The organism is Streptomyces albofaciens JCM 4342, assembly GCF_008634025.1.
Taxonomy (GTDB): domain Bacteria; phylum Actinomycetota; class Actinomycetes; order Streptomycetales; family Streptomycetaceae; genus Streptomyces; species Streptomyces albofaciens.
In genome coordinates this window covers 2,542,694-2,658,036 of the sequence record NZ_PDCM01000001.1, presented here as the reverse complement: position 1 = coordinate 2,658,036, position 115,343 = coordinate 2,542,694, and the positions used below count along the sequence as shown (strand labels likewise).

Here is a 115,343-nt window from a genome sequence, read left to right as displayed (position 1 = left end):
CGCTCATCGTTCCAGCCCCCGTTCCGATGACAACGCGGCCGGTGCGGCCCCGTCATCCTCAATGATCTCTCCTGTGGCGGTGTTCACCGCCGGGGCGGCCGGGGCCGCTCCGGCCAGCGCCGCCGCGATGGTCTCGGCCGTCTTGCGGCCGATGCCCGGCACCTCGCAGATGTCCTCGACCCGGGCGGCGCGCAGCCGCTTGACCGAGCCGAAGTGCTTCAGCAGGGCCTGGCGGCGACTCTCGCCGAGCCCGGGGATGCTGTCCAGGGGCCCGGACCTGAGGCGCTTGCCCCGCTTGTTGCGCTGGTAGGCGATGGCGAAGCGGTGGGCCTCGTCACGTACGCGCTGGAGCAGGTAGAGGCCCTCGCTGCTGCGGGGCAGCACGACCGGGTCGTCCTCGTCGGGCAGCCAGACCTCTTCGAGACGCTTGGCCAGGCCGCATACGGCGACGTCGTCGACGCCCAGCTCGGACAGGGCCCGCTGGGCTGCGGCGACCTGCGGCTGACCGCCGTCCACGACGACGAGCTGGGGCGGGTAGGCGAAGCGTTTGGGGCGGCCCTCCTCGTCGGTGGGGCCGGTGGGCACGGGTTCGCCGGTGGGGCCGGTGGCCGCGGGCGGGATTTCCCCGGCGGCCGCCGGGGTGTCCTCCCCCGCGGTCGTCTCCTCCTCCCACTCCCCCGTCTGCTGCTTCTCCTGGAGGTACCGGCGGAAGCGGCGCCCGATGACCTCGTGCATGGCGCGGACGTCGTCCTGGCCCTCGAAGGACTTGATCTGGAAGCGGCGGTACTCGCTCTTGCGGGCGAGGCCGTCCTCGAAGACGACCATGGAGGCCACCACGTCGTCGCCCTGGAGGTGGGAGATGTCGAAGCACTCGATGCGCAGCGGCACCGAGTCCAGGCCGAGGGCCTGGGCGATCTCCTCCAGGGCGCGGGAGCGGGTGGTCAGGTCGGAGGCGCGCTTGGTCTTGTGCAGGGCCAGGGCCTGCTGGGCGTTGCGCTGGACCGTGACCATCAGGTCCTTCTTGTCGCCGCGCTGCGGGATGCGCAGCGAGACGTTCGAGCCGCGGCGCTCCGTGAGCCACTGCTGGACCGGTTCGACCGGGTCGGGCAGCGCCGGGACCAGCACCTCCTTGGGCACGGCGTCGCCGCTCTCCTCGCCGTACAGCTGCTGGAGGGCGTGCTCGACGAGGGCCGCGGTGTCGACGTTCTCGACCTTGTCGGTGACCCAGCCGCGCTGGCCGCGCACCCGGCCGCCGCGGACGTGGAAGATCTGCACGGCCGCTTCCAGCTCGTCCTCGGCGAGCGCGATCAGGTCGGCGTCGGTGGCGTCGGCGAGCACGACGGCGCTCTTCTCCATGGCGCGCCGCAGCGCGTCTATGTCGTCGCGCAGCCGGGCCGCCCGCTCGTACTCCATCTCCTCGGCGGCCTCCTGCATGGCCTTCTCCAGGCGGCGGATGTACGCACCGGTACGGCCGGCCATGAAGTCGCAGAACTCCTCGGCCAGTTCGCGGTGCTCCTCGGAGGAGACCCGGCCGACGCAGGGGGCGGAGCACTTGCCGATGTAGCCGAGCAGGCAGGGGCGGCCGATCTGGGCGGAGCGCTTGAAGACCCCGGCGGAGCAGGTCCGCACGGGGAAGACGCGCAGCAGCAGGTCGACGGTCTCGCGGATGGCCCACGCCTGGCCGTACGGGCCGAAGTAGCGCACGCCCTTCTTCTTGGCGCCGCGCATGACCCGCACCCTCGGATACTCCTCGTTGAGGGTGACGGCCAGATACGGATAGCTCTTGTCGTCGCGGTACTTGACGTTGAACCGCGGGTCGTACTCCTTGATCCAGGTGTATTCGAGCTGGAGCGCCTCGACCTCGGTGCCGACGACGGTCCACTCGACGGAGGCCGCGGTGGTGACCATCGTGCGGGTGCGCGGGTGGAGGTTGGCCAGGTCCTGGAAGTAGCTGGACAGGCGCTGGCGCAGGCTCTTGGCCTTGCCGACGTAGATCACGCGGCGGTGCTCGTCACGGAATCTGTAGACCCCGGGCGAGTCGGGGATCTGTCCCGGCTTGGGTCGGTAACTGCTGGGGTCTGCCATGCCGTCCACCCTACTTGGGGGCGGTGACAGCGGGCGGCGGCGGGCGCGCGCGGCGGGGGCGTCCGCGACCGTCCGCGTACGGCGCGGAGGCGGGCACCGGCCCGGACGGGTGGGATCCGTCCGGGCCGGTGCGGCCCGCGGGCGGGTGGTCCCCCAGGCCGGGCCTCAGCGGCTGTGGCGCCGGCGCAGCGCCGCGGCCCCGGAGAGGCCGAGGGCGAGCAGCGCGGCGGTGCCCGCCACGGCCGAGGCCGCGGTGACCGGGCCGCTGCCGCCGTCCGCCGCGGCGCCGGCCGCGACGGGCTGCGGACGCGCCGCGGCGGCCGCGCCCTCCGCGCCGTCCTGCGGGCCGTAGCCGCCCGCGGCGCCGCGCCGGTCGTACGCGGAGCCGGGCAGCTTGTCGCCGTACGCCTCGGCCACCCGCTTCTGGTACGCGGCCACGGTGGTGCCGCCCGCGCCGATGGCCTTGCGCGCCTCGGCGTCCAGCGGCCTGACGCGGTCGCCGCGCTGTTCGTACCAGGCGTTGATCTGCGGCTCCCGGAAGACCGTGCCGCCGTCCGCCGCCGCGCTGTAGCGGGCCTCGTCGTCGCCGGTCGCGATGTTGACGACCTTCCACGCGCCGCGGCTCCGGGCGGTCCACACGGACGCCTTCTGCCCGTCGGCGGAGACCGCGGTGCTGGCCAGGAACTCCAGCCGGGCGACCGGGGCCCCGGCCTCGCCGCGCACGAAGTCGGGCGAGAGCACGTACACCGGCACCGTGCGCCCCTCGATCCGCGGCCGTGCCTTCGCCGCGGCGACCGCGCCGTCGCGGGCGAAGAAGCGGGAGAGCGTCGTGAGGGTGTCCGGCGCGGTGGCCGCCGCGCGGGCCTCGCTGACGGCCGGGGCGGCGGGCGCGGGGGGCGGCGCGGGAGCGGCGGCCAGCGCGTGCTGCGGCGCGAGGCCGAGGAGGGCGGCGGCGAGCGTGCCGGTGGCGGCGGCCCGTACGGCGGTGCGGCGGGCCGGGGTGCCGCGCCCGGAGGCGGATGCGGCCGGAGCGCTGCGCTCGGTCATGTCAGGCTCCGATCCGGTAGAGCGAGTGGGTCCAGGAGAATTCGCTGCCGTTGACGTAGTAGTCGTAGTCGCCCCAGTTGTAGCGGTTGTTGGACCCCCACGGGTCGCCCCAGTAGACCCAGTGGTTGGCGGTGTCGAAACCGTAGATCACGTGCATGTGCCCGCCGCCCGAGGACCACTGGATGCGGGTCTCCACGGGGCGGCCCGCGTTGATCTCGTTCTGTACGGTGCCGTAGCGCAGATAGCCGGACACGTACGAGCCCCGGTTGATGCCGGCCCAGTCGAGCGCGTTCTGCACGTTGCCGAGCGTGGCCTGGTTGTTGGGGCAGGTGGTGCCCTGCTGACGGTTGAAGGCCGCGTTGCAGAACTGGTTCTGGCTGTAGCGCCTGCCGTAGAAGGTGGCGATGGTGTTGCCGGAGGCGGCCCAGCACCAGTTGGTCTTCTCCTGGGCCTGCATGGTGATGTTGAGCCGGTTGGCGGCCGCCACCGCGTGGGGGGCGGTGGCCGCCGTGCCGGTGGGGGCGGGCGCGGCGGTGGCCGGTGCGGCGGGTACGGCGGTCAGCGCGGCGGCCGACAGTGCCGCTGCCGACAGCCATCTGCGGCGGGTGCCGCGGCTGCGTGGTGCCGAGGTCATGGCGTTCCTCCCGAACGAGGGGGTTGTTACGGAGGAGCGCATCCGGATGCTGGTCAGGAGCATCGGGTGTTGTCGGGAGCAGGTCAACACGCTTCAATGCGGGGTGACATGGGGGTGTGGACGTCCGGTCCCGGGTGTGAACGGCCCGCGCCCGGCGTACTGCAGCGGACAGGCAGGGCCAGCGCACGGTGTGAAGTCCGGTTGTGAACGTTCACCGCGCGCGCCGAAGGGTTGGGCGATGACACAGCACACAACACAACATCCACCTCACACACCTCGTGAGTTTCACGAAGCACACCGGAAACCCGCACATCAGGCACCCCGGGCGCACCCGGAGACCGCCCCGGTATCACCCCAATTGACCGAGCTGGCGCAGGTTCTGCAGACCGGCCCGTTCCACCTGGCCCTGCGGGCCGCCCTGGCCGCCCGCGGACTGGCCCTGCACCGCGTCCAGCACAAGCTGGCCCAGCGCGGGATCAAGGTCGGGGTGACGAGCCTGAGTTACTGGCAGCAAGGCGCCCGGCGCCCGCAGCGCCCCGAATCACTGCGCGCCGTACGGGCCCTGGAGGAGGTCCTGGAACTGCCCGCGCAGTCCCTGCACCGGCTGCTGGTCCCCGAAGGCGGCCCCCGGCCCGAGGCCAAGGAGCGCCCCGCCGCCCGTTCCTACCGCATGCTCTTCGACCCCTCCGACGTCCTGCACCAGCTCCTGGCCGAACTGGAGGCCCCCACGGACGGGGGGCTGCACACGGTCGGCCACCACGAGTGGGTGCGCATCGGAGCCGCCCGCGAGATGAGCGGGCGCCGTTCCCTCCAGGTGGTGCGCGCCCACCGGGACGGCGTGGACCGCTACATCGCCATACACCAGGGCGACGCGGGCTGCGACACGTCCCGGGTGGTCGTCACGGCCGGGGAGAACTGCCGGCTGGGGCGGGTCCGCCGGCACGCCGCCACCGCCATGGTGGTCGCCGAGCTGCTCTTCGACGTACGGCTCCGTACGGGCGACACCCATGTCTTCGGCTACACCTTCGAGGACGGCAGCGGCGGCCAGAGCGCGGAGTACGTACGCGGCTTCCGCTTCGCCGGCGGCCAGTACGTCCTCCAGGTGTGCTTCGACGAAACGGCCCTGCCGGTGCGCTGCCGGCGTTTCACCCGGACGAAGGCGGGCGCGCCGCGCTCGGGGCAGCAGGAGCTGACGCTCAGCGGGCAGCACCGGGCCGTACACCTGGTGGAGCAGGGCGTACGGCCCGGGATCGTGGGGATCGGCTGGGACTGGGGGTGATCCGGGCGGCTGCCGTCCGGGGCCGCTAGGGGGTGGGCTCCGCGCCGGTGGCCGGGACGCCCGACGCGTCGGCGTCCGCGGCGGCGGCGCCGCCGTCCAGGGCGTCCGCGGCCGCCGCGTTCCGCGCCACCCGCTGCTCCAGCATGGCGATCTTCCCGTCCAGCGGGCGGTCCATGCCCGGCCACACGTCGGCCTTGATGCTGACCTGGACGCGCGGCACCCGCGCCGCGACCGCCTCGGTCGCGCGCTTGACGACGTCCATGACCTCGTCCCAGTCCCCCTCGATCATCGTGTACATGGAGTCCGAGCGGTTCGGCAGCCCGGACTCCCGGATGATCTTGATGGCGTCGGCGACGTACGCCGCGCCGTTCTCCTCCACGCCCATGGGCGTCAGGGCGAAGGCGATGAGCACGGTCTTCCTCTCGTCGTACGGATGGACGCGGCCCGTCGGCGGCGGGCCGCGGCGCGGCACCGTCACCCGGTCCCGACGTGTGCCGTCCGGTAGGCGCGTACCACGGGAGACCGGTAGGCATCCGCGATCCGCAGCAGGTGCCGCACCTCCGCGCCGAGATCGCCCGCGCCGGGGCCCGCGAGGTTGACCGTCTGGGCCTGCGGCGCCTCCCCGGTGCGCCGGGCGTGCAGCGCGGCGGCCAGCCAGCAGGCGGTGATGTGCGCGTCCGCCAGGTCCTCGGGGACGGCCTGCCCGTCCACATGGCGGCGGACCCCGTCGAGGGTGGCCGGGGAGACGTAGTCGCGCAGCACGATCATCGCGTCGCGGATCTCGATGACGCGGCGGTACAGGCGCAGCTGGAGCGGCAGCACCGCGTCGCGCAGCCGGCTGCCCGGCCCGAGGACCACGTCCGGCGTCACCGCCGTCAGCTCCCGCCACAGCAGGGCCAGCCCCCGGTAGGCCGTACGGTCCCGCCACAGCCGCCGGGCCCCGGCCACCACGGGCAGCGCCACGCCCGCCGCGATGAACAGTGCCTCCACGCCGGTGACCGGTGAGAACAGCGGGCCGAAGACCGGCGAGCGGCTGAACAGGTAGCAGAGCTTGAGCACCCACAGCAGGGACGCCAGCAGGATGCCGGTGCCGAACAGGCGCAGCCCGTACCGCAGCAGCCGGGGCGCGCCGGTGCGGCCCTGGGTCCAGCAGACGAAGCCGCAGGTGGTGTCGGCCGTCAGGTGGAAGGCGAAGAAGACGTACCAGTAGGCGTCCGGCACGCTCGGGATGTCCGGCGACGGGGTGATCTGGTTGCGCGGGTGCGGCGGCCCGGTCACGTCCAGGACGACGAGCGCCGCCATGACCGCGAGGGCGGCGCCGAACACCAGGACCGTACGGCGCCGGCGCCCCGCCGCCTGGAAGATGAACCACAGCACGGCGGCGGCGTCCACGATGCTGAACAGATGGGTGCTCAGGTCGACCCAGTGCGCGCCGGGCACCAGCCGCGCCAGGACGGCGGTGACCGGCTCCAGGTGCATCGACATGGCCAGCGCGATCATCACGATGGCCAGCCACAGGGGCCGCTGCGCCCGGTCCGTCAGGCCGCGCGGGGCACGGGCGAGCACCATGGCCCACAGCGCGACGATCCCGGCGTTCTCCAGCCAGGCGAGGTCGGTCAGCCAGGTGAACACGGCGCTCCCGGGTGCCGGGCGCCCGGCAGGCCCATGCCCGACGCCAGACCGCCGAGCGTGCCGGACAGCAGGGTCGGCGCGGGCACCCGCCCGGCGCCCTCCAGGATCAGGCTGGCGATCATCTCCGCCTCCTGCTCCTGCCGGTCGGAGTAGCGGCTGCGGCCCAGCGCCTGCCGGATGGAGTGCGGGTCCTCGATGTCGATGCGCCGGAAGAGCCGCTGGTCCTCGACGGCCGTGCGGTGGTCGCACACCAGGTGGCCGATCTCGTGGAGGATGATGTGCTCCTGGTGGAGCGGGCTGGTCCGCCCGTCGTAGAAGACGTAGTCGCCCTCCTCGGTGGCCAGCCACATGCCGGTCGGCATGCCCAGTCCGGTCGGGGTGGGCAGGGTCAGCAGCCGCAGCGGGCGGTTCCGGTCGACGGCGAGCCGGGCGCACAGCTCCTGCGCGGAGAACGGCTCGGGCAGCGGTATCCCGTCGATCACGCGCCGGCAGCGGCGGCGCAGTCGCCTCCAGTGCATCGCGGGTGACACTCCATGGCGTGTGGGGACAGGAGGGCACATGACCCGGTAACGGCGCTCGGTCATGCCGCCCCCACAGGGCCGCGACCCGGAGATTCCGGCACGACGAGCCCCCCCTCGCGCGTCATCGGCGCATCACGTCAGGCGATCGTAGATCTTCTTCCGTGCCCTTGTCAGGCCCCTGCCACCGAGCAGTCCGTTTCCGGCCAATCACTCAGCGTCACCGGGCCGGGCCGCCCCACGCCCCGCGTCAGCCGGCGATCAGCTTGCCGCCCTGCGCCTTGACCGGCACCTCCGGCAGCGGCTTGCTCGCGGGCCCCTGGATGACCTTGCCGGTCGTCACGTCGAACCGGCTGCCGTGGCAGGGACAGTTGCCCTGGTTGCGCTCGATCTTGTCCAGTACGCACCCCGCGTGGGTGCACTTGGCGCTGAAGCACTTGAACCGGCCCTCTTCGGGCTGCGAGACCAGCAGCCGGCTCTCGCGGTAGAGCTTGGCGCCGCCGACCGGCACCTCGGTGGCGGCGCCCAGCGTGACCGGCTCGGCGGGCGTCGCGGACGCGCCGTCCGAGCCGCCGCCCGAGCAGGCGGCGACGCCGAAGCCCGCCGCGCCGACGAGCGCGGCCCCTCGCAGCACGGTCCGGCGGGCGGGGGGCTGGCTCATCTCGTACTCCCGGATGCTCGGCCGGCGACCCTGCGTCACCGTGCGGCGTCGGCTCCCGACGATACCGGTACCGATCCGTCCGCTTCGGACTGCCCCGGCCGGCCCTCCGCACTGTCCGGAAGGTGCCCCTCCCGGCCCTTGAGCAGGTCGCGTTCGATCTCCTCCAGGCTGCGGCCCTTGGTCTCCGGCAGCAGCTTCCGTACGAAGACGAAGGCGGCGAACGTCGTCACGGCGAAGAACAGGAAGTTCACGCCCGCTCCCCAGGCGCGCAGCAGCGACGGGAAGACCAGCGAGACCACCATGTTGAACAGCCAGTTGAACATCACGCACAGGCTCACCGCGGCGGCCCGGATCCGCATCGGGAACAGCTCCGGCAGCATCACCCACTGCACCGGGCCCCAGGAGACCGCGAAGGACGCGATGTACAGGGCGATGCCGAAGAGGGTGAGGGCGGACAGCGCGGCGCCGTAGCCGAGGCCGGACAGGTTGGTGACGGCCAGGACGAGCATGGCCGCGCACATGCCGAGCGCGCCGTACAGCAGCAGCGGCTTGCGGCCCTTGCGGTCGATCAGGCGCATGGCGGGCAGCGTCATGAGCATGTTGAGCAGCCCTATGCCGACGTTGGCGAGGATCGCGCCGTCGGAGCCGAAGCCGATGTCGGTGAGCAGCGTCGGCGCGTAGTAGATGATCGTGTTGATGCCGACGAAGTTCTGGAAGAAGACCAGCAGCATCCCGACCAGCAGGACCGGCCGCAGCCGCGGCGAGGCGAGGTCCTTGAGCGTCAGCGACCGGCTCTCGGCCCGCTCGATGCGCTCGGTCTCCTCGATCTCGGCCAGCTCCGCGTCGGCCGCGCCGCCCGTACCGCGCAGCCGCGTCAGCACCTGCCGGGCCTCGTCGTTACGGCCCTTGCCGACCAGCCAGCGGGGGCTCTCGGGCTGGGTGATGATGCCGAGCGCGAGGATCGCGGCGGGCACCACGCCCAGGCCGATCATCCAGCGCCACGCCTCGGCCCCGGCGAGCAGGTAGTCGGTGACGTAGGCGAGGAAGATGCCGACCGTGACCAGCAGCTGCATCAGCGAGGTCAGGCCGCCGCGCAGGTGCTTGGGCGCCAGCTCCGTCAGGTACAGCGGTACGACGACGGAGGCGATGCCCACGCCGGTGCCGATCACGAAGCGGAAGGCGATCAGCGTCCAGGGGGTGGTGGCCAGGGAGGCGCCGAGGGTGCCGAGGATGAAGACGGCGGAGGCGGCGAGGATCAGCCGGCGCCGGCCCCAGGAGTCGGACAGCCGCCCGGACAGGCCCGCGCCGAGCATCGCGCCGACCAGCAGGCCGGAGACGACCATGCCCTCCAGCAGCGGGGTCAGCGCGATGTCGTTCTTGATGAAGAGCATGGCGCCGGAGATGACGCCGGTGTCATAGCCCCACAGGATGCCGCCGAGGGCGCCGAAGACCCATATCAGGGCGTTCTTGATGCGTGCGGGCACGTCCGTCACCCCTTCCGCGCGGACTGCGGGCCCTGGGGCGCGATGTGGATCTTGCGGCCGGTGCCGGCCCGGAAGCGGGCCACCGCCTCGTCGAAGTCCTCCAGCCCGTACACGTCGCTGACCAGCGGATCGAGGTCGAGCCCGGCTTCCAGCACGTCGATGGCGGGCTGGAAACTGTTGTGCACGGCCATCGAGCCGATGATGTCGATCTCGTGGTGGTAGACGAGGTACGGCGAGAACTTCGCGGAGCGGGCCGGGTCGGTGACGCCGAACTGGAGGAACGTGCCGCCCTTGCGGACCCGGCCGAGACCGTCCTCGATGGCCGGTACGGCGCCGGTCGCGTCGATGACCACCTCGAAGCCGGGCTTGCGGCCGAGCTGGTCGGCGTCGGTGACGGCCGCGTCCAGGCCGAAGCTCTCGGCGAAGGCCAGCCGGTCCTTGTTGAGGTCCACGACGGACACCGAGGCCGCGCCCGCCGTCCGCACGAGCGCGGCCATCATCAGGCCCATGGTTCCCGCGCCGTAGATCAGGTAGTGCTCGCCGGGGCGCCGGGGCAGCCGGTTCAGGCCGTGCACCGCGCAGGACAGCGGCTCGATCAGGCCCGCGGCGGCCTCGGAGAACGACTCCGGTACGAGGTGGCAGCAGCGCGCGGGCACCGCGACCAGCTCCGCGAAACCACCCGCCTGGGTGACACCGATCGCCCGGTAGTCCTCGCACAGGTTGGCGCGGCCGATGCGGCAGTAGTGGCAGGCGCCGCACGGCATGTTCGGGTTGACCGCGACGCGGTCGCCGACGGCGGGACCGGTGACGCCCTCGCCCACGGCCACCACCTCGCCGGTCAGCTCGTGCCCGGGCACCAGCGGGTAGGTCACGGCGGGCAGTTCGCCGCCCAGGATGTGCATGTCGGTCCCGCACAGCCCGCAGGAGGAGACGCGCACGACGACCTCCGCGGGTGCCGGCCGGGGATCGGGGACTTCGGTCAGGGCGGTACGGCCCGGCTCGGTGACCACGACAGCGCGCATGGCGCCTCCTCACGTCTTCGTGCGGTGTTGCGGGTGTTGCGGGATGGGGTGGCGTGAACGTAACCCGGTGGTAAACGTTTGCGCAAGCGTTTACGTCTAGGCTGTGATGGACTACGTACCGGCAGCGGACCACCTGCCGGCACCACAGGGCGACGGACTCGGGGAGACGGACCGGATGACGACGATGGTCGATGTGGCACGGCGGGCGGGGGTCTCCGTGGCCACGGTCTCGCATGTGCTCAACGAGACCCGGCCGGTACGCCCCGACACCCGCGCCGCCGTCCTCGCGGCCATCGACGAGCTGGGCTACACCCACAACACGCTGGCCCGTTCGCTGGTCACCGCGCGCACCCGCTCCATAGGCCTCGCGGTCTCCGCGATCAGCAACCCGTACTTCACCGAGATCCTCCAGGGCGTCGAGGCCGGTGCCCTCGAAGCGGGCTACAGCCTGCTGATCGCCGACCCGCACGACGACCCGGAGCACGAGCGGAAGGTCGTCCGGCTGCTGCACGAGCGCCGGGTGGACGGCATGATCGTCGCACCGTCCGCGGAGCCCGCGGGCATGGCCGACTACCTCACCCGGCGCAAGGTTCCGGCCGTCTTCCTCGACCGGCTCGTCGGCGACGCGTACGACCAGGTCTGCGCGGAGAACACCGCCCCCGTACGGCAGCTCGTCGAGCACCTCGCCGATCTGGGCCACACCCGGATCGGGCTGGTCGCCGGGCTGCCCGGGCTGAGCACCACCACCGAGCGCGTCCAGGGCTACCGCGAGGGCCTGCGCGTCCGAGGCCTGCCCTTCGCCCCCGAACTGCTGGCGGGCGGCAACTCCGAGGCGGAGGGCGCCGAGGACGCCACCCGGCACCTGCTCGCCGCCCCCGAACCGCCCACCGCGATCATCACCGCCAACAACGCGATGACGATCGGCACCCTGCGCGCGCTCCGCGACCTCGGCCTCGACGTGCCCCGCGACATCGCGCTGGCCTGCTTCGACGACTTCTCGTGGGCGGACCTGTTCGCCCCGCGTCTGACGGCGATCTCCCAGCCCAGCAAGGAGATCGGGGCCGCCGCGGTACGGCTGCTCCTGGAGCGGCTGGAGGACCCGGACCGCCCGCCGCGCACGCTCCGGCTGCCTTGTACGTATGTGCACCGCGAATCCTGCGGCTGCACCGGCGCCGGGCGCTGACCCGCCCCTCCCCCACCCCCAGAAAGGCCAGGACTGTCGTGATCGTCGTCGCCGGCGAGGCCCTGATCGACCTCGTGCCCAGCTCGCAACCGCCGACCGGGGACGGGCCGCTGCCCGCGCTGCTGCCGCGCCGGGGCGGCGGCCCGTACAACACCGCCCTCGCCCTGGGGCGGCTCGGCTCGCCCGCCGCGTTCTGCTCGCGGGTGTCCACCGACAGCTTCGGGGAGGAGCTGCTGCGCGGGCTGCGCGCGGACGGCGTGGACACCTCGCTGGTGCAGCGCGGCAGCGAGCCCACCACCCTGGCCGTCGCGGACATCAGCCCGGACGGTTCGGCGGGTTACGGCTTCTACGCCGACGGCACCGCCGACCGGCTGTTCACCCTGCCGGGCGAACTGCCCGCCGCGGTGCGGGCGGTGTCGTTCGGCACCTGTTCGCTGGTCCTGGAGCCGGGCGCGAGCGCGTACGAGTCGCTCATGCGCCGCTCGGCGGAGCAGGGCATCTTCACGGCGCTGGACCCCAACATCCGCGCCGGACTGATCGCGGACGCGGACGCCTACCGGGCCCGCTTCCGCTCCTGGCTGCCGCACGTGACGCTGCTGAAGCTCTCGGAGGAGGACGCGGAGTGGCTGGCCGGTCCCCAGGGCGTCGCGGCCGCGGTGAAGGACTGGCTGACGGCCGGGCCTGCGGCGGTGGTGCTCACACGCGGCGGTGACGGGCTGTGCGTACGGACGCCGGGCGGGGACGGGATCGCGGTGCCCGGTGAGCGGGTCGAGGTCGCGGACACGATCGGCGCGGGCGACACGGTCAACGCGGCGCTGCTGAACCGTCTCGACGCGCACGGCGCCCTGGCCCCCGACGCGCTCGCCGCCCTCTCCCCCGACGCCTGGCGCGACATCCTCGGCTTCGCGGCCCGCGCGGCGGCGATGACCTGCTCCCGTCCCGGCGCGCAGCCGCCGTATGCGACGGAGCTGGTGGGGCCGGAGTGACGGGGCGGCGAGCCGTCGCCCGGCGGACGGGCCCGCCGTCGTGACGCGTTACGGGTGGTGGGCGAGCTGCGCGTGCCATTACGGCGACGGGCCGCTGCCCCATCCCTCGCAGTGACAGGTTGCCGCTCCATCCCCAATGGTGCGGGGCGTCGCTCCATCGCCAACGGTGACGGGCCGCCGTCCCATCCCCAGCGACGACGGGTCGCCGTCCTCCTAACAGTGACGGGCCGCCGCTCCATCCCCAACGGCGACGGATCGCCGTCCTCCTAGCAGTGACAGGCCGCCGCTCCATCCCTAACGGCGACGGGCCACCGCCCCGCCCCTAACAGTGACAGGCCGCCGCCCCACCTGTGACAACGACGGGCCGCCGCCCCTCCCCTTACGGGTGGGACGGCGGCCCGTCGGTTCGTCCGGCGGCGATCAGGCCTGGCGGGCCCGCGTCGCCTTCTTCGCGGTCGCCTTCTTCGCGGTTGCCTTCTTCGCGGCTGTCTTCTTGGCGGCCGCGGGCTCGGCAGCCGCGGGCTTGGCGGCCGTCTTCTTCGCCGTCGTCTTCGAAGCGGCTGCCTTGGTGCCGGTCTTCGCCGAGACGGTCTTCTTCGCCGGGGCCTTCGTCGCGGCGACGGTCTTCGTCACGGCGCGCTTCTTCGCTGCGGCGGCCGGGGCCGGCTCCGCGTCGCTGACCCGGTCGCCCAGGATGTCCCGCAGGAACTTGCCCGTGTGGCTGGCCGGGACCGCCGCGACCTGCTCCGGCGTGCCCTCGGCGACGACCAGGCCGCCGCCGTTGCCGCCCTCGGGGCCCATGTCCACGATCCAGTCCGCGGTCTTGATCACGTCGAGGTTGTGCTCGATGACGATGACCGAGTTGCCCTTGTCGACCAGGCCGGACAGCACCTTGATCAGCTTGCTGATGTCGTCGAAGTGCAGACCGGTGGTCGGCTCGTCCAGGACGTAGACCGTGCGGCCGGTGGAGCGCTTCTGGAGCTCGGAGGCGAGCTTGACGCGCTGTGCCTCACCGCCGGAGAGGGTCGGCGCGGACTGTCCGAGGCGGACGTAGCCCAGCCCGACCTCGGTGAGCGTCTTCAGGTGGCGGGCGATGCTCGGGACGGCCTCGAAGAAGCTCAGCGCCTCCTCGATCGGCATGTCCAGGACCTCGGCGATGGACTTGCCCTTGTAGTGGACCTCCAGGGTCTCCCGGTTGTAGCGCGCGCCGTGGCAGACCTCGCACGGCACGTACACGTCCGGCAGGAAGTTCATCTCGATCTTGATCGTGCCGTCGCCCGCGCAGTTCTCGCAGCGGCCGCCCTTGACGTTGAAGGAGAAGCGCCCCGGCATGTAGCCGCGGACCTTGGCCTCCATCGTCTCCGCGAACAGCTTGCGGATGTTGTCGAAGACGCCGGTGTACGTCGCGGGGTTGGAGCGCGGCGTACGGCCGATGGGCGACTGGTCGACGTGGACGACCTTGTCCACCTGGTCGTCGCCGGAGACCCGCACATGGCGGCCGGGCACCGACTTGGCACCGTTCAGCTCGCGGGCCAGGTGGGTGTAGAGGATGTCGTTGACCAGCGTGGACTTGCCGGAGCCGGAGACGCCGGTGACCGCGGTGAGCACGCCGAGCGGGAAGGAGACGGTGATATCGCGGAGGTTGTTCTCCTTCGCGCCGTGCACCGTCAGCTGCCGCTTGGGGTCGGCGGGCCGCCGGACCCCGGGCGTCACGATGGCCTTGCGGCCGGAGAGGTACTGCCCGGTGACCGAGTCCTTGTTGGCCAGCAGCTCCTTCATCGGGCCGCTGTGCACGACCTTGCCGCCGTGCTCGCCGGCGCCCGGGCCGATGTCCACGACCCAGTCGGCGACCTTGATCGTGTCCTCGTCGTGCTCCACGACGATCAGCGTGTTGCCCATGTCGCGCAGGCGCACCAGCGTCTCGATGAGGCGGTGGTTGTCGCGCTGGTGCAGGCCGATGGACGGCTCGTCGAGCACGTACAGCACGCCGACCAGGCCGGAGCCGATCTGGGTGGCGAGCCGGATGCGCTGGGCCTCGCCGCCGGAGAGGGTGCCCGCGGCGCGGTTCAGCGAGAGGTAGTCCAGGCCGACGTCGACCAGGAACTTCAGCCGCTCGTTGACCTCCTTGAGGACCCGCTCGGCGATCTTCTTCTCGCGGGCGTCGAGCTTCATCTCGCGCAGGAAGTCGGCGCAGTCGCTGATCGACATGGCCGAGACCTCGGCGATCGAGCGGCCCTTGACCGTGACGGCGAGGACGATCGGCTTCAGCCGCGTGCCCTCACAGGTCGGGCAGGGCACCTCGCGCATGTAGCCCTCGAAGCGCTCGCGGCTGCTGTCGCTCTCCGCCTCCTGGTGGCGCCGCTTGACGAACGGCACGGCGCCCTCGAACGCGGTGGTGTACGAGCGCTCGCGGCCGTAGCGGTTGCGGTAGCGGACGTCGATCTGGGTGCGGTGGCCGTTGAGGATGGCCTTCTTGGCGCGCTGCGGCAGCCCGGCCCAGGGGATGTCCGTACGGAATCCGAGGGCGTCGGCCAGGGCGCCGATCAGACGGCCGAAGTACTCCTTGGTGTGGCCGTGCGACCAGGGGTGGACGGCGCCCTCGTCGAGGGACTTCTCCTCGTCCGGGATGATCAGCTCGGGGTCGACCTCCATGCGCGTACCGATGCCGGTGCAGTCGGGGCAGGCGCCGAAGGGCGAGTTGAAGGAGAAGGAGCGGGGCTCCAGCTCCTCGAACGACAGGTCGTCGCGCGGGCAGTACAGGTGCTCCGAATACATCCGCTCGCGCTGCGGATCGTCCTCGTCCAGGTCGACGAAGTCGAGGATGACCATGCCGCCGGACAGGCCGAGGGCGGTCTCGACGGAGTCGGTCAGCCGGCGCTTGGCGCTGTCCTTGACGGTCAGGCGGTCCACGACCACCTCGATCGTGTGCTTCTCCTGCTTCTTGAGCTTGGGCGGGTCGGAGAGCTGGATCGTGACGCCGTCGACGCGGGCGCGGCTGTAGCCCTTGGTCTGGAGGTCGGAGAAGAGGTCCACGAACTCGCCCTTGCGCTCGCGCGCGAGCGGGGCCAGCACCTGGAAGCGGCTGCCTTCGGGCAGCTCCAGGACCTTGTCCACGATGGCCTGCGGCGACTGCCGGGCGATCGGGTCGCCGCACTCGGGGCAGTGCGGCTTGCCGATACGGGCGAACAGCAGACGGAGGTAGTCGTAGACCTCGGTGATCGTGCCGACCGTCGAGCGCGGGTTGCGCGAGGTCGACTTCTGGTCGATCGAGACCGCGGGGGACAGGCCCTCGATGAAGTCCACATCGGGCTTGTCCATCTGCCCGAGGAACTGCCGGGCGTACGAGGAGAGCGACTCGACATAGCGGCGCTGCCCCTCGGCGAAGATCGTGTCGAAGGCGAGCGAGGACTTGCCCGACCCGGAGAGCCCCGTGAAGACGATGAGGGAGTCCCGGGGGAGGTCGAGCGAGACGTTGCGCAGGTTGTGCTCGCGAGCGCCACGGACGATGAGACGGTCGGCCACGCCGGTCGGCACCTTTCTGGAGAGGGGCGGGAGGCCGCGGCCCAGCTGCGTGCGGCCCTGACGGCGGCGGTCGGGCGAGCCGGTCGCTGCCGGCCGCCGGGCCGGGTGGGCGCGGAAGCTGGGCGAGCCCCCGCCCCAGGGTATGGGGGCTGCCGCGGCGATGTCTTATTGATGCCACACACGAGCCTATAGCACGCGCATTCGAATTACGGTGTCCGTCGAAGCGCTTCACCCGAACGTGTGGCCGCTTCTGGACAACACGTGACGGCCCGCCCCTCTTCCTGCCGATCACCGACAGAGCGCCCCCACCTTCCCCCACGCCCCTCCGGCACCTCCCGGTTCCCGCCGGGCCGGAGGCGGGAGGGGCGGGAAGCGGCGCCGGGGTGGCGCGGGGAAAGGTGTCCGAAGTCACGTCGAGGGCGGCTGTTGTTCGATTTTCTGGCCACCCTGGACCGGACAACCGGACCCTTCCCGTTAGGCGCCCCGTCCCCACCGTCGGGCATCCCGTCGCCAATGCCGCGCATCGCGTCGGCAATGCCGCGCACCTCGCCCCCAGCGCCGCGCATCTCGCCCCCAGCGCCGGGCATCCCGTCCTCACCGCCCGCCGGGCACCCCGTCGCGAGCCGCCCGCCCTTCAAAGCGCCACCCGCCCTAAAGCACCCGTGACAGCACGTCGAACGTGTGCTGCAGCAGCTCCCTCTGCTCCGCGACGATCTCCTCGACGGGGGCGCCGGCCATCTGCCGACGGATGACCGTCGCGTACACGGAACGGTACGCGGCCACGGTCAGCGCCGCGGCCAGCCTCGGCCCGTGCTCGTCCGGCCCGGCGCCCTCGGCCTCCGCGAACAGCCCGGCGAGCGTGTCCTCGAACTCCTCCAGGGCCTCGCGCCCGCGCGCCTGCAACGCCGTCGAGTCCACCAGCACCTGCCACCAGTACCGGTCCCAGAACCCGACTCCCGCGAGCGGATGCCCCTGCGCCAGCAGATCGAGCGCGAGGCGGTGCAGCGCCTCCAACGGCCCGACGCCTTCGCCCCGCTCCCGTACGGCCCGCGTCACCAGCTCGAAGGCCTCGGGAATGCGGTCGAGGAAGAGGTCTTCCTTGCGGGGGAAGTAGTTGAAGACGGTCATCGTCGAGACCTCGGCGGCGCGGGCGACCTCGGCGACGGTGACCTGCTCGAAGCCGCGCGCGACGAAGAGCCGGGTGGCCTCACCGGAGATCCGCTCACGGGTCCGGATCTTCTTCAGCTCGCGCAGCGAGAGCCCTTCGCCGTCCGCCGGCGCGTGGCCACCGCCACCGCGCCGCGCCTTCTCCTCCACGTCATCAGCCATGACCGTAATTTTAGCCGAAACAAATTTTTAGTGACTACAATCAAGCGCATGAACATGGAGACCACCGGGGGAACCACTCCCCGGACTGATGTGGTGATCGCGGGCGCCGGGCCCGTCGGACTGATGCTCGCCTGCGAACTCGCCCTGCGCGGGGTACGGACCGTCGTACTGGAGCGCCTGACCGAGGTGGACGAGACGATCAAGGCGGGCGGCATCAACACGCCCACCGCGGAGGCCTTCTACCGCCGCGGCCTGCTGCCCGCGCTCGCCGCCGTACAGAGGGAGGCCTTCGGCCGGTTCCACTCCTTCGTGCGACAGCGGCAGGCGGCCGGGGCGAGCTCCGTACGCCCGGCGCCGAGGTTCGCCGGGCACTTCGCGGGGATCATGCTGCGCGCCGAGTTGCTGGACACGTCCGACCCCGACTTCCACCACGCCGGACCGGCCGATGAGGTCGGGTTCGTGGCACAGCAGGCACTGGAGCGGCTGCTCGCCGAGCGCGCCGCCGGACTCGGCGTCGAGGTGCGCCGCGGTGTGGAGCTGACCGGCTTCGAAGCGGATGCGGACGGGGTGACGGTGCACATCTGCGAGGCCGGAGAGGCCAGAGAGGGAGGAAAGGCCGGAGAGATCGGAAAGTCCGGAGAGGTCGGAGAGACCGGAGAGGTCGGAGAGACCAGAGAGGTCGAAGAGACCAGAGAGGTCGAAGAGACCGGAGAGGTCGAAGAGGCCGCAGAGGCGGGAGGCGCAGGCGGGGAGGAACTGCGGGCCGGCTGGCTGGTGGGCTGTGACGGCGGACGCAGTACGGTCCGCAGGCTCGCCGGGTTCCCCTTCCCCGGCACCGATCCGGAGATCACCGGCCGCCAGGCGCTGGTGGAGATGACCGGCGCCGACAAGCTCGGCATGGGCTGGAACGAGACGGACAACGGCATCTACAGCCACGGCCCGGTGCCCGGCCGCATCCTCACCGTCGAGTTCGACGGGCCGCCCGCGGACCGCTCCGCCCCCGTCACGCCGGAGGAGGTGCAGGCGAGCCTGCGCAAGGTGTCGGGGACCGACGTCACGGTCACCAAGGTGAACACGGCCACCCGCTTCACCGACAACACCCGCCAGGTCCCCGAGTACCGCCGCGGGCGCGTCCTGCTGGCCGGTGACGCGGCACACGTCCACCCGCCGTTCGGCGGCCAGGGTCTCAACCTGGGCATCGGGGACGCGATGAATCTGGGCTGGAAGCTGGCCGCGACGGTCCACGGTCACGCGCCGGACGGGCTGCTGGACACCTACACCGCCGAGCGGCATCCGGTCGGCGCGTGGGTGCTGGACTGGACCCGCGCCCAGATCGCGGTGATGCGTCCGACGCCGCACTCCCGGGCCCTGCGCAAGGTGGTCACCGAACTGACCGGCACGGTCACCGGCACCACGTACTTCGCCAAGAAGATCTCCGGGGTGTGGCAGCGCTACGACCTGCCCGGCGACCACCCGCTGACCGGCCGCAGCGTCCCCGACCTGGTCTTCGCCGACGGCACCCGGCTCGGCGCGCAGTTGGAGGACGGGCGGGGGCTGCTGTTCGTCCTCACCGAGGACCCCGGCCTGGCCGGTCGGGCCGCCGGGTACGCCGACGGGTACGAGGGCCGGCTGCGCGTGGTGACCGCCCGCTGCCCGGACCGTCCGGAACTGGCCGGGCTGCTGGTGCGGCCGGACGGCGTGGTGGCGTGGGCCGCGGGTACGGAGGCATCGCCGGGCGGGGAAGCGGCGGGTGAGGGCGCAGCCCGTACCTGTACGGGCGGTACGGCGACCGCCGTCCGTACGGCCGGTGCAGCAACCGCCGCCCGTACGGCCGATACGGCGACCGCCACCCGTACGGCCGGTACGGCGACCGCCACCACCTGCACGGCGACCGCCACCACCTGCACGGCGACTGCCGCCACCTGCACGGCTCCCGCCAGCGCCTGCACGGCGGATGAACTGGCCGCGCTTGAGGACGCATTGCGGCGGTGGTTCGGCGCTCCCGACGGAATGGCTGTCTGACCTGACGGCCGCGGGCCCGGCCGGTCCGCTGTCCGCTGTCCGCGGGCCCGGCCGGGGTCTCGGACAGCGGACCGGCATGAGCCGTACCGCGCCGCTCGCGCCGCCCGCGTACCCCTGTATCCGTGCGGATCGACTCCCGCGGAGGCCATGGCGGCGCTAGCTTCGGACCATGACCGACAATGCGCCCCCCGCCACGCCGGATTTCGCGCAGGACGCCGCCGCCGTCCGTGAAGCGACCGACCGACTGCTCGTCTCCGCCGGGAAGTTGGACGACGCGGCGATCGGAGAACCGTCACTGCTGCCCGACTGGACCCGCGGTCACCTCCTGGCTCATGTGGCCCGCAACGCCGATGCCCTGGTCAATCTGCTGACCTGGGCGCGTACCGGCGTCCGCACCCCGATGTACGCCAGTGCCGAGGCCCGCGACGCGGACATCGCCGCCGGTGCCGACCGGCCGCTCGCCGTGCACCTGGACGACCTGCGCTCCAGCGCCGACCGCTTCGACGCGGCCGTGGCGGCGCTGCCGCCCGCCCGCCTCACCTACGAGCTGGAGATGCGCAACGGCGTCATCGAACGCGCCGCCCGGCTGCCGTTCCGCCGCCTGGCCGAGGTCGAGCTGCACCGTATCGACCTGGGCGTCGGCTACGGGATCGAGCAGTTGCCGACCGCCTTCGTCGACGCGGAACTGGCGTTTCTGACGGGTGTGAAGTTCGCCGGTCACATCGACGTGCCGGCCGTGGAGCTGCGCGCTCCCGACGGGCGGCGGTGGCGCACCGGCCGTACGGAGCGCACGGGTGTGGTCACCGAGGACACCGGGGACGTCCCGTACGTGGTGGTGTCCGGGCCGCCGGCCGAATTGGTCGGCTGGCTCACCGGCCGCGCCAAAGGCACCGGACTCGACACCCGGGGCGGCCCCCTTCCGGCCCTTCCCCCGCTTTAGGGTGGGCGCATGAGCTACACGGGAGCAGTGAAGGTCGGCGGACCGGCCGACGTGCACGAGTTGGCCGACCTGATGATCTCCAAGGTCGCGGTGGGCCCGATGGACAACAACGCCTACCTGCTGCGCTGCCGGGCGACCGGCGAACAGCTGCTGATCGACGCCGCCGCCGAGCCGCGCACCCTCCTCAACCTGATCGGCGACGGCGGCATCGCCGCCGTGGTGACCACCCATCAGCACGGCGACCACTGGGGCGCGCTGCGCGAGGTGGTGGACGCGACGGGCGCCCGTACGTACGCGGGCCGGTACGACGCCGAGGGCATCCCCGTACCGACCGACGTGCCCGTCGAGGACGGCGACACCATCGCCGTCGGGCAGGTGCGGCTGACCGCCCGCCACCTGGTCGGCCACACCCCGGGCAGCATCGCCCTGATCTACGACGACCCGCACGGCCACCCGCACGTCTTCACCGGCGACTGCCTCTTCCCGGGCGGCATCGGCAACACGTGGGACGACCCGGAGCGGTTCACCAGCCTCCTCGACGACGTCTCGGCCAAGCTGTTCGACCGGCTGCCGGACGAGACCTGGGTCTACCCGGGCCACGGCGCGGACACCACGCTCGGCGCGGAGCGCCCGCACCTCGCCGAGTGGCGCGAACGCGGCTGGTGACGGTCCTCATCGGCTGGTGACGGTCCTGACGCGACTGGTGACGGTCCTGACGGGCGGCCGGTGCTACCGGCCGCCCGGTGGACGGATCGGGGAACGGGCCGGTGGACGGGCCGGGGAACGGGTCGATGGACGGGCCGGTGAACGGGTCGATGGACGGGCCGGTGAACGGGCCGGCTGACGGACCGGTGGCTGGCCCGTCAGCGGGTGACGCGGGGTCTGGGCGGTTGGGCCGCAGGTCAGACGTCTATGGCGTCTTTGGTGTTTTCCTTCGCCGCGGTGGCCTCCGCCGCCGCCCGCGCCTGCTTCTTCGAGGCCCGCAGGCTCGTGATCGTCGTGACGACGAGGACGGCGCAGATCACGCCGAGCGAGACCGGGATGCTGATCTCCGGAACGCTCACCCCCGACTCGTGCAGAGCGTGCAGCACCAGCTTCACGCCGATGAATCCGAGGATGATCGACAGACCGTACGAGAGGTGCACCAGCTTCTTCAGCAGGCCGCCGATGAGGAAGTACAGCTGCCGCAGGCCCATCAGGGCGAACGCGTTGGCGGTGAAGACGATGTACGGGTCCTGGGTGAGGCCGAAGATCGCCGGGATCGAGTCCAGCGCGAACAGCACGTCGGTGGTGCCGATCGCCAGCATGACGATCAGCATCGGGGTCATCAGGCGCCGGCCGTTCTCGACGACGAACAGCTTGGTGCCGTGGTAGCGGTCGGTCGACGGGAATCGCCGCTCGACCATCTTCAGGAAGCGGTTCTCCTCGAACTCCTCGTCCTGCTCCTCCGCGCGCGCCTCCTGGATGAGCTTCCAGGCCGTCCAGATGAGGAAGGCGCCGAAGAGGTAGAAGACCCACGAGAAGTTGGCGATGATCGCGGCACCCGCGCCGATGAACCCGGCACGCAGCACCAGCGCGATCAGCACACCCACCATCAGCACCCGCTGCTGGTAGATCGTCGGCACCGCGAACTTCGCCATGATCAGGACGAAGACGAAGAGGTTGTCGACGCTCAGCGACTTCTCGGTGATGAAGCCCGCGAAGAACTCGCCGGCCGGCTGCCCGCCGCCGAAGACCAGCAGGCCGAGCCCGAAGAGCGCGGCGAGCGCGATCCAGACGGCGGTCCAGATACCGGCCTCCTTGAGGGAGACCTCGTGCGGTTTGCGGCCGCCGATGAAGAAGTCGGCGGTGATCAGGGCGCACAGACCGACGATGGTCAGCACCCACAGGGTCAGGGAAACGTCCACTGCTCCTCCGGCAGAGTCGTACGGCACTCACAGCGTCGTCGCTGCCGGAGGTCTCTTCCACCCGAGAGCGCTGATGGCGCGCTCCCCGAGCCGGGCCGACGCCCCGGGATCTGGTCAGTGGTGCGATCCGTGATGACGGGGACGTCGCGCAGGAATACTCCCCTCCGCACCTAGAGAGTAAAGGAAAGGCAATCTGAAGTAAAGAGTTAGACAAAAGCGCTGGTCGGGCGGGGTGGGGAGGATCGTTCGGTGGCGTGTGGCGTGGTGGCATCCGGCGTCGTCGCTCTCCCACGTACGGTTGCGGCCTTTGTGGCCTCACGTACAGCTACCGCCACGCGTACAGCTACGGCCTCACGTACAGCTACCGCCACGCGTACAGCTACGGCCTCACGTACAGCTACCTACGGTCTCGCGCCCGGTGGCCGCTAAGCCTCAGCTCTCCCGCGTACGACTGTGGCCGCGCGCCCGGCGGGCCTCGGCCAGGTCGGCCAGGACCTGGCGCAGCACCTGGCTGCCCTCCGGCACGCGCGACGGCTCGTACGTCCAGGCGTGCCCGACCCAAGGGTCGGCGAGGTGGGCGTCCGGGACCGGCGTGATCCGCAGCAGGGAACGCCACAGCGGGTCCAGCACCGGCCCGTACTCCCGCGCCTCCGCCCGGTCGGCGACCATCAGCAGGTGCACGCCGACCGAGGGGCCCTCGTCCGCCAGGTAGCGGAGCTGGTTGACGGCGCGGTCGTCGAAGCCGTGCGGGAAGTCGTGGACGATCAGCAGCTGCTCCGCCGTGTCCAGGTCCGGCGGCAGCGACTCGGCGGCCTGGTTGCGTACCGCCATCTGTACGAGGTCCACGCGCCGGGTCAGTTCGCCGAGCACCGCGGTCACGCCCTGCGCTCCGGTGGCCGGGGGCTCGCGGAGCGCGCCCGTCTCCACCAGCGGCGCCAGCGCGGGCGCCGCCGCGCCGGCCGGGTCGATGACCCGGAGGGTGAGTTCGCCGGCCGGGTGGGCGGCCAGCAGGCGGGCGGCGAGCGTGACGGCGGTGTCCATCGCCCGGCGCCGCACCCCGGCGGCGTCCAGCGGCGCGCCGCCGTCCGGGCCGTCGCCGAAGCCGTCCGCTCCTCCGAAGCCGTCCGGCCCGAAGGCGTCCGGTCCGAAGCCGTCCGATCCCAAGCCGTCCGCTCCGAAGCCGTCCGCGAGCGCGTCGGGCCCGCCCTCGCCGCGGAACGTCGCCGGCGCTCCGCTGTCGATCCACAGACCCCGGTTCATCGGCAGTCGTACGAGCATGGGGACGCGCAGGTCCGGGCATTCCGGCAGGCGCAGATCACCGAGGCGCACGGCGATCGGGTATTCGCCGGGAACCTGGTAACCGTGCCAGACGGGGCTGCTCCAGTCCGCGAGGGCGGGCGGCAGCGCGGGCTCGACGACCTCGGCCTCGGCGGTGAGCTGGGCGAGATCCCGGTCGAGCACCTCACGGGCCTGGGCCGCGAGGCGGGCGTGCTTGTCGTGCGCGGCGGCGCGGGCGGCGTCGGCGGCGGGCCCGACGCGGTTGCCGGGGTCGGCGTTGACCGCGTCCAGTTCCTTGGCCAGGCGGGACTGGGCGAAGTCCATGGCGCTGCGGTAGGCGGCGACGGTCCGGGACAGGTCCTCGAACATGCCCCACACCTGGTTGTAGAGCCGCTCGTCGGCGGTCCGGCCCGGGGCGTCACCGGCTACTGGGGTGTGGGGGCTTCGGTGGGGGTGGGGGTGGGGCTGGAAGTGGGGGTTGCGGCTGGGGTTTGTGTGGGTGCGGGCGCGTTCTGAGGGGGTGGCGGGGTGGTGGGGCGGCGCTTGGGGTGGTGGTAGTTGATGGGGGTGGTGTTGGTGGGGGTGGTGTTGGTGGGGAGCGCGGGGGTTGGCTCGGTGGAGGGCTCCGTAGCGGCACGGTCCGTTGTCGGCGCCGGGGCCGGAGCCGGGGGCGGGGTCGTGGCTTGGGGCGGAGCCGTGGCCGCCTGGGCAGGGGCCGGTACGGAGCGCGCGAGGCCGTCGCGTACCGCTTCCTGGATCTCCGCGGCCAGCTCGGCGGCCTGCGGCAGCCCCTGGTCCTGGAGCAACGCCGCAAGTCCACCCGCGTACCCCTGCCCCACGGCCCGCACCTTCCAGGCGCCCTGCCTGCGGTACAACTCCACCGCGACGACGGCCGATTCGGCGCCGAGGTCGGTGAGGGTGTAACTGGCGATGCCCGTCCCGTCGAGGCCGGTGACGACGACGAACGGGGCCGCCGCGGCCCCGAAGTCCGCCGGGCCGCCGATGCCGACGGGCAGCGCGAGCAGCACGCTGACCCGGTGCACGTCGGCGGGCAGAGCGTCGAGGTCCACCGCTATCCGGTGCTCGGCGGCGGCCTGCCGGGGGACCTCGATGCCGGTACGGCGCGGCGCGCCCGGGTGGGCGACGGCCTCGGCACCCGCGAGGTTGCCCCGCTCGTCGGCGAGCGTCACCCCTGAGACGACGGGCCCGCCCGCCGCGATCCTGATCTCCAAACGGGTCCGGTCCAGTGGATGGTTCTGCCCGCGGACAAGCTCGGCCGTCATCGTCGTTCCCCCGTGATGTTCGTGCGCCCCGCCCGCCGGCGGGGCCCGGTGCGTGCTTACAGGTACGGCAGTATCGCCGGGACCACGTCCTTGAACGTACGGCCGTGGGCCGGTTCGCCGATCGCGGTCATCTGCCAGCCGTTGCCGGAACGGTGCACCTTGCTCATGATCTGCGCGGTGTAGTCACCGCCGCCGGTGAGGGTGTAGCGGGCCAGCTCCTGGCCGGTGGTCTCGTCGACGAGGCGGCAGAAGGCGTCCTGCACCTCGGCGAAGGTCTGCCCGGTGAAGGAGTTCACCGTGAACACGATCTGGTCGATGTGCACCGGCACCCGCGCCAGGTCCACGAGGATCGCCTCGTCGTCCCCGCCCTGACCGGCGCCGCCGACCACGTTGTCGCCGGTGTGCCGCACCGAACCGTCGTCGCTGATCAGATGCTGGAAGAAGACGACGTCCAGCGGCTGCTTGTCGGCGAACAGCACGGCCGATGCGTCGAGGTCGATCTCCCGGGTGCGCGACCCGAACAGGCCGCGGCGGGGCGCCGACCGCCAGCCCAGCCCCATCCGCACCGAGGTCAGCGTTCCCCCGTCCGACTTCGCCAGGCTGATGCCCTGCCCCTTGGACAAGTTGACCGACACGTGCTGTCCCCTCTCGCTCTGTTTCTCCCCGTCGCCGCCTCCCCGACGGCTTCCCCCGACCCTATGCACGCCCGCCCGCCGCCACGCACCCACCCCACGCTTTGTGGCGTTCCTGCAACACAGACACGCTGCGCGAGGTAGAGGGGAGGTGAGGGTGGGTTGGGTTGGGTTGGGGTGGGATGGGGGTGGGGCTTGGGGATCGGGGGGCGGCTTGGGGACAGGGCCTCCGGCTCCGGTGGCTGGGGCCTGTTCGAGCGTCATGCCGTACGCCTTGTCGTGCGCCATGTTGTACGCCATGACGTACGCCACCATGACGTGCGACATTTCAGGCGCGGGTCCTCCGGACGCGGATGATGCCCTCCGGTCGTACGAGTCCCCCGAACGCCGGCGGTCGCCGAACGCGGGCCTCCGGAAGGCAGCACCACCACACGAGCGGCCTCCCCCGGAGCGGTCTCCCCCGGAGTGCCCTCCCTCGTACACCGCGCCAGCGGCCAGCGCTCCGCCAGCCCGTCACTTCCTCGGTCACGCCCCGGGGACAGTGGCCGGGTCGCCGTCTCGCTGCCCCCGCCCTCGCCTCCGCCCCGATCCAGCCCCGCCCGCCCCTCCCGGGGATTCAGCGCAGCCCCGCCTCCTTCATCTGCCGCAGTTCCTTCTTCAGTTCGCCGACCTCGTCGCGCAGCCGGGCGGCCACCTCGAACTGCAGCTCCGCCGCGGCGGCCCGCATCCGGTCGGTCATTTCCTCGATCAGTTCGGCCAGTTCGGAGGCGGGCCGGTCGGTGGGCGCGGCGGCGCCCTTCGCGGCCTTGCCCTTGGCCGTCTTGCCACCCAGCGCGGGCACCGGCGCCTTGCCCTTGGCGTCCTTGCCGTCGGCCGCCTTGCGGTAGCCCGTGCCCAGCAGCTCCTGGGTGTCGATCTCCTCGCGGGCGAGGGTCGCGACGATGTCGCCGATCTTCTTGCGGAGCGGCTGCGGGTCGATGCCGTGCTCCTTGTTGTACGCGAGCTGCTTCTCCCGGCGGCGGTTGGTCTCGTCGATGGCCCTGCGCATCGCCGGGGTGATCTTGTCCGCGTACATATGGACCTGGCCGGAGACGTTACGGGCGGCCCGGCCGATGGTCTGGATCAGCGACGTGCCCGAGCGCAGGAAGCCCTCCTTGTCGGCGTCCAGGATCGCCACCAGCGACACCTCGGGCAGGTCGAGGCCCTCGCGCAGCAGGTTGATGCCGACCAGGACGTCGTACTCGCCGGCCCGCAGCTCCCGCAGCAGCTCGACCCGGCGCAGGGTGTCCACGTCGCTGTGCAGGTAGCGGACCTGGATGCCGAGCTCGACGAAGTAGTCCGTCAGGTCCTCGGCCATCTTCTTGGTGAGGGTGGTGACCAGGACGCGTTCGTCCTTCTCCGTGCGCGTACGGATCTCGTGGACCAGGTCGTCGATCTGGCCCTCGGTGGACTTGACGATCACCTCGGGGTCGACCAGGCCGGTCGGGCGGATGATCTGTTCCACGTACCCGTCGGAACGCGAGAGCTCGTACGAGCCGGGCGTCGCCGAGAGGTAGACGGTCTGGCCGACGCGCTCCAGGAACTCCTCCCACTTCAGCGGCCGGTTGTCGAGGGCGGACGGCAGCCGGAAGCCGTGCTCGACCAGGGTGCGCTTGCGGGAGGCGTCGCCCTCGTACATCGCGCCGATCTGCGGGACGGTGACGTGCGACTCGTCGATGACCAGGAGGAAGTCGTCGGGGAAGTAGTCCAGGAGGGTGTTGGGCGGGCTGCCGGGGGCGCGGTCGTCCATGTGCAGCGAGTAGTTCTCGATGCCGGAGCAGGAGCCGACCTGGCGCATCATCTCGATGTCGTAGGTCGTGCGCATGCGCAGCCGCTGGGCCTCCAGGTGCTTGCCCTGCTTCTCCATCGTGGCCAGGCTCTCGGCCAGCTCCGCCTCGATCCCGGCGATGGCCTTCTCCATGCGCTCGGGGCCCGCGACGTAGTGGCTGGCCGGGAAGACGTACAGCTGCTGGTCCTCGCTGATCACCTCGCCGGTGAGCGGGTGGAGGGTGGACAGCGCCTCGATCTCGTCGCCGAACATCTCGATGCGGACGGCGAGCTCCTCGTAGACCGGGAAGATCTCGATGGTGTCGCCGCGGACGCGGAAGGTGCCGCGGGTGAAAGCCAGGTCGTTCCGCGTGTACTGGATGTCCACGAAGCGGCGCAGCAGCTGGTCGCGGTCGATCTCGTCGCCGACCTTGAGCGCCACCATGCGGTCCACGTACTCCTGGGGCGTGCCCAGGCCGTAGATGCAGGACACCGAGGCGACCACGACCACGTCCCGCCGCGTGAGCAGGGAGTTCGTCGCGGAGTGGCGCAGCCGCTCGACCTCCTCGTTGATCGAGGAGTCCTTCTCGATGTAGGTGTCCGACTGCGGGACGTACGCCTCGGGCTGGTAGTAGTCGTAGTAGGAGACGAAGTACTCGACGGCGTTGTTGGGCAGCAGCTCGCGGAACTCGTTGGCGAGCTGCGCCGCGAGGGTCTTGTTGGGCGCCATGACGAGGGTGGGGCGCTGCAGCTTCTCGATCATCCACGCGGTGGTCGCCGACTTGCCGGTACCGGTCGCGCCGAGCAGGACGACGTCCTTCTCACCGCCGCTGACGCGCTGCGCGAGCTCGGCGATGGCCGCCGGCTGGTCGCCGCTGGGCTGATAGGGGCTGACGACCTCGAAGGGCGCCACCGTGCGTTCGATCTTGGAAACGGGCCGCATGTCATCAACCGTACGACCCCCCACTGACAATCGGCCGGAAAACGCTCCGACCAGCGGTTCTGTCAGCTCTGCCGCAGGGCGCGGCGGAGCGCGGCGACCGGGGCCGGGCTCGCGCGGAGGCGGCCGGGCCGACTCGGCCTCCGCGGCACCCGGGCCGCGGCCGGCGGGCCCGCGCGGGGGCTGCCGGGGGCCGGGACACCGCGGACGCGAGGCCGGAGCCGGCGGGCGCAAGGCCGGAACCGGCCGACGGGGCCGGGCAGGCCGATATCCCGGCCGAGGGGCACGGAGGCCGGGGCTCCGCACCCCGGTACGGGCCCGGCGCGTGCGTATGTTGCGTGCTTTCTGAGGAGATCACGCGATCTCGGTGTTCAAACACGGAACACAGGACACTTCTCGTTCAGTTTCTGTCCATCCGGCGCCTGTCTTCCGGTACGTCCCGACTGCGACTCTCTGCGCGTCCCACCCGGAACACCCCGAATCCACCTCATCCACCGCAGGCATTCCGGCGGATCCCGGCTGCACTTCCGGCCCGACCGGCCGGCGGCGCCGTGGCCACGGCCCGCCCCGGTGGACCGGCGCCGGCCCGTCTCCGTACGCACTCGCCATCACGTCGTCACTAGGAGTCCGCATGCGTATCCGCTCCGCCGCCACAGTAGCCGGTGTGCTCGTGGGCCTGACCATGTCCCTGCTCCCCGTCCCGAGCGCCCAGGCCGTCGACGCCCACCGCAGAGTGGTGACCGTCGCCCACCGGGGCGCCTCCGCCTACGCGCCGGAGAACACGCTCGCCGCCGTCGACGCGGCCGCCGACCTCGGTTTCGCATGGGTGGAGAACGACGTCCAGCGCACCAAGGACGGCGAACTGGTCGTCCTCCACGACACCTCGCTCGCCCGGACGACCGATGTGGAGCAGGTCTTCCCGGACCGCGCCCCCTGGAACGTCGCCGACTTCACGCTCGCGGAGATCGAGAAGCTGGACGCCGGCAGCTGGTTCGGCCCGAAGTTCACCGGTGAGCGCGTCCCGACGCTGGAGGACTACATGGACACCGTCGAGGACAACGACCAGAACCTGCTGCTGGAGATCAAGTCGCCCGAGCGCTACCCCGGCATCGAGCGGCAGATCCTCAAGGAGCTGCGTGAGGACGGCTGGCTGGACCGCGACCACGTCAAGCGCCGACTGATCGTGCAGAGCTTCAGCGCCGACTCGGTGAAGAAGGTGCACAGCCTGCGGCCCGACGTCAAGACGGGCTTCCTCGGTACGCCGGCCGTCGCCGAACTGCCCAAGTACGCGGCGTTCGCCGACCAGATCAACCCCCAGTACAAGTCGATCGACGCCGGGTACGTCGCGTCCGTACACAAGGTGAAGGGCCCGCACGGCCGGCCGCTGGAGGTCTTCACCTGGACCATCGACGACGCCGCCAACGCGGTCAAGGCCGCCGGCCAGGGCGTGAACGGCATCATCAGCAACAAGCCGGATGTCATCCGCGACGCCCTGGGGAAGTCCGGCCGGTAGGGCCGGCGGTGCGACGGCCCCTGGCCGCCGCCGGTAGCTGACGACGCCCCTGGGACCGCCCGCCTCGGCTCCGGGGGCGTTGTCAGTGGCGGGTCATAGGCTGCTGCCGTGACGAACGCAGAGCGGGATCAGCGGGGCGGGCGGACCGGGCGGCAGGAGCGGCCCGGCCCCGAGGAGCCGCCTGAGCAGGAAGCATTGGCCCACCCCGAGCTGGCGGCACCGGCCCGTCCCGAGCAGGAGGCGCCGGCCCGTCCTCAGCAGAAGGCACCGGCCCGTCCCGAGCAGGATGAGCCGCACCCGGCCGAGCAGGGAACAGCGGTCCGGGTGCGGGAACCGCGCGACTGGGCCTGGCGTGTGCTGGACACCCCCATCGGCCGGCTGCTGCTCGCGGCGACCCATGAAGGGCTGGCGCTGGTCGCCTTCCATGCCGACGAGCGGGTCGTCCGCCGGTCGCTGACCCGCCTGCGGCTGGCGTTCGGCCGCGAACCGCTCCCGGAGATACCCCACTTGACCACGGCGGCCGACGAGCTGACCCGGTATTTCGACAGTGGTCTGCGGGCCTTCACCGTCCCCCTGGACTGGTCGCTGTCCGCGGGCTTCAACGAACGCGTGCTGCGCGAACTGGCCGCCCACGTCCCGTACGGCACGGTGGTCGGCTACCAGGACCTGGCCGACCGGGTCGGCGAGCCGGGCGCCGCTCGTGCGGTGGGCGCGGCCATGGGCTCCAACCCGCTCCCGGTCGTCGTGCCCTGCCACCGGGTGGTGGCGAGCGACGGCGGGATCGGCGGTTTCGGCGGCGGCCTGGACACCAAGCGCCATCTGCTGGCCTTGGAGGGCGTCCTCCCGCAGCCCCTCTTCTGAGGGGCTGAAGACCGAGGAGCGTCGAGCCTCCGCGCCGGCCTTCCGACACCAGATCCCGACCCATATCCCAGCCTGCCCCACCCCCACCCTCCGGTACGCCCTCCCCTTCCCCTTCGCCCGAAAGGCCCGCTCCCGTCATGCCCCGCCAGATCGCCCTCCTCCGCGGCATCAACGTCGGAGGTCACAACAAGTTCCCTATGGCGCGACAGCGCGAACTGTTCGCGGCTCTGGGATACCGGGATGTGACGGTCCTCCTCCAGACCGGCAACATCGTCTTCGCCGACCCCGGCACACCGCCCGAGGAGACCGCGCGCCGTATCGAGGCGGGAATCGCCGATGGGCTGGGCTTCCCGGTCCCTGTGCTGGTCCGGACGCGGGACGAGCTGGCCGCCGCCGTCGCGGCCAACCCCTTCCCGCAGGCCGCGGCCGAGCCCAAGACCCTGCACGTGACGTTCCTGTCCGACGTCCCCGCCGACCCGTCCCCTCTGGAGGTGCTGGACTCCGGCGCGTACGCCCCGGACCGGCTCCGGCTGATCGGCCGCGAGCTCTACATGTGGTGCCCGAACGGGGTGGGACGCTCCAAGCTCGCCGATACCGTCTCCCGCACCCGCCTGGGTGTGACGGCCACGGCCCGCAACTGGAACACGGTGACGAAGCTGCTCGCCCTCGCCGATGCCTGACGCGGTACGGGGCCCGCCCCTTACGGGCAGTGCAGCGACGCGTCGGCCGGTCCTGCCGCGAAGCGGGTGAACCGTACCTGCAAGCCCGCCCGCTGCGGCGAGCAGCAGAACGGCCCGGCGTACGCCCTGGCGTCCGGGTCCAGCGGCGCCAGCCGCACCATGCGCCACGGTTCCTGTTCGCGTCGCGCCCGTACGGTCAGCGCGTCACCGCTGCGGCTCACGCGCACCGTGACTTCGCGGCCCGCCCACCCCGGTACGGGCGCCAGCGACCAGTCCGACCACTCGCGGGTGACCACCGCCCCCAACTGCGGCACGCCGTCGCTCATTTCCACCCCGGCCTTGATCCAAGTGCGCGCGTCCACCCGCACCATCACCCCGGCCTGGTCGTACAGCTCGTCGAAGGCGGCGACAAAGGACACCTCGACGGCCAGGTCCGCGGGAAACGGCACCAGCAGCGCATGGCCGGTGTCCCGGACGAAGCCATAACCGGTCCGCCGCCAGAAGTCGCTCCCCTCAGCGGCCGTGACAATCATCGGCCCGCCACCGGACTCCCCGTCCTCACACAGCACTCCCGGCGGCGGATTCAGCCACCGAACCCCACCCGCTTCCCAGCCGATCACCTTCACACCCAGCTCCCTTCCCGCCGACCCACACATCCCATCCCCAATCTGCACCCCCACCCGCGTCCCAATCTGCGTCCCCCACCCACATCCCAACCTGCATCCCCCACCACCCACATCCGCGCCTGCGTCCCCAACTCATCCCCGTTGTCAGTGCCCCGCCCTAGGCTGTCGGAAAAAGGGGGACCGCCCAAGCCATCCCGAAGAAGCCCACCTTTCAGCAGCCTCCCCGAAGGGAGGCATCCCCCGCTCAGCCCCGCCCGTTCCACGCCGGGCGGTTCGGGTCATCCGCCTTCACGACGATGTCGGCGCTCTCCTCGGGCCGCACCTCGTCCTCGTACCGCGCGAACGCGGGCAGCGTCCACCACTCATCCTCCGGCGTTCGGCGGGCCAGTGCGGCGGGCGACAGCTTCAGATGGACCGACAGGTCGAAGGGGAACCAGTGGCCGAACAGCAGCGGCCCGTGCAACAGCAGCACACCGCCCGCCGGCAGTTCGGTGTAGGGGCTGCGCGTGGCCCGGTCCGTCCGGGAGTCCCACAGGTCCGGCAGCACCCGGCCGGTGCCGCCCGGATCGAGCGGGGTGAACACCTCCCGCCAGAGCGCCTGCCGGTCGTACCACTCGTCGTAGTACGCGTCGGGATCCTCCTTGCCGTACTCCAGGCGCAGAGAGGCGGGGCGCAGGAACCCGTCGGCCGCGACGACGAGTACGGGCCTGCCGCGCAACCGCAACGCTTCCGCGAGCCGCTCGGCGGCCTCCGCCGTACGGGCGGCCGGCGGCCCGTCGATCGCGACACGCAGCCACGGTCCGCCGTCCACCGCCGCCGTCGCACGGATCCGCTCGGCCAGCGCGTCGGTCAGCCGTTCCCAGGTGATCGCTTCGAGCCGCACTCCTTCATTCTGCCGGGCGGGACGTCCGGACGAGCGCACCGGTTAGGGTGGCCGGTCGGGCCAGGGGTGAAGGGTGAGACTCGTGGGGGAAACGGTCATAGACGGGCAGAGGTGGCTGCGGGTGCCGGTCGGCCCGGAAGGACCGCAGTGGTCCACCCGGGCCGGAACCGCGCGCGTCCTGTTCGTGGTCCACAACGTCACCTCCGCCACCCGCCTGCTGGACGTCCTTCCCCTGTTCGACGCCGACCCGCGCATACAGTGCCTGGCCACGTGCACGGGATCGTCGCCCTACCTGCACGGCGTACCGGAGCTGCTGGCGGACGCCGGACTGCCCGTCCTGCCGTGGGAGCAGGCCGTCGAGACGCCGGTGGACCTCGCGGTCAGCGCCAGTTATGGCGGCGAACTTCACCTGATTAAGGGGAAATTGGCCATACTGTCGCACGGCATTGGCTACAATAAGAGGCTTCCTACACCGGACACCGGACACCGGACACCGGACACCGGACACCGGACACCGGACACCGGACACCGGACACCGGACACCGGACACCGGACACCGGACACCGGACACCGGACACCGGGGGTCGGGGTCGGGGCGGGCGCCGGTCTTCGGGCTCTCGCCGGAGTGGTTGCTGCGCGACGGCGAGCCCGTCGCGACGGCGACCGTGCTGTCCCACCCCGAGCAGCTCACCCGCCTCCGCCGCGCCTGCCCGCCCGCTGCCCGTACGGCCGTACTCGCCGGTGACCCGTGCTTCGACCGCCTGCTGGCCGCACTCCCCCACCGCGACGACTTCCGCCGCGCCCTCGACGTGGCCCCCGGTCAGCGCCTCATCGTCGTCAACTCGACTTGGGGGCCGCGCTCCCTGTTCGGCGACTCCGACGACATCCTCCCCTGGCTCCTGGACAGCCTGACCCGCGAACTGCCCGTCGACGGCTACCGCCGCTGCGCCGTCCTGCACCCGAACATCTGGCACGGACACGGCCCCGGCCAGGTCCGTGCCTGGCTGCGGAACGCCGAGTACGCCGGGCTGACCGTCGTACCTCCGCTGGGCCCCTGGCGGCAGGTCCTGGCCGCCGCCGACGCCGTCATCGGCGACCACGGCAGCGTGACGTACTACGCGGCCGCCATCGGTACGCCCGTACTCCTCGGCGCGTTCCCGGCCCAGGATCTGGACCCGGCCTCGCCCGTCGCCGAGCTGGGCCGCACGGCACCCCGGCTCCGCCCTTACGAGCCGCTGCTCCCCCAGCTCGACAAGCTGCTGGCCGGCCACCGTCCGGACCGGTACGCCCAGCTCACAGCGCTGGCCAGCTCGGCCCCCGGGGCCTCGGCCGGCCTGCTCCGGCGCACCTTCTACGACCTCATGGATCTGTCCGAACCGAGCCCTCCCGCCTATCTGCCGCACCTGCTCGCGCCCGCCTACGGTGCCGAGCCCACCGCCCTGCCACCGGTCACGCCGCTCCGCGCTCCCCTCCAAGTCCTGACCCACCTGCGCGACCGCCGTCCCACCGCACCGCCCGAGATAACGGTCACCCGCTACGCGGACGTCGGCCCCGGCCCGTTCGCCCACTCGGACCGGTCGGCGACCGCACCCCTGTCCGAGCCCCCGTCCGCACCCGCACCCGCCGATCAGGCCGCACTTCAGGTCGCGTCCCACACCGCCATCCACGAGGACGCGCCCGACAGCACCCGGCTGCCGCTGGCCGACCTGGTGCTCCACCACTCCCAGCCCGAGCCCGCGGCCTGGACACGGGACGCGATGCGCCGCCACCGGCACTGCGCCATGGCCGCATGTGTCACCGCGCCGGATACCTGCCTCGTACGCGTCCCCGACGGCAGCCTCGTCACCCTCACCGCGGCGCCCGGCCCGGACGGCCGCCGCGACCGGTGCGATCCGGCCGTGTACGCCTCGGCTCTCTACGCCTGGTACGAGCGGGGCAGGCCCCTCGAAGACCTCCTCGACGGCTTGACCGTGGTGACGGGTGACGCCGCCCACCACCTACGGGTGACGCTCACTCCTCCCGGCTGAAGCGCTCCATGGTCTCCTTTCGCTGTTTCTACTGTTCCTACTGCTCCAACCGCTCCAGTCGGGCCCGTACAGCTCCGGTTCTTGGCGCTCCCGTCTTCTCGTGGAGGGCCAACGCCGCCCTCAGAAAGCGGATCTCCGCCTCCGTCTCCCCTGCCCGGTGGGCCCGGTCGGCGCGCAGTTCCGCCAGGTCCGCCTGCTGGACGACCGAGTCTTCCGCCACCATGACCGTCGCGGCCCGGCCGAGTGGCTCGTCGGCCTCCTCCGCGCGCCCGGCGTCGATCAGCGTCCGCCCGAGACTCATCAACACCCGCGCCTCGTTGTACGGATCGGGCAGCGCGCGTATCAGTCCGAGGGCGTGCCGCAGCTGTTCTATCGCTTCCTCGTGGCGGCCCATGCCTTGGAGCGCCCGTCCGAGGTGGTGTTCCAGCAGGGCCAGTGCCCGCGGGTCACCGACTTGCCGGGCAAGATCGCGGGCCGACCGGAAGCACTGGGCGGCGTCGGACCACCGCTCCTGCTTCAAATGCAGCAATCCGAGCGATTCGACCGCGGTGGCCTCCCCGCGTGTGTGCCCGGCACGCCGGTCAGCGACGGCTGCTTCCTCGAACTGCGTCTGCGCCTGCGGGAACTCCGCGAGGCCCAGGTAGGCGAAGCCGAGCTGCGCGCGCATTCGCCCTTCGGCCTCGGGGCAATCCTCCGCGCAGCGCACCGCGGCCTCCACCCCGAGCCGGTGGGTGGCGACCCATTGCTGGTGGAAGCCGAGCCGCAGGTGCAGTCCCCACATGGCTTCGCACAGCTGCCACGTCAGGTCGTCGAGCCCGTGGTCCGCCGCGGCCCGTACCGCTTCCGCGAGGTTCTCCCGCTCGTCCCGCAGCCAGGCCAGCGCGCTGGAGCCGTTCGCGTACGCGGCGGGTCGTCCCGCCAGCCGCGCGTACACCGGCCCGAGATGCCAGCGGCCGGGCAGCACGCACGCGTCGGCCGCCGCTGCGGCACGCACGTACCAGAGCAGTGTCCGGCGTACCGCTGCCGCCGCCCCCGCTATCCCGTCCTCGGCCAGTGCGCGCTGTTCCGCGTATTGCCGCCAGAGGTCATGGAAGCGGTAACGCGCCTGGTCGGACTCCCCGGCCTCGCTCTCAGCCGCGGCCCCGCCTCCGGTCCCCGGTTCGTCCCCTCGTCCCTGTGCCGGCGCCCCTGCCTCGGACACGTCCTCGACCAGCCGCGCGTCGGCCAGTTCGGCGAGGAGGGCGCTCGCCTCTCGCTCGGAAACGCCGGCCGCGGCTGCGGCGGCGCCCGGCGTCACATGCCGCCACGGCCGCAGACTCGTCAGCCGGAACACCTTGGCCGCGGCCTCCGACAGGTTCCCGTACGAGGCGTCCATCGCGCCCCGCATCGGCTCGCCCGCCGCGCCGGACGGCGCCTCCGGTCCGCCGGTCCCGCGTTGCGCGGCGGCTGTCCCGCCTTTCGCGCCGACTCCGTCATCCGCGTACGTCCGCTCGTCACCGTACGGTCCGTCGGTCTCGTCGCTCATGGCCATTTCGCGCTCCAGCAGCTCCCAGTCCGGCTGTTGTGTCGCGGCGGCGCGCGCCCCGATCGCGCACAGTGCGAGCGGCATCCCGCCGCACCGCCGCGCGACCGCCTCGACTCCGGGGCCCGTGCCACCCAGTCGCGCGAGGAGTCCGACCGCGTCGGGGGTGCCGAGCGGGCCGAGCCGTATGGTGTGCGCGCCGTATTCGACGACCAGTCGGCCCAGGTCCGTACGGCTCGTCACGATGGTCAGCGAGGCCGGGGAGGCGGCCAGCAACGGCCGTACCTGGGCGGCCGAGTGGGCGTCGTCCAGCACGGTGAGGAGGCGCCGTTCCGCCGTCACCGTGCGGAACAGGCTCTCCTGCGCGTCCGGTTCCGTCGGTACGTATGCCGGGTATACGCCGAGGTCGCCCAGGAAGCGCAGCAGCACTTCGGACGGCGTGAGCGCCGTGGCCGCGGAGGCGCCGCGCAGGTTCGCGTACAACTGGCCCTCTTCGAAGCGGCTCCGCAGCGCGGCGGCCAGGCGCAGTGCGGTGGCCGTCTTGCCCACACCGCCCGGGCCCCAGAGGACGACCACGAGGGGCGCTCCGCCATGCCCCATGCTTTCGGTGCCGGCGCCGGGGAGCACCTGGTCGAGTAACCCGACCACCTCGGTCAGGACGGTCTCGCGGTCGGTGAAGTGACGGGTGACCGGGGGCAGCGTACAGGGCACCGGTGTGCCCGGCACGATGGCCGGCACGGGCTCCTGGATGGTCAATGTGCCGATGCTGTGGGCTTGTACGGCGGCCCCGTGGACCGTTCCGCTGATGTGGTTGCGCGTCGTGGTGGCTGCCCCGTCATCCGTCATGGAGCCGAGCGCGGCCGGTTCGCCGAGCGCGGCCGGTTCGGGTGCGGCGGATGGTCCGGGCCGGACGGGCCCCGTGTCAGCCACGAGCGGGCCCTCCGGTGCTCCCGCCGCCGCTCTGATCGACCCGGGAGATCACCCCGGCCTGGATGACCGTCCCGTGGTGCACCCCGCCGGTCATGGTGTTGTGCACGTCCCGCACGGTGATCCCCGGTTCCGTGTCGGGGCGCAGTTCCGCCAGCAGTCGTCGCAGTTCCTCGGCCGCGGCCGGGTCGTCGAGCAACGCGCGGCGCAGCCGGACCCGCCATTCGGCCTCGACGTCGGCCTCGCCTGCCTCGTCACCGTCGCGCTGTGCCGCCGCCAGCTCCGTGCGCGACACCTCCAGCTCCCCTTCGAGGACTTCTACCTCGCCGCCGTTCCGGCGCCGCGAGAAGAAGGCCGCCACCCGCTGCCGGGCCTGCGTCCAGCCCTCCGTCACCATCTGCTGCACCAGCGCCGTCGCCCCTGCCGTCGCGAGCGCTGTCAATTCCGCGTCCATCGGCCCCCCTTGTTCAGCCGTACGAGACGTACGGTCGTGCGTCCGTTGCCACGGTAAGACGGTAAGGAGAAGTTCCTCTTCTTGCCCAGGCCGGTCCGTGGTCGAGCGGTAGGGAAGGTCACCGCCCCCACGGCTCGTCCCGGGCGCCTCAGCAGCCCCGTACCGGACGCGTCCGCTCTGCGTCCGCCACTTCTTCTTTCTCCCCTTCTTCCCCTCTTCGACTTCCTGCGTACCCACGCTACTTGACCCCACTGACAATCGGCGGTTCCGCATCGCCGGTCAGGCCGTCAGGAGCCGCCGGGCGAGCGCGAGAGGCTTGTTGACCTGGCCGGACGGCGAAGGTCCGGTGCGGGCGGCACGGTGGCGGGGAGCGCGTTCGACGGATGCCGTGCCGGACGCGGATTCGAGCGCGGGGGCGTAACCGGCGTCGCGCAGCGCTTCGATGGTCGCGGCGGGTGGCTGGGCGCTGACGAGGACGGTGGGGGCGACGGCGCGCAGGCCGAGGGGCTGGAGGGCCCGGTGGGCGGCGAGTTCGCGGGCCAGCGCCTCATCGTCGGAGCGGATGCAGCAGCCGGTGGGCAGCACACGCATCCGGCCATGGGCGCGGGCGGCATCCTGGACGAGGTAGGTGAGGGGTTGCGGCAGGGGGCCGGTGGCGGACGCCTCGGAGAGCGCGTCGAGGAGGTCCGTGGCAGCACGGCCGGAGTCGAGGGCGCGGCGTACGGAAGCGGGGGTGAAACGCCAGGTCACGGCGTGGCCTTCGGATTCCCGGTCGGCGGCCGAGGACAGCAGGTCGGCGAGGGAGGCGGACGGCGGCCCCGGAACGACGGCGGTCAAGTCCGCCTGGAAGTGGGCCTGCTGGAGGGGCGGCGGCAGCAGGTCACGGAGGGCGTCGCGGAGAGGCCCGGGGTTTGCGGGGGACGCCGCGAGGAAGGCGTGGCCGAGTGGGGTCAGGGTGCCGTGAGCGGCGAGCGCGAGGAATGCGGCTTCGTCGAGGATGTGGGTGGCGCGGTCCTCGGCCAGCGGTTCGCCGCTGAGGGCCAACGGGCGGTGCCATGCGGCGGCACGGAGGAGAGCGGGCAGGTCGGGCCGGTGCCCCGGTGTGCCGGCCGGTGCGGTGGACAGCGCTGTCAGGAGGGCGTGGCGCAGCGCCGGCGCGTGCCGGTCTTCACCGCGCACCAGCGCCGTGGGCGTCTCGCCGAACGGGGTGTGAGTCGGAATGGACCAGAGAGTCGCCCAAGCGGTCAGAACCGGAACGAGTCGCTCACCAGGGTTTTGCGTCAGCCAGTCGTCGTACGCACTTGTGGGCGCGGCCGTGATACCCGCGGGGGTGCGGGTCAGCGCGATGAGGTCGGCGGCGAGCACGACGTCGAGCAGGAGACGGGTACGGGCCTCGGTCGTACCGGCCGCCTTGGCCAGGCGTTTGATCTCGCGCAGGGCCAGCCCTCCGGTCTTGCGGAGGGCCGCGGGCCGGTCGGCGAGCGAGGCGAGCAGTCGGTCCAGGGCCGCGGCGAGGATGGAGGCGGCGGCCTGGGATTCGTCCTCGACGGAGGGCTTGGCGGCGCCGGCCTCCCGCGAGGCGGTCTCGGGGGCGGGCAGTCGCGGAGCGGTGGGGGCGAAGGTGCCCAGGTCGTGGGCGGCCAGGAGCTGCGGGATGCGCGGCGGGACCACGATCGCGCCGTCTTCGGCGGGGGCGGCGAGCCCGTCCTCGTAGAGGAGTTCCAGGGCGGCGGTCACCGCGTCGCGGGCGGGGCCGGGGGCGGTGGCGCCCAGGGCTCGGTACGCCTCCTCCGCCGGAACCGGCTCCGCGGCCAGGTCCGGGAACGACAGTCGGTGGGCCATCAGCGACTGGTAGTCGGCTCCGGCGGCGGGGGCCGCGGGCGCGGGAGCGGCACGCCGGGCCAGGTCCTGGCTGACGCGGGCGGTGGCGGCGAGGAGCTGGAGGCGGGGATGGTCGAGGTGCAGGACGGTGTGGTGGAGGATTTCGTACGACCACAGGGCGGTGGCCAGCTCGCGGAGCCGGGTGGGCGCGGGCCTGCGGGACAGTGCTTCCGCGTGGCGGGTGAGCAGGGCGGCCAGCTCTTCGGGGGTGCGCTGTGCGAGGGAACGGGTGAGTGTGTCGAGACCTTCCACGGCCAACGAGGTTAGGTCACCGGCCCAGCAGCGTGGTCAGGGCCCCTACGGGGTCGGGGTCGGCGCGGCCGGTGGGCCACCAGTCCTCGGCGCCGGGGTCGGATTCGTACGGATACCAGCGGTTGTCGTGGCCGAAGCGGAGCTGGATGCCACGGGCGGGGTCGGTGAGGTGGTTGTGACGGGGGCGGAGAGTGGGCAGGTCGGCGGCTGCCAGGGCGCTGCGGGCGCGGTCGAAGTCACCGGCGGGCGGGTTCCAGGTGGTGTCCAGGAGGGTCAGTCCTTCGAGGCCGCCCTGGCGCCAGGCGGCGACGGCGCGCGCCACATCGGTCACGCTGCGACCGGTGGCGGCGGCGAGGTCGCGGTAGAGAGCGCGGGTGGTCGAGGTCAGACCGGCGGTGGGGTGGGCGGTGGCGGCCAGCCGGATGCCGTCCTGCCAGGGTGTGAGCGCGGGGAAGGGAGATATGCCGGTTTCCGGGGGCTGGTCCGGCCGAGTCGCGGGCGTCGGTCCGGGGAGCGGAGTGGCGGCCGATGCTGTCGGGGCGCCGGTCTGGAGGGCACTGCCGCCCCGGAGGGCGCTCAGGTAGGCGTGGGCGCGGGCCGTGGCATCGGTGGCCAGGAATTCGAGGGCTTCCGCGTCCAGCGGGAGGCCGTCGGCATCCGGGAGGGCATGAGTCTGCCCGGGGTGCGGCGGCAGGGGCATGGGTGGTGGAAGGGACGGCAGCGGCCGGTCGGCCAGGGCGCGACGGGCGAGCACACCGCGCGGCGAGTGCGGCCTCGCAGCCGGTGACGCCGACGCTGAAGCTGGGTGATGCTCCGCGTCCGTACCCGCTCCCGCTCCGGGCGTGACCTGCGACCTTTCCTCCGCAACCGTGCTCCTCCTCGCCTGACTCGCGGCGGCAGCCGCCGCGCGTGCGTCGGCACGTGCACCCGACAGCGGCCCGGGACCGGTCTTTGGTGGCGCCATCTGAGCACTGCGTGATTCGCGCGCCGTGAGCGTCGCGTTCCGGCGTGACAGCTCGTCGAGAAGTTCCCGCTCGCCACGGCCGCGCATGAGGAGGAGCACGAACGGATCGGCGTCCAGCAACCGCGCCGCCTGGAAGCAGACGGCCGCGGCGTGCTTACAGGGGTGGCCGTGGTCGGGGCAGGAGCAGCGCGGTACGAGGTCGCCCGGGCCGGGCAGCAGGCGTACACCCGTTTCGGCGACGCTCCGCGGCAGTTCCTTGGCCAGGAGTGCGGTGAGCTGCGCCGGCTCGGCTGCGATGGCGTCCAGCAGGTCGGTCCACTCACCAGGGGTGAGCTCCTGGAGACGGATCACCACGTTGTACGGGCGCGGCCGGCTGCCCCGGACGGTGGCCGCGATACGCCCGGGGGTGATGTTGATCGTGTCGACGTTGCCGTCGCGTGCGTACATACGGCCCCGGGCGAGGCGGGCGCTGTCCAGGGCCGTGGACTCCAGGGCGTCCAGCCAGGCGCTGCCCCACCACGACTCGGCGAACAGCCCTCGGGCGCCGGAACGCTGCGGCAACGGCGGGAACGTGCGCGAGCGGTCGGAGCGGTCCATGCGCCCCGGGCGGTCCGGTGCGGCACCGCGGCCCGGACGGGCCGACGGGGACGTGCCCGGGCCGGAAGCCGGGCCACGGCCGTGGCCGAAGTGGCCGGCGCCGTCGTCTCCGGGCAGGGGGCGGGGGCGGCGGGTCATGCGGCCCTCCTCAGGGAGACGAGGTCGGCGAGCTGGGCGTCGGTCAGTTCGGTGAGCGCGGTCTCGCCGCCGGTCAGGACCGCGTCCGCCAGGGCACGCTTCGCGGTGAGCAGTTCGGCGATGTTGTCCTCGACCGTGCCCTCGGCGATGAGCCGGTGGACCTGGACGGGCTGGGTCTGGCCGATGCGGTACGCCCGGTCGGTGGCCTGTTCCTCGACGGCCGGGTTCCACCACCGGTCGTAGTGGATCACGTGGCCGGCCCGGGTGAGGTTGAGTCCGGTACCGGCGGCCTTCAGGGAGAGCAGGAAGACCGGGGTGCGGCCGGACTGGAAGCGGTCGACCATTTCCTCGCGCTGCTTCACGGGCGTACCGCCGTGCAGGAGCTGGTTGCCGATGCCGCGTGCGGTGAGGTGTTTTTCGAGCAGCCGCGCCATTTCCACGTACTGGGTGAAGATCAGTGTCGCGCCGCCCTCGGCGAGGATCGTGTCGAGCAGTTCGTCAAGGAGTTCGAGCTTGCCGGAGCGGGCCGCCAGGCCGGGCACCGCTTCTTTCAGATACTGCGCGGGGTGGTTGCAGATCTGTTTGAGGGCCGTCAGCAGCTTCATGACCAGGCCGCGCCGGGCGATGCCTTCGGCCGCTTCGATCTGGGCCAGTGTTTCGCGGACGACGGCCTCGTAGAGGGCGGCCTGCTCGCGCCCCAGGGCCACCGGGTGGTCCGTCTCGGTCTTCGGCGGCAGTTCGGGGGCGATCCCGGGGTCGGCCTTCTTGCGGCGCAGGATGAACGGGCGGACCAGTCTGGCGAGGCGCTCGGCTGCCTCCGGGTCCTCGCCGCCCTCGACCTCGCGTGCGTACAGGGCGCGGAAGGTCTTCAGGGAGCCGAGCAGGCCGGGGGTGGTCCAGTCGAGGAGGGCCCACAGCTCGGACAGGTTGTTCTCGACGGGGGTTCCGGTGAGCGCGATACGGGCCGGGGCCTTGATGCCGCGCAAGGCCTTGCCCGTGGAGGATCTGGGGTTCTTCACGTGCTGCGCCTCGTCCGCGACGACCCAGGCCCAGGTACGGGCGGCCAGCGCGGCGGCGCTCGACCGCATCGTGCCGTACGTGGTCAGGACGAAGCCGCCCTCGACGTCTTCGAGGCTGCGGCCGGTGCCGTGGAAGCGGCGTACGGGAACGCCGGGGGCGAAGCGCTCGATCTCGCGCTGCCAGTTGCCGAGGAGGGAGGCCGGGCAGACCACGAGAACCGGGGCGGTGGGGCGTTGGTGCAGGTGGAGGGCGATGACTGTGATCGTCTTGCCGAGGCCCATGTCGTCGGCGAGGCAGCCGCCGAGCCCGAGGGACGTCATCCGGTCCAGCCAGGCCAGGCCCCGGAGCTGGTAGTCGCGCAGGGTCGCGTGCAGACCGGTGGGCTGCGGTGGAACCGGCGCGTCCTGGGTCAGACGGGAGCGCAGCGCGGCGAGGGCGCCCATGGGCACCACCTCGACCTCTTCGCCGTCCACCTCGGTCGTGCCGTTCAGCGTGACGGCCAGGGCGTCGACCGGGTCCAGGTAGCCCAGTTCGCGCTTGCGGGCCTTGCGGACGAGCGCCGGATCGACCAGCACCCACTGGTCACGCAGCCGCACCACGGGCCGGTGGGCCTCTGCCAGGGCGTCCATCTCCGCTTCGGAGAGCGGCAGGCCGTCGAGGGCCACCTGCCAGCGGAACTGCAGCAGCTTCTCGGTGTCGAAGAAGCCGAATCCGTCGGCCGCGGTGCCGGGGGCCGGGCGGATGACGGCGGCCGCGGTCAGACCCCGGGCCAGTTCCTTCGGCCAGTGCACGGCGACTCCGGCAGCGGCCAGGCGGGGCGCCGCGTCACCCAGCAGTTCGTACAACTCCTCCTCGGCCAGGGGGAGCACATCGGGGACCGGCCGTTCCAGGAAGCGGGCCAGGGGAGGCCAGACGCGGGCCGCCCGGCGCAGCGCGAGCAGGGTGTCGACACGGGCGCGGGGGCCGAAGTGGTCGGGCCCGTCCCCCTCCCACAGCTGTCCGGCATCGGTGACGAGCGTGGGGTCGGTGAGGCTGTGCACCTGAAGGACGGCGGCCGCGGCGCTGCGCTCTTCGGTAGCGGCGTGGGCCGGTGCCGCACTCGTATCGGTGGGCGTATCAGAGGCACCGTCCTGGTCGGGCCCTGAGTCGTTCCGCATGTCGAAGAGGCCGTGGGCGGCCAGGTCAAGCCGAAGCGACAGCCGTACTCCGGCGTCCACCCCCGCTGCTACTTCGGCAGCCCAGTCGCGCGCGCCGGGCAGGTATTGCGGCGCCGTCGCCGCGAACGGGGCACCGATCATGTGAGCTGCCGCGGGTGTACGGGGCAGGGTGTCCGTCACCGCGTCCACGAGGGCGCGCACGAGCTGCGCCGGATCGTGGACCTGCAGGGGGCTGCTGTCGGCGAGCGGGACGGCGTACGCCTCGGGCGGCATGGCGGCGGCGATGGCCCGGAGGTGCGCCACATCTTCGGAATCCAGCGGTCCGGCACGCCAGGCGTCGGTGTCCTGGGCGGTCAGCCCGGGCAGGAGCCGGCCTCGCGCGGCCAGGTTCAGGGCGTGCAGGACGGCAGCGCCCCAGCAGGCCGCAGCGGGGTGAGCGGTCGGATCGTGCCGGGCGCGGGCCAACAGCGGTACGGCCTCGGCGACGGGGAGCAGCACGGCGGGGACCGTTCGGCGGCGGGCGCCGTTGCCGTGCCGGCGCGCAACCGTCAGGTCGGCCGTCTCCGCCGTACTGGCGGGCTCCGGCCCGGCCGCCCCGGGGCGGCTCGGGGCTCCGCTGCTGTCGCGTACAGCTACGGAAAGGTCCGGGAGAGGGCCGCCGTCCGGACGCCAGAAGGCGAATCTGCCTGCCCGGGGCGGCTCGGCGGGCAGGAAAACCGCAGCGCAGCCGATGAATGCCGGGCTGTCCGCACCACCGCGCTTCCCCTTGGCTCCCTGCCGGTCCTGAGCACGGGCCGCAGCCCTCACAGCAGCGGGCAGGCCGGCCGCGGGCGTCGACCGCCTCACCGTCTCCCCGCTCTCCGCCATGCCACTGCCCTTTCCTGATACTCCTTGCGCCTCTACTACCCCTTGCACCTTTGGCGCTCCTTGCGCCTCTGGCATCCCTTGCGCGTCTGGTGCCCTGCGGCCCCTTGGCGCCTGTCCGGCCCCGGCCGCTGCCGTCCAGCGCCCAGATCTCGCCTGGCTTCCACCCCGACCTGCGAGTTTACGGTTGTCCACGCTGCTTCCCTCCCTTCCACTGCACACCGGCGACGGTGACGCACCGGAACCGGACCCACGCCTGCGCACACGCCATCCGCCCGCGGTCGCTCCGGCCGCATGAGATCGATGGAAGCAGACGGCACTGACAACGGCCGTCGTCGACGGCGGTCCGGCCGAAGTTATCCACAGGCCGCGAAAGAAATCCCACGGCGAGCTTGCGATGGGCTACCGTCGAACCAGTCGTCACGCACAGTGACGAAACCAGTGCGGAGCGAGGAGCGAATCATGAATCAGCCGACAGCCGAGCAGACCGCCGCCGCGGACGCCTTCCGAACCGGCGATCACCTCGTGATCCAGGCCGGAGCTGGCACGGGCAAGACCACGACGCTCGCCATGCTCGCCCGCTGTACGCCGCCACGCGGACGGCCACCGTGCCGGCGAGGCCGCTATATCGCGTTCAACAGGGCCATCGCGCGAGATGCCACCCGGCGGTTCCCCGGCCACGTCACGTGCGGTACGGCACACGCGCTCGCGTATGCGTCCGTCGGCAGGGACTTCAAGGCCCGGCTGAACGCCCCGCGGCAGGCAGGCTGGCGGATCGGCGCCGCTCTGGGCATCGACTCGGGCATGAGCGTACGCATCGGCGCCCGCCGGATCGGCAACAGGGCACTGTCCTACTCGGCGCTGCGTACGGTGACCCGGTTCTGCCAGTCCGCCGATGTCGAGCTCACGGCTCAGCATGTGCCCCGGCTGCGCGGCGTCGAGGCCGACGGGATGCACGCGCGGTTGTCGGAGATCGTCCTTCCTTTCGCCCGCAAGGCGTGGGCGGACCTCCAGCACCCCGAGCGGGGCACCGTCCGCTTCGAGCACGACCATTATCTGAAGATGTGGGCACTGAGCGAGCCGAAGATCCCGGCGGACTACCTCCTGCTGGACGAGGCGCAGGACACCAACCCCGTGGTCGAGCAGGTCTTCACCGCCCAGCGCGGCCATGCCCAGCTGGTCCTGGTCGGGGACTCCGCGCAGGCCGTCTACGGCTGGCGCGGAGCGCGCGACGTGATGAGCACCTTCGACGGCACGCAGCTGACCCTGTCGCGGTCGTTCCGCTTCGGCCCCGCGCTGGCCGAGGAGGCCAACCGCTGGCTGACCATCGTCGGCGCACCGATCCGGCTCACCGGTTCCCCGTCACCGGCCACGGAGCTGACGAAGATCGCGAGACCGGACGTGGTCCTGTGCCGGACCAACGTCGGCGCGATGGTGGAAGTTATACGGCAGCTCGAACAGGGGCGCCGGGTCGCCTTGGCCGGTGGCGGCGGAGCCCTGGCCGCGCTGGCACAGTCCGCGCACAACCTGAGATCGGGCCGCCGGCCGTCACATCCAGAGCTGATGCTCTTCGAGTCCTGGGAGGAGCTGCGGGAGTACGCGGAGTACGACCCTTCCGGTCGGGATCTCCTGCCGCTTGTCGAGCTGGTCGACGAACAGGGCACGGAGGCTGTTCTGCAAGCCCTGGACAGACTGGTTCCGGAGGACTCGGCTGAAGTCACGGTCTCGACGGCACACCGCGCGAAGGGGCGGGAGTGGCCGACGGTCCGGATCGCGGACGACTTCACCGCTCCGGACGACCTAGACGAACAGGACACGGACGGAGAGCTGGTCCCCGGACCCATCGATCTCGCGGAGGCCCGCCTGGCCTACGTGGCCGTGACACGGGCCCGAACGCAGCTCGACATCGGGGGCCTGAGCTGGATCAACAGCCACCCTGCCGGTGATCCACGACCGGGGCTGCCTCGGGGGTCACCGTAAGTGGCGTCGCGTGTGAGAGGAGTCGGGGCCGGGGCGATTGCGTTCGCGGAGCCCGCGGCGGTGCGGTTCGCGCGGCATGGCCGCTTCCTGGAACACATGGCGCACATCTGCCGGATGGGGAGGACCCTGGGAGGGAGGAAGGCGACTTGGGCAAGGTGAGTGGTCAGGGAGCTAGGCGATTGCTCTGGGCATGAGGCCAGGCAGAGCAGGGCAGGGCGTGCCAAGCCATGCGATGCCACACCATTCATGTGCTGGTGCGGAGCACCGAGCACCGAGCACGACAAGACACAGCAACGAGCCTCGGCGTCATGTAAGCGCATGGCGGTGAGCGAGGTGTGGTGAGTGGTGATGCGTACAGGTAGTGAACCTCTTCAGGCACGCAGCCCTCTGAAGATCCGTCGCGGGTTGGCGTTGTGGGGGATGGTCTGGGCCGCGGCGGGCACGGTCGCCTTCGCGGTGGCCGGTCGGCCCGGGTGGGCGGCAGCCTGCGCGGTGGTGGCGGTACTCGCAGCAATAGACCTGACGATCGTCGTACGACACATCCGCCAGGGCGCGCACTACCAGCCGGGCAAGGACGTGCCGCCGTACGAACCCGTCCATGACTCGAACCGAGGGTCCCCGCGCCAACCGCCAGCTGACCTCGGGTGGGGTGGTGGAGATCCAGGTGGCCGTGGTGCGGGCGGTGAGAGATGGGGGTCAGGAGGAGGCATACCTGGGACAGGCGGAGATGAGGGGGGACGTGGGGAGGAAAGGTGACCTGATCGCGACCGGAGGCGGCCGCTGGTGAGGCTGGTGGCCCTGGGTGGGGTACTGGTGCGTACGGCGACAGGCATACCCCGCTGGGGGACGAGTGCCGGTTGAGACTGGTCGGCTACGACCGGGGGCGTTGAGGCCCGGACTGGGCTGGGCTGGGCTGGGCTGGGCTGGGCTGGGCTGGGCTGGGCTGGGCTGGGCTGGGCTGGGCTGGGCTGGGCTGGGCTGGGCTGGGCTGGGCTGGGCTGGGGCGTAACGCCGTACGGATCGTGAGGGAACGGGGTGGGCGGGGCGGGGGTGGGGGGCGGCGCCGGGGCGGGTTGGCGTTTCGACCCAGGAGGCGGGCGCCCCCTTGCGTACCAGTTGCACCATCGCCGGCCTGTCCGCCTGTCCGCCTGTCCGCCTGTCCGCCTGTCCGCCTGTCCGCCTGTCCGCCTGTCCGCCTGTCCGCCTGTCCCAGCCTGCGGGCCCCCGTGCCTCTCGCCTCTCCCCCGCGCCCTCTCCGCAGACCAGCCATCTTCCCCTCCCCCCCCACAGACCAGCCATTTCTCCTCTGTCCCCACCCCCCCCGCAAGCCGTTCGCCGGAAAGAAGATCTGGATGGCGGCTCGGTCGCCTCGCTTATGTGTCTTCCGGGGCTGCCGGGGGCTCGAAGCGGGCGGCCTCCAGGAAGTCCGGGCGGGGGTCCAGGGCTGCGGCGAGGCGGAAGTGGCGCTGGGCCTCGTCGGGTCGGTTCGCGCGCTGGAGGGTGCGGGCCAGGGCGAAGTGGGCGAAGGCGTTGTCCGGTTCGCGTTCCAGGACGATCTGGAATTCCAGTTCCGCCGGGCGGAGTTGGGCAGCGAGGAAGAAGGCGCGGGCGCGCAGCAGGCGGGCCGCGGTGTTCTCCGGGTGGGCCGCGATGACCGGGTCCAGGAGTTGCACGGCGCCACGTGGGTCGCGGGCCTCCAGCAACTGCTCGGCGGCCCGGAAGTTGATGACGTTCGTCTCGGGGCTACGTTCGGCCACGGCGTCTCCTCTTCCGTATGAACGGGCCACCACCGGTCGCACGGCGCTCGCCGGCTCGGTGTGGACAAGCGCATGCGTCGCCCGTTGTGCGGGCGTTACGTGCGGCACAACAAGCGCGTCATTCGTCGCATTCCCCACTCGGGTCGGCCCGCAATCATGGCGTTGAGGACGCAATTGGTTTGTGCGGACGGACTGGTTTGTTGGCATGGGGCGCGGGCTGGGCCTGCTCTGCGGCGCTTGGAGCGTGCGGAGCGCTTGCAAGCTGACGCGGTAAGCCTTTCGCAACGTTTCGTGCACAGTCCGGCGCGTACGGTCACTTTCGCGCAGTATGTAGGCGTCACCCGGGGGCACTACCAGGACCGGGCCACCCTGGGGCTCGATCGTCGCCCGGCCGTCGGCGACCACGCACACTTCGTGGCCTCAGTGTCCGTGCGACACGGAGGGTGACCTACCGGATTTCCCGCATCCGCTTGCCGTCCGGGGACTTCCACAGGACGTTGCCGGCCACCACCGGGCCGCCGGAGTCGATCTGGGGTGGGGCAGCTGTTCGGGCTCCTGGTTGCACTGTCCATGCGCGTTGCGCCCTCCCTCCGCAGCGGGCACGGCGTCCGCTCGGCCCTGCGCCCACTCCCGAGAGCGGCCGCTACCCCCGCACCCGCTCCCACACCTCACGCACCCGTGGCTCCAGATCCTCCAGCGGGCCGTCGTTGTCGATGACCAGGTCCGCGATCGCCAGGCGCTGTTCGCGGGTTGCCTGTGCTTCCATGCGGGCCTTCGCCTCGTGCTCGGCCATGCCGCGCAGGCGTACCAGTCGGTCGAGCTGGGTGCGGGGCCGTGCGTCGACGACGATGACCAGGTCGTACAGGGGCGCGAGGCCGTTCTCCGTGAGGAGGGGTACGTCGTGGACGACCACCGCGTCCGGTCCTGCCGCGGCTTCCAGTTCGGCCGACCGCGCACCCACCAGCGGGTGCACGATCGCGTTCAGTGCTCGCAGCTTTTCCGGATCGTTGAAGACGATCGCGCCCAGTTTGGGCCGGTCGAGGGTGCCGTCCGCGGACAGCACCTCCGGGCCGAACTCCTCGACCACGGCGGCGAGTCCGGGCGTACCCGGCTCGACCACCTCGCGTGCGATCTTGTCGGCGTCCACGATCACCGCGCCGTACGAGGCGAGCAGCCGCGACACCTCGCTCTTGCCCGCGCCGATACCACCCGTAAGCCCCACCTTCACCATGCGCACACGCTACATCGGAGGAGGCGGCAGGCAGGAGGGGAGACGGGCGGCCTGTTCCCCGGCTCAGCTCCTCGCCCCGGGCCGGGACCTCGCTTCAGGCCCCACGGCCTTCAGCCTTTCAGCGTCTCGGCCCTTCAGCCTTTCGGCCTCTTGGCCCTCCAGCCCTTCGATCCCTCGGCCCTTCAGAGCCCGCCGCCTTCGCCCTCCCGCTCCGCCAGGAAGCGTTCCAGTTCCCGCCCGATCTCCTCGGCCGAGGGCAGTTCCATCGGTTCGGCCACCAGGTTCCCGCGGGTCTCCGCGCCCGCCACGGCGTCGTACTGGTGCTCAAGGCCGCTGACCAGCGCGACCAGTTCCTCGTCGCCCTCGGAGATCTGCCGTTCGATCTCCTCCTGGGTCCGCAGCGCCTCCGTCCGCAGCGCGTGCGCCGCGGACGGCAGCACCAGGCCGGTGGCGGCCGTGACCGCCTCCAGGGCGGTCAGTGCCGCGTCCGGGTACGGGGACCGGGCCACGTAATGCGGTACGTGTGCGGCCACGCCCAGTACGTCGTGTCCGGCCTCCGCGAGCCGGAACTCGATCAGCGCCTCGGCGCTGCCGGGCACCTGGGCCTCGTCGAAGACGCTGGCGTGGCCGGGCATGAGGTCGGTGCGATTGCCGTGCGGCGTGATGCCCACGGGACGTGTGTGAGGGACGCCCATCGGGATGCCGTGGAAGTTCACCGCGAGCCGTACGCCGAGCCGCTCCACCATCTGCCGTACCGCGGCCGCGAAGCGCTCCCACTCCACGTCCGGCTCCGGGCCGGACAGCAGCAGGAACGGCGCGCCGGTGGCATCCTCGACGAGCCGCAGCTCGATGCTCGGGGTCTCGTACGCGGTCCAGCGGTGGCGCTGGAAGGTGAGCAGCGGCCTGCGGGCGCGGTAGTCGACGAGCCGGTCGTGGTCGAAGCGGGCGACGACCCGGTGGGAGAGGCCGCCCAGCAGCCGGTCCACGATCTGGTCGCCGGTCTCACCTGCATCGATGTAGCCGTCGAAGTGGTACAGCAGCACCAGCCCCGCGGAGTCCCGCGCGGTGATCGCCTCTACTGCCGCGAGCCCGCTCGGCTCCCATTCGTACAAACCCTGGGGATCCAACACAGTGTCCGCTCCTCCTCGATGTTCGTCCCCCAGAACGTCCTACGTGCCGCCGGCATTCCCACCGCCGATCACACCCCCACAGCCTCCCCCCACACCCCACAGCCCCGACGACCACCCCATCCACCTCACCCGCCACCAACCTCACCCTCACCTACCCTCCGCCTCACCTCCACCTACCTCACCCACCCCCACCTCACCCACCCCCCACCTCACCCATCACGCACCTCACCCACCACGCACCGGCCCCTCACCCCCGCAGTACCCTCCCATGCACCTCCCCCACCACCTTCCGCGCCGACGCGAACGCCCCGTGCTGCCAGGCGACCGTGTGGCTGAGGTGATCGCCCGCGAAGTAGACGCGGCCGGCGGGCTTGTTGAGAGCGGCGTAGCGGGGGGCGTCCGGGCCGCCCTCCAGACTGTGCCAGGCGGCTTCGACGTGCGGCATCAGGCGCCAGTGCTGGGAGAAGGAGGTGAGGAGTTCGGTGCGGTACTTCGGCCCGTGGATCTTGACGCCCTGGGCGACGGCCCGCCGCTCGCGCTCCTTCGGCGACAGCTTCCCGTACACGTCGGCGTCCCGCCCGAAGTTGTAGTAGCCGATGACCACGCCGCGCTCCGCGTGGAAGGCGTACGACGGGTACCAGATGACGCCGACGTCCAGGTCGGTGTTGGTGATTCCGCCGTAGATCCGGTGATCGTCCTCCCACCACCGGCTGCGGTATTCGAGGCCTAGCTTCGCCGCCGAGTCCGGCTTGCACGCCTCCAGTGCGCTCTGTACCGCGCCGCCCAGGTTGTGCGGGACGCGGGCGAGGAGGTGGGGCGGCATGGCCGCGATGCAGTAGTCCGCGTCGAGCGTGCGGGTGCGGCCCTGGTGGGTGTATGTGACGGTGACGCCGTCGGTCTTGTCGGTGATACGGGTGACCACCGCGCCCGTACGGATCTTCCGCTCGCCCACCGCCCGCGTGAGCGCCTGCGGTATCCGGTCCATGCCGCCGACCGGCTGGTACATCAGCATCGCCTGGTCGTAGCCGAACTCGAAGGAGAAGGCGCGGCCGACGCCGCTGGCGAGGACGTCGGACACGGACGGGACCGGGCCGAGGACCGTGCCGGGTGTGCCGGCCGCACCGGGGTCCACGCGGTAGCCGCGCCGCGTACTGCCCGTATAGCGCCAGCTTTTGGCGGGATCGCCGTTCACCCGCCCGCCGATGTCACCAAAGTCCCGCAGGAATTCCAGGAGTCGTTCGCGGTCGTCGGCGGTCAGCTCCTTGTCCAGGGCGCCTTTGTCGGTGGCCTTGGCCAGGAGTTCGGAGACGTAGCCGTACATGTCGGCCTTGGCGGTACGGAAGCGGACCGGGCCGCCACCGGACGCCGTACCCGAGGTACGCGAGGTACCCGAGGTACGCGAAGTATGGATGTACGCGCTCGCGTTCACGTTGGTGAACACTTCCAGCGGTACGCCGAGTTCGCGACAGTAGTCGAGTGTGATCATCCACTGCGCGATGCGGGCGGGGCCGGTGTTCATGTAGTGGCCGTCGGAGAACTGCGCGGTCTGCTTGGTGCCGTGGGTGTCGACGACGACGTCGCCGCCTCGGACGGTCAGATTGCGTCCGCCGGTCCGGTCCGCGGCTTCCAGTACGGTGCAGTCGTATCCGGCCTTGCCCAGTTCGTACGCCGCGGTGAGGCCCGCGATGCCGCCGCCCACGACCACGATCTTGGCGGCGGCCTTTCCCGTCAGCGTGAAGTCGCTCGGCCGCGGCGCGGTGAAGGCCGGTTCGGCTGCCGTCGCCTCGGCGGTCGGCGCCAGTCCCAGCGCGCCCATCGTGGCGAACATCGCCCCGGCGCCGCCGGTGACACCGACGGCGCGCAGGAAATCACGTCGCTTGAAATCGCCTGGCGCAAATCCTGACATGTCCATACCCCCGTATGAATGCCCGTCCTCATGCTTATGGAACGTGTCAACCGATAAGACGCGAATCCGAGCCCCGGGGATGCCCGCGACGGCACCTCACTCCGGCACCGCGGGACCCCAACACCCCATCCGGCCCCAGAGGTTGACCGGGCATCGATAAGTGCTACCTTCACCGCGTTCCCTGTTCACGCTGACGTCCTCCGTTCACGTACAGGAAGGCATACCGATGCGAAAGCTCCCCCCTGGGCCACTCACCACCGCAGCCCTGCTGGCCATCGGCGCCCTGCCGGCCACCTCCACCACGGCCCACGGAAACGCCCCCGTCACCGCCACCGCACCCACCACCGCCCGCACCCTCGACGTCTCCACCGCGGCCCAGCTCAAGAGCGCGCTGGCGGCGGCCAAGCCGGGCGACACCATCCGGCTCGCGGACGGTACGTACAAGGGCAACTTCCGGACCACCACCGCGGCCGGCGCCTCTTCGCGGATCACCCTCACCGGATCCGCCAAAGCCGTCCTGAGCGCGGGCGGCGGCTACGGGCTTCACCTGGACGGCGCCTCGTACTGGACGGTCCGGGGCATCACCGTCACCGGCGGCCAGAAAGGCATCGTGACGGACGCGGCGCGGGGCGTCGTTCTCGACTCCGTCACCGTGCACGGCCTGGACATGGAGGGCGTGCACTTCCGTAAGTCCAGCAGGGACGGCGTCCTCAAGAACTCGAAGATCTACGACACCGGGCGGGACGGCCGGGGCATGGGCGAGGGGGTGTACGTGGGCAGCGCGGGCGGCACCGGGGACAAGAGCGACAACGTGCAGATCCTGCACAACACGATCGGGCCCGGCGTCGGCGGCGAGAACATCGACATCAAGGAGGGCACGACCGGCGCGAAGATCATCGGTAATACGTTCGACGGCAGCGGGCTGACCGGGGCGCACTACGACGACTCATGGGCCGACATCAAGGGCAACAAGGTCCTGGTGGAGGACAACACCGGCAAGCACACGCGTAACAACGGGTACGAGACGCACAGCCAGCAGCCGGGCTGGGGCTGCGGCACGGTCTTCCGCAACAACCGGTCCGACCTCAGCGGCGCGACCGGCCCCGACCGCTACGGCTTCCACATCACCAACTACCAGGCGGCCGACTGCCCGGTAACGATCACCGGCGACAACAAGGTCACCGGCGGACGCGGAATCGCCACTCCGGGCGTCCCGGTCGGATAGCCCGGCCCCCATCCCCGTAAACCACGAACGTCATCCCGACCGTCGCAAGTTCCGCCCCCGACCACCCCGTCCCCGAACAAGCAGAAGGCCCGCCCCCAAAGGGAGCGGGCCTTCCATGTCCTACCGGTCGCTACCGGAAACCCGGTCAGCGCCTACCGGCCGACGCGTTCAGCTCTGGCCGCCGGCCAGCTTCTCGCGCAGCGCGGCCAGGGCCTCGTCCGACGCCAGGGCGCCGGAGTTGTCCGTCGACTCCGAGGAGTACGAGCCACCGGAGACGTTGCCGCCACCGGCGTTGCCGCCGGCCGCCGGGGCCGCCGCGCCCTCGGCCGCAGCCTGCTCGTCGGCCTCGCGGGACTTGATGACCTGGGCCTGGTGCTGCTCGAAGCGCTGCTGCGCCTCGGCGTACTGGGTCTCCCACGCCTCGCGCTGGGCCTCGTAGCCCGGCAGCCAGTCGTTGGTCTCGGGGTCGAAGCCCTCGGGGTAGATGTAGTTGCCCTGGTCGTCGTAGGACGCGGCCATGCCGTACAGGGTCGGGTCGAACTCGACCGCCGTCGGGTCGGCGCCGAAGGACTCGTTGGCCTGCTTCAGCGACAGCGAGATCCGGCGACGCTCCAGGTCGATGTCGATGACCTTGACGAAGATCTCGTCGTTGACCTGGACGACCTGCTCCGGGATCTCCACGTGGCGCTCGGCCAGCTCGGAGATGTGGACCAGGCCCTCGATGCCCTCGTCCACGCGGACGAACGCACCGAACGGCACGAGCTTGGTGACCTTACCCGGGACGACCTGACCGATCTGGTGGGTCCGGGCGAACTGCTGCCACGGGTCTTCCTGGGTCGCCTTGAGCGACAGGGACACGCGCTCGCGGTCCATGTCGACGTCCAGGACCTCGACCGTGACCTCCTGGCCGACCTCGACGACCTCGGACGGGTGGTCGATGTGCTTCCAGGACAGCTCGGAGACGTGGACCAGACCGTCGACGCCACCCAGGTCCACGAAGGCACCGAAGTTGACGATGGAGGAGACGACGCCGGAGCGCACCTGGCCCTTCTGGAGGGTGGTGAGGAAGGTCTGGCGGACCTCGCTCTGGGTCTGCTCCAGCCAGGCACGGCGGGACAGGACCACGTTGTTGCGGTTCTTGTCCAGCTCGATGATCTTGGCCTCGAGCTCCTTGCCCACGTAGGGCTGCAGGTCGCGCACGCGGCGCATCTCGACCAGGGAGGCCGGCAGGAAGCCACGGAGGCCGATGTCGAGGATGAGACCACCCTTGACGACCTCGATGACGGTACCGGTGACGATCCCGTCCTCTTCCTTGATCTTCTCGATGGTGCCCCAGGCACGCTCGTACTGGGCGCGCTTCTTCGAGAGGATCAGGCGGCCTTCCTTGTCCTCCTTCTGGAGGACCAGGGCCTCGATCTCGTCACCGACGGCGACGACCTCGTTGGGGTCGACGTCGTGCTTGATCGAGAGCTCGCGGCTCGGGATAACGCCTTCGGTCTTGTAACCGATGTCGAGCAGGACCTCGTCCCGGTCGACCTTCACGATGACGCCGTCGACGATGTCGCCGTCGTTGAAGTACTTGATCGTCTCGTCGATCGCGGCGAGGAAGGCTTCCTCGTTACCGATGTCGTTGACCGCAACCTGCGGGGTGGTGGCGGTGGTCTCGGTGCTGCTCGTCATGTGGGAAAGGGCTCCGGTACGGACATTGAAGTCGTAGGTACTGCTACGCCGGGAGCCTGTATCGCTTCTGCATAAGACCGGACAGCGTCAAGGACGCGTGAGCCAGGGAACTCCGAACCAACCGAAGCCCCGGCAGCATCCCGAAAACCGAGGGGACATACATACAGATGCGAGCGCGACCTGCTCCGTCTGAGGTGCGCAGGCCCGCAGCGCAACTTGTAGCATACGGGGGCAGCCGGACACGGTCAATGCGCGAAGGCGCACACCCGGGGCGGAACGCCCCATAACCGGCACACGCCATGTTCCGCGAGGCCAACAGGGCCTCGCCGAGACCGGCAGCCACAAGCTCAGCGAAGAGTACGACGACGGGCGCGATGATCCAAGAGTACGAGCCGGAGGCGACACGACGTGCCGCCTCGGACACGGAGAGCAGCCGGGCCAGCCGAGGCTGGTGGGACCGTAACGCGGACGAGTACCAGAACGAGCACGGAGCGTTCCTGGGGGACGACCGTTTCGTGTGGGGTCCCGAAGGGCTGGACGAGGCGGAGGCCGGGCTGCTGGGGCCCGCGGCGGAGCTGAAGGGGCAGCGCGTCCTGGAGATCGGGGCGGGGGCTGCCCAGTGCTCGCGCTGGCTGGCTGCGCAGGGCGCCCGTCCGGTGGCGCTCGACCTCTCGCACCGCCAGCTCCAGCACGCGCTGCGCATCGGTACGGAGGCGGAGGCCGACGGCCCGGCACCCGGCGTGTCGGGGCCGGTCGCGCTGGTCGAGGCGGACGCCGGTGCGCTGCCCTTCCGCGACGCCTCCTTCGACCTGGCCTGTTCCGCGTACGGGGCGATCCCCTTCGTCGCCGATCCGGTGCGGGTGCTGCGCGAGGTGCGGCGGGTACTGCGGCCGGGCGGGCGCTGGGTGTTCTCGGTGACCCACCCCATCCGCTGGGCCTTCCCGGACGAGCCGGGCCCGGAGGGGCTGAGCGTGGGCGCGTCGTACTTCGACCGCACCCCCTACGTCGAGCAGGACGAGAGCGGCCGCGCGGTGTACGTGGAGCACCACCGGACGCTGGGTGACCGGGTGCGGGACGTGGTCACGGCGGGCTTCCGGCTGGTGGACCTGGTCGAGCCGGAGTGGCCGGAGTGGAACACCCAGGAGTGGGGTGGCTGGTCCCCGCTGCGCGGAAACCTGATCCCCGGTACGGCGATCTTCGTCTGCGTGGCGGACTGACCGGAGGAACGATTCGGCAACGGGCTGGTACGGGCCGGTGCGGTCCGGCGCCGGCCCGATGGGGAGCGGAAGGTCCGGCCCGCCCGGTGTGGGGCCGTCCGGTGCCGCCCAGTGTGGGGCGGGACAGTCCGGCACCACCCGGTATAGGACAGGCCGGCGCCCCGGTACGGGACAGTCCGCCACCGCCCGGTACAGGACAGTCCGCCACCGCCCCGTACCGAGCGCTCCGGGAAACTAGTGGAGTGATCCGCCACGACGCCCTCGCCCAGTTGCCCGTACGCACCGCCCTGCCCGCGCTTCAGGAAGCGCTGGACGGGCATGGCGTGGCGGTGCTGTGTGCGCCGCCGGGCACCGGCAAGACGACCTTGGTGCCGCTGGCCCTGGCCGGTCTGACCGGGCCGGAGGCCCCCACCGGCCCCCGCCGCGTGCTCGTCGCCGAGCCGCGCCGGATCGCGGCCCGGGCCGCCGCCCGGCGGATGGCCTGGCTGCTGGGTGAGCAGGTGGGCGAACGGGTCGGCTTCACCGTGCGCGGCGAGCGCCGGGCGGGCCCCCGTACGGTCGTCGAGGTCGTGACGACCGGTGTGCTGCTGCAACGGTTGCAGCGGGACCCCGAACTTTCGGGTGTCGACGCGGTCATCCTGGACGAGTGCCATGAACGGCACCTGGACGCCGACACCGCCGCCGCCTTCCTCCTGGACGTACGGGCCACGCTCCGCCCGGACCTGCGGCTGCTCGCGGCCTCGGCGACGACGGACGCGGCGGGCTGGTCCAGGCTGCTGGGCGGGGACGGCGCATGCGACGGGGACGGCGCGGACGGCGGCGCCGACGGCCCGGCTCCGGTGGTGGAGGCCGCAGGGGTCTCTCACCCCGTGGAGGTCGTCTGGGCGCCGCCGGAGCGGCCGGTGCGGCCCGCGCACGGCATGCGGGTGGATCCGGCGCTGCTCGGGCATGTCGCGGCGACGGTGCGGCGGGCGTTGCGCGAGCGTTCGGGCGATGTGCTCTGTTTCCTGCCCGGCGTGGGGGAGATCGCCCGGGTGGCGGGGCAGTTGGGCGATGTCGCGGCCGACGGCACCGAGGTTTTGCAGGTGCACGGACGGGCGCCGGCAGCCGTACAGGACGCCGTGCTGTCCGGTGGTTCCGGGCGGCGGGTGGTGCTGGCGACCTCGGTGGCCGAGTCGAGCCTGACGGTGCCGGGCGTCCGGGTGGTCGTGGACTGCGGGCTGGCGCGGGAGCCCCGTACCGATCACGCGCGCGGGCTGAGCGCGCTGACGACCGTACGGGCCTCCCAGGCATCGGCCCGGCAGCGCGCGGGGCGGGCCGGGCGTGAGGCGCCGGGGACGGTCTACCGCTGCTGGTCCGAGGGCGAGGACGCGCGGCTGCCGCGCTTCTCGGCGCCGGAGATCAAGGTCGCGGATCTCACCGCGTTCGCGTTGCAGGCCGCCTGCTGGGGCGATCCGGACGCGGCCGGTCTGGCCCTGCTCGACGCGCCGCCCGCGGGCGCGCTGGCCGCCGCGCGCGAGGTGCTGACCGCGATCGGCGCGGTGGACGCGGACGGCCGGGTCACGGACCGTGGCGTACGCATGTCCCGGCTCGGCCTGCACCCGCGCCTGGCGCGCGCCCTGCTGGACGGCGCGCGCCGGGTCGGCGGCCGCCGGGCCGCGGAGGTGGTCGCGCTGCTGAGCGAGGAGCCGCCGCGGGAGTACGGGGACGATCTGGCCGCGGCGTGGCGTACGGCCCGGCGCGGGCAGGACGCGTACGGCGCCCGCTGGCGCCAGGAGGCCCGCAGGCTGGCCTCGGCGGTGGCGGGCGCGGGCGGCACACGTACGGAACCCGTCCCCGAGGCGCCGCACGGCTCCGACGACGCGGCCGCCGGTCTGGTGGCCGCGCTGGCCTTCCCCGAGCGGGTGGCACGGGCCCGGGGCGCGGGCGCGTTCCTGATGGCGTCCGGGACCGGCGCCGAGCTGGGCGACGGCTCGCGGCTGCGCAGCGCGCCGTGGCTGGCGGTGGCGGTCGCCGACCGGCCCGTGGCGGCGGCGTCCGCGCGGGTGCGGCTGGCGGCGGAGATCGACGAGGACACCGCGCGTACGGCGGCCGGGGCGCTGTACGCGGCGGGCGAGGAGGTCCGCTGGGCCGACGGGGACGTGGTGGCCCGCTCCGTCGAACGGCTCGGCGCGGTCGAACTGGTCGCCCGCCCGCTGCGCTCCCCCGACCCCGCCCTCGTCCGGGAGGCGCTGGCGGACGGGCTGCGCCGGGAGGGTCTGGGGCTGCTGCGCTGGACCGACGGCGCGCGGGCGCTGCGGGACCGGATGGCGTTCCTGCACCGGGAGCTGGGCGGCGAGTGGCCCGACGTGTCGGACGCGGCGCTGCTGGCCGGGCTGGACACCTGGCTGGACGTGGAGCTGGGCCGGGCGAAGCGGCGCGCCGACCTGGAGCGGGTCGACGCGGGCCAGGCGCTGGCCCGGCTGCTGCCGTGGGCGAGCGGTGCGGCGGTCCGGTTCGACGAGCTGGCGCCGGAGCGCATCGAGGTGCCGAGCGGGTCGCGGATACGTGTGGACTACGGCGGCGAGCAGCCGGTGCTGGCCGTCAAGCTCCAGGAGCTGTTCGGCTGGCAGGAGTCCCCGCGGGTGGCGGACGGGCGGGTGCCCGTCCTCGTCCACCTGCTGTCCCCCGCCGGGCGTCCGGCCGCCGTGACGGCCGACCTGGCGTCCTTCTGGCGGGACGGCTACCGGTCCGTACGGGCCGAACTGCGCGGCCGCTACCCGAAGCACCCCTGGCCGGAGGACCCGTCCGGCGCGCAGCCGACCCGGCACACGACGGCGCGCCTCAACAGGCGAAGCTGACCGGGCACGGCTCAGGCGGAACCGATCCGCTCGGGACGGCCCGGCTCCGGACGACCGCGTTCCGGGCGGCGACGCCCCCGGGCCTCCAAGACCAGGGCCAGCGTGAGGAGCGCGACCCCGAGGGCCGGGAAACCCCACGGAAGGTAGCTGGTGAGGAGCAGGACGAGCCGGCGCTGGGAAGTGACGAGGTCGACCGTGGCGGTCACGTAGTCCGGCCGCATCTTCACGTGCCCGGAGAAGGCGGTGACCTTGCCGCCGCCGGGGACGAGGCCGCCGCCGCGCAGCTCCTCCTTGTGGATCTCCTCCCCGTTGACGGGCGCGCCGGTGACCGGCTCCACCCAGAACATCCGCTTGGTGCTGTACCACCGGGTGGTGCCGGATTTCGCGACGGCCTCCGAGGTGATGCCCTGCACCGGCAGCTTCTTCGGGAAGGGCACCTTGGTCCAGGGAATGGTCTGCTCGAAGTAGTAGACGTCCAGGCCGCGGAAGGTGCGGACGCCCTTGTAGTGGATGGGGGCGCTGGTGCGGGTCTGCGCGTCGAAGTAGTCGTAGTCCCGCTGTTCCGTGAGGAACGGCCACTTGTACTCGATGCCGGTACGCCGTACGGGGTCGCCGTCGACCATCTCGCCGGTGGCGTGCACGGGTTCCTGGGTGTGGGCGTCGAAGATGTAGCGCTCCGGGATCCGGGAGACCATCTTGCCGTCGGGTCCGGCGACGTAGGAGAGCGCGTCCCAGACCACCACGTCCCGGCCGGCGGTCTTCTCGATGCGTTCGGACTCCTCGACGTTGCCCTTGAGCGTCTGCACGATGGAGACCTTCGGGACCTGCCGGGCCCGCATTGTGCCGTAGTCGAGGAGGGTGGCGGGCTTCGCCTCCAGCACCGTGTCCTGGTACTGGTTCGGCGGGATCTTGGCGAGTCGCGGGAAGGCGTACCAGCGCAGCAGCGGGGACAGTGCGGCGAAGAAGACGGCGAACGCGAGCAGGACCAGGCTGGCTTTGCGTCGCATGGCGGCGGCGTCCCTCCCTCAGGGGTGCGCGGGGACGGTGGTGAGCAGCGGTTCGGGGGAGGTCCCGCCGCTGGGCGCGCCGGCCGCGGTGATGGCCAGGACGAGGGCGAAGGCCGCGGCCAGTCCGATCGCGACGGCTGTCAGTGCGCGCATGCTCGGCCTCCCTGGGAGCCGCTGTACGGAGCGGCGTCCCGTGCGCCGGGACCCATGGGGCGGCGTGCCGCGCGCCCGGGGCCGGGCGCTTGCCGTGTCGCGGGCTCCGGTGAGCTGATAGGGCGTCAGGGGCGGGGGCACCGTAGCAACGGGCGGCGCAGATGAGAACACGTCGTACCGACAGGGGCGGCGCGAGGACGCCACCGTCGCCACTGTCCGGCAGCGGAACGACCACCGCCGCCCGGCTCCGGCGGGAGCAGGACGGCGGTGGTGAAGCCGATGTGGCGGCGCCGATGTGGCGGACCCGATGTCTTCGGAGCCGATGTGGCGGCGCGAAAGTTACGCCGTGACGGTCAGCTCGACGGTCAGGACCGCGCCGTCGGCGGTGGTCAGACGCAGCAGGAACGTACCCGCGTGCTGGTCCGTACGGATCTCCGGCAGCTTCAGCAGGCCGTCGGCACCCGTCTTGAGCGTCAGGCTGCGGACCTGCTTCTCCTTGTCCGCTCCCCTGCCCGCTCCCTTGTCCCCGTCCTTGCTGTCCTTGCTCCCGCTCTTGCCCGCGTCCTTGTCCTCGGTGCCCGCGAAGTAGGGCCCCTTGTCGTTCTCGACGGGCTGCTTCGGGTCGTCGGTGACCATGGTGGCGGTCACCGCGGCACCCGCCGCGATCTTGCCCCGGTAGGTGGCCTTGATCTCGACGGCGCCCTCGGCGAACGCGGTGCCGGCCTTCGCCGTCAGCTTGGCGTCGGACGTACGGGCCAGCGCGTCGGCCTTGGGGGCGGGCGCCGGCTTGGCCTTGACGGTGGCGCCGGTCTCGGCCGCGGGCACCTGGCGGCCCACCGCGGTCGCGCGGACGGTGAAGCCGCCCGCCTTGTCGCCCGCGTTGATACGGGGCGCGGTGGCGATGCCGTCGGCGCCGGTCCGTACCGTGACGCGGTCGGCCTTGCCCGGGAAGCGGGCGCCGGTCTCGCCGACGATACGGAACTCGACGGGAACGCCCGCGACCGGCTTGCCCGCGGTGTCCTTCGCCCGTACGCGCACGATCTGCCCGAAGTCCTCGCCGACGGTGGCCGTGAGGTCCTCGGCGCCGACCTGCTCCAGTGCGGCGACGGGCGCGGGGGTGGGCTTGGTCGGCGGCTTGGTCGGAGGTGTGGTGGGCGGCTTGGTGGGCTCGGGCTCGTGGGTGCCGGGCTTGGCGGGCGGGGTCGTCGGCTTGGACGGCGTGGTCGGCTTGCCGCTGCCGTTGCCGCCCGGCTCGGGGGTCGTGCCGCCGCTCCGGCCCGCGCCCGGCCCGGTCGTACGGCCGGGGGTGGACCCGGCGCCCGGGGTGGGCTTGGTGCCCTGTCCGTTGCTCACGCCGCCGCGGTGGACCGGCAGCAGCCCCTTGCCGTCGGGGACCTCGTGGGTGCCCTTGCGGTAGAAGGCGAGCCAGGACAGTACCGTGTTCAGGTACTCCCGCGACGGGTTGTAGCCGAGGACGGCCTTGTCCAGATCGCTCTGCGTCCCCAGGTCGCGTCCGTTGGCGCACAGGTAGCGGCCGGCGCCGAGGGCGGCGTCGTAGATGTTGTTGGGGTCCGCGAGGCCGTCGCCGTTGCCGTCGGCGCCCCAGCCCTTGCCGTCGGGGCCGCCCTTGGACCAGGTCGAGGGGATGAACTGCATCGGGCCTACCGCGCGGTCGTGTGTGGTGTCGCCGTCGAAGACACCGTGGTCGGTGTCGCTGATCATCGCGAAGCCCTTGCCGTTGAGCTGCGGGCCGGTGATCCGCTGGAGGGTGGTGCCCTCGGCGTCCACGGCGCCGCCGCGGGCGTGGCCGGATTCGACCTTGCCGATGGCGGCGAGCAGCTGCCAGGGCAGCCGGCAGCCGGGCTGGGTCCGGGCGACCTGGGCCTCGGCCTTCTTGTACGCGTCCAGGACGGTGGCGGGGATGCCCGCTTCGGCCGGGCCGGTGACGACCGGACCGCCGGAGCCGGGCGAACCACCGGGCCGCACCGGGCTGTTGAGGGGCGGCAGGTCGGTGTAGTACGGCGAGCCGCCGTCGATGGGGGTGTCGCCGGCCGACGCGGGGTCCTTGGCCTCGCTGCCGGTCCTGCTCTCGGCCGCTCCCGGTGCCTGGGAAGCGGTCAGGGCGGCCAGCGCGAGCGCCGCCACCGCCGTCGAGGCCGCTCCCTTGCGGAGCCGCCGCCCGAATGTGGCTGCCATCTGTGCCCGTCCCCTCAGCGTTGATCCACCGCGCGCACGGCGCCGTAGCGCGCTCCCCGGCGCTCCCAACTCACGTGACACTACGACAACTTCTGGCGGGCTTCTACTGCTCGCAACGCCAGACATACTGATCCTAAACGATCAGGGAGAGAGCCATGCCGTTCACACTCAGCCACGCTGCCGCTGTGCTGCCGGTGGTGCGCCGCACCGGGGAGGCGCGCGGACCGCTGGTCGCCTCGGCTCTCGTCGCCGGGTCGTTCGCCCCCGACCTCACCTACTTCGCGGACAGCGTGCTGCCCGGCGCCATGCTGTTCGGCGACTTCACACACGGGATACCGGGCGTGCTGACCGTGGACGTGCTGATCACCGCCGCCCTCGTGGGCGGCTGGCTGCTGCTGCGCGAGCCGCTGGTGGCGCTGCTGCCGGCGGCCTGGCGCGGCAGGGTGTACGCGGTGGTGCGCGGCCGTCCGGGCACGGGCGGCCGGCCGCTCGCCGCGTACCTCGCCTGGTTCTGCGTCTCGGCGGTGCTGGGCGCGCTGACCCACACCGTCTGGGACGCGTTCACGCATCCGGGCCGCTGGGGCACCCGGCTGATCCCCGTACTGAACGAGACCGTCGGGGGCTTCCCCCTGTGCACATACGTCCAGTACGGCACGTCCGCGCTGGCCCTGGGCGTGATCGGCTGGTTCCTGTGGACGGCGCTGCGGCGGGTGCCGGACCCGGCGGCACCGGCCGGGCTGCCGGAGCCGGCCGGCGGGCGGCTGCCGGCCGTGGCGCTGCTCACGGTGTGCCTGCTGGCCGGGGCCGCGCACCGGACGCTGCGGGCCCGCGCCGCATTCGGGGACATGGCGGTGACGTGGTTCGACTACGTACCGACCGTGCTCTTCGGCGCGGGTGCGGGCCTCGCCCTCGGACTGCCGCTGTACGCGGTGGGGGCGCGGCTGCTGCACCGCCGCGACCGCGCGCCCCTGGCCGACGGCGGCGCCGCTTACGACCGCTCCGGCTCCCGGCCGTAAGCGGTCCTACGCGGGGCCGCGGTCGGCACCGGCAGGACGCCGCCGTATGCGGCGCCTGCGGGCGCACCCGCCGGGGGCGCCGTGCGCCCCGATCAGTGCGCCGCCGACTCCCAGTCGCCGCCGTAGCCGACCGACACGTCCAGCGGGGCGCGCAGCTCCACGGCGCCCGCCATCTCGCGGCGGACCAGCTCGTCGACCTGCGCCCGCTCGCCCGGGGCCACCTCGACCACGATTTCGTCGTGCACCTGGAGCAGCATCCGGGAAGACAGGTCCGCCGCCCGCAGCGCCTCGTCCACCCGCAGCATGGCCACCTTGACGATGTCGGCGGCGGTGCCCTGGATCGGGGCGTTCAGCGCCATCCGCTCGGCCATCTCGCGGCGCTGGCGGTTGTCGCTGTTGAGGTCCGGGAGGTAGCGGCGACGGCCCATGATCGTCTCGGTATAGCCGGTGGCGCGGGCCTTGTCGACGACGTCCTGGAGGTAGTCGCGCACCCCGCCGAACCGCTCGAAGAAGGTGTCCATCAGGCGGCGGGCCTCGTCGGGCTGGATGCCGAGCTGCTGGGAGAGGCCGAAGGCGGACAGGCCGTACGCCAGGCCGTAGGACATCGCCTTGATCTTGCGGCGCATCTCCGGGTCGACCTCGGACTTGGCGACCGAGAAGACCTGGGAGGCGACGGTGGTGTGCAGGTCCTCGCCGGAGGTGAACGCCTCGATCAGGCCCGCGTCCTCGGAGAGGTGGGCCATCACGCGCAGCTCGATCTGGCTGTAGTCGGCGGTCAGCAGGGATTCGTACCCCTCGCCGACGACGAAGCCGCGGCGGATCGCGCGGCCCTCGTCCGTACGGACCGGGATGTTCTGGAGGTTGGGCTCGGTGGAGGAGAGGCGGCCGGTGGCGGCGACGGTCTGGTTGAAGGTGGTGTGGATACGGCCGTCCGCCGCGATCGTCTTGATCAGGCCCTCGACCGTGGTGCGCAGCTTGGACTGCTCACGGTGGCGCAGCATGATCACCGGGAGTTCGTTCTCGGTCTGCGCGGCGAGCCAGGCCAGGGCGTCGGCGTCGGTGGTGTAACCGGTCTTGGTCTTCTTGGTCCTGGGCAGGCCCAGCTCGCCGAAGAGGACCTCCTGGAGCTGCTTGGGCGAGCCGAGGTTGAACTCGTGGCCCGCCGCGGCGTGCGCCTCCTGTACGGCCTGCTGGACGGCGGCGGCGAACTGCTGCTCGATGCGCTCCAGCCAGCCGCGGTCGGCGGCGATGCCGGCCCGCTCCATCCGGGCCAGCAGCACGCTGGTGGGCAGCTCCAGGTCGCGCAGCAGCCCGGCCGCGCCGACCTCGTCGAGCTTGGTGGTCATGGCGGCGCCGAGGTCCAGGACCGTACGCGCCTGGTTCATCAGGGCGTCGGCCTGGGCGCGGTCGTCGGCGCCGAAGGCCAGCTGGCCGTTGTCCTCGGCGGCCGGGGCCAGGTCGCGGCCCAGGTACTCGACGGACAGGGCGTCCAGGGCGAAGGAGCGGCGGCCCGGCTTGACCAGGTAGGCGGCGAGGGCGGTGTCCATCGTGACGCCGGCGATGGTCCAGCCGTGCTCGGCGAAGACCCGCATCAGGCCCTTGACGTTGTGCATGACCTTGTGGCTGGCCGGGTCGGCGCTCCAGGCGGCGAAGGCGCGCTCGTCGGCCTCGTCCAGCTCCGTGGGGTCGAACCAGACGGCCGGGCCCTCGGCGGTGGCCAGGGCCACCTCGGCGACACTGCCGCTGCCCACCGTCCAGGTGTCGACCGTGGAGACACCGAGCAGCTTCCTGCCGTGCTCGGCCAGCCACGGGGCCAGCTCGCCGGCGCCGGCGACCGTGCCGTCGATCTCCACCTCGGCGGGCGCGGGACCGGCGTCCCCGGCCTCCTCGGCGCCCGGGTCGGCGGCCAGCAGGCGCTCCCGCAGGCCCTGGTTGCGGATCTCCAGCGCCTCCAGGAAGACGGTCAGCGCCTTGCGGTCGTAGGCCTCGCGCACCAGCTCGGCGGGGCCGCAGGGCAGCTCCACGTCCCGCACCATCTCGGTCAGGACGCGGTTGAGCTTGACCGCCTCCAGGTGGTCGCGGAAATTCTGCCCGGCCTTGCCCTTGACCTCCTCGGCGCGCTCCACCAGCTCCGCGAACGAACCGAACTGGTTGATCCACTTCGCGGCGGTCTTCTCGCCGACGCCGGGGATGCCGGGCAGGTTGTCGGACGGGTCGCCGCGCAGCGCCGCGAAGTCCGGGTACTGGGCGGGGCTCAGGCCGTACTTCTCCTGGACCTTCTCCGGGGTGAAGCGGGTCAGCTCGGAGACGCCCTTGGTGGGGTAGAGCACCGTGATGTCGTCGGTGACCAGCTGGAAGGAGTCGCGGTCGCCGGTGACGATGGAGACCTCGAAGCCCTGGGCGGTGGCCTGGGTGGCGAGCGTGGCGATGACGTCGTCGGCCTCGAAGCCCTCCACGGCGAACCGCTTGACGCGCATCGCGTCCAGCATCTCGCCGATCAGCTCGACCTGGCCCTTGAACTCGTCGGGGGTCTTGGAGCGGTTCGCCTTGTAGTCGGGGAACTCCTCCGAGCGCCAGGTCTTGCGCGAGACGTCGAAGGCCACCGCGAAGTGCGTGGGCGCCTCGTCACGCAGGGTGTTCGCGAGCATCGACGCGAAGCCGTAGATCGCATTGGTCGGTTGCCCGGTGGCGGTGGTGAAATTCTCCACGGGGAGGGCGAAGAACGCCCGGTACGCCATGGAATGCCCGTCCATCAGGAGCAGCCGGGGACGGCCGCCCTCCACCGCTTCGGTGCCGGTCGCTTCGCTCTTCTTCGCTGCCTTTGCTGCCACACCCCGATCCTGCCACGCCCCACTGACAATCCCCGCCGCGACGACCGCGGCGGCGCCGCTGTCAGCCGTCCGTGACAGGATCTAAAGGTGTACGGACATCCGGCCGCCGCCGCCCGCGGGGACCGCGCCGCACGCCCCAACTGCACCGACCACGCTCAGCAGCCGCCCGGACACACCGCCGGGCCCGCGGCTGGGCCCGGCTCAAGGGAGAGGCCATGGCAGGCAAGCCGCCCGCGTCGGACCCCATCCAGGACGCGCCCGAGGTCACGGCACCGGAGCACTCCGCCGTCGGCCTGCCGGCCATCAAACACGCGCTGCGCGTGTCCCAGCAGCAGATGGGCGTGCGCCGCACGGCCCTGACACTGCTCCGGGTCAACCAGAAGGACGGCTTCGACTGCCCCGGCTGCGCCTGGCCCGAGCCCGAGCACCGGCACGCGGCCGAGTTCTGCGAGAACGGCGCCAAGGCGGTGGCCGAGGAGGCCACGCTGCGCCGCGTCACCCCGGAGTTCTTCGCCGCCCACCCGGTCTCCGACCTCGCGGACCGCAGCGGCTACTGGCTCGGCCAGCAGGGCCGGCTGACCCACCCCGTGTACCTGCCCGAGGGCGCCGACCGCTACGAGCCGGTGTCCTGGGAGCGGGCCTTCGACATCATCGCCGAGGAGCTGACCGCCCTCGACTCCCCCGACGAGGCCGTCTTCTACACCTCGGGGCGCACGAGCAACGAGGCCGCCTTCCTCTACCAGCTCTTCGCCCGCGAATTCGGCACGAACAACCTGCCCGACTGCTCCAACATGTGCCACGAGTCCTCCGGCTCCGCGCTCACGGAGACCATCGGCATCGGCAAGGGCAGCGTCCTGCTGGAGGACCTGTACAAGGCCGATCTGATCATCGTCGCCGGGCAGAACCCGGGCACCAACCACCCCCGGATGCTCTCCGCGCTGGAGCAGGCCAAGAACGGCGGCGCGAAGATCATCTCGATCAACCCGCTGCCCGAGGCGGGCCTGGAGCGCTTCAAGAACCCGCAGACCCCGCGCGGCCTCGCCGGCCGCGGCACGGCCCTGACCGACCTGTTCCTCCAGGTGCGCATCGGCGGCGACCAGGCCCTCTTCCGTACGCTGAACCGGCTCATCCTGGAGACCGAGGGCGCGGTCGACACCGCCTTCATCGAGGAGCACACCCACGGCTTCGAGGAGTTCGCCGCGGCGGCCCGCGCGGACACCGACTGGGAGGCGACGCTCGCCGCCACCGGCCTGACCCGCGCCGAGATCGAGCGCACCCTGGAGATGGTCCTGGCGTCGCGGCGCACGATCGTGTGCTGGGCCATGGGCCTGACCCAGCACAAGCACTCCGTCCCCACCATCCAGGAAGTCGTCAACTTCCTGCTGCTGCGCGGCAACATCGGCCGCCCCGGCGCCGGCGTGTGCCCCGTGCGCGGCCACAGCAACGTACAGGGCGACCGCACCATGGGCATCTTCGAGCGCCCCGCGCCCGCCTTCCTGGACGCCCTGGAGAAGGAGTTCGGCTTCGCGCCGCCCCGCGAGCACGGCTTCGACGTCGTACGGGCCATCCGCGCCCTGCGCGACGGCGACGCCAAGGTCTTCTTCGCGATGGGCGGCAACTTCGTCTCCGCCACCCCGGACACGGAGGTCACCGAGGCCGCCGTGCGCCGCGCCCGGCTCACCGTCCACGTCTCCACCAAGCTCAACCGCTCCCACGTGGTCACCGGCGCCCGCGCCCTGATCCTGCCCACCCTCGGCCGTACGGAGCGGGACGTGCAGGCGGGCGGCGAGCAGTTCGTGACCGTCGAGGACTCCATGGGCATGGTGCACGCCTCCCGCGGCCGGCTGGCTCCCGCGAGCACGCGGCTGCTCTCCGAGCCGGCCATCGTCGCCCGCCTCGCCCGGCGCGTCCTCGGCCAGGGCAGCACCACGCCCTGGGAGGAGTTCGAGAAGGACTACGCCACGATCCGCGACCGGATCGCCCGCGTCGTGCCCGGCTTCGAGGACTTCAACGCCAAGGTCGCCCGGCCCGGCGGCTTCGCCCTGCCGCACGCCCCGCGCGACCGGCGCGAGTTCCCCACCGCCACCGGCAAGGCCAACTTCACGGCCGCGCCCGTGGAGTACCCGCACCTGCCCGAGGGCCGGCTCCTCCTCCAGACGCTGCGCTCGCACGACCAGTACAACACCACCATCTACGGCCTCGACGACCGCTACCGCGGCATCAAGAACGGCCGCCGCGTCGTCCTGGTCAACCCCGAGGACGCCCGCGCGCTGGGCGTCGCCGACGGCTCGTACACCGACCTGGTCAGCGAGTGGACGGACGGCACGGAGCGGCGCGCGCCCGGCTTCCGCGTCGTCCACTACCCGACCGCGCGCGGCTGCGCGGCGGCGTACTACCCGGAGACCAACGTCCTGGTGCCGCTCGACCACACCGCCGACACCAGCAACACCCCGGCCTCCAAGTCGCTGGTGATCCGCCTGGAGCCGGCGGCACCCGGAGCCTGAGCCCGGTGCGCACGGCCGCCCGGCCCGGAGCCCGCCCCGGGCCGGGCGGCCGATCAGTAGCCTGATAAGAACATGCACGACTCAACGACCGGCATCGGTCCGGCCGTCCCGGTACGCCGCACCGACACCACGGGCACACGAACGGAGCCGCAGGACATGGGCGAGCAGAGCGCGACCAAGTTTCCGCAGGAGATCATCGACCAGTGGGCCGAGCCGGGCCTGGACCTCGCCGCGCTGTTCTCCGCCGGACACCTCGGTACGCGCATGAGCGTGCAGGTCCTGGAGGCCGCGCCGGAGCGGGTCGTCGGCACCATGCCCGTCGAGGGCAACACCCAGCCGTACGGCCTGCTGCACGGCGGCGCCTCCGCGGTGCTCGCCGAAACCCTCGGCTCGGTCGGCGCGATGCTGCACGGCGGCCCCGCCAAGCAGGCGGTCGGCGTCGACCTGAACTGCACCCACCACCGCGGCGCCCGCTCCGGCCTGGTCACCGGCGTCGCCACCCCCGTGCACCGCGGCCGCTCCTCCGCCACGTACGAGATCGTCATCACCGACGAGAACGACAAGCGGGTGTGCAGCGCCCGGCTGACCTGCATGCTGCGCGACGTGGACGCGTCGGCGTACCGCAACTGAGACCGGCCCGCTGGAGCACCCGGCACCGTACGGCGGCCCCGTTCCCCCACAAGGGAGCGGGGCCGCCGTACGTCTACCGGCGTGCGGCCCCACGCCGTACGCCGCCGCCCGCCATCACGCTCCGTAGCGCACGCCACCGGCACGCCCGCCGCCGGCCTCCCCCTTTCCCCTCATCCGCGCACCCGCCCCGCACGCCACATCCGATATGCGGACGCCCGCACCATGATCAACCTCAAATCCCCTGCGCAAAGTGCGAGTTCACGCTCCGCCCGGCGTCCGTACGCGATGTAAGGAGCATGAGCGCAAAACGCTCATCGACGGTCATAACAAGAGCGTCACATCCTGGTCAGCGGCTCTGTCAGGGCACGCGGCACCGCTCTAGAGTCACCGCCAGTCACCGCGCCGCCGGGCGCGCCCCAGCACGGAACCGGTACCACCCCCGTACGGCCCGGCGCGCGCACCGGTCGTGCGACGCGCGCCGACCGCGCCAGGGAAAGGACTGATCGTGCATCACCGTTCCTTGCTCATACTCACCACCGCGGTCACCGCAGGCGCCCTCACCCTGACCGCGTGCGGGTCCCGCGACGAGGGATCGAAGGGCGGCGAGGGCTCGAAGACGTCCGTCACCATCGGGCTCGACGCCCCGATCACCGGCGAGCTCTCCGCCCTGGGCCTGGGCATCCGCAACTCCGCACAGCTCGCCGTCGACAACGCCAACAAGACCGGCGAGGTCAAGGGCGTCACCTTCAAGCTCGAACCCCTCGACGACAAGGCGCAGGCCAACGTCGGCCAGCAGAACGCCACCAAACTCGCCGGCGACAAGGACGTCCTGGGCATCGTCGGCCCGCTGAACTCCAGCGTCGCCCAGTCCATGCAGCAGGTCGCCCAGCAGAACGGCGTCGCCCTGATCTCCCCCGCCAACACCACCCCCGACCTCACCCAGGGCAAGGACTGGAAGCAGAACAAGCGCGTACGGCAGTTCTCCACCTACTTCCGCACCGCCACCACCGACGAGGTGCAGGGCGCCTTCGACGGCCAGTTCGCCTGGGAGAAGGGCAAGTTCAAGAACGCCTACGTCATCGACGACCAGAAGACCTACGGCGCCGGCCTCGCCGCCTCCTTCAAGGCCCAGTTCACCAAGCTGGGCGGCAAGGTCGTCGGCTCCGAGCACGTCAACCCCGAGGACCGGGACTTCAAGGCCGTGGTCGCCAAGGTCAAGGCCGCCAAGCCCGACATCGTCTTCTACGGCGGCGAGTACCCCGCGGCCGGCCCGCTCAGCCAGCAGCTCAAGGACGGCGGCGTCACCGCCCCCCTGATGGGCGGCGACGGCATGTACAGCGCCGACTACATCAAGCTCAACAAGAAGGCCCAGGGAGACTACGCCTCCTCCGTGGGCAAGCCCGTCGAACAGCTCGAATCCGCCAAGAAGTTCATCGCCGACTACAAGGCCGCCGGCTACAAGGACCGCTACGAGGCCTACGGCGGCTCCACCTACGACGCCACCTGGGCCGTCATCCAGGCCGTCAAGAAGGTCGTCGCGGACAACGGCGGCAAGCTGCCCGCCGACGCCCGCAAGAAGGTCGTCGACGCCCTGAACAAGGTCTCCTTCGACGGCGTCACCGGCCACGTCGCCTTCGACCGGTACGGCGACACCACCAACACCATGATCACCGCTTACCAGGTCGACCAGGGCAAGTGGGTCGCCCGCTTCAGCGCCGAGTTCAAGAAGTTCGACAAGGCCGGCAAGAGCTGAGTCCTCCGAGCTGACCGCCCCGCCGAGGCCGGCGGGCCCCGGACCGTACGACGGCCGCCGGGCCCGCCGGACCCCGTCGCACACCCACCGGCCAGTGCCCCCGGCCCGCGCCAGGACGCCACGAACGACCCGGCGCCGCCCGCGGCACACGGGCTGCCGCCACCGCCCGTACCCTCTTCCCACCCACGGAGGCCCTGCGGTGAACGAACTGCCGCAACAGCTGGCCAACGGACTCATCCTCGGCGCGATGTACGGACTCATCGCGATCGGCTACACGATGGTCTACGGCATCGTCCAGCTCATCAACTTCGCCCACGGCGAGATCTTCATGGTCGGCGGCTTCGGCGCGCTGACCGTCTTCCTCCTCCTGCCCTCCGGCGTCAACCTCCTCTACGCACTGCCGCTGATGCTCGTCGGGGCCGTGCTCGTCGCCGTCCTCGTCGGCGTGGCAGCGGAACGATTCGCCTACCGTCCGCTGCGCGGCGCGCCCCGCCTCGCCCCCCTCATCACCGCCATCGGCCTGTCCATCGCCCTCCAGCAGGCCGTCTGGAAGTGGTACCCCGAAGGCAACAAGGCCCGCGTCTTCCCCCAGTTCAAGGGCGACTCCTTCACCATCCTCGGCGCCACCGTCCAGCGCGGCGACGTCTTCGTCCTCATCGCCGCCCCCCTCTGCATGATCGCCCTCGGCCTCTTCGTCTCCCGCACCCGCAGCGGCCGCGCCATGCAGGCCACCGCCCAGGACCCGGACACCGCCAAACTCATGGGCATCAACACCGACCGCATCATCGTGCTGGCCTTCGCCATCGGCGCCGCCTTCGCGGGCGTCGCGGCCGTCGCCTACGGACTGCGCACCGGCGAGGTGCAGTTCCGCATGGGCTTCATCCTCGGCCTCAAGGCATTCACCGCGGCCGTGCTCGGCGGCATCGGCAACATCTACGGCGCCATGCTCGGCGGCGTCGTCCTCGGCGTCGCCGAAGCCCTCGCCACCGGCTACGTCGAGGAGATACCCGGCATGCAGCAGTTCGGCGGCGGCGCCTGGAAGGACGTCTGGGCCTTCGTCCTCCTCATCCTCGTACTCCTCCTGAGGCCACAGGGCCTGCTGGGCGAACGCGTCGCGGATCGGGCGTGATACCGATGACCACCCCACCCACCACCGGCGCCGCGCCCCAGCACCACCCCGGCGTCCTGCGCCTGCCCGGACGCGGCGCCCTCCTCACCACCGCGGCCGCCGCCCTCGCCACCGCCGCCTCCACCGCCCTCGCCTGGACCTGGAGCAGCGAGTTCCCCGGCGACCTCACCTACTACGGCTCCCCCACCGGCCTGCAACTGGTCACCCTCGCCGGCGGCATCCTCACCCTCCTCTTCACCCTCTCCGGCCTCGGCCTCCGCGGCCTCGGCTGGCTCACCCCCGCCGGCCGCACCGCCCCCGTCCTGCTCACCGCCATCGCCACCTTCGCCGCCACCTGGTTCACCCTCGGCGCCATCGCCGTCCAGCTCGGCGGACTCGTCAACCTCGAACCCGGCGGCTTCGTCGCGGGCGCCGCCGCCCTCGCCGCCCTCCTCGGCGCCCTCGGCCTGCCCGCCGACCGCACCGTCCCCGCCGACCGGGCGGCCGGCCCCGCACCCGGCGCCTGGCAGCGCTTCACCGGCGCCCTCGCCCCCGTACCACTGCGCAAGCCCGTCCGCGCGCTGCCCTCCTGGGGCGAACTCCTCGTCATCGCCGCCGCGATCGCCGCCGGACTGTACGTCTTCACGTACGGCATCGACGCGGACGACGGCCCGCCCTTCGTCGGCTACCTGATCTTCGTCGCGCTCGCCGCCCCCGCCCTCCAGCGCGCCGGACTCACCGGCCGCCTCAGCGAGATCACCGCCCGGCACCGCGGCTTCGCCCTGACCGCCGCCTTCGTCGCCGCCGCCTGCTTCCCCCTCACCCAGGAAACCGACCAGTACACGATCATCGGCGCCAACATCCTCGTCTTCGCCACCGTCGCCCTCGGCCTGAACGTCGTCGTCGGCCTCGCCGGACTCCTCGACCTCGGGTACGTGGCCTTCCTCGGCGTCGGCGCCTACGCCGCCGCCCTGGTCTCCGGCAGCCCCGAATCCGCCCTCGGCCTGCACTTCCCGTTCTGGGCCGCACTCCTGACCGGCGCCGCCGCCTCCCTCGTCTTCGGCGTCCTGATCGGCGCCCCCACCCTGCGGCTGCGCGGCGACTACCTCGCCATCGTCACCCTCGGCTTCGGCGAGATCTTCCGTATCGCGATGCTCAACCTCAACGGCACCACGGGACCCGACGTCACCAACGGCGCCATGGGCATCCCCAACATCCCCAACCTGGAGATCTTCGGCTTCAACTTCGGCGAACCCCACGACATCCTCGGCTTCACCATCGCCACCTACGGCAACTACTACCTCCTGATGATCCTCGTCACCGCCTTCGTCGTCCTGGTCTTCCGCCGCGCCGCCGCCTCCCGCATCGGCCGCGCCTGGATCGCCATCCGCGAGGACGAGACCGCCGCCGTCGCCATGGGCATCAACAGCTTCCGGCTGCGCCTGCTCGCCTTCGCCCTCGGCGCCGCCCTCGCCGGACTCGCCGGCACCGTCCACGTCCACATCGTCACCACCGCCACCCCCGAGCAGTTCCAGTTCGCCGGCCCCACCCCGCCGAACTCCGCCTTCCTCCTCGCCGCCGTCATCCTCGGCGGCATGGGCACCCTCAGTGGTCCCCTGGTCGGCGCGGCCCTGCTCTTCCTCATCCCCGCCAAACTCGACTTCCTCCAGGACTACCAGCTGCTCCTGTTCGGCCTCGCCCTCGTCCTGCTCATGCGCTTCCGGCCGGAGGGCCTGATCCCGGACCGCAGGAAGCAGCTCGAATTCCACGAGACCGGCCAGCTCGACATCCCACCCGACACGGGTCTGCCCGAACGGGACCAGGCCATCGGCGGCACCCAGGCGAAGGCGTGACGCGACCATGACCACACCCATCAGCACCGCCGCCACCGCCGGTACCGTCCTCGAAGCCGCCGGCGTCACCATGCGCTTCGGCGGCCTGACCGCCGTACGCGGCGTGGACCTCACCGTACGGACCGGCGAGATCGTCGGCCTCATCGGCCCCAACGGCGCCGGCAAGACCACCTTCTTCAACTGCCTCACCGGCCTCTACGTCCCCACCGAGGGCACCGTCAGCTACCGCGGCACCCGCCTCTCCCGCAAACCCCACCTCGTCACCAAGGCCGGCATCGCCCGCACCTTCCAGAACATCCGCCTCTTCGCCAACATGACCGTCCTGGAAAACACCCTCGTCGGACGCCACACCCGCACCAAAGAAGGGCTCTGGTCCGCCCTCCTGCGCGGCCCCGGCTTCCGCAAGGCCGAACGCTCCTCCGAAGAACGCGCCATGGAACTCCTGGAGTTCACCGGCCTCGCCGCCAAACGCGACCACCTCGCCCGCAACCTCCCCTACGGCGAACAACGCAAACTGGAGATCGCCCGCGCCCTCGCCAGCGACCCCGGCCTCCTCCTCCTCGACGAACCCACCGCCGGCATGAACCCCCAGGAGACCCGCGCCACCCAGGACCTCGTCCTCGCCATCCGCGACCAGGGCACCGCCGTCCTCGTGATCGAGCACGACATGCGCTTCATCTTCAACCTCTGCGACCGCGTCGCCGTCCTGGTCCAGGGCGAGAAACTCGTCGAGGGCACCAGCGAGGCCGTGCAGGCCGACGAACGCGTCATCGCCGCCTACCTGGGCACCCCCTTCGAGGACGCCCCCGGCGCCGAGGAGGCGGCGGAAGTACGGGCGGCGGAGGAGCAGGCGCGGGGTGAGGGGCCGGGGGCCGGGGCGGGCGGGGGACGCGGGGCCGGACCGGGCGGGGTAGCCGGGGCCGGACCGGGCGAGGGACGCGGGGCCGGACCGGGTGGGGGACGCGGGGCCGGAGCCGCGCCAGGGGCCGCCCCCGGAGACCGGTCCCCAGGCGCCGCGCCCGAGGACTCGCCTCCGGGCATGACCCCCGAAGACTCGTCTTCGGACACGCCCCTCGGGGACTCGCCTTCGGACACGCCCTCCGGAGACTCGCCTCCGGACACGCCCCCCGGGAACTCGCCTCCGGACGCCGCATCCGGGCCCGCCACCCCGGAAGGAGGCACCCGATGACCACGCCCCCGCTCCTCCAGGTCGAGGACCTGCGCGTCGCCTACGGCAAGATCGAAGCCGTCAAGGGCATCTCGTTCTCCGTCAAGGCCGGCCAGGTCGTCACCCTCATCGGCACCAACGGCGCCGGCAAGACCACCACCCTGCGCACCCTCTCCGGCCTGCTCAAACCCCTCACCGGAAAGATCACCTTCGATGGCGCGCCCCTCACCGGCGTACCCGCCCACAAGATCGTCGAGCGCGGCCTCGCCCACTCCCCCGAAGGCCGCCGCCTCTTCCCCCGCCTGACCATCGCCGAGAACCTCAAGCTCGGCGCGTTCCTGCGCAAGGACCCGGACGGCATCGAGGCCGACATCCGGCGCGTCTACGAACTCTTCCCCATCCTCGGCGAACGCAGCCGCCAGGCCTCCGGCACCCTCTCCGGCGGCGAACAGCAGATGCTCGCCATGGGCCGCGCCCTGATGTCCCGCCCCAAACTGCTCATGCTGGACGAGCCCTCCATGGGCCTGTCCCCCATCATGATGCAGAAGATCATGGACACCATCCGCGAACTGCGGAACCAGGGCACCACCATCCTCCTGGTCGAACAGAACGCCCAGGCCGCCCTCTCCCTCGCCGACCACGGCCACGTCATGGAAACCGGCACCGTCGTCCTGTCCGGCACCGGCCAGGAACTCCTGCACGACGAGTCGGTACGGAAGGCGTATCTGGGAGAGGACTGAGGAGGCGCCCCACACGGAAAAGGGCTGTGCCGGTCGGCGACCGGCACAGCCCTCGGGGAGGAAAGGATCTTTACTCCTTCCCCTCCTTCTCCTTCTTCTGCTTCTTCTCCTCGGCGTCCTCGATGACGGCCTCGGCGACCTGCTGCATGGACAGCCGGCGGTCCATCGACGTCTTCTGGATCCAGCGGAACGCGGCGGGCTCGGTCAGCCCGTACTGCGTCTGCAGGATGCTCTTCGCCCGGTCCACCAGCTTGCGGGTCTCCAGCCGCTGGGTGAGGTCGGCGACCTCCTTCTCCAGCGTCTTCAGCTCCGTGAAGCGGCTCACCGCCATCTCGATGGCCGGCACCACGTCGCTCTTGCTGAACGGCTTGACGAGGTACGCCATGGCGCCGGCGTCCCGCGCCCGCTCCACCAGTTCGCGCTGCGAGAACGCGGTGAGCATCAGGACCGGGGCGATGCTCTCCCCGGCGATCCGCTCGGCGGCGGAGATCCCGTCCAGGATCGGCATCTTCACGTCCAGGATCACCAGGTCGGGCCGGTGCTCCCGGGCCAGTTCCACGGCTTTCTCCCCGTCCCCGGCCTCACCGACGACGGTGTAGCCCTCCTCCTCCAGCATCTCTTTGAGATCGAGACGGATGAGGGCCTCGTCCTCGGCGATGACCACACGGGTCGTCTGCGGCGGGACATGCGACTGGTCGTCGTCGGCGACGGGCTGCTCGGGCTCGGCGGCGCTCACGGGTCTCCTCGTTCCAGGCAGGTGGTGCCCCATGAGCCTACCTATCTCCTGTATGTTTGAGTCACGGCGGGTCTCCGCTAGCCTTGGTTTTCAAGGTAAGCCCTGGTAGTCCAGCGGTAGAGACACGGTGCTCAAACCACCGACAGCGTGGGTTCGAATCCCACCCAGGGCACTTTACCTTCGATTCGAAGGTTACACAACGGTTGGCGATCTTCACTCTACGCGGTGAACGTAGTAGCGAATCAGCCCGTCCGGGCAAAAATCCGGCCACGCTCGCATGCATGTATGACTTCGCAACACGTCAGCGAGCCCTGGCGCTCCTCCGGCAAGGTGTCACCAATCGTGTGGTCGCGGAACGGCTGAATGTCCCGCGCGGCACCATCGGCTGGTGGCGCCACGAGGACCGCAAGCGCCGGGGCGAGCGGTTCGAGCGTCCCCACGACTGTCCACGCTGTACGCCCCGCCCTTTCGATCGCCGGGCCTACGCCTATTTACTCGGTCTTTATCTCGGCGACGGGCACATCGTCTCGAAGACCAAGCAGCACCACTTGTCCGTCTACTGCGCCGACGCCTGGCCCGGCCTCGTCGCTGAGGCCGAGGAAGCCATGCGCAAGGTGATGGCCACTCCCAGTACGGGGCGACGCCAGAAGCAGGGATGTGTCGAGGTGAAGTCGTACACCTGGCACTGGATCTGCATGTTCCCCCAGCACGGGCCCGGCAGGAAGCACGAACGCCCCATCGTCCTGGAATCCTGGCAGCAGGAGATCGTCGACGAGTACCCGTGGGAGCTGATCCGCGGGCTGATTCACTCGGACGGCTGCCGGGTCATCAACTGGACCACGCAACGCGTCGGCGGCCAGCCCAAGCGATACGAATACCCCCGCTACTTCTTCACCAACAAGTCCCCCGACATTCTCGGCATTTGCTCCGACGCACTGACGTCCGTGGGCGTCGAGTGGAAGATGGTCCGGAAGTTCGACGAACCCTTCAACATCTCCGTAGCCAAACGCCCCTCCGTGGCCCTCATGGACGCCCACATCGGCCCCAAATACTGATCTCTCCCCCGGAAGGCGGCCCCGGCCGTGTACGACATCGCCACCCGTGAACATGCCCTCGCACTCCTGGCCCAGGGCCGCAGTCTCAACTCCGTGAGCAAGGAGACCGGAGTATCGCGCTCCGCGATTCGTGCATGGCGGACCAGAATCGAACCGCTTTCCCGCCCTTCTACGGAATGCGTACGGTGCGCGAGCGCGCCGCAGCCCCCCGCCGATCCCGCCGCGTACGCCTACCTGCTCGGGCTGTACCTGGGTGACGGCTGTATCAGCCCGCACCCGCGCGGGGGTTATGTGCTGCGGATCGCCTGTGCGGACGCCTGGCCGGGGCTCATCGATGCCTGCCGGGCGGCCGTTGCGCGTACGAAGGCCGCCGACAGCGTCTGCCTGGTGCGCAAGCAGGGGTGCGTCATGGTGTCCAGCTACAGCCGTCACTGGCCCTGTCTGTTCCCGCAGCACGGCCCGGGGAAGAAACATGAGCGTGTCATCGCCCTCGACGAGTGGCAGCGGGACATCGTCGACGCGCACCCGTGGGAATTCCTCCGTGGGCTGTTCCACTCCGACGGCTGCCGGATCACCAACTGGGCGACCCGCGTTGTGGGCGGAGTGCGCAGGCGTTACGAGTATCCGCGGTATTTCTTCACCAACACGTCCGCCGACATTCTCCGGATCTGTACGGACACGCTGGACGCGGTGGGCGTGGCGTGGAAGCGGGCCCGCCACAGCCGCCGCGCGCAGAATGTTTCGGTGGCCCGGCGTGCCTCCGTGGCGTTGCTGGACGCGCACGTCGGGCCCAAGTACTGAAGCAACCGGCGGCAGCGGCAGGCTACTTCGCCGATTCGTCCTCCCCGATGTGATGCACCCGGACGAGGTTCGTCGTGCCGGCGACGCCAGGTGGTGAGCCGGCCGTGATGATGACGGTGTCGCCGGGTTCGCAGCGGCCGATGCGCAGGAGTTCCTCGTCCACCTGGGCGACCATTTCGTCGGTGGAGTCGACCTTGGGACCGAGGAAGGTTTCCACGCCCCAGGTGAGGTTGAGCTGGGAGCGGGTGGCGGGTTCGGGGGTGAAGGCGAGGAGGGGGATGGGGGAACGGTAGCGGGAGAGGCGGCGGACGGTGTCGCCGGACTGGGTGAAGGCGACGAGGAACTTGGCGCCGAGGAAGTCGCCCATCTCGGCGGCGGCGCGGGCGACGGCGCCGCCCTGGGTGCGGGGCTTGTTGCGGTCGGTCAGTGGGGGCAGGCCCTTGGTGAGGATGTCTTCCTCGGCCGCGGTGACGATGCGGGCCATGGTGCGTACGGTTTCGGTGGCGTATTTGCCGACGCTGGTCTCGCCGGAGAGCATCACGGCGTCGGTGCCGTCGATGACGGCGTTGGCGACGTCGGAGGCCTCGGCGCGGGTGGGCCGGGAGTTCTCGATCATCGAGTCGAGCATCTGGGTGGCGACGATGACCGGCTTGGCGTTGCGCCTGGCCAGTGTGATGGCGCGCTTCTGTACGACCGGGACCGTTTCCAGCGGCATTTCGACGCCGAGGTCGCCGCGGGCGACCATGATGCCGTCGAAGGCGGCCACGATGTCGTCGATCGCGTCGACGGCCTGCGGCTTTTCGACCTTGGCGATGACGGGCCGGAAGCGGTTCTCCTCGCGCATGATGCGGTGTACGTCGTCGATGTCGGCGCCGCTGCGGACGAAGGAGAGGGCGATGATGTCGGCGCCGGTGCGCAGGGCCCAGCGCAGGTCCTCGCGGTCCTTCTCGGAGAGGGCGGGGACGGAGACGGCCACGCCGGGGAGGTTGAGGCCCTTGTGGTCGGAGACCATGCCGCCTTCGACGACCGTGGTGTGCACCTCGGTGTCCTGGACGCCGGTGACTTCGAGGGTGACCTTGCCGTCGTCGACGAGGACGCGTTCGCCGGGGGTGACGTCGGCGGCGAGTCCTTCGTAGGTGGTGCCGCAGCGGTGGCGGTCGCCTTCCACGCCGGGCCGGACGGTGATGGTGAAGGTGTCGCCGCGTTCGAGAAGTACGGGGCCTTCGCGGAACCGGCCGAGGCGGATCTTCGGGCCTTGAAGATCGGCGAGGACGCCGACGCTGCGGCCGGTCTCCTCGGACGCTTTGCGCACCCGCTCGTAGCGCGCCTCGTGGTCGGCGTAGGTGCCGTGGCTGAGGTTGAAGCGGGCCACGTCCATTCCGGCTTCGACGAGTGCCTTGATCTGCTCGTACGAGTCGGTGGCGGGCCCCAGGGTGCAGACGATCTTTGCTCGGCGCATGGTCCGACCCTACGACCTACTCATAGGTAGGGAACTGTGGGGAAGCGACTGCCCAACGGCCTTTGCGTGAAAGGCTCTTGACAACTAATTGAATGGGCGGGTCGGTGCTCCGATGAGCGGATTAGCGGGGTGGCCGAGGTGGGTCCGGTGTCCGGTCGTATGGGGTCACAGCTGTGGCCGCGTCATCGTGAAGCGGGCGTTGACCTGTGCGTAGACCTCCTGCCGGGCGGGTTCGAGGTCGAGGGCGGGGGCGGGGGCGCTCTCGGCGGCTCCGCCGTAGGCGACGGAGCGGAACGCGGCGCCGGGGACGGGCATCGGCGTGGCGTTCTCGGCGCCGGTGTCGGCGATTTCGAGGACGGCGTCGAGGCGCGCGCCGAGTGCTTCGGCGTATTCGCGGGCGCGCTGGACGGCGTCCTGTACGGCCTGCCGGCGGGCTTCGCGGTGGGCGGGCGAGTCGGGGCGCAGGGCCCACCAGGGGCCGTCGACGCGGGTGAGGTCGAGGTCGGCGAGGCGGGTGGTGAGTTCGCCGAGGGCGGTGAAGTCGGTGAGGGTGGCGGTGATGCGGACGCGTCCGTGGTAGGCGCGGACGCGTTCGTGGCGGCCCTTGGCGGTGACTTCGGGGGTGACGGAGAAGGCGCCGGTGTCGACTTTCTCGACGGCGTCGCCGTAGCTCTTGACGAGGGCGAGGGCCTGGTCGTTGCGGTGGGTGAGGTCCTTGAGGGTGGCGGTGCGGTCGGTGCCGCGGGCCTGGACGGTGATGTCGATCCGGGCGATTTCGGGGTCGGCCTCGATGTGGGCCTCGCCGCGGACGGCGAGGCGGGGCACGTCGGGGGTGCCGTACGGGAGGGGGGTGCCGCTCGGGGGAGGGGTGCTGTTCGGGAGGGTGGCGGGCCGGGTGTCGGGGTCGGTCATGGGGGCAGCCTGGCACGGGGCGGGGCGTTTGTCAGGGAGCGGTCCGGCGGCGCGGTCATCTGATCGCAACCTGTAAGGGGTGTTGTGGATGAGGTTGCTGAGCCAGAATCTACGCGCGTTGTCCATGGGTGTCGTGGCTTGCGTCGTTGTCGTGGCCGCCGCCCGCCGCCGTGTTTCGTCAAGGGAGATGTACATGCCGCTCGGCCGTAGGAAGTTCCTGGGGAGTTCGGTCGCCACGGGCGCGGGGGCCGCGCTCATCGGTACGGCGGGGCCGGCGGCGGCCGCGCCGGTGTCCGGCGGCCGGGCGCGGCCCGCGCGGCGTTACGCGTTCACGGTGATGGGGACGACGGATCTGCACGGCAATGTCTTCAACTGGGATTACGCGACCGACGCGGAATTCGACGACAAGGACCACAACGATGTGGGCCTGGCGAAGATCTCCACGCTGGTGCGGCGGGTCCGGGCGGAAAAGGGCGCGCGCCATACGCTGCTGATCGACGCCGGTGACACGATCCAGGGCACGCAGCTGGCGTATTACTACGCGAAGGTGGAGCCGATCACCGGTCCGCACGGTCCGGTGCATCCGATGGCGAAGGCGATGAACGCCATCGGTTATGACGCGGCGGCACTCGGTAATCACGAGTTCAATTACGGCATCGAGGTGCTCCGCAAGTTCCAGGACAACTGTGATTTCCCGCTGCTGGGGGCGAACGCGGTGGACGCGAAGTCGCTGCGTCCGGCGTTTCCGCCGTACTGGATGAAGCGGCTGCGCACGCCGTGCGGCCGGGATGTGAAGGTGGCGGTGCTGGGGCTGACGAATCCCGGTATCGCGATCTGGGACAAGGCGCATGTGCAGGGGAAGCTGGCGTTTCCCGGGCTGGAGGAGCAGGCCGCGAAGTGGGTGCCGAAGCTGCGCTCGATGGGTGCGGACGTGGTGATCGTCGCCGCGCATTCGGGGGCGAGCGGCACCTCGTCGTACGGGGACCAGCTGCCGTACGTGGAGAACGCGGCGGCGCTGGTGGCGGAGCGGGTGCCGGGGATCGACGCGATCCTGGTGGGGCACGCGCATGTGGAGGTGCCGGAGCGGCGGGTGGTGAACCGCGCGACGGGCCGCGAGGTGGTGCTGTCGGAGCCGCTGAAGTGGGGCCAGCGGCTGACCCTCTTCGATTTCGGCCTGGTGCTTTCGCGGGGGCGCTGGTCGGTGGAGTCGGTGTCGGCGAAGGTGCTGAATTCCAACACGGTGCCGGAGGATCCGCGGATCACGCGGCTGCTGCGTACGGAGCAGCGGAAGGTGGTGGCCTATGTCAATCAGGTCATCGGGCGGTCGAAGGCGGAGATGACGGCGGCCGAGGCGCCGTACAAGGACACGCCGGTGCTGGACTTCATCGCGTATGTGCAGGCGGAGGCGGTGCGGAAGGCGCTGGCGGGCGGGGAGCACGCGAAGCTGCCGGTGTTGTCGCAGGCGTCGTGTTTCTCGCGTACGGCGGCGGTGCCGGCGGGGAACGTGACGATCCGGTCGATGGCCGCGCTGTATCCCTTCGACAACACGCTGGAGGCGCGGATCCTGACCGGGAAGCAGCTACGGGACTATCTGGAGTTCTCCGCGCGGTATTACGTGCGGACGCCCGCGGGCGGACCGGTCGATCCGGCGAAGCTGACCAATGCGGACGGCATCCCGGATTACAACTATGACGCGGTGAGCGGCGTTTCGTACGAGATCGATGTCGCGCGGGAGCCGGGGCGGCGGATCGGGAAGCTGATGTTCGGGGGCGAGCCGGTCGCGGACGACGCGCGGTTCGTGCTGGCGGTGAACAACTACCGGGCGAGCGGTGGCGGTAATTTCCCGCATGTGGCGAAGGCGCCGCAGGTGTGGGCCACGTCGGAGGAGATCCGCAACGTGATCATCAACTGGGTGAAGGAGACCGGGGAGATCGACGGCGCGCGGTTCGCTTCGGTGGACTGGCGGCTGACCCGGGACGGGGTGCCGGTGTTCTGAGATCCGGCGTTCGCGGGGCCCGAGGTCCCGGCCGTACGGAAGGCCCAGGTGTCCGTGTGTGCGGAGCCTGGGCCGGGCGGGTCAGGGGTTTTCGATGAGGGTGGAGTTGGGGCGGGGGGCGCGGGTGGCGGAGCGGGGTGGTGAGGGGCGCAGGCCGAAGGTGGTGAAGGCGGTGCGGTTCGGCAGGGGGTAGGCGGGGCGGCCGGTGAGGGTGTTGAGGATGGTGGCGCTGCGCCAGGCGGCGAGGCCGAGGTCGGGGGTGCCGACGCCGTGGGTGTGGTGTTCGGCGTTCTGGACGAAGACGGAGCCGGTGACGCAGGGGTCGAGGACGAGGCGCTGTTCGGTGTCGATGCGGGGGCGGACGGCGGCGTCGCGGCGCATGTACGGGTCGAGCGCGGCGAGCAGGGTGTCGGTGCGGGACGGCCGGTAGCCGGTGGCGAGGACGACGGCGTCGGTGGTCAGCCGGCTGCGGGCGGCCTGGTGCGGGTGTTCGAGGTGGAGTTCGACCTTGGTGGTGCCGACGCGGCCGGCCGTTCGGACGGTGACGCCGGGGGTGAGGGTGGCGTCGGGCCAGCCGCCGTGGAGGGTGCGCCGGTAGAGCTCGTCGTGGATGGCGGCGAGGGTGCCGTGGTCGATGCCCTTGTGGAGCTGCCACTGGCCGGGCAGCAGTTCGTCGCGTACGGGCTCGGGGAGGGCGTGGAAGTAGCGGGTGTAGTCGGGGGTGAAGTGTTCGAGGCCGAGCTTGCTGTATTCCATGGGTGCGAAGGCGGCGGTACGGGCGAGCCAGTGCAGCCCTTCGCGGCCGGCGGGGCGGGCGCGCAGCAGGTCGAGGAAGACTTCGGCGCCGGACTGGCCGCCGCCGATGACGGTGATGTGTTCGGCGGCCAGCAGGCGTTCGCGGTGGGTGAGGTAGTCGGCGGAGTGGAGGACGGGGACGGCGGGGGCGTCGGCGAGCGGTTTGAGGGCTTCGGGTACGTGCGGGACGCTGCCGATGCCGAGGGCGAGGTTGCGGGCGTAGGCGCGGCCCAGGGACTCGGCTTCGCCGTCCGCGCCGATCCGGGTGTGGTCCACTTCGAAGGCGGCGCGGTCCGCGTTCCAGCGGATGGCGTCGACCTGGTGGCGGAAGTGCAGGTCGGGGAGGTTTTTACTGACCCAGCGGCAGTAGGCGTCGTATTCGGCGCGGTGGAGGTGGAAGCGCTCGGCGAAGTAGAAGGGGAACAGCCGTTCCCGGTGTTTGAGGTAGTTGAGGAAGCTCCAGGGGCTGGTGGGGTCGGCGAGGGTGACGAGGTCGGCGAGGAAGGGGACTTGGAGGGTGGCGTCCTCGATGAGCAGGCCGGGGTGCCAGTGGAAGGCGTGGCGCTGTTCGTAGAAGGCGGTGCGCAGTCCGGTGAGGGGCTGGGCGAGGGCGGCGAGGGAGAGGTTGAAGGGGCCGATGCCGATGCCGATGAGGTCCAGCGGCTCGTCCGGGGTGCTGATGGAGCGGGTGCCGGCGGGATCGGGATCGGGTTCGGTGCCGGCGGTGCGGGTCCGGGGCGGGGTGTCGGCGCCGGGGCTCGGGGAGGGCAGTTGGAGGGTGGCGGCGTCGGGGTGGGGGGTGCTCATCGGGGGGTGTGGCCTTCCACGAGTTTCAGGAGGGAGGTGAGGTCGTCGGTGGTGGTGTGCGGGTTGAGGAGGGTCGCCTTGAGCCAGAGCCCGGTGGGGGTGGCGGCGCGGCCGAGGACGGCGCGGCCGCGGTGCAGGAGGCGGCGGCGGATGGTGGCGACGGTGGCGTCGTCGGTGCCTGCGGGACGGAAGAGGACGGTGCTGAGGGTGGGGCGGGAGTGGAGTTCGTGGGCGGGGTGGGCGTCGACGAGGTCGGCGAAGGTGCGGGCGGCGGCGAGGGTCCGGTCGACGAGGTCGGCGAGTCCGGTGCGGCCGAGGGCCTTGAGGGTGACGGCCATCTTGAGGACGTCGGGACGGCGGGTGGTGCGCAGGGAGCGGCCGAGCAGGTCGGGGAGGCCGGCTTCGGTGTCGTCGTCGGCGTTGAGGTAGGCGGCGCGGTGGGCCAGCGGGGCGAGGTGGCTGGTGGCCGGGACGGCGAGGAGGCCCGCGGCGACCGGCTGCCAGCCGAGTTTGTGCAGGTCGAGGGTGACGGTGTGGGCGCGGTGCAGGCCGGCCAGGAGCGGGCGGTGGGTGTCGCTGAAGAGAAGGGGCCCGCCGTAGGCGGCGTCGACGTGGAGGCGGGCGCCGTGGGTGTCCGCGAGGTCGGCGAGGGCGGGCAGCGGGTCGATGGCGCCGGTGTCGGTGGTGCCGGCGGTGGCGCAGACGAGGACCGGCGGGCCGGGGGTGCCGGGGTGGTGGAGGTCGGTGAGGGCGTTGTGGAGGGTGTGGGGGGCGAGGGTGCCGTCGGGGGTGGGGAGGATGAGCGGCTCGGGGAGGCCGAGGAGCCAGGCGGCGCGGTGGATGCTGTGGTGCGCGTTGGCGCCGCAGACGACGCGGAGCGGCTCGGTGTGCCGGGCGCGGGCGTGTTCGCGGGCGAGCAGCAGGCCGAGTTGGTTGGACTCGGTGCCGCCGGTGGTGACGAGGGCGTCGGGGCGGTCGTCTTCTGGTCGGTCGGCCCTTGGTCGATCGGCCCCTGATCGGTCGTCCCCTGGTCGGTCGTGCTCCTGCGGACCGGCGGGTGCCTCCGGCGGGGCGGTTTCGCGCCGGCGGGCAGGGGCCTCGGGCCGGCGGGCAGGGGCCTCGGGCCGGGCGGTCCGGTACGGGTGGGCGATCCCGTACGGGTGGGCGATCCCGTACGGGTGGGCGGGGTCGGTCAGGGCGCCGGTTCGGGGTGCCTGGGCGGGGCGGACGGGAGCCCCGGCTCGGGGCGGCTGGGCGGGGTCGTCCGGGGGCGTGCCTGAGCCGTCCGGGGGCGCGTCGGATTCGTACGTACGGCTGGGGGTGCCAGGTGTGTACGGGTAGACCAGGGCGGCCAGTTCGCGGGCCGTACGGGCTTCGAGGGCGGAGGCGGCGGGGGCCTGGTCCCAGGAGTCCATGGACGGGTTCAGGACGGCGGCGGCCAGGTCGGCCGCGGCGGCGACGGCCAGCGGCGGGCAGTGCAGGTGGGCGGCGCAGTGCGGGTCGGCGGGGTCGGCGGCGCCTTCGGCCATGCCGTACACCAGGGAGCGCAGTGCTGCGTGGGGCCCGCTGCCGGTCTCGGGGAGGACCGGGCCCGCGGCCTCCCGCAGCCGCGCGGCGACGCGGCCGGGGCCGCCCGCGGGCAGCGGCCCGCCCCGGGCTTCCGCACCGTCGCGCAGGGCGTCGAGGACGGTGCCGAGGAGCGGGCGCAGGGCGTCGGGGCCTGCGGCTCCGCCGGCGAGGGGCGGGGTGTTCATGGGGCGGGTCCTTCGGGTGCACGACAGCGGGCACACCACAGCCTGGCCGGGGCCGGGTGATGTGCCTGCCGAGCCGGGCGAGCTCAACCCGAAAGGGGGACCGGGGCGAAGGGCGGCGCGGTGGTGATCGCTTGGCCTGGTATGCGGGGCGGGCCCCGGCCCGCGCGCCGGGGTGCCGAGAACGCACTCGGGCTGCCCTGCCCCCGCTACTCCCGCGCCGCCGCCTCGCCCCTTGCTGTTCCCGCTACCCCGGGCCGCCCCACCCTGTTGCTCCCGCTACCCCCGCTGCTCCCCTACTCCCCTACTCCCCCTCACCCCGTACCCGCAGCGCCCTCCGCAGGTCGTCGAGCTGGTCCATGAGTTTGCGGCGCAGGGCCGGGGACGGGTCGGCGGTGCGCAGGCACTCCTCGCCCAGGTGGAGGGTGGTGGTGTCGACGAGGGGCGTGGGGAAGGCGTAGCGCCCGGCGGCGTCGGCGAGGGCGGGGCCGCGGCGGGCGGCGAGGGCCACCGCGGCGGGGAAGTAGCGCTCGGCGTAGGGGCGCACCAGATCGAGCTGTTCGGGGGCCCAGAAGCCGGCCGCGGTGGCGTTGAAGAGGTGGTTGGACAGGTCGGTGCGCTCGTCGGTGGCGAACAGGGCGTCCCAGGCGGCCTGCTTCGCGGCCGGGTCGGGCAGTGCGGCGTGGCACGTCGCGGCGCCCTGGTGGCCGGTGGCGCTGGGGTCGCGGGCCAGTTCGTCCTCGATGGCGGCGGGGGTGGTGGCGCCGAGGACGGCGAGGCGGCCGAGGATGCGCCAGCGCAGTTCGGGGTCGAGGAGGGGACCGCCGGGGACGCTGCCGCCGGAGAGCCAGTCCTGTATGCCGTCGGGGGTGGTGGCGCTGTCGATGAAGAGGCGTACGGCGACCAGGCGCGGGCCCTGGCCGTCGCCGTTCTCCGAGCCCTCGGTGCGGCGCAGGATGTCGCGGGCGATCGTGCTGAGGGTGTTCAGGGCGGCGGGCCGGTCGGCGGCGGGGAGGTAGCGGTCGGCGATCTGGGTGCGGGCGAAGGCGACGGCGCCGGAGAGGATGGCGATGTCGGTTTCGTACGGGAGGTGGGCGCGGGCGGCGTCCAGGTAGGCGGCGGGGGGCAGTTCGCCGTCGCGGACCATGTCGCGGGCGGCGTTCCAGATGACGGTGCGGGTGAGGGGGTCGGGCAGGCTGGAGAGGGCTTCGCGGGCCGTGTTCCAGGAGGTGGGGTCGAGGCGGACCTTGGCGTAGGTGAGGTCGCCGTCGTTGAGGAGGATCAGGGCGGGGCGGGGGCCCGGTGCGGTGTGCGTGGGCTGCGGGGCGGCGCTGTCCGGAGCGGCGCTGTCCGGGGCGGCGCTGTCCGGGACGGTGTGCCCGCGCCCCGGAGTGGCGCTGCCCGGAGCGGCGCTGTCCGGGGCGGCGCTGTCCGGGACGGTGTGCCCGCGCTCGGGGGCCGGTGCGGGGAGGTCCCAGGCGAGGTGGTCGCGGGCGACGAGACGGGTGGGGTCGGCGGGGTCGCGGTCGTACAGTCCCGCGGTGAGGTGGTGCGGTCGGGTGCCGTCCCGGTCGACGCGCAGGGTCCAGCCGCCGTCGGGGGCCGTGCCGACGACGGGGGTGAGGGTGTCGACGCCGGTGGTGCGCAGCCAGCTCTCGGCCCAGGCGTGCACGTCCCGGTCGGTGGCGCGGGCGAGGGAGTCGATGAAGTCGGCGAGGGTGGCGTTGCCGAAGCGGTGGTGGGTGATGTGGGCGTTGACGCCGGCGAGGAAGTCCTTCTCGCCCATCCAGGCGACGAGCTGGCGCAGGGCGGAGGCGCCCTTGGCGTAGGAGATGCCGTCGAAGTTGAGCCGGGCGGAGGCCGTGTCGGGGACGTCCTCGGGGAGGGGGGCGACGGGGTGGGTGGAGGGGCGCTGGTCGGCGTCGTAGCCCCAGCCCTTGCGGGTGATGCCGAAGTCGGTCCAGGTGTCGGTGAAGCGGGTGGCCTCGGACAGGACTTGGTAGCCCATGTATTCGGCGAAGGACTCGTTGAGCCAGATGTCGTCCCACCACGCGAGGGTGACGAGGTCGCCGAACCACATGTGGGCCATCTCGTGGGCGATGACCATGCCGCGGGTCTGGCGCTCGGTGTCGGTGACGGCGGAGCGGTGCACGAACTCGTCGCGGAGGGTGACCAGGCCGGGGTTCTCCATGGCGCCGAGGTTGAACTCGGGGACGAAGGCCTGGTCGTAGGAGTCGAAGGGGTAGGGCTCGTCGAAGAGGGTGTGGTAGCGGTCGTAGCAGCGGCGGGTGATGTCGAGGATCTCTTCGGCGTCCGCGTTCAGATACGGGGCCAGGGAGCGGCGGCAGTGGATGGCGAAGGGCAGGCCGGCGTGTTCGGTGCGCACGGAGTGCCAGGGGCCGGCGGCGACGGCGACGAGGTAGGTGCTGATGGGCGGGGTGGGGGCGAGCGTCCAGCGGTTGGCGGCCCGGTCCTGGAGGGTGGCGGTGCCGTTGCCGAGGACGGTCCAGCCGGGCGGGGCGGTGACGGTCAGCTCGAAGACGGCTTTCAGGTCGGGCTGGTCGAAGGCGGCGAAGACGCGCTGGACGTCCTCCATGAACATCTGGGTGTAGACGTAGGTCTCGCCGTCGGCGGGGTCGGTGAAGCGGTGCATGCCCTCGCCGGTGTGGGAGTACGGCATGGTGGCTTCGAGGTGCAGTTCGTGCTCGCCCGCGGTGAGGCCGGTGAGCGGCAGGTGGTTGCCGTCGAGGGTGGCCGGGTCGAGCGGGCGGCCGTCCAGGGTGGCGGAGCGCAGCTCGGTGGGTTTGACGTCGATGAAGGTGTCGCCCGCTATGCGCGCACTGAAGCGGACGGCCGTGCGGGAGTGGAAGTGGTCGGCGCCGTGGGTGAGGTCGAGGTCGACCGTGTAGCGGTGGACGTCGAGGAGTCGGGCTCGGGTCTGCGCCTCGTCGCGCGTCAGTGCGGGCATGTCCTCATGCTGCCGTACCCCACTGACAGCGCGCACTCGACATCCGGCTTTCCCGGCCGGTGGCGCCCCGTGCGTGCGGTGCGTGCCCGCGGTCGTGGCCGTCTCACCCGATGCGCGGCGGGTCGTCGGGGTCCGGTACGCGGGTGGACCAGCCGCCGGGGACGCTGTGGCCCTGGCGGGCGCGGAAGCGGACGGGCGCGGTGCCGACGCGGCGGGTGAACAGGCGGCTGAAGTAGGCCGGGTCGGTGTAGCCGACGCGGCGGGCGACGGCGGCGACGGGCAGTTCGGTGGCGGCGAGCAGTTCCTTGGCGCGGCCGAGGCGGATGGCGAGCAGGTAGTCCTTGGGGCTGCAGCCGGCGCCGCGGCGTACGGCGGTGCGCAGGGCGGCGGGGGTCATGCCGTGGCGGGCGGCGTGTTCGGCGACGGACAGCGGCAGGAACGCGTCGCGGGCGAGGGCCTGGAGCACGGGGTCGCCGTCCGCGTCGGTGTCGGCGCGGGCGCGGCGCAGGGCGACGAGGAGTTCGTGGACGGCGGCGGCGGTCTCCACCTCCAGGAAGGGGTTGCCGCGGCGGGCGGCGCGGGTGATGCGGCCGATGGCGGCGCGTGCGGCGGCGGTGTCGGCGAGCGGGACGAGGGGGTGGTCGGGTTCGATGTAGCCGAGTTCGGTGTAGGTGGTGGTGGCGGGGCCGGTGAAGTCGACGAAGCTCTCGTCCCAGCCGGTGTGCGGGTCGGCGCCGTAGTGGTGGGTGACGCCGGGGACGAGCCACAGCAGGGCGGGGGCGGTGACCGGCCGCCGGGTGCCGTCGGGCGCGGTGTACCAGCCGCGTCCGGCGCCGATGACGACGGCGACGTGGTGGTCGAGGGCGCGGGGTCCGACGGGTGGCAGGGTGCCGTGCTGGAGCCCGACGCCCAGGCACACGAGGCCGAGCCGGTGGTGGACCGGGCTCGGTGTGAAGTACCGCATCCAGGTGTGGTACACGCGGGCGTCCTCCCGTCTGCTCCTGGCCGGGCCGGGCCGCGGCCGGACGTGACCGTCCACAGCTGGACGTGACCGGACGTGACCGGCCGGTGTTCCGGTCCGCCTCCCGTCCGCTTCCCGTCCGTACGTGCCTGGTCCCGGCCCCGTTCCGTCCAATCAACGCCGATCTTTGTCCATGGACCCGCGTGCCGCCAGAGGCCAGGGTGGGCCGGGGACCGGGTGGAGCGGACGGGACGGGCGGCATGGGCGAGTTCGTGGTGGGTGAGCGGGACTTCGAGCGGGACGGGCGGCCGGTGCGGCTGCTGTCGGGCGCGCTGCACTACTTCCGGGTGCACGAGGCGCACTGGGGCCACCGGCTGGCGATGCTGCGCGCCATGGGCCTGAACTGCGTGGAGACGTATGTGCCCTGGAACCTGCACGAGCCGCGGCCCGGCACCTACCGCGATCCGGAGGCGCTGGGCCGCTTCCTGGACGCGGTGTCGGCGGCGGGCCTGCCGGCGTTGGTCCGGCCCGGTCCGTACATCTGCGCCGAGTGGGAGAACGGCGGGCTGCCGCACTGGCTGACCGGCCCGCTGGGGCGGCGGGTGCGGACCCGCGACCGGGCGTTCCTGCGGGCGGTGGACGCGTGGTTCGGGCGGCTGCTGCCGCAGGTGGTGGCGCGGCAGTACGACCGCGGCGGGCCGGTGGTGATGGTGCAGGCGGAGAACGAGTACGGGTCGTACGGCAGCGACGCGGCGTACCTGGAGCACATGGTGGACCTGCTGCGCGGCCTCGGCGTGACGGTGCCGCTGTTCACCTCGGACGGGCCGGAGGACCACATGCTCACCGGCGGTTCCGTGCCCGGTGTCCTGGCCACCGCCAACTTCGGTTCAGGGGCGCGCGAGGCGTTCGCGGCACTGCGCCGCCACCAGCCGGGCGGGCCGCTGATGTGCATGGAGTTCTGGTGCGGGTGGTTCTCCCACTGGGGTGACGCGCTGGTGACACGCCCTCCTGAAGAGGCGGCTGGGGTGCTGCGGGACATCCTGGAGTGCGGTGCGTCGGTCAACGTCTACATGGCGCACGGCGGGACGAACTTCGGCGGCTGGGCGGGGGCGAACCGGGCAGGCGAACTGCACGACGGTGCGCTGCGGTCCACCGTGACCTCGTACGACTACGACGCGCCCCTCGATGAACGCGGGCGTCCCACGGAGAAGTTCCGCCTCTTCCGCGAGGTGCTGGCGGCGTACGCCCCCGGCCCGCTGCCCGCACTCCCCGAACCGCCGCCGGTCCTTGCCGCGCCCGTACGGGCCGAGCCGGCCGGCTGGGCGCCGCTCGCGGACGTGCTGGACGCCCTCGGTGGACCGGAGGTGGAGTCGGGTGTGCCGCCGACGTTCGAGGACCTGGACGTGGACCGGGGCGTGGTGCGCTACCGCTTCGAGGTGCCCGGCCCGCGCGGGCCGTTCCCCCTGCGGGTGGCGGGGCTGCGCGACCTCGCGGTGACGTACGTGGACGGGGTACGGGGGCCGACCCTGGACGCGGAGGAGGCGGAGATCGGCGCGGCGGTGACCGGGCCCGCCACCGTGGAGCTGTGGGTGGAGTCGCTGGGGCGGGTGAACTACGGGCCGCGGCTCGGGGAGCCGAAGGGCATCACGGGCGGGGTGCTGCACGAGCGGCAGTACTTGCACGGCGTACGGGCGCGCGGGCTGCGGCTGGACGCGTTGGAGGACGCGGCGGCCGTACGGCGGGTGCCGTTCCGGGACGCGGCCCGAGGTACACCCGGAAACGGAATACCGGGCCTCCACCGGGCCACGCTGTCCGTCCCCTCCCCCGGTGACGCCGCCCTCGAACTGCCCGGCTGGTCCCGCGGCTTCGCCTGGATCAATGGTTTCTGCCTGGGGCGTTACTGGGCGGTGGGTCCGCAGCACACCCTGTACGTGCCCGGGCCCGTGCTGCGCGCGGGTGCCAATGAACTGCTCCTGCTGGAGCTGGAGGGCGCCCCCACCGGCGAGGGGGAGCGGGCAGGGGCGCCCCGTCTGGTACCCTGACGCGTCAGCCCTCCCGTACCTCCCCTGCCTCCCGCACCTCCTCTGACTCCCACACCTCTCCTGCCTCCCGGATCGCCCGCACCTCCCGCACCTCGAACGCGTCCAGGACGAACTCCGCCTTCCCGTCCTTGCCCGTCTTGCGCAGCCCCACCCACGCCTCGCCGCTCTCCGGGGCGGTGAACTCGTAGGTGTGGGTGACGGGTCCGGTGGCGACGGGCAGCGGGGTGCGGGCGAGTTCGCGGCCGGCCGGTTCGTCGACAGCCGTCACCCAGGCGTACTGCCCGGCCCTCTCGTTCTCGTAGCGGAAGCTCACCCGGTAGCGGCGCCCGGGGACGAAGCGCACGGTGTGCGGCACCGTGCGGTACACCAGGCCCTCGTTCTCGCCACGGGACTTCAGGGACTGGCCGCCGTCGACGACGTCGTCCACGGCCTTGCCGTTCCAGCCGCGCTGGGTGAAGGGCGCGTGCCGCTGCGCGATGTGCGTACGCGGGTCGGTGACCCGGCCCGCGTCGCCCTTGACGAAAGGGCCCCAGCCCTGTGGTACGTGCTCGAAGTCCTCGTACGCGACGGTGCCCGGCCGGTGCGGGGGAACCGCGGGCACGACCCGCACGTTGTCGAAGCGGACGCGCGCGGTGCCGGCCGCGGCCCGCAGGGTGAGGGTGACCGGGCCGCCGCCCTCGGGGACGGTGAAGCGGGTGAACATCCGCTGGAAGCGGGTGCCGTGCTTGCGGTCGGCGGCGACGAAGTTCGCGGCGGTGGAGGTCTCGGTCCAGTTGGCGGCCGTGACGCCGTCGCCGGTGCGCACCTCCAGGGTGGCGCGGCGCCGCTCCCCCGGCCGGGCGCCCACCTCCACCTGTACGGAGGCCGCGTACGTGCCGGGCGCGAGGCGGGCGAGCCGCTGGCCGACGGCTGCCGCGCCGCCCGCGCCGACGACCAGCTCGTAGTCGCCGAGCGGGCTCACCTCGACCGTGGCGGGCCCGCTGACCTGCCAGGCGTCGAGGGTGCCGGAGTGGAAGCCGGGGTCGGCGACCGGCGTGCCCTCGCCCCAGCCGGGCCCGCTCCCCCGCCCCCACCCCCGGCCGCCCTGCGCCGGCGCGGGCCGCCTGTAGAGGACGTACGGCTGCCCGGCCTCGGCGGTGACGGTGACCTTGCCGCCGCGTACGGCCAGCCGCCGCATGCCGCTCCGGCCCTGGTCGGTGAGCCGGTACAGGTACACGCTCCGGGCGCCCGACCAGCCGCGCGGCAGTGTCCAGGTGGTCGTGCCGCCCGCGGGGTTGTAGTGGTAGAGCTTCTCGGGGTCGGTGGCCCGGCGCGGTTCCCAGGGCAGCAGATAGCGGCCGTCCTCGTAGACGAGCCGTCCGTCGGTGGTGATCCGGCGGGTGCCGCCGGTGTCCGTGACGGCGGTGGCGGTCGGCCCCTCGAAGGTGATCTCGTGGTCGCGCCAGGTGCGGATCGGGTACGCCTGAAGGTACTTGGCGGGCAGCGCGTCCACCCAGATGATCTTGTAGAAGGCGTGCCAGTCGGTCTTGCCGACCCAGCCCTCGAAGTTGCCCATCCGGGCGCCGCCCAGCAGCGTCGGCCACTTGTCCGCGAACACGTCCTTCTGGTGGTTGCGGACGAAGCGGATGAGCCGGGAGTTGACGCCGCGCGAGGAGTCGCCGCCGTAGTCGGTCTCGTTGGCCCAGTGCGACCACAGGGCCGAGCGTTCCAGGCCGTGGCTCCATTCGGTGGCCACCTGCCAGCCCTGCTCGCGCAGGTGGCGCTGGAGCCGGTCGGAGTTCCAGCCGGATTCGCGGAAGACGTCGATGTAGAGGGTGTTCAGGGCGGGGTCGGTCTCGGCGCGCAGCTGCCGGAAGCGGCGGACGATGTCGCCGGAGACCAGGTCGCGGCGGGCGTCGATGCGGTAGGACTGGTCGAGCCAGTCCCACTGCTCGTCGTTCTTGTCGACGAGGGTCTCGGAGAAGGCGTGCGCGACGGGGTAGGACTCGGTGGCGTTGACGTGCACGGCGAAGTCGCTGTGCCACGCCTTCCCGGCGCGCAGCAGGGTGTTGAGGTCGGCGAGTCCGCCCGCCCGTTCGTTGTAGTTGCCGCCGTAGTCGGGGTGGGCGGAGTCGTGTCCTTCGGACTGGTAGCCCTTGAGGAGTGTGAACTGCCGCAGCCCGTCGGTGGCCAGCGCGATCCGCTTGACGTTGTCGAGGGTGGCCAGGAAGGGGTTGGTGGCCTGGCTGGCGAAGTTGAACGGGATGTGCGCGACGACGCGCAGGTGCTGCTCGTCGGCGCCGGGCGGGCTGACCATGATGTCGCGCAGCGCGATGGCGGCGTCCTGCCAGTCGGCGGTGCCGTCGCCGTTGCGGTCGCGGGTGAGGATGACGGTGGCGTACGGCAGCGGCTCGGTGTCGGCCATGGGCGCGGTGGCCGCGCGGTGGGTCCACTGGCCGCAGCCGAGGCGGGCCCAGCGGTGACCGCCGCTCTGCACGGTCCGCCGCCACAGCCGGCCGTTCTCCCAGGTGGTGGCCCCGGCGGGCTTGTCGTACACGGTGTTGGTCTCGACGGCGGCGGCCAGCCGGCCGGTGGCGGCGACCGCGTAGGCGCAGCCGGCGGGCGCGGCGTCCACGGGGGTGGTGGGCGTGATCCGTACGAGCGTGTCGCCGCTTCCGGCCTTGTCCAGGTCGATGCGGGCGGCGAGCAGCGCGGCACCGGGCTGGTCGTCGCGGACGCTCAGCAGGGCGAGCCCGGGGATCTGGAGGGTTCCCACGCGCAGGGCCGGGGTGTCGGCGATCCTGGTGACGCGCCAGTCGACGCGCCATCCGTGGACGGCGATCTCGGCGTCGATCTCGGTGCCGCCGTCGAAGGCGAGTGTGTAGCGGACGCGTCCGGCGGCCGGGCGGGCGGTGATCCGCGGGGTGCGGGCGGTGCCGTCGATGACGACCTGCGTGACGGCGTCGGACTGGCCGTACAGGACGGCGCCGGTGCCACGGTCGGTGTACGAGACGACGCGCGGGAACGCGGTGTCGACGCGGACCTCCAGCACGTCGGAGCGCAGCACCGCCTCGGCGGCCGCGCGGGGCCGCGAGCCGGCCGCGTCGGCGTGCGCGCTGCCGCCGCCGAGCGGGAGGGCGCCCGCGATCCCGGCGAGCGCGGTGCCGATGACGATCTTCCTGCGGCTGGGACGGCCCTGGCCCGCGCCCACCGGCCCCTCGGCAGTTGCCGGATCCCCCACGCCCGCCGACTCCTCGGCAGCTGCCGGATCCCCCACGCCCGCCGACTCCTCGGCAGTTGCCGGATCCCCCACGCCCGCCGACTCCTCGGCAGCTGCCGGCTCCCCCACGCCCGTCGGCTCCTCCGCGCCCGCCGGTTCTCCCGCGTCCCCCGGCTCGGCCGCGCCGGTCCGGCCCTCCGCACCCGTACGTCCGTTCACGTGCGCTCTCCGTCCTCCGCGCCGGCACTGTCCGTTCGCGGGACAGGGTGCTGGGTGCGCGGCGCGCGGGACCATGGACAAAGGCGCGGCGGGTGTTGGACTAACGGGCGGTGCCCAGGGATCGGTGGGTGCCCAGGGATCGGTGGGTGCCCAGGGGCCGGTGGCTACCCGGGGACGACGGGCCCCCGGGGGGCCATACGGCACATACCGCTCACCCCTCCCCCCGCCCCACCTCCTCCCCCAGCGGCAGCACCGCCCGCACCTCCCATCCGCCCTCCGGCGCCGGTCCCGCGGTCAGGCGGCCGCCCATCGCCTCGGCCCGTTCGGTCAGGCCGGCCAGGCCGAAGCCGCCGCCGCGGGCCTGTTCGGCCAGGCGGGCGGGGTGTTTGCCGTCGTCGGCGACGCGCAGTTCGAGGCCGTCGGGTACGGCGCGGATGCCGATGCGTACGGCGGTGGCGTCCGCGGCGTGCTTGCGTACGTTGGTGAGGGCTTCGCGGACGATGCGGAAGACGGCCGCCGCGACCTCGGCGGGGACCGTCTCGTCGAGGCCCTTGTCGATGTGCAGGGCGACCGGCGGGCCGGTGCGCGCGTAGGTCTCGGTGAGGGTGCGCACCTCGGCGAGTCCGGCGAGCGGCCGGTTGCGCGCGGCGCCCTCCCGCAGGACGCGGACCAGGCGGCGCATCGCGCTCAGCGCCTCGCCGCCGGAGGTCTCGATCCGTTCGAAGGCGGCGCCGGCCCGCGGCCCGTCGAGCGCGGTGAAGCGGGCGGCGCGGGCCTGGACGACGATTCCCGTGACGTGGTGGGCCACCAAGTCGTGGAGTTCGCGGGCGAGTTCCAGGCGCTCGGCGGAGCGTACGGCGGCCAGGTCCCGCATCCGCTGGGCGTCCTGCCAGCGCAGGATCATCGAGTACGCGCTGACGACGACGGTGAGCACACCGTAGACGACGGTCCACAGGCCCAGCCGGATGTCGCGCATCGGGGCGAGGACGCAGGCCAGGCCGAGCATCGGTCCGAGGACGGCGGCGGTACGGCCGGGGGCGCGGTGCACCACGCCGGTGAGCAGGACCAGCAGGGCGATGCCTTCGCCCAGGCCCCACACCTTCAGGGCGTGCTGTCCGGCGATCAGGACGGCCGAGCCGGCCAGGGAGACGGAGGCGGCGGTCCAGGCGCGGACCTTCAGGGGGACGCGCGCGTACGGCACGGCGCACAGGCAGACGACGACGGCGGTGGCGACGACGGTCGCGTGCGGGCGGGTGGGCTGGCGGGCCAGCGCGACGGACTCGAAGCCGACGAGGAAGAGCAGCACCGCGGCCAGGGCGATTTTGGCGGCGGCGGCCTTGCGCGGGTGGGCGCGGGCCCATCCGGACATCGGGCTCACGGCCCGTCCGCGCCACCGGACGCGCCACCGGACGGACCGCCGGACGGGCCGCCGGACGCGCTACCGGACGGGCTGCCGGACGCGCCACCGGACGGGCTGCCCGTGGCGAGCCCGCTCTCCCACGCCCAGGCGGCGATCTCGACCCGGTTGCGGGCGTCCAGTTTGGCCTGGACGTTGGCGAGGTGGGTCTTGACCGTGGACAGCGAGACGTAGAGTTCGGCGGCGATCTCCGCGTTGGTCCGGCCTCGGGCGAGGGCCCGTACGACGTCCTGTTCGCGGTCGGTCAGCGGCTCGGCGGGGTGGCGGGCGCCGCCGCCGGCCGCCGCGGGGGCCAGTTCGCGCAGCAGCCGTACGGTGATGGCGGGCGAGACCAGGGCGTCGCCGACGGCGGCGGCGCGCACCGCCTCCACGAGCATGGCGGGGCTGGCGTCCTTGAGCAGGAAGCCGGAGGCGCCGCCGTGCAGCGCGGCGTGCACGTACTCGTCGAGGTCGAAGGTGGTGACGATGACGATGCGCGGTGTGTGCTCGTCCTCGGGGCGCTCGGCGAGCCGGCGGGTGACCTCCAGGCCGTCGACCTTGGGCATGCGGATGTCGAGGAGCAGGACGTCGGGACGGAGCCGTTCCACCGCGGACAGGGCCGCCGCGCCGTCCACGACGTCGGCGAGGACCTCGATGTCCGGCTGACTCTCCAGGATCATCCGGAAACCCGTCCGGACCATCTCCTGGTCGTCAGCGATGACCACACTGATCGCCATGTGTCCCTCGCCCTGTCCGTGCGCCGTGCGCCGCGTGCTCGGCAGCGGGCCCGGCCGCGCCCGCTGCTTTCCATCTGACCTGCGGTGATCGCACCCCGCAACCGCTGGGCGGGCCCGGTGCGCGGTGGGCGGCGTAGGTGTACGTGGCGGTGGGGTCGGCCTGGAGGGCAGGGCCCCGGCCACCGAGCAGCAGCCAGGCGAGGGTCCCGGCGGAGGCGGCGAGCAGCAGGACGGCGAGGACCGTCGCGCGCTGGTCGCCGGGGCGCTCGCCGGGCGTCGGGGGCCGGGCCGCGCGGCGGGGGCGGGGGTCGGTGGTCACATGGCCCACGCTAGGGAGGGGCCGTACGGGCGGGCATCGGCTGTCCGGTCATCCGTGGCGCCCGCGCACCCGGCCGAAAGGACGAGCGGGGTCCCGGCGGCCCTGGGCAAAGGTCCCGGGCGCGGGGGCGGCAGCGGGCGAGACGCGACCGCGCCCCGGAGACCGTACGGCCTCCGACGTGACCGCACCCCGGAGACCGCACGATCCCCGAAACACGACCACGCCCCAGAGCCATACGCCCCCGAGACAGGACCGCCTCCCGGAGGCCGCACGCCCCCAAACACGACCACACCCCAAAGACCCCATCCCCCGAAACACGTCCGCGCCCCAGAGGCCGTACAGCCTCCGGGGCGCGAAACCTACTCTGCCGCGTGCCCGGTCAGCCGGCCAGCCCGTCGGCCGCCTTCTTGATGTCCGCGGCGAAGGTGCTCACCTCGGTGTAGACGCCGGGCTTGCCGGGCCGGGCGCAGCCCTCGCCCCAGCTGACGATGCCGACCTGGAGCCACTGGCCGGCCTCGTCCTTGCGGAACATCGGGCCGCCGGAGTCGCCCTGGCAGGTGTCGATGCCGCCGGTGTCCAGCTGGCCGGCGCAGATCTCCTCGCCGGGGGTGAGCTGGTCGCCGTAGGCCTTCTTGCAGGTGGCGTCGTCGACGAAGGGCACCTTGGCCTTGAGCAGGTAGCGCTGCTGGTCGCCGCCTTCCTTGTCGGCGCCCCAGCCGGCTATGCCGAACTCGCCGCTGGTGAGCTTGTCGTCCTGCGCGATCTTCAGGGTCGGCAGGTCGATGGGCTTGGCGAGCTTGATCAGGGCCCAGTCCTTGCCCTTGCCGTTGTAGCCGGGGGCCTGGAGGACCTCGGTGGACTTGACGCTGACGGCCTTGGAGTCCTGGAGGTCGACCACGCCCGCGGTGGCGGTGATGTCGGTGTTGGGGCCGCTGCCGTTCACGCAGTGGGCGGCGGTCAGCACGATGTCCTTCGCGTACAGGGCGCCGCCGCACCCCATCGACAGGCGGACCATGAAGGGGAATTCGCCCTGGCTCGCCTTGGTGCCACCGACGATCTTCGTGTGCACGGGGCCGGGCTCCGGGGCGGGGGCGGCGGCGGTGGCGGCCGCGGGCTGGAGGCTGGCGGCCGCCAGGGCGACGGCGCCGACCGCGGTGACTCTGCGGAGGTGCTTCAGGTAGCTGCGCAACGGGCTTCCTTTCGTGGGGGGGGCACGCGATGTCAGGCCCATGCCAAACGCGAGAACCGGAAAGGACCGCCGAAAATCGTGCGCGGAAGACGGCAGCACGCCACAAGGCGTCCGGACCCAGTGGGGGGTGAGCCCGCAAAGCGCCCTTGGATTATGTGGAGTCGGCGATCACAGTGGCAAGGGTGTACATCCGGCCAACTCCTGTTCTACCCGCTCCGCGTACGGCCCATACCGGGCGTTCCCGGCGAGCCGTACAGTGGACGGGTGGCGGCGACGGGGAGTCCGGGCGGTTCCAACGGCGAGATCGTGCACGGCTATCCGCACCTGGACACGGTGCGCGCGGCCGTCACCGCGCTCTACAAACGCCTCTCGTACGACACCGTGCGCACCTTCGACACCAGCGTGCTGCCCGCCGAAGTCGCCTTCGACGACGAGGAGGAGCTGTACGCGGGCGCCCAGCGGGTGGCCCGCGCCATGGTGCGGCACCTGCGCCTCCCCGACGCGCGCGTGATCGTCGCGTTCCGCGACATGAACCTGGCGGCCAACGTCGAACTGGCCGCGGGCCCCGAGTACTTCGTCGAACTGAACACCCGCTTCAAGACCCACCGCCGGGACATCGGCGCCGCCCTGGCCCACGAGGTGATGCACGTCTACCTGCACCGCCTGGACCTGTCCTTCCCCGGCACCCGCGCCAACGAGATCCTCACCGACACCGCCACCGCCTACCTGGGCGCGGGCTGGCTGCTGCTGGACGCCTACCGCGAACACGGCCCGTTCTCGCAGAAGCTGGGCTATCTGACGCCGGAGGAGTTCGGCTACGTCCTGGCCAAACGGGCGCTGCTCTTCGGCGAGGACCCGGCGCCGTGGTTCACCAGCCCGCAGGCGTACGACGCCTACGCCGAGGGCCTGGCGCTGGCCCGCCGGGACGGGCGGCAGCCGCCGCTGGCCGCGGCCGGCTGGTCGGGCCGCCGCCGCTACGCCAGGGACCGGCGCGCGGCCCAGGACCCGCGGCGTGCCGGCCGGCCCGGTGGCCCTGAGCCGGCCGGCGGCTACGCCTTCGAGGGGCGCGCCCCGCTGCGTGTGTCGTTCCCGTGCCCGACCTGCCACCAGCGCATCCGCGTCCCGGTGCGCGGCCGGCTGCGGGCCCGCTGCGCGCTGTGCCGTACGGAACTGGACTGCGACACGTAGCGGGCCCGCCGGGCCGGCCGGAAGAACGCCTCAGCCGTGGCAGGTGACCTTGACGGGCCCCGCGCCGTGGTGGGCGCGGTCGCGGCCCGGCCCGTGGTCGATGCCGCGGTCCAGCAGCTTCACGGCGATCTTGCCCTGGCGGACCTCGAAGGTGCCGCCCGGCTGCCAGCTGCCGCGGTGCCCGGTCTGGTCGATGGTGAAGCTGCCGTACTTCGAGTCCCGGTCGAAGGCGTCGGTGAGCACGTGGTACGTGGTCGGCCGGCCGTTCACGTCGGGCTCGCTGGGGCCCTCGGGCACGTAGACGGAGATCTGGCAGGAGCGGGACTCCGGGCCCGGCGCGAACCACCACATCACCCGGCCCTTGGCGTCCTTATTGGCGTCGCCGGACATCGGTACGGAGGTGAACTGGCCGCTGCAGCCGCCCTCGCGGGTGCTGCCGCCGGTGAGGCCGTACCAGCCCTTGCCGCCGTCGTTGTAGGCGCCCTGCTCCTGGTAGCCGCCGCCGGGCGGGGTCGGGCAGCCGGGGCCCGCGAGACCCGTGTAGGTCACCTTGGCGTTGGCGCCGGCGCCGCGCGGCTTGTCGTCGGGCTTCTTGGCGTCGGGGCTCGGGGTGTCCTTCTTCTCCGGGGCCTTGGGGGGCTTGGCGGGCGCGCCGGCGCCGCCGCCCGGTGCCGGGGCGCCGGGCGTGGGCGATGCCGGACCGGCGGACTTGCTGGGCTTGGCGGCCGGCGCCGGAGCCCCCGTCTTCGTCGGCTGCGGCTGCTTGGCGGCCGCGACGGCCTGCTCCTGGCCGTCACCGAAGCGCACCTGGGAGGCGCCGAGGGTGGCCAGGGCCACCGCGCCGACGCCGACACCGGCCAGCACGGGCAGGCCCAGCGCCGTCTTCCACACCCGCCGGCCGGGCGCCAGGCCGCGCTTGGGCGTGCGCGCCCCCTTGGCGAAGGTCTCCGCGAAACCGGACCGGGACGGGCCGTCCGGTCCGGCGTTCTTGTTCGGCTGTGACAACGGGGTTTCCTCCTGGGAGTGGTCGGGGGAGGCGGGTCAGGCCGGGCGGACGGGCCCGCCCGGCCCGGACGGGAGCGGTTGCGGCGCGCCGGTGCCGGTGGGGTCCGGCTCCGTGACGTCCCGTTCCGGTACGTCCAGTTCCGGCACGTCCAGCTGGGACAGCGTCCGCAGGTCCGCCTCGGACGGCGCGTCGTTCTCCGCGACGCGGTACGCCTGGCGTTCGGTCATCGCCTGGAACGTCTGCCGGGCCGAGCGCCCGTTGCCGAACCGGCCGTCCCGGGGGACGTGGTCGAAGTAGGCGCCGAGCGTGGCGCGCGCCGCGTCGGTCAGTTCGTACTGGTGGGCCGCCGCGTGCTGTTCCACGATGCGCACCAGGTCCTCGGTGTCGTAGTCCTCGAACAGCAGCGTGCGGTTGAAGCGGGAGGCGAGGCCGGGGTTGGAGTCGATGAAGTGCTCCATCTCCGCCGGGTAGCCGGCGACGATGACCACGACCTCGTCGCGGTGGTCCTCCATCAGCTTCACGAGGGTGGCGATGGCCTCCTGCGCGAAGTCGTTGCCGCCCGAGGAGTGCGCGGGCGCCAGGGAGTAGGCCTCGTCGATGAACAGCACGCCGCCCATCGCCTCCATGAAGACCCGCTGGGTCTTCGGGCCGGTGTGGCCGACGTACTCGCCGACCAGCGCGGAGCGGTCGGCCTCGACGAGGTGGCCGCGCTCCAGCAGGCCGACGGCGGCCAGGATGCGCCCGTAGAGCCGGGCCACCGTGGTCTTGCCGGTGCCGGGGTTGCCCGCGAAGACCAGGTGGCGGCTGAGCGGCGGCGCCGCGAGCCCGGCCGCCTCCCGGCGCTGGACCATGCGCATCAGCTTCACGAGCGAGGCCACGTCCTGCTTGACCCGGTCCAGGCCGATCAACTGGTGGAGTTCGCCGAGGAGTTCGTCGAGGTCCTCCTCGGTGGGCGGGGCCGTGGTGGCGGTGTCGCCGGTGCCGCCGCCGGGCGGGTCGCCGCCGGGCGCCGCCGTGGCGGTGGCGCCGGCGGCGACCGGTACGGGGGCCATCGGCGCGGGCCAGTGCGCGTCCTCGACCCGCCAGGAGACGCAGTCGCGCACCTCCGGTTCGGCGCCTTCCCCGGTGCTGAGGTCGGCGTCGGCGTCCTGGACGCGGATGCGGGTCAGTACGGGGGTGGCCGCCTCGCCCAGGTGGACGGCGGGGTAGCCGGGCCCGGTGATCTCGCAGTCCTCGAAGACCCCGGCGCCCTTGGCGTCCACGATCAGGCCGTTCTTGCCGGGGCGGACCACCCGTACCCCGCTGGCGTGCGGGGCGGCGCCCGCCGCCACCACCACCCCGGACCCGGCCGCCTCGGTGATCTCCACGTCCCGGGCCCGTACGGTGGCGCCGTCCTGGACCACCAGCCCGGCCGTCCCGGCGCGCAGCACCCGGGCTTCGGCCAGTTCCGCCGCGCCTCCGGGGCCGAAGCTGAACCCGGCGCGTTCGGCGTCGGTGACCGTGCAGCCGGTCAGCCGGACCGGGCCGCCGGACCCGGCGACGACACCGTTGCGGCAGCGTACGACCGAGAGTCCGGCGGCTTCGGCGCCCGCCGCGCCGGACAGATCGAGGCCGGACATGCCGCAGTCGGTGAGGTGCACCTCGGTCAGGGTGAGGCGGCTGTCGGCGACGGCGTGCAGCCCGTGTTCGGGGGTCCGGCCCGCGCGCAGCCGGGTCAGCGTCACCTCGGCGGCGCCCCCGGCGTGCACGGCGCTGAACCGGCAGTCGGTCACCTCCCCGTCGGTGATGCGTACGGCGGCGGAGCCGGTGGCCAGCAGGCCGTTGGCGGCCGAGCCGCGTACGGTCGTGCCGCGCGCCTCCAGCCGGGCCGAGCCGTGGGCGGTCAGGGCGGCCGACGCGGTCCGTACGATCCGGGTGTCGGCCAGCCGGACCCGGGACCGCTCCCCCGCCGTGGCGCCCGCGCCGCCGCCGTCGCGCAGGACGCAGCCCGCGAGCACGGCGTCGCCGGACCCGGCGACGTGCAGCGCGTCGGCGCCCGCGCCGGTCAGCTCGCAGCCGTACAGCAGCAGTCCGCCGCGGGCCTCGGCCGGTGCCGCGGTCTCCGCCGTCTCGTACGGGTCGCCGTCCCGGGGTACGGGCGAGGAGTCCAGCACCCGTACCGCTTCGCCGCCGCAGTCCCGTACCCGGCAGTCCACGAGCAGGGCCGCCGAACCGTCCTCGAAGAGCAGGCCGCTGCGGCCCGCGCCGTCGATCAGGCAGTCCCGCAGGACGACGCGCGCGTTCTCCCGGACCCGCACGCCCGAGCCGGTGGCGCCCCTGATCCGGCTGCCGGTCATCTCCAGCCGGGAGTCGCCGCCCACCACGACGCCGGTGCCCTGGGCGCCTTCCAGGACGCAGTCCGTCAGCCGCACGGCGCCGGTGGTGCGGATCAGCGCGCCGGCCAGCGCGGCGCCCGTCAGGCGGGCGCCGGTCATGGTGAGCGCGGCGTCGCGCAGCACTTCGAGGCGCCCGCGGTCGGTGCCGCCGCCGTGCCAGTGCGTGACGCCGCCGGACAGCAGGACGGCGGGCCGGTCCGCCGCGCCGCCGCGCACGGTCACGCCGTCCAGCGTCAGCCGGGCGCCGGGCAGGACTTCGAGGGCGGGCGCGCCGCCCTCGGGGGCGGCGAGGGTGACGGTGCCGCCGTCCACGGCCCGCAGGGTCACGTCCCTGTCGACGCGCAGCGACTCCTCGTACGCGCCCGCGGCGACGTGTACCTCGTCACCGGGCGCGGCCGCGTGCAGCGCCGCGGCGAGGGTGGCGTGGGCCCCCGGCCGGCCGGGGGCCACGTGGTGGACCGTGGCGCCCGCGGCCGTCTGGTCGGTGGTCATCGGGCGTCTCCCATGGGCGTGTCCTGGTCTGCGGGCGGGGCGGCCCGGCCCTTGCCCTTGCGCGGGCGCTTGTGGTGGCCGGTGTCGCCGCCCGGTCCGTCCGCGCTGTCGTGGCCGCGCTTGCCACCGGCGGCCGGGGCCCCGTCCGGGTCGGCGATGCTCCAGTATCCGCCGTCCGGGTAGCGCGTGGTGTCCGGGCTGGCCGTCCAGACGATCTCCACCGGGGGCGGCAGCCGCTTGACCCTCTTCGGGAGGTTGTCGGGAGCGAAGGTGGCCATGCTGCCGTCGGCGAAGGTGATGTGCAGCTCGCGGCCGAGGGCGTTGGTGAAGCGCTGGAGGGCGAGGTCCTCGGCGGTGTGCCGGGCGGGCCCGCCGACGGGTCCCGCGAGGCCGTCGGGAAGGAAGTTGGCGGTGCGCAGCCGGCCGGTGGTCAGGGCGATGTACAGCTCCTGCCCGGTGGTCCCGCGCGCGATCGCCTCATCGATCGCGGCGTCGATCCGGGTCCTGGTGTTGCCGCGGAATTCCAGCTGGTCGCGCACGCCGCGCAGCAACTCCTGCGGTGAGGGCAGGCCCAGCCGGCCGGGCGCGTGCTCGAAGGCGTGGAAGACCGAGGTGGGCGGCGGCTGGTGCGAGGGGTACACGATGGCGTGGTCGAGGTGGTTCAGGAACCGCGACGCCTGGGAGTTGTGGGCGTAGGCGTGGGTGATGAACCGGATGTCCTGCGGGTTGATGCCGGCCCGTACCGTCGGCTCGCTGGGCAGCGGGGCGGAGACCTGGGGTCCGAGCGGGTTGGCGTCCGAGCCCATCGCGTCGCTCAGCCGCGCGGCCACGTCGCGGGGCGTTTCCTGGTCCGGCCCCAGGACAGGCCGGAACGGGTTGATGTGGTCCGCCGCCTGCGGGGACAGCCTGAAGCGGTGGTCGCGGACGTCCGCCAGTTCCAGCCCGGTCTTGGCGTCCTTGTTCTCGACCAGGCGCTCCAGCTGCGACAGTCCGGCGTGGTCCTGGAGCAGCTTCTTCTCTTTGCCGAAGAACTTGGCCATGATCCGGGACAGGTCGGTGGGGATGGCCGCCCTCACGTACTCGGTGACGAAGGCCGCGCCGCGGTCGGGCAGGGTGTGGTTGCCGGCCGCGATGGCGCGCTGCGCGTCGCGGTCGGCGATGCCGTCGTCCACCCGCTTGAGCCAGTCCTCGCGGCTCTCCCCCGGCAGCTGGGGGAAGTCGGCCTCGGTCAGCCGCGGCAGGGTGGTGTCCAGCTCCCAGGCGTTGAAGGTGTTGAGCGCGCGGCTCATCTGGTGGAACTCGGCGCCGCGGGGGCCGAAGCGCAGCGGCGTCCAGTTCTTGACCGGCGCGGTGTCCACCAGCGTCGCCGAGGCGTCCACGAAGAGGTTGGGCTCGGGCGCGTACGGCAGCAGGTCGTGGCTGCCGGCGATGCCGACGCGGGCGAGGGTGTCCGCGTCGACCCGGTTGACGAAGACCTTCCGGTCGTCCGGCGTGACCCGCAGCTCGCCCGGCAGGCGCGGCGGCGCCACGGCCTTGGCCTTGCCCTTCCCCTTGCTCTTGGACCCGCCGGGGTCGGCGGCGGACGACGGGTCGGCGTCGTCCGGCAACTTGTTCGCGGCGCCCGCGGCCAGGGCCTCCTCGGCGGCCTTCGCCTCGGCCTTGGCCAGGTGTTCGTCGGTCTTGACCAGGAGCGGGTCGGGCAGTCCGGCGGCCGGCGGTTCGGGTACCCGGTAGCCGCCGGCCATCATCAGCGGGCGCAGCGGCGGGGCGGAGGACGGCTCGCCGGCCCGTTCGACGCCCCGTATCTCGAACCTCTTCTCGAAGAAGTCGAAGATGTGCCGGCCGCTGGGCACGGTGTGCTCGAAGTTGTCGAAGTCCATGAAGGCGATGTACGGATGGGTCGCGCCCGTGCCGTCGGCGCCGCCGGTCATCATCGTGTGGATCATCGACCGGCTGGCCGGGCTGGTCATGACGCTGTTGCGGACGGTGCCGAAAGGGAAATCGGCACCGTTCCAGCCGACGCCGACCACGGCGAGCGGGAAGTTTGTGTGCACGTCGTCCAGGACCTGGCGCACCGCGGCGTTGATCCGGCCGATCTCCGCCGCGGGCCCGTTGACGCCGATGACCACGCCGAAGCGGCCGTCGAAGCTGCCGGGCATGTTCGTGCGGACCGCCCGCAGGAAGTCCTCCAGCTGGCCGGGGCCGAATTCGTCGTACTTGACGACGGCGTTGACGATGTAGGAGATCGGGCGCCGCTCGTCCAGGCTCTGCCGCAGGTTGTCCAGGTACTGCGTCTCGGACAGCGGCCGCTGGCTGTGCCCGTGGAGGTCCCGGAACGCGGTGTTGACCCGGATGTCGCCGGTGACGGTCCCCCGGCTGAGGTTGCGGTCCCACTGCAGCCCGGCGGGCATGGTGTGGTTGCCGCCGGGGGCCGACGCTCCCGGTGCCGCGTCGGCCATCTCGACGTCGTGCGAGCCGCTCGGTCCCCCGGCACGCGGGGACGGTGCGCCGCCGAGCGGGCCGACGTACTCCCCGCGCTGCGCCCGGTCGACGGCGATCGCGGTGTTGGCGTCGTCGATCTGCTGCCGGATCGCGTGCGGATCCATGCCCAGCTCCTCCAGCCGGGCCTCCGCCTCGGTGAACTCGGCGCGCTTGGCGCCCAGATCGTCCAGCGCCTCCAGGGCCGCCGCGGACGGCTTGGACGGACCCGGCTGCCCGGCCTCGGGCACCAGCCCGTCCGCCCGGTCCTGGGCCTTCGCCAGGTCGAACGACGCCCGCTCGTAGCGCTCCCACGCGCCGAGCCGCAGCTCCGCCTGCGGTCCGCTCGTCCCACCGGTGACGATGTCGTGCCGGACCGCAGCACGGTCACCGATCCCGGAGCCGGGGGTGTGGCCGAGCCGGTCCGGCGCGGGCGGCGGGGTGGTGGAGCCGGGACCCTTCGTGCCGGTGCCGCCCGGGCCGCCGTTGCCCTTGTCGGGCGGCGGCGCGGGCACGTCGTCGCCCACCTCCCAGTGTCCGGGCTGCGGGCCGCCGTGGTCCGGGACCCATGTCACGTACAGCGGCCGGCCCGGCCTGCGGGTCTTGATGTCGACCGTGTGGGTGGTGCCGTCCGCGCCCCGGATCTCCAGGGGCCGGTTGAGCGCCGTGGCATAGCGGTCCAGCATGATCTGCTCGATCGGCCCGAGGTCCGACACATCCGGGCCCAGGCGCCCGGAGAGCAGGCCGACGGCCAGCGCACGGCCGTCGATGCCCTGGGCGTAGGCGTCGTTGATCATGTTTTCGACGCCGTTCTTGCCCATCTGCCGCTGGACCTGCGTCAGCAGCGCCGGGGCGTCCAGGATGGTGCCCGGCTTCATCCCGGGCCCCTTCGGGCCGGAGCCGCCCACGGGCGGTTCGGGCAGGGCGCGCAGCAGCGAGTCGTGCGGCAGGCCGCCCTGGGGCAGCACCTCGGCGATCACGTAGTTCTGCAGCCGCTTGTACGCCAGTTCCTCGGGGGCGGTGGCCACCGCGTGGCTGAGGAACCGCTTGTCCGCGGGCACGATGCCCACCACGAGCCCGTCCGGCTTGCCCGGTACGCGGATGGAGATGTTCAGGCCGAGGGTGTTGTGGTCGGCCCCCAGCCCGGCGCCCAGCCGCTCGACGGTGGCGCGGGGGTGCTCGTTGAACTCCGGCCGCCGCCCGTCGATGCCGACGGGCTTGAGCGGATCGTCCTTGAAGGCCTGCTCCGGCGACTTCCCCTTGGCCAGGTCCTCGCGGATCTCCTTGAACTTCGTGTCGTCCTTGGCGCGCGACAGGCTCGGTTCCAGGTCGAAGGTGTCCCGGGCGAAGACGTGCTCCACCACGTTCTTCGGGGTCAGGTGCTCCTGCGGCATGTTGCCGACGCCACCGGCCTTGCCGTGCTTGTAGTAGCCCGACATCAGACGCGAGAGGTCGGTGGGGACGGCGCCGTCGACGAAGTCGGCCAGGAACGCGGTGCCCCGGTCGGGCAGCACGGAGTTGGCGGCGGCGATCTCCCGCGCGACCGTGTTGCCCGGGAGGTCCGGCAGGGTCTGGTCCAGTTCCCAGGCGTTGAAGTAATTGAGCCGCTCCCGCAGCCCCTTGTACTCACCGGTGCCGCCGCCGAACCGGACCGGCCGCCAGACGCCCTCGGCCAGCCGCACGTCGTCCACCATGGTGATGGCGGCGTCCACGAAGAGGTTCGGCTCGGGCCCGTACGGCAGCAGGCCGTGGAAGCCGGCCATCTTGGCGCGGATGCGCATGTCGGAGTCGACGACGGACGCGAACTTGTCCACCAGCTGCTGGGTGAAGACCATGCCCTCGGGCGTGTCGTCGCGGGTCTTGGTCGCCCGGATCAGGTCCACCACCGAGCGGTCCACCTCGACGCCGTCGACGATCACCGTCTCGCCGGTCTTGGCGGGCACCCGGTAGCCGCCGGTCATCACCAGCGGGCGCAGCGGCGGGGTGTCGGGCACGTCCGCCACCGCCGCGGAGTCGTCGGCCGCCTTCCCCCCGGCACCCGTGTCGTCGGGGAGCTTCTTGGCCCAGTCGTCCACGGCCCCGCCCGCGCCCAGGTTCAGCTCCCGGTCGAAGTGGTCGAAGACGTGCCGGCCGCTGGGGACGGTGTGCTCGTACACGTCGAAGTCCATGAAGGCCCAGTACGGGTGGCTGGGGCCGGCCGCCCCGCCGCCGTGCATCATCGAATGCGCCATCGACCGGGCCGCGGGGCTGGTCATGGTGAGGTTGCGGATGGTGCCGTACGGGAACGCGTCGCCGTAGAAGGTGGTGGCCACCATCGCCAGCGGGTGGTCGAAGTGCACCGAGGCGAGGGCGTCGTCCATCGCGCGGTGGATGGCGGCGAGGTCCTCCAGCCTGCCGTTGACGCCGATCACCACACCGAGGCGGCCGTCGTAGCCGTCCAGGCCGCGGGTGATGGAGTCGAGGAAGTCCTGGAGCTTGCCGCCGCCGATCTCGCGGTACGAGACGATGGTGTTGACCACGTAGGACAGCGGGCGGCCCTCCTCCGTGCTCGCCCGCATCCAGCTCAGGTAGTCCCCCGCCGTGAGCGGCTGGTGGCCCGCGTACGGCAGGTCGCGGAAGGACTGGTTGACCATGGTGCGGCCGGCCCCGTGGGTGCCCGGTTCGGGCCACAGGGCGTGCGGCGCCTCCGGGTCGGGGGACCAGTCGTGCGGTCCGACCGGCAGCGGGTCGCCGCCGTGCGGGGACGGTGCGCCGCCGAGCGGGCCGACGTACTCCCCGCGCTGCGCCCGGTCGACGGCGATCGCGGTGTTGGCGTCGTCGATCTGCTGCCGGATGCCGTGCGGGTCCATGCCCAGGTCGCCGAGCCGCGCCTCCGCGTCGGCGAACTCGGCGCGCTTGGCACCCAGATCGTCCAGCGCCTCGATCGCGGCGGCGGACGGCGTGGACGGTCCCGGCTGCCCCGCCTTGGGCACCAGCCCGTCCACCTTGTCCTGGGCCTTCGCCAGGTCGAACGACGCCCGCTCGTACCGCTCCCACGCGCCGAGCCGCAGCTCCGCCTGCGGTCCGCTCGCCCCACCGGTGACGATGTCGTGCCGGACCGCGGCACGGTCACCGATCCCGGAACCGGGCGTGTGACCGAGCCGGTCCGGCGCGGGGGTGCGCGGGACGTGCGTCTCCGGTACGGGCTCGGGCTCCGCGAAGTCCGAAGTGGCCTTGCCCTTGTCGATGTGCGGGGCGGGCTCGGGGGTGGTGACGTCGGCCACGCCCTTGCCCTTGTCGGCGGTCGGTACCGGCCCGGCGTCCGCGAGGTCCGTCCTGCCCTTGCCGAGGTCGGCGGTCGGCACGGCCTGCGCCTCCGGCCGCGGCTGCGGGCGGGGGACACCGCCGGGGCCGTGTTCGCCGAAGATGCCGCCGGTGAGGGCGTTGATCTGCTTGCGGGTACGCGGTCCGTCGATGCCCAGTTCGTCCAGCCTGGCCTCGGCCTTGGCGACCTCGGCCTGCTTGACGCCCAGTTCGTCCAGGGCGTCGGCCAGGGCGGGCGAGGGCTCGCCGGCGGCCGCGCCGGGCGGCGGCGTCACCTCGTCCACCTTGCGCTCGGCCTTCCCCAGCTCCGAGAGCGCGTGTTCGTAACCGGCCCAGGCGTTGAGCTTCGCGCCGGCCTCGGGGCCGGTCGAACCGCCGAGGATCAGTTCGTGGTGGGCACGCAGGCGCTGGTTCATGGCCGCGGCGCCGGAGAAGCCGCCGAAGCGGTGGCCCGGAGGACCGGCGACGGGGCCCTTCGGCCCGGGCGCGGGGCTGGGCGTGGGCTCGGGCTTCGGCGCGGGGGCGGGCGTGGGCGTGTGCTCGGTGGCCCGCACGGCGGCCGGTACGGCGGCGGCCGCCTCGTCCGCCGCCTTCGCCGGGCCGCCCGGGTGGGCGATCAGGTCGAGGACGCTGTGGTCGGCGGGACCGGTGGCGCCGCGGGCGCCCGCGCCGTCCAGGTCGGGGACGGCGGACACGCCGGAGGGGCTGCCGGAAGCGGCACTCTGGCCGGTGGACGGGAGCGGCTTGCGGTCGCCGGTGTCGAGCAGGCTCATCGCCAGGTCGTGCTCGTTGACGACGGGCCGGGGCGCCGTCCCGGCGGCGGCGCCGGAGCCGTCGGCCGTGGCCTTGCCGGTCTCCGGGGTCTTGCCGGTCTCCGGGGTCTTCAGCCGCAGCGGGTCCTGGGCGCCGGCCGCCGGTATGCCGTCGGGGGTCTTGGTGAGGTTGCGGGGCGGGGGTACGGCGCCCACGAGGGCGGACACGTCACCCTGGGCTCCCACACCCGTCGGCCGGATCGTTTCCGCACCACCGTGCGCGCCCGGCGTCTGTCCCGCGCCACCGGGCACCTGCTGCGTACCCGTCAGATGGTGGGTCTGCGCCGGGTTGTGCGGGTTCGCCAGGTTCTGCGTGTCCGTCGTCCCCACCTTCGCGGGCCCGCCGGGCACCGTGCCGGCCAGGTCCTCCGCGGTGATCGTGCGCGGCGCCGCGTCGCCGATGCGGAAGCTGATGCCGTCCGCGTGGAAGGCGGTCACCGCGACGTCGCCGTTGGCCAGCGCGGTCAGCTCGGGGAAGGTCCAGTCTTCCAGTGCCTCGCCGTGCCCGATGGCGCCGCGGGCCATGGAGTGGCCGTCGCCGATGCCGTGCATGAAGCCGCCGTCGAACGACACCTCCGGGACGCGGACGTTGGCCGCCTCCGCCACCCCGTGCCCCAGCGGGGACGACACGTGGGTGTCCTTGAGCAGGTCGATGGCGGTGTCGGCGGACAGCAACAGGTTGCTGTCCAGGCGGACGTTGCCCGCCGCGAAGTCGGTCTGCTGGATGAGCCGGGTGGCACCGGCGCCGTGCGCGTCCGGGACGGTCAGGCCGTTGTCGAGCGTGGTGGTGCCCGGCAGGTGCGGGGTGGTCACCGGCGCGGGCTGGTCGATGTGCAGGCCGGTGTGCGTGAAGGAGCCGCTGGGCACGGTGATGCCGTGCGGCACGCCGGTCCCGCCCGGGACACTGATGTTGTGCGGGGCGTTGACGGTGTGCGGGACGTGCACGCCGGCGTGCGGGACGGAACCCAGCCCCTTGAACCCGGGGTTGCCCAGGTTTCCGGGGAGATTGAAGTTGAGACCGGTGTGTCCGAACGAGCCCAAAGAACCCACATCACCCAGGTTCTTCGGCAGGTTGACGTTCAGGCCACCGTGCCCGAACGAGCCCAGTCCGTTGGGCACCAGGTTGCCGGGGACGTTGACGTTGAAGGCGGTCGGCCCGCCCGGCCGGAAGGCTCCCAGTCCGTCCAGGTGGAGTCCGCCGATGCCGTTCGGTACGGCGGCTCCGGGGAACTTGGTGAGGCTGCCGGGCGACACGGAGGGAATGTGCACGCCGGGGATCGACACGCCGTGGAACCCGCCGGGGACGAGGTGCAGGGCCGACAGGTCCACGAAGCCGCCCGGCACGAAGTGCACGCCGTTGCCGCCGACGGGCCGGAACGGCGCCAGCGGGCCGATGCCGAAGGTGCCGTCGCGCACCGCCGCGTCCGTACGCCCCGCGTTGGCCAGCAGCTTCTGCAGGTCCGGCTGCGGGATGCCGAGCACCCGTTCGGCGAAGGCGAGCCGCGCGGCGCCGCCGATGCCCAGCACGCCCATCTCGGTGAAGTCCAGGGGGAGGATGGTGGCGATACCGGCCCGGCCGAGCCGTTCGAAGGTGACCTTCGCGTACGCGCCGATCTTGCCCCAGTCCCCGGCGACGCCCTTGGTGACGTCGGCCCAGTCCTTGGTGACGGTCTTGACCAGCGACTCCCAGCCGCCCTTGCCGAGATTGCCCAGCCCCTTGAAGCCGTTGACGACGTTGAAGGCGGGGGCCGCGTGGATGCCGAGCACGATCGGTGCCACCACGACCTTCGGAATGCCGTGCAGCGAGGAGAAGTGGCCGATCTCCTTGATGATGTTCTTGCCGGCGCCCGCGATGCCCTCGACGCCGCCCTTGAGGGCGCTGCCCAGGCCCTTGATGATGGAGCCGACCGGCAGGGCCTTGGTGGTGGGGAAGAGCACGCCGAGGAAGGCGAGCCCGAGCTCCAGGCCGCTGGCCTTGCCCTGGCTGAAGTCGACGATGGTCTTGATCAGCAGGACCGCGTTCATGCCCCAGGCGAGGACCGCGAGGACACCGCCGGTGAAGATGGCGATGACGGACAGCACGATGGTCAGCCACTGGAAGGCTTCCCAGAACAGGTCGCAGTCGCTGACCGGCTGGACCATCAGCGACCCGGCCGAGGTCAGCGACTTGTCCAGGGTGCTCGCCGCGGCGCTGAGCGCGGACTTCGCCTCGTCGGCCCGGTCCTTGTGGGTCTGCCGCTGCGGGTCGTCCTCGTCCAGCCCCTGGACGGCGGCCAGGGCCGCGTCGGCGTCGGCCTGCGCGTCGGTGACGGCGGTGGCGTACTTGCGCAGTGCCGCCTCGGCCTGGGTGAAGGACTCCTCGACGTGGCCGACGAAGTTGTGCAGGTGGTCGTCGACCAGGTCGCGCAGCTGGTCGGCGGTCTTGCCGATGAAACGCTGGCCGTCCCCGGCGGTCTGCTGGAGGGCCTTGAGGCCGTTGTTGATGGTGCCCGCGTGGGTGGCGAGGTCGCGCATCGCGTCGGCGATGGTGGTGATGGCGGAGGCGTCCCCCGGGGTCGGGTCGCCGTCGAGGCCGAGGGCCCCCCAGTCACCGGGACGCGTAGCCAAGCCTCTTCCCTTCGCGCAGCAAACCGTTCACTCGTGTCACGTCCGGCGCGCTCAGCGCAGCCGGCTCGGGGACACCACACCTACGTTTACGTATCTGTGAGCCGATCGGTTCACCGTGTGAACGACATCACTTCCGGCCGCTTCTCCGGATCAGGGGTGAACCGTTCCGCTTCGGCGTGCGTTTGACCATGAGAGACGTGAAGTGATCTCCGGAACAGCGCGAGGGGTGTGACCGTGTCCGACATTGCCGTTGACTACGAGCTGCTCAACGATGTCGCACAGAAGTCCGGCAAGCTGAAGGACGAGGTCAAGCAGGCCCGCGAGAGCAAGCAGGAGTACTCGGTCGACGAGGTCGGCTCACGGGTGGCCGTCGCGGCGATCCGCAAGTACTACTCGACGTGGAAAGGTTCCTTCAAACGCTCCGAGGAGAAGCTGGAAAAGCTGAAGAACCTCTACACGGGCGTGGCGCAGAAGTGGGCCGACTGGGATTTCGACCTGGCCAACAAGGCGGCCAAGCAGAGCGCACAGATCTCCTCCGACCTGTGGGCCGCCCGCGACAAGGAGTGGAACGCCTGGCACGAGGCGGTCGAGAACGCCAAGAAGGAACACCCGGACCTCGACCCGTCCCTGCTGCCGAAGGAGCCCGAGAAGCCCGGTGAGCGTCCCCACGAGTGGACCACCGACGACGGGCACGGCAACAAGACCACCACCACGTACGAGTACGGGCCGGACGGCAAGCCGACGAAGATCACCACGACGATGGAGACCAAGACGGGGCTGAAGTCGACCGACACCACGAACTACCACGCCGACGGCACGTACGACTCCGAGTCGACGGACGTGTTCGGGAGCGTCACCAAGACCACCGGTACCTCGACGACGACCGAGACGACCGAGCACAAGACCACCACGGACGACTTCACCAGCAAGACGAAGGACACCGAGGGCAACGAGAGCACGACGACCGGCACGACCACCTCGGTCACCGACCAGAAGACCGGTCACCGGGAAACGAAGACCACCTACACCACCGTCGGTCCCGACGAGGACGGCAACGAGCAGACGGTGAAAGGCACGACCCACTCCTCCGTCGACCTCAACGGCCACGAGGTGACCACCACCATCGAGGTCAACGAGGACGGCAGCGGCACCAAGACCGTGGTGACCGACGGCAAGACGGAGGAGTGGACGAGCGACGACGCCGAGGGGGACACCGGCTGGAAGCCGAAGAAGTCCGACGACTGACGGCCCGTCCCCCG

General features: G+C 72.3%; 74 protein-coding genes, 1 tRNA gene and 3 pseudogenes. 31 read left to right on the top strand and 47 right to left on the bottom strand.

Features of this window, described 5'->3' with window-relative positions; translation table 11 throughout:
* Positions 1 to 3 precede the first annotated feature (3 nt).
* From uvrC to CP973_RS11880, 3 genes are all read right to left on the bottom strand, one after another.
* Positions 4 to 2,085, bottom strand: a complete 2,082-nt coding sequence (gene uvrC, locus CP973_RS11890; protein ID WP_150240006.1) for an excinuclease ABC subunit UvrC — start codon at positions 2,083 to 2,085, stop codon at positions 4 to 6.
* Positions 2,086 to 2,250: 165 nt separating this feature from the next.
* On the bottom strand, positions 2,251 to 3,132 hold the full coding sequence (locus CP973_RS11885) for a hypothetical protein (protein ID WP_150240004.1): 882 nt from the start codon (positions 3,130 to 3,132) through the stop codon (positions 2,251 to 2,253).
* 1 nt (position 3,133) lies between these two features.
* Positions 3,134 to 3,766, bottom strand: coding sequence for a papain-like cysteine protease family protein (locus tag CP973_RS11880; RefSeq protein WP_150240002.1), 633 nt, complete (start codon positions 3,764 to 3,766; stop codon positions 3,134 to 3,136).
* 358 nt (positions 3,767 to 4,124) lie between these two features.
* On the opposite strand from CP973_RS11880, the gene CP973_RS11875 reads away from it, so the two are divergent.
* Positions 4,125 to 5,045, top strand: coding sequence for a hypothetical protein (locus tag CP973_RS11875; RefSeq protein WP_150240000.1), 921 nt, complete (start codon positions 4,125 to 4,127; stop codon positions 5,043 to 5,045).
* Positions 5,046 to 5,070: 25 nt separating this feature from the next.
* Here the strand turns inward: CP973_RS11875 and CP973_RS11870 are convergent, their stop codons facing one another.
* The 6 genes from CP973_RS11870 to CP973_RS11845 form a co-directional block, all read right to left on the bottom strand.
* Positions 5,071 to 5,457, bottom strand: a complete 387-nt coding sequence (locus CP973_RS11870) for a thiamine-binding protein (RefSeq protein ID WP_150243473.1) — start codon at positions 5,455 to 5,457, stop codon at positions 5,071 to 5,073.
* Between the two features lie 62 nt (positions 5,458 to 5,519).
* Positions 5,520 to 6,677, bottom strand: a complete 1,158-nt coding sequence (locus CP973_RS11865) for an MAB_1171c family putative transporter (protein WP_150239998.1) — start codon at positions 6,675 to 6,677, stop codon at positions 5,520 to 5,522.
* Positions 6,662 to 7,195 carry an ImmA/IrrE family metallo-endopeptidase gene (locus CP973_RS11860; RefSeq protein ID WP_150239996.1) on the bottom strand — a complete coding sequence of 178 codons (534 nt, stop codon included), beginning with the start codon at positions 7,193 to 7,195 and terminating at the stop codon, positions 6,662 to 6,664. The genes CP973_RS11865 and CP973_RS11860 overlap by 16 nt, the downstream gene beginning before the upstream one ends.
* Before the next feature lie 250 nt (positions 7,196 to 7,445).
* Entirely contained in the window at positions 7,446 to 7,856 is a 411-nt protein-coding gene (locus CP973_RS11855; protein WP_150239994.1) for a Rieske (2Fe-2S) protein, read from the bottom strand.
* Between the two features lie 35 nt (positions 7,857 to 7,891).
* Positions 7,892 to 9,340 carry a sugar porter family MFS transporter gene (locus CP973_RS11850; protein WP_150239992.1) on the bottom strand — a complete coding sequence of 483 codons (1,449 nt, stop codon included), beginning with the start codon at positions 9,338 to 9,340 and terminating at the stop codon, positions 7,892 to 7,894.
* Between the two features lie 5 nt (positions 9,341 to 9,345).
* The gene (locus CP973_RS11845) at positions 9,346 to 10,362 is read right to left on the bottom strand and encodes a zinc-dependent alcohol dehydrogenase family protein (protein ID WP_150239990.1); all 1,017 of its coding nucleotides are present in this window, start codon (positions 10,360 to 10,362) and stop codon (positions 9,346 to 9,348) included.
* 175 nt (positions 10,363 to 10,537) lie between these two features.
* Here CP973_RS11845 and CP973_RS11840 point away from each other — a divergent pair, with 175 nt between their 5' ends.
* Both CP973_RS11840 and CP973_RS11835 read left to right on the top strand, forming a co-directional pair.
* Positions 10,538 to 11,545 (top strand): LacI family DNA-binding transcriptional regulator, encoded by a 1,008-nt coding sequence (locus CP973_RS11840; protein ID WP_150243471.1) that lies wholly within the window; start codon positions 10,538 to 10,540, stop codon positions 11,543 to 11,545.
* Between the two features lie 38 nt (positions 11,546 to 11,583).
* Complete coding sequence (locus CP973_RS11835) at positions 11,584 to 12,531, top strand: carbohydrate kinase family protein (RefSeq protein ID WP_150239988.1); 948 nt, start codon at positions 11,584 to 11,586, stop codon at positions 12,529 to 12,531.
* A 420-nt stretch (positions 12,532 to 12,951) separates the two neighbouring features.
* Here the strand turns inward: CP973_RS11835 and uvrA are convergent, their stop codons facing one another.
* On the bottom strand, positions 12,952 to 16,053 hold the full coding sequence (uvrA, locus tag CP973_RS11830; RefSeq protein ID WP_150239987.1) for an excinuclease ABC subunit UvrA: 3,102 nt from the start codon (positions 16,051 to 16,053) through the stop codon (positions 12,952 to 12,954).
* A 651-nt stretch (positions 16,054 to 16,704) separates the two neighbouring features.
* Entirely contained in the window at positions 16,705 to 17,382 is a 678-nt protein-coding gene (locus CP973_RS11825) for a TetR/AcrR family transcriptional regulator (RefSeq protein WP_150239985.1), read from the bottom strand.
* Positions 17,383 to 17,430: 48 nt separating this feature from the next.
* Between CP973_RS11825 and CP973_RS11810 the strand changes: the two genes are divergently transcribed.
* From CP973_RS11810 to CP973_RS11800, 3 genes are all read left to right on the top strand, one after another.
* On the top strand, positions 17,431 to 19,404 hold the full coding sequence (locus CP973_RS11810) for an FAD-dependent monooxygenase (protein WP_244409406.1): 1,974 nt from the start codon (positions 17,431 to 17,433) through the stop codon (positions 19,402 to 19,404).
* Positions 19,405 to 19,573: 169 nt separating this feature from the next.
* A complete protein-coding gene (locus CP973_RS11805) occupies positions 19,574 to 20,344 on the top strand; it encodes a maleylpyruvate isomerase family mycothiol-dependent enzyme (RefSeq protein WP_150239983.1) in 771 nt (256 codons plus the stop codon).
* A gap of 9 nt (positions 20,345 to 20,353) precedes the next feature.
* Positions 20,354 to 21,010: an MBL fold metallo-hydrolase gene (locus CP973_RS11800; protein WP_150239981.1), complete on the top strand. Its 657-nt coding sequence runs from the start codon at positions 20,354 to 20,356 to the stop codon at positions 21,008 to 21,010.
* A gap of 236 nt (positions 21,011 to 21,246) precedes the next feature.
* Here the strand turns inward: CP973_RS11800 and CP973_RS11795 are convergent, their stop codons facing one another.
* The 4 genes and pseudogenes from CP973_RS11795 to uvrB form a co-directional block, all read right to left on the bottom strand.
* Complete coding sequence (locus tag CP973_RS11795; protein WP_150239979.1) at positions 21,247 to 22,251, bottom strand: TerC family protein; 1,005 nt, start codon at positions 22,249 to 22,251, stop codon at positions 21,247 to 21,249.
* Between the two features lie 432 nt (positions 22,252 to 22,683).
* Positions 22,684 to 24,812: pseudogene (locus CP973_RS41585) on the bottom strand (TerD family protein).
* Between the two features lie 56 nt (positions 24,813 to 24,868).
* Positions 24,869 to 25,447 carry a TerD family protein gene (locus tag CP973_RS11785; RefSeq protein WP_150239977.1) on the bottom strand — a complete coding sequence of 193 codons (579 nt, stop codon included), beginning with the start codon at positions 25,445 to 25,447 and terminating at the stop codon, positions 24,869 to 24,871.
* Positions 25,448 to 26,060: 613 nt separating this feature from the next.
* Positions 26,061 to 28,193 (bottom strand): excinuclease ABC subunit UvrB, encoded by a 2,133-nt coding sequence (gene uvrB, locus CP973_RS11780; RefSeq protein WP_150239975.1) that lies wholly within the window; start codon positions 28,191 to 28,193, stop codon positions 26,061 to 26,063.
* A 628-nt stretch (positions 28,194 to 28,821) separates the two neighbouring features.
* On the opposite strand from uvrB, the gene CP973_RS11770 reads away from it, so the two are divergent.
* The 3 genes from CP973_RS11770 (at position 28,822) to CP973_RS11760 (ending at position 31,244) form a co-directional block, all read left to right on the top strand.
* The gene (locus CP973_RS11770) at positions 28,822 to 29,703 is read left to right on the top strand and encodes a glycerophosphodiester phosphodiesterase (RefSeq protein ID WP_150239970.1); all 882 of its coding nucleotides are present in this window, start codon (positions 28,822 to 28,824) and stop codon (positions 29,701 to 29,703) included.
* A 324-nt stretch (positions 29,704 to 30,027) separates the two neighbouring features.
* The gene (locus CP973_RS11765; protein ID WP_150243469.1) at positions 30,028 to 30,564 is read left to right on the top strand and encodes a methylated-DNA--[protein]-cysteine S-methyltransferase; all 537 of its coding nucleotides are present in this window, start codon (positions 30,028 to 30,030) and stop codon (positions 30,562 to 30,564) included.
* 137 nt (positions 30,565 to 30,701) lie between these two features.
* Complete coding sequence (locus CP973_RS11760) at positions 30,702 to 31,244, top strand: DUF1697 domain-containing protein (protein WP_150239968.1); 543 nt, start codon at positions 30,702 to 30,704, stop codon at positions 31,242 to 31,244.
* Between the two features lie 20 nt (positions 31,245 to 31,264).
* Here CP973_RS11760 and CP973_RS11755 read toward each other — a convergent pair whose 3' ends face one another.
* The gene (locus CP973_RS11755) at positions 31,265 to 31,777 is read right to left on the bottom strand and encodes a DUF1349 domain-containing protein (RefSeq protein ID WP_244409402.1); all 513 of its coding nucleotides are present in this window, start codon (positions 31,775 to 31,777) and stop codon (positions 31,265 to 31,267) included.
* Between the two features lie 337 nt (positions 31,778 to 32,114).
* Positions 32,115 to 32,753: a nucleoside/nucleotide kinase family protein gene (locus CP973_RS11750; RefSeq protein WP_150239966.1), complete on the bottom strand. Its 639-nt coding sequence runs from the start codon at positions 32,751 to 32,753 to the stop codon at positions 32,115 to 32,117.
* Positions 32,754 to 33,382: 629 nt separating this feature from the next.
* Between CP973_RS11750 and CP973_RS11745 the strand changes: the two genes are divergently transcribed.
* Positions 33,383 to 34,780, top strand: a complete 1,398-nt coding sequence (locus CP973_RS11745) for a hypothetical protein (RefSeq protein ID WP_341874810.1) — start codon at positions 33,383 to 33,385, stop codon at positions 34,778 to 34,780.
* A 37-nt stretch (positions 34,781 to 34,817) separates the two neighbouring features.
* Here the strand turns inward: CP973_RS11745 and CP973_RS11740 are convergent, their stop codons facing one another.
* From CP973_RS11740 to CP973_RS11720, 5 genes are all read right to left on the bottom strand, one after another.
* Complete coding sequence (locus CP973_RS11740) at positions 34,818 to 37,232, bottom strand: tetratricopeptide repeat protein (protein ID WP_150239964.1); 2,415 nt, start codon at positions 37,230 to 37,232, stop codon at positions 34,818 to 34,820.
* Positions 37,225 to 37,683, bottom strand: a complete 459-nt coding sequence (locus tag CP973_RS11735; protein WP_150239962.1) for a hypothetical protein — start codon at positions 37,681 to 37,683, stop codon at positions 37,225 to 37,227. Before CP973_RS11735 ends, CP973_RS11740 begins: the two co-directional genes overlap by 8 nt.
* Before the next feature lie 279 nt (positions 37,684 to 37,962).
* Positions 37,963 to 39,816, bottom strand: coding sequence for a helicase-associated domain-containing protein (locus CP973_RS41385; RefSeq protein WP_280119005.1), 1,854 nt, complete (start codon positions 39,814 to 39,816; stop codon positions 37,963 to 37,965).
* 16 nt (positions 39,817 to 39,832) lie between these two features.
* Positions 39,833 to 41,515 (bottom strand): SWIM zinc finger family protein, encoded by a 1,683-nt coding sequence (locus CP973_RS11725; RefSeq protein WP_150239958.1) that lies wholly within the window; start codon positions 41,513 to 41,515, stop codon positions 39,833 to 39,835.
* A complete protein-coding gene (locus tag CP973_RS11720) occupies positions 41,512 to 44,559 on the bottom strand; it encodes a DEAD/DEAH box helicase (RefSeq protein WP_483025197.1) in 3,048 nt (1,015 codons plus the stop codon). Before CP973_RS11720 ends, CP973_RS11725 begins: the two co-directional genes overlap by 4 nt.
* Before the next feature lie 459 nt (positions 44,560 to 45,018).
* Here CP973_RS11720 and CP973_RS11715 point away from each other — a divergent pair, with 459 nt between their 5' ends.
* The 3 genes and pseudogenes from CP973_RS11715 (at position 45,019) to CP973_RS39965 (ending at position 47,323) form a co-directional block, all read left to right on the top strand.
* Entirely contained in the window at positions 45,019 to 46,536 is a 1,518-nt protein-coding gene (locus CP973_RS11715; RefSeq protein ID WP_150239956.1) for a UvrD-helicase domain-containing protein, read from the top strand.
* Between the two features lie 348 nt (positions 46,537 to 46,884).
* Positions 46,885 to 47,118, top strand: a pseudogene (locus CP973_RS40780) (DUF6343 family protein); the annotation flags it as partial.
* Between the two features lie 16 nt (positions 47,119 to 47,134).
* Positions 47,135 to 47,323: a hypothetical protein gene (locus CP973_RS39965; RefSeq protein WP_167538318.1), complete on the top strand. Its 189-nt coding sequence runs from the start codon at positions 47,135 to 47,137 to the stop codon at positions 47,321 to 47,323.
* A 586-nt stretch (positions 47,324 to 47,909) separates the two neighbouring features.
* Here CP973_RS39965 and CP973_RS11700 read toward each other — a convergent pair.
* The 5 genes and pseudogenes from CP973_RS11700 to CP973_RS11680 all read right to left on the bottom strand — a co-directional run bounded on the left by CP973_RS11700 (position 47,910) and on the right by CP973_RS11680 (position 52,560).
* A complete protein-coding gene (locus tag CP973_RS11700; RefSeq protein ID WP_150243464.1) occupies positions 47,910 to 48,293 on the bottom strand; it encodes a tetratricopeptide repeat protein in 384 nt (127 codons plus the stop codon).
* Positions 48,294 to 48,623: 330 nt separating this feature from the next.
* Positions 48,624 to 48,698: pseudogene (locus CP973_RS41580) on the bottom strand (cupin domain-containing protein); the annotation flags it as partial.
* Positions 48,699 to 48,936: 238 nt separating this feature from the next.
* Positions 48,937 to 49,524 carry a dephospho-CoA kinase gene (coaE, locus tag CP973_RS11690; RefSeq protein ID WP_150239952.1) on the bottom strand — a complete coding sequence of 196 codons (588 nt, stop codon included), beginning with the start codon at positions 49,522 to 49,524 and terminating at the stop codon, positions 48,937 to 48,939.
* A 182-nt stretch (positions 49,525 to 49,706) separates the two neighbouring features.
* Positions 49,707 to 50,654: a proteasome assembly chaperone family protein gene (locus CP973_RS11685; RefSeq protein ID WP_150239950.1), complete on the bottom strand. Its 948-nt coding sequence runs from the start codon at positions 50,652 to 50,654 to the stop codon at positions 49,707 to 49,709.
* 247 nt (positions 50,655 to 50,901) lie between these two features.
* On the bottom strand, positions 50,902 to 52,560 hold the full coding sequence (locus tag CP973_RS11680) for a flavin monoamine oxidase family protein (RefSeq protein WP_425281960.1): 1,659 nt from the start codon (positions 52,558 to 52,560) through the stop codon (positions 50,902 to 50,904).
* Positions 52,561 to 52,786: 226 nt separating this feature from the next.
* Between CP973_RS11680 and CP973_RS11675 the strand changes: the two genes are divergently transcribed.
* Positions 52,787 to 53,785, top strand: a complete 999-nt coding sequence (locus CP973_RS11675; protein ID WP_150239948.1) for a right-handed parallel beta-helix repeat-containing protein — start codon at positions 52,787 to 52,789, stop codon at positions 53,783 to 53,785.
* 168 nt (positions 53,786 to 53,953) lie between these two features.
* Here CP973_RS11675 and rpsA read toward each other — a convergent pair whose 3' ends face one another.
* Complete coding sequence (rpsA, locus tag CP973_RS11670) at positions 53,954 to 55,465, bottom strand: 30S ribosomal protein S1 (RefSeq protein WP_003983922.1); 1,512 nt, start codon at positions 55,463 to 55,465, stop codon at positions 53,954 to 53,956.
* Positions 55,466 to 55,839: 374 nt separating this feature from the next.
* Between rpsA and CP973_RS11660 the strand changes: the two genes are divergently transcribed.
* Positions 55,840 to 56,682, top strand: coding sequence for a class I SAM-dependent methyltransferase (locus CP973_RS11660; protein WP_150239946.1), 843 nt, complete (start codon positions 55,840 to 55,842; stop codon positions 56,680 to 56,682).
* Between the two features lie 242 nt (positions 56,683 to 56,924).
* Positions 56,925 to 59,522 carry an ATP-dependent helicase HrpB gene (gene hrpB, locus CP973_RS11655; RefSeq protein ID WP_150239945.1) on the top strand — a complete coding sequence of 866 codons (2,598 nt, stop codon included), beginning with the start codon at positions 56,925 to 56,927 and terminating at the stop codon, positions 59,520 to 59,522.
* An 11-nt stretch (positions 59,523 to 59,533) separates the two neighbouring features.
* Here hrpB and pgfA read toward each other — a convergent pair whose 3' ends face one another.
* The 3 genes from pgfA to CP973_RS11640 form a co-directional block, all read right to left on the bottom strand.
* Positions 59,534 to 60,529, bottom strand: coding sequence for a cell envelope lipid trafficking protein PgfA (gene pgfA, locus CP973_RS11650; protein WP_150239943.1), 996 nt, complete (start codon positions 60,527 to 60,529; stop codon positions 59,534 to 59,536).
* Between the two features lie 18 nt (positions 60,530 to 60,547).
* Positions 60,548 to 60,682, bottom strand: coding sequence for an SPW_0924 family protein (locus CP973_RS11645; RefSeq protein WP_150239941.1), 135 nt, complete (start codon positions 60,680 to 60,682; stop codon positions 60,548 to 60,550).
* A gap of 339 nt (positions 60,683 to 61,021) precedes the next feature.
* The gene (locus CP973_RS11640) at positions 61,022 to 62,878 is read right to left on the bottom strand and encodes a lytic transglycosylase domain-containing protein (RefSeq protein WP_150239939.1); all 1,857 of its coding nucleotides are present in this window, start codon (positions 62,876 to 62,878) and stop codon (positions 61,022 to 61,024) included.
* Positions 62,879 to 63,033: 155 nt separating this feature from the next.
* Between CP973_RS11640 and CP973_RS11635 the strand changes: the two genes are divergently transcribed.
* Positions 63,034 to 63,894: a DUF4184 family protein gene (locus CP973_RS11635; protein ID WP_150239937.1), complete on the top strand. Its 861-nt coding sequence runs from the start codon at positions 63,034 to 63,036 to the stop codon at positions 63,892 to 63,894.
* Positions 63,895 to 63,986: 92 nt separating this feature from the next.
* On the opposite strand, the gene polA is transcribed toward CP973_RS11635, so the two are convergent.
* Positions 63,987 to 66,647: a DNA polymerase I gene (gene polA / locus CP973_RS11630; RefSeq protein WP_208853246.1), complete on the bottom strand. Its 2,661-nt coding sequence runs from the start codon at positions 66,645 to 66,647 to the stop codon at positions 63,987 to 63,989.
* Between the two features lie 293 nt (positions 66,648 to 66,940).
* On the opposite strand from polA, the gene CP973_RS11625 reads away from it, so the two are divergent.
* From CP973_RS11625 to CP973_RS11595, 7 genes are all read left to right on the top strand, one after another.
* Positions 66,941 to 69,229 carry an FdhF/YdeP family oxidoreductase gene (locus tag CP973_RS11625; protein ID WP_150239932.1) on the top strand — a complete coding sequence of 763 codons (2,289 nt, stop codon included), beginning with the start codon at positions 66,941 to 66,943 and terminating at the stop codon, positions 69,227 to 69,229.
* Between the two features lie 156 nt (positions 69,230 to 69,385).
* Entirely contained in the window at positions 69,386 to 69,859 is a 474-nt protein-coding gene (locus tag CP973_RS11620) for a PaaI family thioesterase (protein WP_150243460.1), read from the top strand.
* A 520-nt stretch (positions 69,860 to 70,379) separates the two neighbouring features.
* On the top strand, positions 70,380 to 71,612 hold the full coding sequence (locus CP973_RS11615) for a branched-chain amino acid ABC transporter substrate-binding protein (RefSeq protein WP_150243459.1): 1,233 nt from the start codon (positions 70,380 to 70,382) through the stop codon (positions 71,610 to 71,612).
* 199 nt (positions 71,613 to 71,811) lie between these two features.
* Positions 71,812 to 72,741 (top strand): branched-chain amino acid ABC transporter permease, encoded by a 930-nt coding sequence (locus CP973_RS11610; protein WP_150239930.1) that lies wholly within the window; start codon positions 71,812 to 71,814, stop codon positions 72,739 to 72,741.
* Positions 72,742 to 72,746: 5 nt separating this feature from the next.
* Positions 72,747 to 74,573, top strand: a complete 1,827-nt coding sequence (locus tag CP973_RS11605) for a branched-chain amino acid ABC transporter permease (protein WP_150239928.1) — start codon at positions 72,747 to 72,749, stop codon at positions 74,571 to 74,573.
* A 7-nt stretch (positions 74,574 to 74,580) separates the two neighbouring features.
* On the top strand, positions 74,581 to 75,762 hold the full coding sequence (locus tag CP973_RS11600) for an ABC transporter ATP-binding protein (RefSeq protein ID WP_150239926.1): 1,182 nt from the start codon (positions 74,581 to 74,583) through the stop codon (positions 75,760 to 75,762).
* Positions 75,759 to 76,481 (top strand): ABC transporter ATP-binding protein, encoded by a 723-nt coding sequence (locus tag CP973_RS11595; protein WP_150239924.1) that lies wholly within the window; start codon positions 75,759 to 75,761, stop codon positions 76,479 to 76,481. Before CP973_RS11600 ends, CP973_RS11595 begins: the two co-directional genes overlap by 4 nt.
* A 70-nt stretch (positions 76,482 to 76,551) precedes the next feature.
* Here the strand turns inward: CP973_RS11595 and CP973_RS11590 are convergent, their stop codons facing one another.
* Entirely contained in the window at positions 76,552 to 77,250 is a 699-nt protein-coding gene (locus CP973_RS11590) for an ANTAR domain-containing response regulator (RefSeq protein ID WP_425281959.1), read from the bottom strand.
* A 66-nt stretch (positions 77,251 to 77,316) separates the two neighbouring features.
* Between CP973_RS11590 and CP973_RS11585 the strand changes: the two genes are divergently transcribed.
* The 3 genes from CP973_RS11585 (at position 77,317) to CP973_RS11575 (ending at position 79,073) form a co-directional block, all read left to right on the top strand.
* Positions 77,317 to 77,389 (top strand) — tRNA-Leu (locus CP973_RS11585).
* A 109-nt stretch (positions 77,390 to 77,498) separates the two neighbouring features.
* Positions 77,499 to 78,272, top strand: a complete 774-nt coding sequence (locus tag CP973_RS11580; protein WP_150239921.1) for a helix-turn-helix domain-containing protein — start codon at positions 77,499 to 77,501, stop codon at positions 78,270 to 78,272.
* 27 nt (positions 78,273 to 78,299) lie between these two features.
* Positions 78,300 to 79,073: a transcriptional regulator gene (locus tag CP973_RS11575; protein ID WP_150239919.1), complete on the top strand. Its 774-nt coding sequence runs from the start codon at positions 78,300 to 78,302 to the stop codon at positions 79,071 to 79,073.
* A 22-nt stretch (positions 79,074 to 79,095) separates the two neighbouring features.
* Here CP973_RS11575 and pyk read toward each other — a convergent pair whose 3' ends face one another.
* Positions 79,096 to 80,532, bottom strand: coding sequence for a pyruvate kinase (pyk, locus tag CP973_RS11570; RefSeq protein ID WP_150239917.1), 1,437 nt, complete (start codon positions 80,530 to 80,532; stop codon positions 79,096 to 79,098).
* Between the two features lie 165 nt (positions 80,533 to 80,697).
* Positions 80,698 to 81,444 carry an SIMPL domain-containing protein gene (locus CP973_RS11565; protein ID WP_150239916.1) on the bottom strand — a complete coding sequence of 249 codons (747 nt, stop codon included), beginning with the start codon at positions 81,442 to 81,444 and terminating at the stop codon, positions 80,698 to 80,700.
* 193 nt (positions 81,445 to 81,637) lie between these two features.
* Here CP973_RS11565 and CP973_RS11560 point away from each other — a divergent pair, with 193 nt between their 5' ends.
* Positions 81,638 to 83,440 (top strand): bifunctional metallophosphatase/5'-nucleotidase, encoded by a 1,803-nt coding sequence (locus tag CP973_RS11560; RefSeq protein ID WP_150243457.1) that lies wholly within the window; start codon positions 81,638 to 81,640, stop codon positions 83,438 to 83,440.
* An 81-nt stretch (positions 83,441 to 83,521) separates the two neighbouring features.
* Here the strand turns inward: CP973_RS11560 and CP973_RS11555 are convergent, their stop codons facing one another.
* From CP973_RS11555 to CP973_RS11535, 4 genes are all read right to left on the bottom strand, one after another.
* On the bottom strand, positions 83,522 to 85,042 hold the full coding sequence (locus CP973_RS11555; protein WP_244409397.1) for a lysine N(6)-hydroxylase/L-ornithine N(5)-oxygenase family protein: 1,521 nt from the start codon (positions 85,040 to 85,042) through the stop codon (positions 83,522 to 83,524).
* Positions 85,039 to 86,796 (bottom strand): pyridoxal phosphate-dependent decarboxylase family protein, encoded by a 1,758-nt coding sequence (locus tag CP973_RS40775; protein ID WP_244409395.1) that lies wholly within the window; start codon positions 86,794 to 86,796, stop codon positions 85,039 to 85,041. The genes CP973_RS11555 and CP973_RS40775 overlap by 4 nt, the downstream gene beginning before the upstream one ends.
* Positions 86,797 to 87,097: 301 nt before the next feature.
* Positions 87,098 to 89,761, bottom strand: coding sequence for an aminopeptidase N (gene pepN, locus CP973_RS11540; protein ID WP_150239914.1), 2,664 nt, complete (start codon positions 89,759 to 89,761; stop codon positions 87,098 to 87,100).
* A gap of 103 nt (positions 89,762 to 89,864) precedes the next feature.
* Positions 89,865 to 90,740, bottom strand: a complete 876-nt coding sequence (locus CP973_RS11535) for a helix-turn-helix domain-containing protein (protein ID WP_150239912.1) — start codon at positions 90,738 to 90,740, stop codon at positions 89,865 to 89,867.
* Between the two features lie 242 nt (positions 90,741 to 90,982).
* On the opposite strand from CP973_RS11535, the gene CP973_RS11530 reads away from it, so the two are divergent.
* Positions 90,983 to 92,764 carry a glycoside hydrolase family 35 protein gene (locus CP973_RS11530; RefSeq protein WP_150239910.1) on the top strand — a complete coding sequence of 594 codons (1,782 nt, stop codon included), beginning with the start codon at positions 90,983 to 90,985 and terminating at the stop codon, positions 92,762 to 92,764.
* A gap of 4 nt (positions 92,765 to 92,768) precedes the next feature.
* On the opposite strand, the gene CP973_RS11525 is transcribed toward CP973_RS11530, so the two are convergent.
* The 5 genes from CP973_RS11525 to CP973_RS11505 form a co-directional block, all read right to left on the bottom strand.
* The gene (locus CP973_RS11525) at positions 92,769 to 96,182 is read right to left on the bottom strand and encodes an endo-alpha-N-acetylgalactosaminidase family protein (protein WP_425281958.1); all 3,414 of its coding nucleotides are present in this window, start codon (positions 96,180 to 96,182) and stop codon (positions 92,769 to 92,771) included.
* Positions 96,183 to 96,393: 211 nt separating this feature from the next.
* Complete coding sequence (locus CP973_RS11520; protein ID WP_150243453.1) at positions 96,394 to 97,551, bottom strand: sensor histidine kinase; 1,158 nt, start codon at positions 97,549 to 97,551, stop codon at positions 96,394 to 96,396.
* A 5-nt stretch (positions 97,552 to 97,556) separates the two neighbouring features.
* On the bottom strand, positions 97,557 to 98,315 hold the full coding sequence (locus tag CP973_RS11515; RefSeq protein ID WP_167538317.1) for a response regulator: 759 nt from the start codon (positions 98,313 to 98,315) through the stop codon (positions 97,557 to 97,559).
* Positions 98,290 to 98,634 (bottom strand): hypothetical protein, encoded by a 345-nt coding sequence (locus CP973_RS11510; RefSeq protein WP_150239908.1) that lies wholly within the window; start codon positions 98,632 to 98,634, stop codon positions 98,290 to 98,292. Before CP973_RS11510 ends, CP973_RS11515 begins: the two co-directional genes overlap by 26 nt.
* Positions 98,635 to 99,013: 379 nt before the next feature.
* The gene (locus CP973_RS11505) at positions 99,014 to 99,823 is read right to left on the bottom strand and encodes a S1 family peptidase (protein ID WP_150239906.1); all 810 of its coding nucleotides are present in this window, start codon (positions 99,821 to 99,823) and stop codon (positions 99,014 to 99,016) included.
* A gap of 264 nt (positions 99,824 to 100,087) precedes the next feature.
* Between CP973_RS11505 and CP973_RS11500 the strand changes: the two genes are divergently transcribed.
* Positions 100,088 to 101,011, top strand: coding sequence for a hypothetical protein (locus tag CP973_RS11500; RefSeq protein WP_150239904.1), 924 nt, complete (start codon positions 100,088 to 100,090; stop codon positions 101,009 to 101,011).
* Positions 101,012 to 101,041: 30 nt separating this feature from the next.
* Here the strand turns inward: CP973_RS11500 and CP973_RS11495 are convergent, their stop codons facing one another.
* Genes CP973_RS11495 through CP973_RS11485 form a run of 3 tightly spaced genes read right to left on the bottom strand, consistent with a single transcriptional unit; the run spans position 101,042 to position 114,084 of the window.
* Positions 101,042 to 102,016 (bottom strand): hypothetical protein, encoded by a 975-nt coding sequence (locus tag CP973_RS11495; RefSeq protein ID WP_150239902.1) that lies wholly within the window; start codon positions 102,014 to 102,016, stop codon positions 101,042 to 101,044.
* A 36-nt stretch (positions 102,017 to 102,052) separates the two neighbouring features.
* A complete protein-coding gene (locus CP973_RS11490; RefSeq protein ID WP_244409388.1) occupies positions 102,053 to 104,884 on the bottom strand; it encodes a right-handed parallel beta-helix repeat-containing protein in 2,832 nt (943 codons plus the stop codon).
* The gene (locus CP973_RS11485) at positions 104,881 to 114,084 is read right to left on the bottom strand and encodes a putative T7SS-secreted protein (RefSeq protein WP_150239888.1); all 9,204 of its coding nucleotides are present in this window, start codon (positions 114,082 to 114,084) and stop codon (positions 104,881 to 104,883) included. Before CP973_RS11485 ends, CP973_RS11490 begins: the two co-directional genes overlap by 4 nt.
* Before the next feature lie 234 nt (positions 114,085 to 114,318).
* Between CP973_RS11485 and CP973_RS11480 the strand changes: the two genes are divergently transcribed.
* A complete protein-coding gene (locus CP973_RS11480; protein ID WP_150239886.1) occupies positions 114,319 to 115,329 on the top strand; it encodes a hypothetical protein in 1,011 nt (336 codons plus the stop codon).
* The last annotated feature ends 14 nt before the right edge of the window (positions 115,330 to 115,343 follow it).

Bases quoted from the DNA above. Each gene is read 5' to 3' on its own strand.
- CP973_RS11885 (WP_150240004.1), bottom strand. From the start codon at position 3,132: ATGACCGAGCGCAGCGCTCCGGCCGCATCCGCCTCCGGGCGCGGCACC.
- CP973_RS11580 (WP_150239921.1), top strand. From the start codon at position 77,499: ATGTATGACTTCGCAACACGTCAGCGAGCCCTGGCGCTCCTCCGGCAA.
- CP973_RS11855 (WP_150239994.1), bottom strand. From the start codon at position 7,856: ATGAGCCAGCCCCCCGCCCGCCGGACCGTGCTGCGAGGGGCCGCGCTC.
- CP973_RS11520 (WP_150243453.1), bottom strand. From the start codon at position 97,551: ATGTCCGGATGGGCCCGCGCCCACCCGCGCAAGGCCGCCGCCGCCAAA.
- CP973_RS11770 (WP_150239970.1), top strand. From the start codon at position 28,822: ATGCGTATCCGCTCCGCCGCCACAGTAGCCGGTGTGCTCGTGGGCCTG.
- pyk (WP_150239917.1), bottom strand. From the start codon at position 80,532: ATGCGCCGAGCAAAGATCGTCTGCACCCTGGGGCCCGCCACCGACTCG.
- CP973_RS11595 (WP_150239924.1), top strand. From the start codon at position 75,759: ATGACCACGCCCCCGCTCCTCCAGGTCGAGGACCTGCGCGTCGCCTAC.
- coaE (WP_150239952.1), bottom strand. From the start codon at position 49,524: ATGGTGAAGGTGGGGCTTACGGGTGGTATCGGCGCGGGCAAGAGCGAG.
- CP973_RS11605 (WP_150239928.1), top strand. From the start codon at position 72,747: ATGACCACCCCACCCACCACCGGCGCCGCGCCCCAGCACCACCCCGGC.
- CP973_RS11805 (WP_150239983.1), top strand. From the start codon at position 19,574: ATGACCGACAATGCGCCCCCCGCCACGCCGGATTTCGCGCAGGACGCC.
- CP973_RS11600 (WP_150239926.1), top strand. From the start codon at position 74,581: ATGACCACACCCATCAGCACCGCCGCCACCGCCGGTACCGTCCTCGAA.
- CP973_RS11725 (WP_150239958.1), bottom strand. From the start codon at position 41,515: ATGACCCGCCGCCCCCGCCCCCTGCCCGGAGACGACGGCGCCGGCCAC.
- CP973_RS11810 (WP_244409406.1), top strand. From the start codon at position 17,431: ATGAACATGGAGACCACCGGGGGAACCACTCCCCGGACTGATGTGGTG.
- CP973_RS11760 (WP_150239968.1), top strand. From the start codon at position 30,702: ATGCCCCGCCAGATCGCCCTCCTCCGCGGCATCAACGTCGGAGGTCAC.
- CP973_RS11625 (WP_150239932.1), top strand. From the start codon at position 66,941: ATGGCAGGCAAGCCGCCCGCGTCGGACCCCATCCAGGACGCGCCCGAG.
- CP973_RS11620 (WP_150243460.1), top strand. From the start codon at position 69,386: ATGGGCGAGCAGAGCGCGACCAAGTTTCCGCAGGAGATCATCGACCAG.
- pepN (WP_150239914.1), bottom strand. From the start codon at position 89,761: ATGCCCGCACTGACGCGCGACGAGGCGCAGACCCGAGCCCGACTCCTC.
- CP973_RS11560 (WP_150243457.1), top strand. From the start codon at position 81,638: ATGCCGCTCGGCCGTAGGAAGTTCCTGGGGAGTTCGGTCGCCACGGGC.
- polA (WP_208853246.1), bottom strand. From the start codon at position 66,647: ATGGACGGGCATTCCATGGCGTACCGGGCGTTCTTCGCCCTCCCCGTG.
- CP973_RS11530 (WP_150239910.1), top strand. From the start codon at position 90,983: ATGGGCGAGTTCGTGGTGGGTGAGCGGGACTTCGAGCGGGACGGGCGG.
- uvrC (WP_150240006.1), bottom strand. From the start codon at position 2,085: ATGGCAGACCCCAGCAGTTACCGACCCAAGCCGGGACAGATCCCCGAC.
- CP973_RS11675 (WP_150239948.1), top strand. From the start codon at position 52,787: ATGCGAAAGCTCCCCCCTGGGCCACTCACCACCGCAGCCCTGCTGGCC.
- CP973_RS11565 (WP_150239916.1), bottom strand. From the start codon at position 81,444: ATGACCGACCCCGACACCCGGCCCGCCACCCTCCCGAACAGCACCCCT.
- CP973_RS11490 (WP_244409388.1), bottom strand. From the start codon at position 104,884: ATGACCACCGACCAGACGGCCGCGGGCGCCACGGTCCACCACGTGGCC.
- CP973_RS11590 (WP_425281959.1), bottom strand. From the start codon at position 77,250: ATGGGGCACCACCTGCCTGGAACGAGGAGACCCGTGAGCGCCGCCGAG.
- CP973_RS11515 (WP_167538317.1), bottom strand. From the start codon at position 98,315: ATGGCGATCAGTGTGGTCATCGCTGACGACCAGGAGATGGTCCGGACG.
- CP973_RS11880 (WP_150240002.1), bottom strand. From the start codon at position 3,766: ATGACCTCGGCACCACGCAGCCGCGGCACCCGCCGCAGATGGCTGTCG.
- CP973_RS11755 (WP_244409402.1), bottom strand. From the start codon at position 31,777: ATGATTGTCACGGCCGCTGAGGGGAGCGACTTCTGGCGGCGGACCGGT.
- CP973_RS11800 (WP_150239981.1), top strand. From the start codon at position 20,354: ATGAGCTACACGGGAGCAGTGAAGGTCGGCGGACCGGCCGACGTGCAC.
- rpsA (WP_003983922.1), bottom strand. From the start codon at position 55,465: ATGACGAGCAGCACCGAGACCACCGCCACCACCCCGCAGGTTGCGGTC.
- CP973_RS39965 (WP_167538318.1), top strand. From the start codon at position 47,135: ATGACTCGAACCGAGGGTCCCCGCGCCAACCGCCAGCTGACCTCGGGT.
- CP973_RS11635 (WP_150239937.1), top strand. From the start codon at position 63,034: ATGCCGTTCACACTCAGCCACGCTGCCGCTGTGCTGCCGGTGGTGCGC.
- CP973_RS11860 (WP_150239996.1), bottom strand. From the start codon at position 7,195: ATGCACTGGAGGCGACTGCGCCGCCGCTGCCGGCGCGTGATCGACGGG.
- CP973_RS11825 (WP_150239985.1), bottom strand. From the start codon at position 17,382: ATGGCTGATGACGTGGAGGAGAAGGCGCGGCGCGGTGGCGGTGGCCAC.
- CP973_RS11680 (WP_425281960.1), bottom strand. From the start codon at position 52,560: ATGTCAGGATTTGCGCCAGGCGATTTCAAGCGACGTGATTTCCTGCGC.
- pgfA (WP_150239943.1), bottom strand. From the start codon at position 60,529: ATGCGACGCAAAGCCAGCCTGGTCCTGCTCGCGTTCGCCGTCTTCTTC.
- CP973_RS11735 (WP_150239962.1), bottom strand. From the start codon at position 37,683: ATGGACGCGGAATTGACAGCGCTCGCGACGGCAGGGGCGACGGCGCTG.
- CP973_RS11555 (WP_244409397.1), bottom strand. From the start codon at position 85,042: ATGAGCACCCCCCACCCCGACGCCGCCACCCTCCAACTGCCCTCCCCG.
- CP973_RS11720 (WP_483025197.1), bottom strand. From the start codon at position 44,559: ATGGCGGAGAGCGGGGAGACGGTGAGGCGGTCGACGCCCGCGGCCGGC.
- CP973_RS11645 (WP_150239941.1), bottom strand. From the start codon at position 60,682: ATGCGCGCACTGACAGCCGTCGCGATCGGACTGGCCGCGGCCTTCGCC.
- CP973_RS40775 (WP_244409395.1), bottom strand. From the start codon at position 86,796: ATGAACACCCCGCCCCTCGCCGGCGGAGCCGCAGGCCCCGACGCCCTG.
- CP973_RS11660 (WP_150239946.1), top strand. From the start codon at position 55,840: ATGATCCAAGAGTACGAGCCGGAGGCGACACGACGTGCCGCCTCGGAC.
- CP973_RS11715 (WP_150239956.1), top strand. From the start codon at position 45,019: ATGAATCAGCCGACAGCCGAGCAGACCGCCGCCGCGGACGCCTTCCGA.
- CP973_RS11840 (WP_150243471.1), top strand. From the start codon at position 10,538: ATGACGACGATGGTCGATGTGGCACGGCGGGCGGGGGTCTCCGTGGCC.
- CP973_RS11640 (WP_150239939.1), bottom strand. From the start codon at position 62,878: ATGGCAGCCACATTCGGGCGGCGGCTCCGCAAGGGAGCGGCCTCGACG.
- CP973_RS11845 (WP_150239990.1), bottom strand. From the start codon at position 10,362: ATGCGCGCTGTCGTGGTCACCGAGCCGGGCCGTACCGCCCTGACCGAA.
- uvrB (WP_150239975.1), bottom strand. From the start codon at position 28,193: ATGCGGCCCGTTTCCAAGATCGAACGCACGGTGGCGCCCTTCGAGGTC.